The organism is Halomicrococcus pelagicus (assembly GCF_050954125.1).
Map to the genome: position 1 here is coordinate 160765 of NZ_JBPBWC010000003.1, position 108196 is coordinate 268960.

General features: G+C 68.5%; 117 protein-coding genes, 1 tRNA gene and 1 pseudogene (2 of these 119 running past the window's edge). 56 read left to right on the forward strand and 63 right to left on the reverse strand.

Annotation, left to right across the window (positions count from 1 at the left end):
* The 11 genes from thrC to pepF all read right to left on the reverse strand — a co-directional run.
* A protein-coding gene (gene thrC / locus ACRYA2_RS08460; protein WP_433626469.1) for a threonine synthase crosses the window boundary here: on the reverse strand, positions 1–352 show its beginning. It extends 914 nt beyond the left edge of the window; only the first 352 of its 1266 coding nucleotides appear in the window; its start codon is at positions 350–352; the stop codon falls past the left edge of the window.
* Between the two features lie 116 nt (positions 353–468).
* Positions 469–1452, reverse strand: coding sequence for a CapA family protein (locus tag ACRYA2_RS08465; RefSeq protein ID WP_433626472.1), 984 nt, complete (start codon positions 1450–1452; stop codon positions 469–471).
* Between the two features lie 137 nt (positions 1453–1589).
* Positions 1590–2270 carry an amylo-alpha-1,6-glucosidase gene (locus ACRYA2_RS08470; RefSeq protein WP_433626475.1) on the reverse strand — a complete coding sequence of 227 codons (681 nt, stop codon included), beginning with the start codon at positions 2268–2270 and terminating at the stop codon, positions 1590–1592.
* A gap of 771 nt (positions 2271–3041) precedes the next feature.
* A complete protein-coding gene (locus ACRYA2_RS08475; protein ID WP_433626477.1) occupies positions 3042–3503 on the reverse strand; it encodes a glycogen debranching N-terminal domain-containing protein in 462 nt (153 codons plus the stop codon).
* A 25-nt stretch (positions 3504–3528) separates the two neighbouring features.
* Positions 3529–3762 carry a hypothetical protein gene (locus ACRYA2_RS08480; RefSeq protein WP_433626479.1) on the reverse strand — a complete coding sequence of 78 codons (234 nt, stop codon included), beginning with the start codon at positions 3760–3762 and terminating at the stop codon, positions 3529–3531.
* Between the two features lie 4 nt (positions 3763–3766).
* On the reverse strand, positions 3767–4150 hold the full coding sequence (locus ACRYA2_RS08485) for a DUF8156 family protein (RefSeq protein WP_433626481.1): 384 nt from the start codon (positions 4148–4150) through the stop codon (positions 3767–3769).
* A complete protein-coding gene (locus ACRYA2_RS08490) occupies positions 4137–4814 on the reverse strand; it encodes a hypothetical protein (RefSeq protein WP_433626483.1) in 678 nt (225 codons plus the stop codon). Before ACRYA2_RS08490 ends, ACRYA2_RS08485 begins: the two co-directional genes overlap by 14 nt.
* 79 nt (positions 4815–4893) lie before the next feature.
* Entirely contained in the window at positions 4894–5895 is a 1002-nt protein-coding gene (locus ACRYA2_RS08495) for a Cdc6/Cdc18 family protein (protein WP_433626486.1), read from the reverse strand.
* A 210-nt stretch (positions 5896–6105) separates the two neighbouring features.
* Positions 6106–6178, reverse strand: a tRNA-His gene (locus tag ACRYA2_RS08500).
* Positions 6179–6285: 107 nt separating this feature from the next.
* Positions 6286–6942, reverse strand: coding sequence for a DUF8052 family protein (locus ACRYA2_RS08505; RefSeq protein ID WP_433626488.1), 657 nt, complete (start codon positions 6940–6942; stop codon positions 6286–6288).
* A gap of 153 nt (positions 6943–7095) precedes the next feature.
* On the reverse strand, positions 7096–8886 hold the full coding sequence (gene pepF, locus ACRYA2_RS08510; RefSeq protein WP_433626491.1) for an oligoendopeptidase F: 1791 nt from the start codon (positions 8884–8886) through the stop codon (positions 7096–7098).
* A gap of 265 nt (positions 8887–9151) precedes the next feature.
* Here pepF and ACRYA2_RS08515 point away from each other — a divergent pair, with 265 nt between their 5' ends.
* Positions 9152–9535, forward strand: coding sequence for a DUF5802 family protein (locus ACRYA2_RS08515; RefSeq protein WP_433627099.1), 384 nt, complete (start codon positions 9152–9154; stop codon positions 9533–9535).
* 2 nt (positions 9536–9537) lie between these two features.
* Here ACRYA2_RS08515 and pan2 read toward each other — a convergent pair whose 3' ends face one another.
* From pan2 to ACRYA2_RS08540, 5 genes are all read right to left on the reverse strand, one after another.
* Positions 9538–10761 carry a proteasome-activating nucleotidase Pan2 gene (gene pan2 / locus ACRYA2_RS08520; RefSeq protein ID WP_433626494.1) on the reverse strand — a complete coding sequence of 408 codons (1224 nt, stop codon included), beginning with the start codon at positions 10759–10761 and terminating at the stop codon, positions 9538–9540.
* A gap of 296 nt (positions 10762–11057) precedes the next feature.
* Positions 11058–12884 carry an LEA type 2 family protein gene (locus ACRYA2_RS08525; RefSeq protein WP_433626497.1) on the reverse strand — a complete coding sequence of 609 codons (1827 nt, stop codon included), beginning with the start codon at positions 12882–12884 and terminating at the stop codon, positions 11058–11060.
* A gap of 98 nt (positions 12885–12982) precedes the next feature.
* The gene (locus ACRYA2_RS08530) at positions 12983–14005 is read right to left on the reverse strand and encodes an ABC transporter ATP-binding protein (protein WP_433626500.1); all 1023 of its coding nucleotides are present in this window, start codon (positions 14003–14005) and stop codon (positions 12983–12985) included.
* Positions 14002–15057, reverse strand: coding sequence for an ABC transporter permease (locus ACRYA2_RS08535; protein ID WP_433626503.1), 1056 nt, complete (start codon positions 15055–15057; stop codon positions 14002–14004). Before ACRYA2_RS08535 ends, ACRYA2_RS08530 begins: the two co-directional genes overlap by 4 nt.
* A gap of 3 nt (positions 15058–15060) precedes the next feature.
* On the reverse strand, positions 15061–16110 hold the full coding sequence (locus tag ACRYA2_RS08540; RefSeq protein ID WP_433626506.1) for an extracellular solute-binding protein: 1050 nt from the start codon (positions 16108–16110) through the stop codon (positions 15061–15063).
* A gap of 65 nt (positions 16111–16175) precedes the next feature.
* On the opposite strand from ACRYA2_RS08540, the gene ACRYA2_RS08545 reads away from it, so the two are divergent.
* Entirely contained in the window at positions 16176–16868 is a 693-nt protein-coding gene (locus tag ACRYA2_RS08545) for a TOBE domain-containing protein (RefSeq protein ID WP_433626509.1), read from the forward strand.
* A gap of 9 nt (positions 16869–16877) precedes the next feature.
* Here ACRYA2_RS08545 and ACRYA2_RS08550 read toward each other — a convergent pair whose 3' ends face one another.
* Positions 16878–17744 (reverse strand): dihydrodipicolinate synthase family protein, encoded by an 867-nt coding sequence (locus ACRYA2_RS08550; protein ID WP_433626511.1) that lies wholly within the window; start codon positions 17742–17744, stop codon positions 16878–16880.
* Positions 17745–17871: 127 nt separating this feature from the next.
* Here ACRYA2_RS08550 and ACRYA2_RS08555 point away from each other — a divergent pair, with 127 nt between their 5' ends.
* From ACRYA2_RS08555 to ygfZ, 3 genes are all read left to right on the forward strand, one after another.
* Positions 17872–18963: a geranylgeranyl reductase family protein gene (locus tag ACRYA2_RS08555; RefSeq protein ID WP_433626514.1), complete on the forward strand. Its 1092-nt coding sequence runs from the start codon at positions 17872–17874 to the stop codon at positions 18961–18963.
* A 99-nt stretch (positions 18964–19062) separates the two neighbouring features.
* Positions 19063–19362 (forward strand): DUF6432 family protein, encoded by a 300-nt coding sequence (locus ACRYA2_RS08560; RefSeq protein WP_433626516.1) that lies wholly within the window; start codon positions 19063–19065, stop codon positions 19360–19362.
* A 205-nt stretch (positions 19363–19567) separates the two neighbouring features.
* Positions 19568–20689: a CAF17-like 4Fe-4S cluster assembly/insertion protein YgfZ gene (gene ygfZ / locus ACRYA2_RS08565; protein ID WP_433626518.1), complete on the forward strand. Its 1122-nt coding sequence runs from the start codon at positions 19568–19570 to the stop codon at positions 20687–20689.
* 112 nt (positions 20690–20801) lie between these two features.
* Here the strand turns inward: ygfZ and glnA are convergent, their stop codons facing one another.
* On the reverse strand, positions 20802–22172 hold the full coding sequence (gene glnA / locus ACRYA2_RS08570) for a type I glutamate--ammonia ligase (protein ID WP_433626521.1): 1371 nt from the start codon (positions 22170–22172) through the stop codon (positions 20802–20804).
* A 124-nt stretch (positions 22173–22296) separates the two neighbouring features.
* Between glnA and lrp the strand changes: the two genes are divergently transcribed.
* Both lrp and ACRYA2_RS08580 read left to right on the forward strand, forming a co-directional pair.
* A complete protein-coding gene (lrp, locus tag ACRYA2_RS08575) occupies positions 22297–22755 on the forward strand; it encodes an HTH-type transcriptional regulator Lrp (protein ID WP_113274832.1) in 459 nt (152 codons plus the stop codon).
* A 162-nt stretch (positions 22756–22917) separates the two neighbouring features.
* Positions 22918–23250, forward strand: coding sequence for a winged helix-turn-helix domain-containing protein (locus ACRYA2_RS08580; protein ID WP_433626524.1), 333 nt, complete (start codon positions 22918–22920; stop codon positions 23248–23250).
* Positions 23251–23377: 127 nt separating this feature from the next.
* Here the strand turns inward: ACRYA2_RS08580 and thsA are convergent, their stop codons facing one another.
* A complete protein-coding gene (gene thsA, locus ACRYA2_RS08585; protein ID WP_433627102.1) occupies positions 23378–25072 on the reverse strand; it encodes a thermosome subunit alpha in 1695 nt (564 codons plus the stop codon).
* A gap of 251 nt (positions 25073–25323) precedes the next feature.
* Here thsA and ACRYA2_RS08590 point away from each other — a divergent pair, with 251 nt between their 5' ends.
* On the forward strand, positions 25324–26271 hold the full coding sequence (locus tag ACRYA2_RS08590; RefSeq protein ID WP_433626526.1) for an alpha/beta hydrolase: 948 nt from the start codon (positions 25324–25326) through the stop codon (positions 26269–26271).
* A gap of 75 nt (positions 26272–26346) precedes the next feature.
* On the opposite strand, the gene ACRYA2_RS08595 is transcribed toward ACRYA2_RS08590, so the two are convergent.
* A complete protein-coding gene (locus ACRYA2_RS08595) occupies positions 26347–26895 on the reverse strand; it encodes a KH domain-containing protein (RefSeq protein WP_433626529.1) in 549 nt (182 codons plus the stop codon).
* A 155-nt stretch (positions 26896–27050) separates the two neighbouring features.
* Between ACRYA2_RS08595 and ACRYA2_RS08600 the strand changes: the two genes are divergently transcribed.
* Positions 27051–27470, forward strand: a complete 420-nt coding sequence (locus ACRYA2_RS08600; RefSeq protein WP_433626531.1) for an iron-sulfur cluster assembly scaffold protein — start codon at positions 27051–27053, stop codon at positions 27468–27470.
* Between the two features lie 16 nt (positions 27471–27486).
* Here the strand turns inward: ACRYA2_RS08600 and ACRYA2_RS08605 are convergent, their stop codons facing one another.
* The 6 genes from ACRYA2_RS08605 to ACRYA2_RS08630 form a co-directional block, all read right to left on the reverse strand.
* Positions 27487–28116 carry a helical membrane plugin domain-containing protein gene (locus ACRYA2_RS08605; protein WP_433626534.1) on the reverse strand — a complete coding sequence of 210 codons (630 nt, stop codon included), beginning with the start codon at positions 28114–28116 and terminating at the stop codon, positions 27487–27489.
* A gap of 10 nt (positions 28117–28126) precedes the next feature.
* Complete coding sequence (locus ACRYA2_RS08610) at positions 28127–29266, reverse strand: NAD(P)/FAD-dependent oxidoreductase (RefSeq protein ID WP_433626537.1); 1140 nt, start codon at positions 29264–29266, stop codon at positions 28127–28129.
* On the reverse strand, positions 29263–29502 hold the full coding sequence (locus ACRYA2_RS08615; protein ID WP_433626540.1) for a sulfurtransferase TusA family protein: 240 nt from the start codon (positions 29500–29502) through the stop codon (positions 29263–29265). Before ACRYA2_RS08615 ends, ACRYA2_RS08610 begins: the two co-directional genes overlap by 4 nt.
* 207 nt (positions 29503–29709) lie before the next feature.
* Positions 29710–30741, reverse strand: a complete 1032-nt coding sequence (gene radA, locus ACRYA2_RS08620) for a DNA repair and recombination protein RadA (protein ID WP_433626543.1) — start codon at positions 30739–30741, stop codon at positions 29710–29712.
* Positions 30742–30874: 133 nt separating this feature from the next.
* Positions 30875–31507: a PspA-associated protein PspAB gene (gene pspAB, locus ACRYA2_RS08625; protein WP_433626546.1), complete on the reverse strand. Its 633-nt coding sequence runs from the start codon at positions 31505–31507 to the stop codon at positions 30875–30877.
* A gap of 75 nt (positions 31508–31582) precedes the next feature.
* Positions 31583–32866, reverse strand: coding sequence for an adenosylhomocysteinase (locus ACRYA2_RS08630; RefSeq protein WP_433626549.1), 1284 nt, complete (start codon positions 32864–32866; stop codon positions 31583–31585).
* A 231-nt stretch (positions 32867–33097) separates the two neighbouring features.
* Between ACRYA2_RS08630 and ACRYA2_RS08635 the strand changes: the two genes are divergently transcribed.
* Entirely contained in the window at positions 33098–34126 is a 1029-nt protein-coding gene (locus tag ACRYA2_RS08635; protein WP_433627104.1) for an SPFH domain-containing protein, read from the forward strand.
* 37 nt (positions 34127–34163) lie between these two features.
* On the opposite strand, the gene ACRYA2_RS08640 is transcribed toward ACRYA2_RS08635, so the two are convergent.
* Entirely contained in the window at positions 34164–34604 is a 441-nt protein-coding gene (locus tag ACRYA2_RS08640) for a DUF2267 domain-containing protein (RefSeq protein ID WP_433626552.1), read from the reverse strand.
* Positions 34605–34728: 124 nt separating this feature from the next.
* On the opposite strand from ACRYA2_RS08640, the gene ACRYA2_RS08645 reads away from it, so the two are divergent.
* The 3 genes from ACRYA2_RS08645 (at position 34729) to ACRYA2_RS08655 (ending at position 36378) form a co-directional block, all read left to right on the forward strand.
* Complete coding sequence (locus ACRYA2_RS08645) at positions 34729–35379, forward strand: HVO_0476 family zinc finger protein (RefSeq protein ID WP_433626555.1); 651 nt, start codon at positions 34729–34731, stop codon at positions 35377–35379.
* Between the two features lie 2 nt (positions 35380–35381).
* The gene (locus ACRYA2_RS08650) at positions 35382–36014 is read left to right on the forward strand and encodes a protein-L-isoaspartate(D-aspartate) O-methyltransferase (protein WP_433627107.1); all 633 of its coding nucleotides are present in this window, start codon (positions 35382–35384) and stop codon (positions 36012–36014) included.
* 160 nt (positions 36015–36174) lie between these two features.
* Complete coding sequence (locus ACRYA2_RS08655; protein WP_113274845.1) at positions 36175–36378, forward strand: DUF7470 family protein; 204 nt, start codon at positions 36175–36177, stop codon at positions 36376–36378.
* Positions 36379–36390: 12 nt separating this feature from the next.
* Here ACRYA2_RS08655 and ACRYA2_RS08660 read toward each other — a convergent pair whose 3' ends face one another.
* From ACRYA2_RS08660 to ACRYA2_RS08670, 3 genes are all read right to left on the reverse strand, one after another.
* A complete protein-coding gene (locus tag ACRYA2_RS08660) occupies positions 36391–37212 on the reverse strand; it encodes an endonuclease/exonuclease/phosphatase family protein (protein ID WP_433626558.1) in 822 nt (273 codons plus the stop codon).
* A 4-nt stretch (positions 37213–37216) separates the two neighbouring features.
* Complete coding sequence (locus tag ACRYA2_RS08665) at positions 37217–37501, reverse strand: hypothetical protein (RefSeq protein WP_113274847.1); 285 nt, start codon at positions 37499–37501, stop codon at positions 37217–37219.
* 85 nt (positions 37502–37586) lie between these two features.
* Positions 37587–38573: a tyrosine--tRNA ligase gene (locus ACRYA2_RS08670; RefSeq protein WP_433626562.1), complete on the reverse strand. Its 987-nt coding sequence runs from the start codon at positions 38571–38573 to the stop codon at positions 37587–37589.
* Between the two features lie 172 nt (positions 38574–38745).
* Between ACRYA2_RS08670 and ACRYA2_RS08675 the strand changes: the two genes are divergently transcribed.
* The 4 genes from ACRYA2_RS08675 to ACRYA2_RS08690 all read left to right on the forward strand — a co-directional run bounded on the left by ACRYA2_RS08675 (position 38746) and on the right by ACRYA2_RS08690 (position 44176).
* Complete coding sequence (locus tag ACRYA2_RS08675; RefSeq protein ID WP_433626564.1) at positions 38746–39102, forward strand: Hsp20/alpha crystallin family protein; 357 nt, start codon at positions 38746–38748, stop codon at positions 39100–39102.
* Between the two features lie 6 nt (positions 39103–39108).
* The gene (locus tag ACRYA2_RS08680) at positions 39109–40782 is read left to right on the forward strand and encodes an ABC1 kinase family protein (RefSeq protein ID WP_433626567.1); all 1674 of its coding nucleotides are present in this window, start codon (positions 39109–39111) and stop codon (positions 40780–40782) included.
* Positions 40783–40836: 54 nt separating this feature from the next.
* The gene (locus ACRYA2_RS08685; protein ID WP_433626570.1) at positions 40837–41961 is read left to right on the forward strand and encodes an aminotransferase class I/II-fold pyridoxal phosphate-dependent enzyme; all 1125 of its coding nucleotides are present in this window, start codon (positions 40837–40839) and stop codon (positions 41959–41961) included.
* A gap of 328 nt (positions 41962–42289) precedes the next feature.
* Complete coding sequence (locus ACRYA2_RS08690; protein WP_433626573.1) at positions 42290–44176, forward strand: cation:proton antiporter domain-containing protein; 1887 nt, start codon at positions 42290–42292, stop codon at positions 44174–44176.
* Here ACRYA2_RS08690 and ACRYA2_RS08695 read toward each other — a convergent pair.
* Complete coding sequence (locus ACRYA2_RS08695) at positions 44139–44714, reverse strand: DUF7344 domain-containing protein (protein WP_433626576.1); 576 nt, start codon at positions 44712–44714, stop codon at positions 44139–44141. The two genes, ACRYA2_RS08690 and ACRYA2_RS08695, sit on opposite strands and share 38 nt — an antisense overlap.
* Positions 44715–44932: 218 nt before the next feature.
* Here ACRYA2_RS08695 and ACRYA2_RS08700 point away from each other — a divergent pair, with 218 nt between their 5' ends.
* The 7 genes from ACRYA2_RS08700 (at position 44933) to ACRYA2_RS08730 (ending at position 51823) form a co-directional block, all read left to right on the forward strand.
* Positions 44933–46615 (forward strand): aldehyde ferredoxin oxidoreductase family protein, encoded by a 1683-nt coding sequence (locus ACRYA2_RS08700; RefSeq protein WP_433626579.1) that lies wholly within the window; start codon positions 44933–44935, stop codon positions 46613–46615.
* 93 nt (positions 46616–46708) lie between these two features.
* Positions 46709–47017 (forward strand): cupin domain-containing protein, encoded by a 309-nt coding sequence (locus tag ACRYA2_RS08705; RefSeq protein ID WP_433626582.1) that lies wholly within the window; start codon positions 46709–46711, stop codon positions 47015–47017.
* 71 nt (positions 47018–47088) lie between these two features.
* On the forward strand, positions 47089–47382 hold the full coding sequence (locus ACRYA2_RS08710; protein ID WP_433626584.1) for a CGCGG family putative rSAM-modified RiPP protein: 294 nt from the start codon (positions 47089–47091) through the stop codon (positions 47380–47382).
* 265 nt (positions 47383–47647) lie between these two features.
* Positions 47648–47794 (forward strand): hypothetical protein, encoded by a 147-nt coding sequence (locus ACRYA2_RS08715; RefSeq protein WP_433626587.1) that lies wholly within the window; start codon positions 47648–47650, stop codon positions 47792–47794.
* A gap of 79 nt (positions 47795–47873) precedes the next feature.
* A complete protein-coding gene (locus ACRYA2_RS08720) occupies positions 47874–49214 on the forward strand; it encodes an O-acetylhomoserine aminocarboxypropyltransferase/cysteine synthase family protein (RefSeq protein ID WP_433626590.1) in 1341 nt (446 codons plus the stop codon).
* A gap of 68 nt (positions 49215–49282) precedes the next feature.
* Positions 49283–50440: a homoserine O-acetyltransferase MetX gene (gene metX, locus ACRYA2_RS08725; protein ID WP_433627110.1), complete on the forward strand. Its 1158-nt coding sequence runs from the start codon at positions 49283–49285 to the stop codon at positions 50438–50440.
* A gap of 48 nt (positions 50441–50488) precedes the next feature.
* The gene (locus ACRYA2_RS08730; RefSeq protein WP_433626593.1) at positions 50489–51823 is read left to right on the forward strand and encodes a M28 family peptidase; all 1335 of its coding nucleotides are present in this window, start codon (positions 50489–50491) and stop codon (positions 51821–51823) included.
* A 141-nt stretch (positions 51824–51964) separates the two neighbouring features.
* Here the strand turns inward: ACRYA2_RS08730 and ACRYA2_RS08735 are convergent, their stop codons facing one another.
* Positions 51965–52234 (reverse strand): hypothetical protein, encoded by a 270-nt coding sequence (locus tag ACRYA2_RS08735; RefSeq protein ID WP_433626596.1) that lies wholly within the window; start codon positions 52232–52234, stop codon positions 51965–51967.
* A gap of 43 nt (positions 52235–52277) precedes the next feature.
* Complete coding sequence (truA, locus tag ACRYA2_RS08740) at positions 52278–53069, reverse strand: tRNA pseudouridine(38-40) synthase TruA (protein ID WP_433626599.1); 792 nt, start codon at positions 53067–53069, stop codon at positions 52278–52280.
* Positions 53070–53104: 35 nt separating this feature from the next.
* On the opposite strand from truA, the gene ACRYA2_RS08745 reads away from it, so the two are divergent.
* From ACRYA2_RS08745 to ACRYA2_RS08755, 3 genes are all read left to right on the forward strand, one after another.
* Positions 53105–53386: a hypothetical protein gene (locus ACRYA2_RS08745; protein WP_433626602.1), complete on the forward strand. Its 282-nt coding sequence runs from the start codon at positions 53105–53107 to the stop codon at positions 53384–53386.
* A 39-nt stretch (positions 53387–53425) separates the two neighbouring features.
* Positions 53426–54811, forward strand: coding sequence for an arylsulfotransferase family protein (locus tag ACRYA2_RS08750; RefSeq protein WP_433626605.1), 1386 nt, complete (start codon positions 53426–53428; stop codon positions 54809–54811).
* Positions 54812–54941: 130 nt separating this feature from the next.
* Complete coding sequence (locus ACRYA2_RS08755) at positions 54942–56165, forward strand: aryl-sulfate sulfotransferase (protein WP_433626607.1); 1224 nt, start codon at positions 54942–54944, stop codon at positions 56163–56165.
* Here the strand turns inward: ACRYA2_RS08755 and ACRYA2_RS08760 are convergent.
* The 4 genes from ACRYA2_RS08760 to ACRYA2_RS08775 all read right to left on the reverse strand — a co-directional run bounded on the left by ACRYA2_RS08760 (position 56162) and on the right by ACRYA2_RS08775 (position 61619).
* Positions 56162–56980 carry an MBL fold metallo-hydrolase gene (locus ACRYA2_RS08760; RefSeq protein ID WP_433626610.1) on the reverse strand — a complete coding sequence of 273 codons (819 nt, stop codon included), beginning with the start codon at positions 56978–56980 and terminating at the stop codon, positions 56162–56164. The genes ACRYA2_RS08755 and ACRYA2_RS08760 overlap by 4 nt on opposite strands.
* A 54-nt stretch (positions 56981–57034) precedes the next feature.
* Positions 57035–58267 carry an MFS transporter gene (locus ACRYA2_RS08765; protein ID WP_433626613.1) on the reverse strand — a complete coding sequence of 411 codons (1233 nt, stop codon included), beginning with the start codon at positions 58265–58267 and terminating at the stop codon, positions 57035–57037.
* A gap of 72 nt (positions 58268–58339) precedes the next feature.
* A complete protein-coding gene (locus ACRYA2_RS08770; RefSeq protein ID WP_433626615.1) occupies positions 58340–59689 on the reverse strand; it encodes an ATP-binding protein in 1350 nt (449 codons plus the stop codon).
* A 91-nt stretch (positions 59690–59780) separates the two neighbouring features.
* Positions 59781–61619: a flippase activity-associated protein Agl23 gene (locus ACRYA2_RS08775; RefSeq protein ID WP_433626618.1), complete on the reverse strand. Its 1839-nt coding sequence runs from the start codon at positions 61617–61619 to the stop codon at positions 59781–59783.
* Between the two features lie 137 nt (positions 61620–61756).
* Here ACRYA2_RS08775 and ACRYA2_RS08780 point away from each other — a divergent pair, with 137 nt between their 5' ends.
* Positions 61757–62899 carry a thiolase family protein gene (locus tag ACRYA2_RS08780; RefSeq protein ID WP_433626621.1) on the forward strand — a complete coding sequence of 381 codons (1143 nt, stop codon included), beginning with the start codon at positions 61757–61759 and terminating at the stop codon, positions 62897–62899.
* A gap of 70 nt (positions 62900–62969) precedes the next feature.
* Here ACRYA2_RS08780 and ACRYA2_RS08785 read toward each other — a convergent pair.
* Positions 62970–63119, reverse strand: a pseudogene (locus ACRYA2_RS08785) (succinate dehydrogenase/fumarate reductase transmembrane subunit); the annotation flags it as partial.
* 51 nt (positions 63120–63170) lie between these two features.
* Here ACRYA2_RS08785 and ACRYA2_RS08790 point away from each other — a divergent pair.
* Entirely contained in the window at positions 63171–63959 is a 789-nt protein-coding gene (locus ACRYA2_RS08790; RefSeq protein ID WP_433626623.1) for an aldo/keto reductase, read from the forward strand.
* A 9-nt stretch (positions 63960–63968) separates the two neighbouring features.
* Here the strand turns inward: ACRYA2_RS08790 and ACRYA2_RS08795 are convergent, their stop codons facing one another.
* Positions 63969–64919, reverse strand: coding sequence for a DUF4352 domain-containing protein (locus ACRYA2_RS08795; RefSeq protein ID WP_433626625.1), 951 nt, complete (start codon positions 64917–64919; stop codon positions 63969–63971).
* Between the two features lie 160 nt (positions 64920–65079).
* On the opposite strand from ACRYA2_RS08795, the gene ACRYA2_RS08800 reads away from it, so the two are divergent.
* Positions 65080–65433 carry a thiol-disulfide oxidoreductase DCC family protein gene (locus ACRYA2_RS08800; RefSeq protein ID WP_433626628.1) on the forward strand — a complete coding sequence of 118 codons (354 nt, stop codon included), beginning with the start codon at positions 65080–65082 and terminating at the stop codon, positions 65431–65433.
* 1 nt (position 65434) lies between these two features.
* Here the strand turns inward: ACRYA2_RS08800 and ACRYA2_RS08805 are convergent, their stop codons facing one another.
* From ACRYA2_RS08805 to ACRYA2_RS08825, 5 genes are all read right to left on the reverse strand, one after another.
* Positions 65435–65881, reverse strand: a complete 447-nt coding sequence (locus tag ACRYA2_RS08805) for an MOSC domain-containing protein (protein WP_433626631.1) — start codon at positions 65879–65881, stop codon at positions 65435–65437.
* A 77-nt stretch (positions 65882–65958) separates the two neighbouring features.
* Positions 65959–66876: a sulfite exporter TauE/SafE family protein gene (locus ACRYA2_RS08810; protein ID WP_433626634.1), complete on the reverse strand. Its 918-nt coding sequence runs from the start codon at positions 66874–66876 to the stop codon at positions 65959–65961.
* 225 nt (positions 66877–67101) lie between these two features.
* Positions 67102–69168, reverse strand: a complete 2067-nt coding sequence (uvrB, locus tag ACRYA2_RS08815) for an excinuclease ABC subunit UvrB (RefSeq protein WP_433626636.1) — start codon at positions 69166–69168, stop codon at positions 67102–67104.
* A gap of 145 nt (positions 69169–69313) precedes the next feature.
* Positions 69314–70444, reverse strand: a complete 1131-nt coding sequence (locus tag ACRYA2_RS08820; RefSeq protein WP_113274879.1) for an ORC1-type DNA replication protein — start codon at positions 70442–70444, stop codon at positions 69314–69316.
* A gap of 62 nt (positions 70445–70506) precedes the next feature.
* The gene (locus ACRYA2_RS08825) at positions 70507–70665 is read right to left on the reverse strand and encodes a DUF1059 domain-containing protein (RefSeq protein ID WP_113274880.1); all 159 of its coding nucleotides are present in this window, start codon (positions 70663–70665) and stop codon (positions 70507–70509) included.
* Between the two features lie 166 nt (positions 70666–70831).
* On the opposite strand from ACRYA2_RS08825, the gene ACRYA2_RS08830 reads away from it, so the two are divergent.
* Positions 70832–71617 (forward strand): SDR family oxidoreductase, encoded by a 786-nt coding sequence (locus tag ACRYA2_RS08830; protein ID WP_433626640.1) that lies wholly within the window; start codon positions 70832–70834, stop codon positions 71615–71617.
* Between the two features lie 84 nt (positions 71618–71701).
* On the opposite strand, the gene ACRYA2_RS08835 is transcribed toward ACRYA2_RS08830, so the two are convergent.
* Entirely contained in the window at positions 71702–71971 is a 270-nt protein-coding gene (locus ACRYA2_RS08835) for a hypothetical protein (RefSeq protein ID WP_433626642.1), read from the reverse strand.
* A 58-nt stretch (positions 71972–72029) separates the two neighbouring features.
* Complete coding sequence (locus ACRYA2_RS08840) at positions 72030–73028, reverse strand: mannose-1-phosphate guanylyltransferase (RefSeq protein WP_433626644.1); 999 nt, start codon at positions 73026–73028, stop codon at positions 72030–72032.
* A gap of 95 nt (positions 73029–73123) precedes the next feature.
* On the opposite strand from ACRYA2_RS08840, the gene ACRYA2_RS08845 reads away from it, so the two are divergent.
* The 4 genes from ACRYA2_RS08845 (at position 73124) to ACRYA2_RS08860 (ending at position 77667) form a co-directional block, all read left to right on the forward strand.
* A complete protein-coding gene (locus tag ACRYA2_RS08845) occupies positions 73124–74251 on the forward strand; it encodes a 60S ribosomal export protein NMD3 (RefSeq protein WP_433626647.1) in 1128 nt (375 codons plus the stop codon).
* Complete coding sequence (locus ACRYA2_RS08850; RefSeq protein ID WP_433626650.1) at positions 74248–75351, forward strand: class I SAM-dependent methyltransferase; 1104 nt, start codon at positions 74248–74250, stop codon at positions 75349–75351. The genes ACRYA2_RS08845 and ACRYA2_RS08850 overlap by 4 nt, the downstream gene beginning before the upstream one ends.
* 87 nt (positions 75352–75438) lie before the next feature.
* Positions 75439–75651, forward strand: a complete 213-nt coding sequence (locus ACRYA2_RS08855) for a DUF7561 family protein (protein ID WP_433626652.1) — start codon at positions 75439–75441, stop codon at positions 75649–75651.
* A 246-nt stretch (positions 75652–75897) separates the two neighbouring features.
* Complete coding sequence (locus tag ACRYA2_RS08860) at positions 75898–77667, forward strand: helicase C-terminal domain-containing protein (RefSeq protein ID WP_433626654.1); 1770 nt, start codon at positions 75898–75900, stop codon at positions 77665–77667.
* A 142-nt stretch (positions 77668–77809) separates the two neighbouring features.
* Here the strand turns inward: ACRYA2_RS08860 and ACRYA2_RS08865 are convergent, their stop codons facing one another.
* Positions 77810–78484: an MBL fold metallo-hydrolase gene (locus ACRYA2_RS08865; protein WP_433626656.1), complete on the reverse strand. Its 675-nt coding sequence runs from the start codon at positions 78482–78484 to the stop codon at positions 77810–77812.
* A gap of 130 nt (positions 78485–78614) precedes the next feature.
* On the opposite strand from ACRYA2_RS08865, the gene ACRYA2_RS08870 reads away from it, so the two are divergent.
* Positions 78615–78854, forward strand: a complete 240-nt coding sequence (locus ACRYA2_RS08870; RefSeq protein ID WP_433626658.1) for a hypothetical protein — start codon at positions 78615–78617, stop codon at positions 78852–78854.
* 25 nt (positions 78855–78879) lie between these two features.
* On the opposite strand, the gene ACRYA2_RS08875 is transcribed toward ACRYA2_RS08870, so the two are convergent.
* Both ACRYA2_RS08875 and ACRYA2_RS08880 read right to left on the reverse strand, forming a co-directional pair.
* On the reverse strand, positions 78880–80874 hold the full coding sequence (locus ACRYA2_RS08875; RefSeq protein WP_433626661.1) for a DUF460 domain-containing protein: 1995 nt from the start codon (positions 80872–80874) through the stop codon (positions 78880–78882).
* Positions 80875–80940: 66 nt separating this feature from the next.
* Positions 80941–82503 carry a class I adenylate-forming enzyme family protein gene (locus tag ACRYA2_RS08880; protein ID WP_433626663.1) on the reverse strand — a complete coding sequence of 521 codons (1563 nt, stop codon included), beginning with the start codon at positions 82501–82503 and terminating at the stop codon, positions 80941–80943.
* Between the two features lie 306 nt (positions 82504–82809).
* Here ACRYA2_RS08880 and ACRYA2_RS08885 point away from each other — a divergent pair, with 306 nt between their 5' ends.
* The 4 genes from ACRYA2_RS08885 (at position 82810) to rio1 (ending at position 86112) form a co-directional block, all read left to right on the forward strand.
* Positions 82810–83979, forward strand: coding sequence for a GNAT family N-acetyltransferase (locus tag ACRYA2_RS08885; protein ID WP_433626665.1), 1170 nt, complete (start codon positions 82810–82812; stop codon positions 83977–83979).
* A 68-nt stretch (positions 83980–84047) separates the two neighbouring features.
* A complete protein-coding gene (gene eif1A, locus ACRYA2_RS08890; RefSeq protein ID WP_113274899.1) occupies positions 84048–84332 on the forward strand; it encodes a translation initiation factor eIF-1A in 285 nt (94 codons plus the stop codon).
* 171 nt (positions 84333–84503) lie between these two features.
* On the forward strand, positions 84504–85169 hold the full coding sequence (locus ACRYA2_RS08895) for a nitroreductase family protein (protein WP_433626668.1): 666 nt from the start codon (positions 84504–84506) through the stop codon (positions 85167–85169).
* Between the two features lie 79 nt (positions 85170–85248).
* Positions 85249–86112: a serine/threonine-protein kinase Rio1 gene (gene rio1, locus ACRYA2_RS08900; protein ID WP_433626670.1), complete on the forward strand. Its 864-nt coding sequence runs from the start codon at positions 85249–85251 to the stop codon at positions 86110–86112.
* A gap of 10 nt (positions 86113–86122) precedes the next feature.
* On the opposite strand, the gene ACRYA2_RS08905 is transcribed toward rio1, so the two are convergent.
* A complete protein-coding gene (locus ACRYA2_RS08905; protein ID WP_433627113.1) occupies positions 86123–86800 on the reverse strand; it encodes an HD domain-containing protein in 678 nt (225 codons plus the stop codon).
* 203 nt (positions 86801–87003) lie between these two features.
* Between ACRYA2_RS08905 and ACRYA2_RS08910 the strand changes: the two genes are divergently transcribed.
* Together ACRYA2_RS08910 and ACRYA2_RS08915 are read left to right on the forward strand one after the other, a co-directional pair.
* Complete coding sequence (locus ACRYA2_RS08910) at positions 87004–88908, forward strand: DUF2070 family protein (protein ID WP_433626673.1); 1905 nt, start codon at positions 87004–87006, stop codon at positions 88906–88908.
* 54 nt (positions 88909–88962) lie between these two features.
* Positions 88963–90345 carry an FAD-binding oxidoreductase gene (locus ACRYA2_RS08915; RefSeq protein WP_433626675.1) on the forward strand — a complete coding sequence of 461 codons (1383 nt, stop codon included), beginning with the start codon at positions 88963–88965 and terminating at the stop codon, positions 90343–90345.
* A gap of 115 nt (positions 90346–90460) precedes the next feature.
* Here the strand turns inward: ACRYA2_RS08915 and ACRYA2_RS08920 are convergent, their stop codons facing one another.
* Both ACRYA2_RS08920 and ACRYA2_RS08925 read right to left on the reverse strand, forming a co-directional pair.
* A complete protein-coding gene (locus tag ACRYA2_RS08920; protein WP_433626678.1) occupies positions 90461–90706 on the reverse strand; it encodes a DUF3194 domain-containing protein in 246 nt (81 codons plus the stop codon).
* Positions 90707–90709: 3 nt separating this feature from the next.
* Complete coding sequence (locus ACRYA2_RS08925; protein ID WP_113274905.1) at positions 90710–91102, reverse strand: prefoldin subunit beta; 393 nt, start codon at positions 91100–91102, stop codon at positions 90710–90712.
* 151 nt (positions 91103–91253) lie between these two features.
* Between ACRYA2_RS08925 and ACRYA2_RS08930 the strand changes: the two genes are divergently transcribed.
* Both ACRYA2_RS08930 and ACRYA2_RS08935 read left to right on the forward strand, forming a co-directional pair.
* Positions 91254–91418 carry a hypothetical protein gene (locus ACRYA2_RS08930; protein WP_433626681.1) on the forward strand — a complete coding sequence of 55 codons (165 nt, stop codon included), beginning with the start codon at positions 91254–91256 and terminating at the stop codon, positions 91416–91418.
* A complete protein-coding gene (locus ACRYA2_RS08935) occupies positions 91415–91807 on the forward strand; it encodes a hypothetical protein (protein ID WP_433626684.1) in 393 nt (130 codons plus the stop codon). Before ACRYA2_RS08930 ends, ACRYA2_RS08935 begins: the two co-directional genes overlap by 4 nt.
* Here the strand turns inward: ACRYA2_RS08935 and ACRYA2_RS08940 are convergent.
* The 5 genes from ACRYA2_RS08940 to ACRYA2_RS08960 form a co-directional block, all read right to left on the reverse strand.
* Positions 91801–92064 (reverse strand): KEOPS complex subunit Pcc1, encoded by a 264-nt coding sequence (locus ACRYA2_RS08940; RefSeq protein ID WP_433626687.1) that lies wholly within the window; start codon positions 92062–92064, stop codon positions 91801–91803. The two genes, ACRYA2_RS08935 and ACRYA2_RS08940, sit on opposite strands and share 7 nt — an antisense overlap.
* Position 92065: 1 nt before the next feature.
* On the reverse strand, positions 92066–92200 hold the full coding sequence (locus tag ACRYA2_RS08945) for a DNA-directed RNA polymerase subunit P (protein ID WP_113274908.1): 135 nt from the start codon (positions 92198–92200) through the stop codon (positions 92066–92068).
* Positions 92197–92475, reverse strand: a complete 279-nt coding sequence (locus ACRYA2_RS08950) for a 50S ribosomal protein L37ae (RefSeq protein ID WP_113274909.1) — start codon at positions 92473–92475, stop codon at positions 92197–92199. The genes ACRYA2_RS08945 and ACRYA2_RS08950 overlap by 4 nt, the downstream gene beginning before the upstream one ends.
* Before the next feature lie 48 nt (positions 92476–92523).
* Positions 92524–92685, reverse strand: a complete 162-nt coding sequence (locus tag ACRYA2_RS08955; protein WP_433626690.1) for a DUF8015 family protein — start codon at positions 92683–92685, stop codon at positions 92524–92526.
* Positions 92686–92773: 88 nt separating this feature from the next.
* Positions 92774–93493 carry a DUF2103 domain-containing protein gene (locus ACRYA2_RS08960; RefSeq protein ID WP_433627116.1) on the reverse strand — a complete coding sequence of 240 codons (720 nt, stop codon included), beginning with the start codon at positions 93491–93493 and terminating at the stop codon, positions 92774–92776.
* A gap of 204 nt (positions 93494–93697) precedes the next feature.
* Here ACRYA2_RS08960 and ACRYA2_RS08965 point away from each other — a divergent pair, with 204 nt between their 5' ends.
* The 4 genes from ACRYA2_RS08965 to ACRYA2_RS08980 all read left to right on the forward strand — a co-directional run bounded on the left by ACRYA2_RS08965 (position 93698) and on the right by ACRYA2_RS08980 (position 96443).
* Complete coding sequence (locus tag ACRYA2_RS08965) at positions 93698–94528, forward strand: pantoate kinase (RefSeq protein WP_433626692.1); 831 nt, start codon at positions 93698–93700, stop codon at positions 94526–94528.
* A 53-nt stretch (positions 94529–94581) separates the two neighbouring features.
* A complete protein-coding gene (locus ACRYA2_RS08970) occupies positions 94582–95325 on the forward strand; it encodes a 4-phosphopantoate--beta-alanine ligase (protein ID WP_433626694.1) in 744 nt (247 codons plus the stop codon).
* Positions 95326–95412: 87 nt separating this feature from the next.
* A complete protein-coding gene (locus ACRYA2_RS08975) occupies positions 95413–96210 on the forward strand; it encodes a M48 family metallopeptidase (protein WP_433626697.1) in 798 nt (265 codons plus the stop codon).
* Complete coding sequence (locus ACRYA2_RS08980; RefSeq protein WP_433626699.1) at positions 96210–96443, forward strand: DUF6199 family natural product biosynthesis protein; 234 nt, start codon at positions 96210–96212, stop codon at positions 96441–96443. Before ACRYA2_RS08975 ends, ACRYA2_RS08980 begins: the two co-directional genes overlap by 1 nt.
* 76 nt (positions 96444–96519) lie before the next feature.
* On the opposite strand, the gene ACRYA2_RS08985 is transcribed toward ACRYA2_RS08980, so the two are convergent.
* The 4 genes from ACRYA2_RS08985 to ACRYA2_RS09000 all read right to left on the reverse strand — a co-directional run bounded on the left by ACRYA2_RS08985 (position 96520) and on the right by ACRYA2_RS09000 (position 100851).
* Positions 96520–97752 carry a digeranylgeranylglycerophospholipid reductase gene (locus ACRYA2_RS08985; protein ID WP_433626702.1) on the reverse strand — a complete coding sequence of 411 codons (1233 nt, stop codon included), beginning with the start codon at positions 97750–97752 and terminating at the stop codon, positions 96520–96522.
* On the reverse strand, positions 97745–97942 hold the full coding sequence (locus tag ACRYA2_RS08990) for a hypothetical protein (protein WP_433626705.1): 198 nt from the start codon (positions 97940–97942) through the stop codon (positions 97745–97747). Before ACRYA2_RS08990 ends, ACRYA2_RS08985 begins: the two co-directional genes overlap by 8 nt.
* Before the next feature lie 288 nt (positions 97943–98230).
* Positions 98231–99094 carry a 2-oxoacid:ferredoxin oxidoreductase subunit beta gene (locus tag ACRYA2_RS08995; protein WP_433626708.1) on the reverse strand — a complete coding sequence of 288 codons (864 nt, stop codon included), beginning with the start codon at positions 99092–99094 and terminating at the stop codon, positions 98231–98233.
* Complete coding sequence (locus ACRYA2_RS09000; RefSeq protein ID WP_433626711.1) at positions 99091–100851, reverse strand: 2-oxoacid:acceptor oxidoreductase subunit alpha; 1761 nt, start codon at positions 100849–100851, stop codon at positions 99091–99093. Before ACRYA2_RS09000 ends, ACRYA2_RS08995 begins: the two co-directional genes overlap by 4 nt.
* A 178-nt stretch (positions 100852–101029) precedes the next feature.
* On the opposite strand from ACRYA2_RS09000, the gene ACRYA2_RS09005 reads away from it, so the two are divergent.
* The 3 genes from ACRYA2_RS09005 to ACRYA2_RS09015 all read left to right on the forward strand — a co-directional run bounded on the left by ACRYA2_RS09005 (position 101030) and on the right by ACRYA2_RS09015 (position 103450).
* Positions 101030–101644, forward strand: coding sequence for a metal-dependent hydrolase (locus ACRYA2_RS09005; protein ID WP_433626713.1), 615 nt, complete (start codon positions 101030–101032; stop codon positions 101642–101644).
* Between the two features lie 237 nt (positions 101645–101881).
* A complete protein-coding gene (locus ACRYA2_RS09010) occupies positions 101882–102412 on the forward strand; it encodes a 50S ribosomal protein L16 (RefSeq protein ID WP_433626716.1) in 531 nt (176 codons plus the stop codon).
* Between the two features lie 156 nt (positions 102413–102568).
* Positions 102569–103450 (forward strand): ATP-grasp domain-containing protein, encoded by an 882-nt coding sequence (locus ACRYA2_RS09015; RefSeq protein ID WP_433626718.1) that lies wholly within the window; start codon positions 102569–102571, stop codon positions 103448–103450.
* Here ACRYA2_RS09015 and ACRYA2_RS09020 read toward each other — a convergent pair.
* Both ACRYA2_RS09020 and ACRYA2_RS09025 read right to left on the reverse strand, forming a co-directional pair.
* Positions 103437–103829: an Hsp20/alpha crystallin family protein gene (locus ACRYA2_RS09020; RefSeq protein WP_113274922.1), complete on the reverse strand. Its 393-nt coding sequence runs from the start codon at positions 103827–103829 to the stop codon at positions 103437–103439. The two genes, ACRYA2_RS09015 and ACRYA2_RS09020, sit on opposite strands and share 14 nt — an antisense overlap.
* Positions 103830–103949: 120 nt before the next feature.
* Entirely contained in the window at positions 103950–104963 is a 1014-nt protein-coding gene (locus tag ACRYA2_RS09025; protein WP_433626722.1) for a type II glyceraldehyde-3-phosphate dehydrogenase, read from the reverse strand.
* Between the two features lie 134 nt (positions 104964–105097).
* On the opposite strand from ACRYA2_RS09025, the gene ACRYA2_RS09030 reads away from it, so the two are divergent.
* The 5 genes from ACRYA2_RS09030 to ACRYA2_RS09050 form a co-directional block, all read left to right on the forward strand.
* Positions 105098–105769, forward strand: a complete 672-nt coding sequence (locus ACRYA2_RS09030) for an ABC transporter ATP-binding protein (protein ID WP_433626725.1) — start codon at positions 105098–105100, stop codon at positions 105767–105769.
* Positions 105766–106590 carry an ABC transporter permease gene (locus ACRYA2_RS09035; protein ID WP_433626728.1) on the forward strand — a complete coding sequence of 275 codons (825 nt, stop codon included), beginning with the start codon at positions 105766–105768 and terminating at the stop codon, positions 106588–106590. Before ACRYA2_RS09030 ends, ACRYA2_RS09035 begins: the two co-directional genes overlap by 4 nt.
* 57 nt (positions 106591–106647) lie before the next feature.
* A complete protein-coding gene (locus ACRYA2_RS09040) occupies positions 106648–107598 on the forward strand; it encodes an aminopeptidase (RefSeq protein ID WP_433626731.1) in 951 nt (316 codons plus the stop codon).
* Between the two features lie 47 nt (positions 107599–107645).
* On the forward strand, positions 107646–107987 hold the full coding sequence (locus ACRYA2_RS09045) for a CHY zinc finger protein (protein ID WP_433626734.1): 342 nt from the start codon (positions 107646–107648) through the stop codon (positions 107985–107987).
* Between the two features lie 126 nt (positions 107988–108113).
* A protein-coding gene (locus ACRYA2_RS09050) for a DUF7967 family protein (protein WP_433626737.1) crosses the window boundary here: on the forward strand, positions 108114–108196 show its 5' end (the start). Its footprint extends 211 nt past the window's final position; only the first 83 of its 294 coding nucleotides appear in the window; it begins with the start codon at positions 108114–108116; the stop codon falls past the right edge of the window.

Below are 108196 nucleotides of genomic sequence, written 5' to 3' on the forward strand. Positions count from 1 at the left end.
TCCCCGTCGGGTTCATCCCCTCGTGTTTCACCCGAAGTTCGGCGACGCCGACCTCCTCCTCGATGGTCGGCACCTCGTACAGCGGCGTGGCGCCCTCCTCGATGCTCACGCCGGAGTCGACCGGGAGCGCGTCGGCGTACCGCCATACGCCGTGGCCCGAGTCGGCGTCGAACTCGGCGAGCGTGGGGTGGTCATCGTACCGGACTTCGAGCAGGCTCTCGCAGTCCGGACAGCGGTAGCGAATCTCGTCGAACGGCGCACCCGTCCACTCGCAGTCGATGCAGGCGAGCCAGGCCCCGTCGTCGGCGCAGTCGGGCGTCGGCGCGGTGGGGTTCGAGAGAGAGAGGTCCATCGGGCGGGTGGAGGCGTTCCGTGCTGAAAAAGCCGCTGGACGGTGGCAACTTCGACCGGCCGTCCCGCCGGTGCTCGGTCTCCCGTTCCGGGGTAGAAGCCCACGACACCGTCCGACTACGGCTCCAGCACGAGTTCTTCGCCCTCGCGTTCGAACTCGGTCCCCATCGCCGCCGACAGTCGGCGCATCCGTCGCCGGCTCCAGTCGGCCGCGGCCGACCCCGCCTCGTGCACCGCGTAGTCGTATATCTCGGTGGGGAAGAGCCGAAGCTCGTCGATTTCGCCGTTCTCGACGGACGCCTCGAAGAGGAAACTCCGGTCGTTGTGCAGGTCGGAGTCGACCGCGTAGTCGTCGACGAAGTCGCCGATGTCGTACAGCACGACCGTTCCGTCGACCATCTCTACGCCCTGGAAGACGTGGGCGCTGTGGCCGTGGACCAGGTCGACGCCCTCGTCGGCCAGCCAGCGCGCGAACGACCGGAACTCCGGCGGCGGCTCCTCCCGCATGTTCGGTCCCCAGTGCAGCGAGGCGACGAGCAGGTCGGGGTCGGCGTCGCGGGCGCGGGAGAGCGCGTCGCCGACCGCGCGCCGTGTCTCCCGGTCGTCGGCGTCGAACTCAACGCGCGCGGTTCCCGGCTTCCCGGGACCGGCGGCGTACTCCGGCGTGTTGTCGGTGAACGCGACGACGGCGACGGTACGGTCTCCGACTGCGACGACCGCCGGTTCGCGCGCCGCGCTCTCGTCCTCGCCGGCGCCGGCGTGGGCGATTCCGGCGTCGTCGAGGGACGCGAGCGTGTCGGACAGGGCGGGCCGACCGTAGTCCAGCACGTGGTTGTTGGCGAGGCTCGCGTAGTCGACGCCCGCCGCCGAAAGCGCCGGGACGGCCCAGTCCGGGTCCGCCCGGAAGTGGAACGCCCGGTTGGTCTCGGTCCACGGCGTCCCGCGCGTCGAGAGACAGCACTCGAGGTTGACGAACAGGCCGTCGAGCGCGCGCAGACGGTCGACGACGTCGCCCCAGACGGCGTCTTCCGGTCGTCGGCGCTGGTGCTCGTCGACGAGTCTGCCGAGCATCACGTCTCCCGTGAACCCCAATCGAACCATCCCACCGAAGTTCGGTCGAGAGCGAGAAAAGGATGGGGGCCGGTCGCTCGCCGGCACCCGCCACCGCCGAACTGATGCGCGTTCCCACCCCTCTCGCCACCATGTGCGGTCGCCTCTCGCTGTTCGCCGCCGGGCCGTCACCGCGTCGGCGTCCAGAGACCGTCTCCCCGTACCGCCCGCAGACAGGCGATGGGGGCTCCCGCGGCCCACGCCTGCGGCTCGCAGGCGGCGCCGTAGGGGAGCGGGACGTCGGTGTCGTCCCGTTCGAAGCCGGCGAACAGTTCGGGAAAGCGGTCGTTTCCTCGCGCGACCGCCGCGTCGACCAGTCCCTGCGCGACCGTTCGCGCCGCGTCGGTTCGACCGTACCGCGCCATGCCGAGCGCGACGAGCGAGTTGTCGTGCGGCCAGACGCTCCCGAGATGGTAGCTCTCCGGATTGTACACCCGATGGTCGCTGGAGACGGTTCGAATCCCCCACCCGGTGAACATGTCGTCGGCCACGAGGCGGTCGACGACCGAGCGCAGGCGGTCGTCGGGGACGATACCGCTCCAGAGACAGTGCCCCGGATTCGAGGCGACGGTTTCGACGGGGTCGTTCCGGCCGTCGAGCGCGACGGCGTAGAACGACTCCTCGGGTAGCCAGAACGCGTCGTCGAAGGACCGGGCGAGTTCGTCGGCCTCGGCCTCCAGTCGGCGAGCGCGCTCGTCGTCGAAGAGGGTCCGCGCCAGGTCGGCCGCTCGACGTTTCGCGTCGTAGTAGTACCCCTGCGCCTCCGCGACGGCGATCGGACCGTCCGGATGCGTCCCGTCGGGGTGCATGATGCCGTCGCCGCTGTCCTTCCAGGCCTGGTGGGTGAGTCCGCTGCCTTCGCCGTCGGCCGGGTACTCGAGGAAGCCGTCGCCGTCGGCGTCGCCGTACTCGTCGCACTAGTCGAGGGCGCGCACGACGTGACTCCAGAGCTCCTCGGCGAACGCGTCGTCACCGGTCGACCGCCACGTCTCGTGGACGAGGACGACGAACAGCGCCGTCGCGTCTACCGTGCCGTAGTATGGCGAGTGGGGGACCGTCCCCCGAAGCGCCGCTTCGCCGCGGCGCGTTTCGTGGAGAATCTTCCCGGGTTCGGCGGCCCGGGAGTCGTCGACCTCGGTCGCCTGGTTCGCGGCGAGATACCGGCACGTCCCCTTCGCCGTCGCAGTCGTCAGCGGAAGCGCCTGCAGTGCAGCGATGATGGAGTCGCGGCCGAACCCGGTCGCGAACCAGGGGACGCCGGCGGTGAACAGCGGACCGTACTCGGTGTCCAGACGGAGTTCCAGCAGGTTCCGTCGACTCTCCGCGAGGACCCGCTCCCACTCCGGGGCCGCGAGGTCGGCGGTCGACCGCTCCCACTCCCGCTCGCGGTCGCGGACCGCCTCGCGAGCGGCCTCGAACGCCGCGCCCGGGTCACCGGCCGAACCGCCCGGTTCGACGGCGACGGTGATTTCGACCTCCTCGCGCGCGGCGAACGAGAGGTCGAGTTCGAGTTCGGCGTCCGCCCGGCCCTCTCCTTCGGTGACGGCGACGTCACCGTCGGACGCGCGAACGGTCGTCTCCTACGTGCGGTCGAGGTCATCGGGGTCGTAGCGGAAGACGACGCCGTCGGCTCGCGCCTCGGCGTCGACCGTTCTGTCGCGACTGCCCGCGTGACTCCGGACCTCGAACAGGTCCTCGAACGTCGTCCCGAACCGCAGCGAAAACGTCTCCGACTGGGCCTCCGGTGTGAGGTTCCGGACGCGAAGTCGGTCGTAGAGCCCGTCGGTAACGACCTGTCGCCGACCGACGTGGAACGTTCGAGCGCCTCGGTCCAGCGACGTCGCCAGGTGTATGGTCCGTTCGCTCGGACGAGGCGCGTTTACGTCCAGCAGTTCCAGCGTCGTTCCCTTCGCGTCGAGGCCGTACGCATCCAGATGCCGCATGTCCCGGTGATAGAAGCCGTCGTGTTCGCGCGTCGTGCGGCCATCCGCGTCCGTCACGAGGAACGTCGACCCGTGGACCACGGCGCTGTCGGTCTTCATCGTCTTCGACGCAACCACCGGCCGCTTATAAAATGTCCTCGATAACTCCGGGAGCGGTGTCGAAGGAACGAGCGCTGCGGTCTTTTCGGGGACGAGTCGCCGGGGTCGTGGGCGACCGAACGTCGGCGAGCGTCCCGTCGTCGTGCGCGGACACGTACAGTGTCGGCGCGTACCCGTCGTCGACCGCGTACTCGGCACCGTCGTCGGTGAGCGACCACCGGAGAACGTCGCCGTCCCGATAGTCAACCTTGTACACCATCGGTTCACGGGTCGTCCGGGACGATACCGTCGGAGCCGGCTTCGTCCGGGGTCGTCCCGTCCATCTCTTCCGGGACCGTCCCGTTCGCCTCCTCCGGGGTCGTCTCCCCGGTCGCACTGAGGTCGGCGTTCAGGTCGGCTTCGAGATGGTCGAGGCGGTCCTCGAGGTCGTCGATGCGCTTCTGCTGTTCGAGGACGACGGAGACGAGGACCGTCACCTCGACGCGCTGGTGGTTCTGCAGTCCGCCCGCGTCGGCGTGTGCGCGAGCGTGCTCGAAGAGGCGGTCGAACGCCGCCTGGTCCTCGCGGCGCAGCGCCCGCCGGTAGTCGGACCACCGCGACTCCATGGCGCGCAGCAGGTCGCGGTACGTCGCGTTAGTTCGCCCCACGGGTCGTCACCTCCGTCGGCGTCGCCTCCACCGCGACCGCCGGATGGCGGGCGGCGAGCACCCGTCGCCAGTACGCGAGCGTCGTCTGCACGGTCCCGTCGCCGAGCGGGTAGACGAGCGTCTCGAAGTCCTCGCCCGCGAACCGCGGTCCGAACGCCGTCTGTTCGCAGCGGACCACCGCGTCCGCCGCCTCGTCGAGCGGAGCCGCGAAGCAGTCGTCGGCCGTCCGCGTCAGGACGACCGGCACTCCTTCTCGCTCGGCCACCTCCGCGACGAGGTCGACGCCCGCGGCGAGCATGCGTTCGCCCTGCGCGTCGGTGACGTCGTCGGACCGGTAGAACCAGTCGAACGCCGGCAGGACGACGAGAGGCGTCTCCTCGTCGAGTTCGCCGCGGAGGTCCCGGAGGATGCTCTGGTGCTGCCACGGCGTGAACCCGCGGGCGATTGCGACTCGTTCCAGGACGCGCGTGTTCGGGGCGATTCTCGCGAGCGGCTGGGTGGAGCCCTCGTCGCGCGCGTCGACCCAGACGGCCGTCCCGCCGTCGACGAGCAACCGGTCGAGCACGAGCGAGTGTAACGCGCCCGTCGTTCGTTCGTCCGTCTCGAGGAGCGTGATTCCTGGGTCGAGCGTCGGCAGGTCCGGACTCTGCTGTTGGCCCAGCATGACGGATAGACGTACTCCCCTCGGCCACATAGGCAAGACTGGGTCGTTTCCGGAGCTTCCGAAACCCGACGCGCGCGGCTCACCGCGCCCGGTACGTGCGTGCCCGGTTCTTCCCGTCGGCGACGACGAGGCGGTAGTGGTCCATCTTCGAGAGGTAGTTCCGGACGGTGCGTTTCGTCTTCGGGTCGTCGACGCGCTCGGCGTAGCGGTCGTACAGTTCCCCGGGGTCGAGTTCGCCCTCGTCCCGCAGGATATCGTAGAGGGCGCGCTGGTGCGGGTTCAGCTGTTCGACGGTCTTCTGGCGGACCTCGTCGCGGCCTTCCGGGACGGCCTCGTGGACGACGTCGGCGGTTATCTCGGCGCGGCCGTCCTGGTCCGCCAGCCTGGCGGCGTTCCTGAGAACGCTGATGGCGATCCGCGCGTCGCCCGCCGCGGCGTCGGCGATGAGGGCGAGTTCCTGCTTTCCGATTGCGCCTTCCGAAAGCCCCCACCGCGCTCGCGCCTGGAGAATCGAGACGAGTTCGTCGAGCGGGTACTTGTCGAACGAGATTCGGACGCAGGTCTGCAGGCGACTCGTGAGGCGGTCGTCGAGCTGCGAGAACAGCTCCTGTTCTCGGTTGGCGATGAGAATCATCGAGATGCGCTGCATCCGGTAGAGGTCGTAGAGCACGCTCTTGTCCTCCAGCTGGTCGACCTCGTCGAGGACGACGACGAACTGCGGCCCGTCGTACTCGCGGAGGCGGTCCAGCAGTTCGTCCTTCGGCGTCGAGCGGCGGTGGACGTCGACGGTGCAGTCGATGCAGTCGAGGATGCGGTAGAGCACCTGGAAGCGCGTGTAGTCCTGCCAGCAGTTGACGTACCGGGTGTTGATGTCGAGGACGTTCTCGCGGAGCCGTTCGACGGTGTACTTCGCGATGCAGGTCTTGCCCGCGCCGGACGGCCCCACCAGCAGCGAGGTCTCGCCCGGCTGACCGTCCATTATCGGCTTGAGCGTGTCGGACAGCCGATTCACCTCGGGGTTACGATGCTCGACCTCGTCGGGGATGAACTGGGGCTGGAGCACGCGAGCATCGCGAATCATCGTCTACCTGTCGTCTTCTGTGTCAGACCCCATAAACGGAAGCGTGTGCGTTCCGATTGTTCCGATAGCGACCGTCGCCCCGACTATCGCGGCAGAGCGCCGTTCACAGCGGCTTCCGCGGAAAACACCGCTGGCGGGGCGTCGCTCGGCAGTCGTTCGCAACCGGCGTCGACGCAACACCGGTCGCTCGCGGTGGAACTTCGGAAGAAGGTCCAGGTGCGAGAATTGAACCCGCGTCCCAGCCTCCACAAGGCTGGAGGATAGTCCACTACCCCAACCCGGACACGCAATTTCCGATTGACCGGTGAGATTGAAATACGTTTCGGAAGCGAGCGTACCTGTGACCGGTTCGCGTGGATACCTGGACGGTATCGGGCCCGCGGAACTCGCTCACGGGCGTAACCGTCCGGCGACGCGAGCCAGGAGCCCGGGACCGTCGGCGTCGACGGAGTTCCAGAGCGCGAACGCTCGGCTCACGTCGGCGTTCGTGCTGGCGACGATTGCCTCGTCGTCGGGCGCGACGACGACGAGGTTGACCTCGTACTGTCCGTAGTAGCCGTACTTCAGCAGCGTCCGGTCGCGGAAGCCGTCGACGAACTCGCGGACCGCTTCCGGAAGCGACGGCGCGACGAGCGCGAACGTGAACTCGGTGCCGTAATGCTTCTCGCTGGGTTCGATCCACTCCTCGGCGAGGTCGTGGCCCAGGTCCACGAGCGACCGGAGGTCGGCGACGCCCACTGCGTCGACGCGCCGGACGAACAGGTGCTCTTCGGCGCTGTGGTTCGCGTAGTTGAGCGCCCGGTGGAGGAACTGCTTCTGGTTCTCCATCACCAGTCGACCGTACAGGTCGAACGACTCGCCCCGGACCCGGACGTCCTTCTCGAGGTCGTAGTTCGTCAGCAGTCGGTCGCTCACCCGGTCCACGTACTCGTCGTCCCAGTCCGGCACGTCGGTCGGGTCGTCCCGCTCGGGAACGTCGACCGGGCCGGACCGCTCGGCCTCCCCGTCGACGCGCGTCCGGTCCGGGCCGTCGGTCGCGCCAGTCATGGGTCCCCCGGTCGTCGTTCGGCGCGGCGCGGCGCGAGCGACGCCCGGCCTCCCTGCGGCGAGATGACGGAACACATGCTCGACAGGTGGTCGGGGCGCGATAAATAATCGTCGCCGACGCGCCCCGGAGGTCGGCCGCGGGTCCGTGACCTCTCAGACGAGGTCGGCCATCTCGTCCAGGTGGTCGTCGTACACGTCGAGCGCGCGCTGGATGGGTTCGGGCGAGAACATGTCGACGCCGGCGGTCTCCAGCAGTTCGAGGGGATACTCGCGGGACCCGCTGCGAAGGAACTCCAGATAGCGCTCGGCGGCGGGTTCGCCTTCCTCGATTATCTGGTCGGCGAGCGCCACGGCGGCGCTGATACCGGTGCTGTACTGGTAGACGTAGTACGCGCGGTAGAAGTGGGGGATGCGCATCCACTCGCGCTCGATGCGGTCGTCGACGACCGCGGGTTCGTAGAACTCCCGCTTGAGGTTCCCGTAGATGTCGTCCAGTCGGTCGGGCGTCAGCGCCTCGTTGTCCTCGACGACGCGGTGGGCCCGGTGTTCGAAGTCGGCGAAGAGGGTCTGGCGGTACAACGTCGAGCGGAACCGTTCGAGGTACTCGTTGAGCACGTGGCGGCGGAACTCGGGGTCGTCGACGGTCTCGAGCAGGTGGTGGGTGAGCAGCGCCTCGTTGACCGTGCTGGCGACCTCGGCGACGAATATCTCGTAGCTACTGTAGGCGTACGGCTGGGTCTCGCTGGTGAGCTGGGAGTGAAGCGAGTGGCCGAGTTCGTGAGCCAGAGTGTACATCGAGGCGATGTCGTCCTGGTAGTTCATCAGGATGAACGGCTGCGTGTCGTAGGCACCGCCGCTGTACGCGCCCGACTGCTTGTCCTGGGTCTCGTACACGTCGATCCAGCGCGACTCGATGCCCTCCGCGATCCGGGACTGGTAGTCGTCGCCCAGCGCGGCGACCGCCTCGGTGACGTACTCCGCGGCCTGATCGTACTCCAGGTCGGGACTCTCGGATTCGGTCATCGGCATGTAGAGGTCCCACATCCGGAGTTCGTCGACGCCGAGCGACTCGCGCTTGAGTTCGGCGTGGCGGTGGAGTTTGTCGAGGTTGTCCCGGACGGTGTCGAGCAGGTTGTCGTACACCTCCACGGGGACGTTCGGGCCGTCCATCGCCGCCTCGCGGGCGGTGTCGTAGTTCCGGGCGCGGGCGAGTTTCACGTCGGCCTTGACGCTGTTCTTGTACGCCGCGCCGACGGAGTTGCGCACCTCGCTCCACTCGTCGAAGTACCCCTCGTACACGTCGCGGCGGAACTCCCGGTCCGGCCGCTTGAGCAGGTTCGTGAAGTTGCTCTGGGTTATCTCGACCGCCTCGCCGTCGGGGTCCTCCACGGTCGGGAACTCCATGTCGGCGTTCGACAGCAGGTTGTAGATTTCGCCGGACGCGCCGGTCACCTCGCCGAGTTCCGCGAGCAGGTTCTCGACCTCTGCGGAGCGGGTGTGCTCTTTCATCCGCATCACGTCGTCGAGGTAGTGCTCGTACTGCTCCAGCTCCTCCGTCTCGTCGACCATCCGGTCGAGTTCGTCGCGGTCCAGCGATTGAATCTCGGGCTCGACGAAGCTCGTCGCGCTCTGGGCGCGGGAGGCGAGCGACTGGGCGCGGGAGGCGAGCGCCTGGTACTCCTGGTCGGAGGTGTCCTCGTCGCTGCGCATGCGGGCGTAGGAGACGACCTGCTCGACCTCCCGACCGAGTTCGTCCGAGAGCTGCAGGACTTCCAGCAGCGTCTCGCCGTCTTCGGTCGCTCGTCCCTCGTACGCCTCGACGTCTTCCAGCCGGTCCTCGACGGCCTCGTAGGCGTCCTCCCAGTCGTCGTCGGTCGCGTAGATGCTCTCCAGGTCCCACTTGTACTGCGATTCGACGTCGCTCCGTTCGGGGACAGAACTCATACCACGACCGTAAGGACAGCCACGCCGTAAGCGTTGGTATTTCGGAAGCTTCTCGCGGCCCGCCAGCACCGCTCGACGCCGTCAGCGCGTCGGTCGGTCGTCGGTCTCGCCCTCCTCGATGGCCGACCGGTTTTCCTCCCGACCGCCGACCTGCTTTCCCTCTCTGCCGCCCGGAACGAAGGTATTATGACGTGGCATTGCAGTTCGTTATAAATTCTTTGCGTAATGCTTATATGTCTCTCTCACTGTAAGTGGTATGATAACGATGTTCGCGGAATTCTCGAGCGGCTACTACCTCGGACGGCTGTACGTCGAGCCACACGACGGCGAGCGTGCGGTCATGCGGCGCAACCAGCACGAACGCGTCAACCGGGAACTGTACAACAGCGGCGAAGGAATCGAGCGTCTCGACTCCCCGCTCGTGATGAAACTCGGCCGGAAACATCTCTCCGTCCACGGCGACGACGGCGTCCCCGAGGGGACCCTGGCGATTCCCGACGACCTGCTCGAGGGGACGTCCGTCGAGAACCCCCCGGAGCTAACCGAGGTCCTGCTGGCGAAGGCCGACCGTGCCGCACAGATACTACAGTATCAGGACGAACTCCCCGGCTTCGGGACCGGCGGTCGGGACGGAAGAACTCCCTTCTAGAATCAGTGGGCGTAGCGGAGGACGCCCGAGAGACCGTCGTCGCCGTCCTCCATCTTGTCGAGAGCGTCCTCGAAGTCGGCGCGTCTCACCTCGGTCCGGCCGTCGCGGATGGCGAACATGCCGGCCTCGGTCGTCAGGCTCTCTATCTCCGCGCCGCTGAAGCCGTCGACCTCGCTGGCGAGCTGGGCGTAGTCCACGTCGTCGGCGACGTTCATGTCGCGGGTGTGGATTTCGAGGATGCGCTCGCGGCCCTCCTCGTTGGGGTTGGGCACTTCGATGAGGCGGTCGAAGCGGCCGGGGCGGAGGATGGCGCGGTCGAGCATGTCGAAGCGGTTGGTAGCGGCGATGATGCGGATTTCGCCGCGGTCCTCGAAGCCGTCCATCTCGCTGAGCAGTTGCATCATCGTGCGCTGGACCTCCGCGTCGCCCGACGTCTTCGAGTCGGTCCGCTTGGAGGCGACGGCGTCTATCTCGTCGATGAAGATGACCGCGGGCTCGCGCTCGGCGGCGAGTTCGAACAGGTCGCGCACCAGCCGCGCACCCTCGCCGATGAACTTCTGGACGAGTTCGGAGCCGGCCATCTTGATGAAGGTGGCGTCGGTCTGGTTGGCGACAGCCTTCGCCAGCATCGTCTTGCCCGTGCCGGGCGGACCGTACAGCAGCACGCCGCTCGGCGGTTCGACGCCGGTCTTCTCGAACTGTTCGGGGTTCACGAGCGGCTGTTCGACCGCCTCGCGAACCTCTCGAATCTGCTCGTCGATACCGCCGATGTCCTCGTAGGTCACCGCGGGCGAGGCGTCGACCTCCATCGCCTGCGCGCGGGCGTCGGTTTCCGCGTCCAGGATGGTCTCGATGGTGAACGAGTCGTTGACCGCGACGCGGTCGCCTGCGTCGAGCTTCTCGCGGAACTGGGCCGAGACCTCCGTCAGCACCTCCTGGTTGTTACCGTGCTGTTTGATGACGACGCCGTCGTCGGTGATGTCCTCGACGGTGGCGACGTACAGCGAGGTGGTCTTCAGCGTCTCGTTCTCTCGTTCGAGTCGGTCGACCTGTTCGGCGAGGTCCTCTCGACGCTCGGCCGCAGCGTCGACGCGCTCGCTCAGTTTCTCGTTGACCTGGACGATGTCCGCGTAGTGCTCGCGAAGCGCGGCCAGCCGCTCCGCATCGGACATCTCCGGGTCTATCTCCAGTGTCGGCCGGTCGGGAACCGATGGGCTACGCGACATTTCTTGTTCATTCGTATGTCGCCACATTAAAAGTGCCTTTGGGTCGCGGCGGACGTGTCGGCTGTCGCAACCGGTCGACGATTTCGCCGATGTCGGTCGATTCGGGGCCTCGACGGCGGTATTTTCGACTCCCAATCGAGTGAATTTGTCCGCTGACTGGTGGTGAGTCGGCGCCCTCGCTGTCTTTTACTTGTCGGCCGGCATCGAGAGTGCGTGACGATTCGACGCCGGCCGTCTCGACTCCCGTCGACCGACGAGTCGTGGAACGGCGGTCCGTCGAGAACGGCGTCGCCGGTTCAGCTCTCGTCGTCGCCGAGGACGTCGGTCGTCACGGTCTTCTCGTAGTTGAGCGCGTCGAGCGCTATCTTCTGGGTGTGCCCGCGGTACTCGACGACGACGTAGTACGACACCTTCATCTGGCTACGCTCGCCGCGCCGGATGTGGGTCTTCCACCACTCGCCGAGTTGCGAGTTGTCGAGGGTCATCTCGTCGGCGACGGTGCGGGTGGAGTACGGTGCGACCGCGACGGACTTGGCCTTCGACTCGTCGGCGAGGACGACGCCGTTCATCGTCACGCGGTAGCCGACCTCGGTGATGTGGATGGGCTCACCGCGCTCGTTCTCGATGGTCGCGGCGGTGTCGATGGGCGTCTCCGGCATCGTCGCCTCGCCCCACTCGGCGCTCATGTCCGAGACGCGTCCGACGCGTCGTCCCTCGACGGCGAGCGTCTGGGCCGACGTGTTGTCGACCGGACCGAGCATGTCGGTGGTGAAGCGACCGCGCTCCGCGGGGCGGTCGAGCGGGAGCCGGGCGAACCCGGTGTCGATGGTCACGTCGCGGTCGACGACGCGCCGGCTCTCCTCGCCGTTGTTGACGTGGCTGACCCACCACGACTGCACCTCGCGGTCGGTGATGGCCGCGGAGAACGCGAGTTCGTTCCGACCGGGCGCGACGTGGCGAGACACCGTCTCGTTCGCCAGGGACACGTCGTTCATCAGCACGGAGTAGCGGGTTTCGAACGAGAGGTCGTCGGCGAACGCGGCGTCGGCACCGTTGGGGTTCTCGACGACCGCGGTCGTCCGGACGCGGGTGTCGCCCTGGTCGGGGACGACCCACTCGCTGTCGACATCGCCGACCGACGGCGCCTCGAACGCCGCCTCGCCGGGGCGCTCGACGGTCTTCGTCGTCGACTCCCCGTCGCCGAGCATGTCGGTCGTGAAGACGACGCGCTCGCTCAGGAAGGACAGCGGGACGCGTTCGGTCTCGCCGTCTTCCTCCATCAGCGCGTAGAACTGCACGTCCATCGTCGTCTTCTCGTCGTTCCGGACGTGGCTGGTCCACCACTGCGGGAGCTTCGAGTTGTCCATCGCCGAGTCGATGTCGATGGTCGTCGTCTCGCCCGCGCCGATGCGGACCTCGCCGTCCGTCGTCCCCTGGGCGACCTCCACGTCGTTCATCGTGATGCTGTAGCCGAGTTTCGAGAACACGACCGTGCCGTTACCGGGGTTCTGCACCGTCGCGGCGAACCGGATGGGCGTCTCCTCCGTCGTCGCCTCGCCCCACGAGGCGTCCGTCTTCGTCGCCTTCAGGACGGTCCGGTTGTCGACCGTCAGCGCTCGCGTCTCGTCCTCGTCGAACGCCGAGAGGATGTCGGTGCTGAACGTGCGCTTCTGGGCGGGTAGCGACTCGGTGAAGAACGGGACGCCGACGCTCGGCGTCACCGTCATCGTCGTCTGCTCGCCGCCGTTGACGTGCGTCGCCCACCAGTTCGGTATCTTCTCGTTGTCTATCTTCGCCGACAGCGAGACGGTCGAGCGCCCCGTTCCGAGGCCGACTCCGCTCTCTTCGCCCTCGCCGACGGTCACGCCGTTCATGCCTATCTCGTACCCCATGTCGACCACGGGAGGGACGCCGACCGGGTTCGGGTTGTTCACGACGACGTTCGTCCGTATCTCGGTCGACTCCTCGCTCACCGTTCCCCACTCGCTGCTGGTCGATTCGACCGTCGGCTGGGCGACCGAGACGAGTCCCGACGTGAGCGCCACGCCGAGTCCCCCGGCGGTGACGACGAGCACCGACAGGACGGCTACCGCGACCTTGCCGAGCAAACTATTCGGCCGCACGGATAACAACACCTACTGACAGGTGCGAAAGACGGTAGTTCATGCGTGGGCTCTTGCGAAGCCGACGGTAAGAATCTTTACCTGGAGAGTTCCATCAGCTATCTGATGGCATGCGTTCGACCGTCCCGGAACGCGACTCCGACCTCGTCGCCGACGGCCGGCGAACCGCCGGGCGCGACGGTCGGGTCGTCCCCGTCCGGCGTCGGGCGTTCACGGGAGGCGACCGCTCCGTCGGCGTACGCGTCGAACCGACGCCCGCCGACCGAGAGCGCGACCCGTCGACGACCGTCCTCGGGGAACACGCGTTCGACCCGGACGCGGAAGTCGGGGTCGGACGGGTCGAGTTCCACGTACTCGGGTCGGACCGCGAGGTACTCCCCGTCGGCCGTGACCGGCGTTCCGGGGAGCCTGCCGTCCTCCAGTTCGAGGCAGTTCGCCCCCGTGAACCGTGCGACGAACGGACTCGCCGGCCGTTCGAAGATGGCGTCCGGTGAGTCGACCTGGACGATGTCGCCGTCGTCGATGACCGCGATGCGGTCGGCGAGCATCCGGGCCGTCGTCCGGTCGTGCGTGACGTACACTGCGGTCTCGTCGGCGAGCACGTCCGCGAGGTCCTCGCGCAGCGACTGGCGGGTCGGCACGTCCAGCGCCGAGAGGGGTTCGTCCAGCAGGAACGCGTCCGGCCGGACGAGCAGCGCACGCGCCAGCGCGACCCGCTGGCGCTCGCCCCCGGAGAGGGTCGGCGGGTAGCGGTCCGCGAGGTCCGCGACGCCGAGCGCGTCGAGCAGGCCCGCCGGGTCCCGGGTATCGTCGTGGTACCGCCGTCCGAAGGCGACGTTCTCGCGCACGGAGAGGTGGGGGAACAGCGCGTAGTCCTGGAAGACGAACCCGAGGTCGCGCTCCTCCGGGGCCAGCCCCGACAGCTCCCGGCCGGCCAGCGTCACCGTCCCGTCGTGGTCGTGGAACCCCGCCACTGTCTCCAGCAGGAGCGTCTTCCCGCTCCCGCTCGGTCCCAGGACGGCGAGCGTCTCGCCCGCCGGCACCCGGAGGTCGGCGCGCACGTCGAACCGTTCGGCCCCCTCGGCGGTGAACGTCGCCGACACCTCGACGTCGAGGCTCACGGCCACCCCCCGTCGTCGTAGGCCAGCGAGCGGACGACCAGGAAGATGGCGACCGAGAGCGCGAGCAGCAGCGTCGCCACCGCGCCGGCCTCGTCGAGTCCGCCTGTGGTGTACTCCCTGAAGATGAACACGGGTGCGTGCTGGGTCTCCGCCTTCTCTCCGAACAGCGGCGGGTAGACCACGTCGACGTTGTACGCGACGATGGCGACCGCGCCGAACTCCGAGACGGCCCGCGCCCACGCCAGCACGCCGCCGGTGAGTACGCCCCGGACCGACAGCGGTGCAGTCACGCGCCGGAATGTCTCCCACCGATTCGCGCCGAGGGTCCGAGCCGCGTACTGAAGCCGCGAGTCGACGGCCTCGAACCCCTCGCGGGCGGCGTTGACCGCGAACGGCGCGCTCACGAACGTCATCGCCAGCACCATCCCGGTCATCGTCCCGAGCACCGAGAAGTCGTAGCGAAAGCCGCCGAACAACGGCACGTCGAAGAGGAGACCGAACGCGGCGAACTCGCCGGGAATCGTCACTGCGAGCCAGTCGAACGTGCCGTCGCCGCTGTACGCGAAGAGGACGGCGAGTCCGGCGACGCTGTGCGGGACGACCAGCGGCAGGTCGACGAGGCTCTCGACGAGCGCCTGCCCGGGGAAGCCCCGCGCGAGCACCAGCGCCAGCGGCACGCCGAGCGCGACCGACAGCAGCGCCGCGAGCATCGGCGCGTACACGGAGACGTACAGCGCGCGGTGTACCGCGGGGTCGGTCGCCTTCTCGACGACGATACCCGGGTCCTGACTCGCGACCAGCATCAGCAGCGGGAGCGCGAGTAACACGAGCAGGACGCTTCCGAGCGTGGCCGCGGCGACGCCGAACGTCCCGCGGTCGCGGTAGTGGGCGACCGCGCCGGTGCTCGCCACGGCGAAGAGCGCGTACGCACCCGGAAGGTCGACGCCGAAGGCGAACGCGAACGCGAGCAGTTGCACCGTGACGAACGCGAGCACCGTCGTCCCCGTTCCGAGCGCGACGGCGGGACTGCCGCGGGTCGTCTCTGTACTCACGGCTTAGACCTTCATCGGACCGAGCGAGGACTTTTCTTTCGCGTGGTTCGCCACGCGCTCCGGCACCGCGTCGGTCGCCGCCGTCACCGCCGGTTCGACGGGCTGGAGTCCCTTGCTCTTCAGTATCTTCCGACCGGGCTCGGTTATCATGTACTCGACCCACTTCGCGCCGAGGTCGGGCGCTTCCGCGTTGCCCGGGACGGTGACGCCGTAGGCGATGGGCGCGCCCGTGAACGTCTCCCCGTCGGTCGTCACCTTCGCCTTCGCGTAGTGCTTCGCGTACCTCTCTGTCGCCCTGGAGAGGTCGACCTCCGGCTGGAGTTCGACGTAGGGGAGGTCGGTGGAGGTGCTGATCGACTGGTAGTAGAAGGCGTAGTCGAGCGCGCCGGCCTCCAGTTGGCCTTCGAGGTTCGTCTCGGTCCCGGTCGGCACCGTCGAGTTGTCACGGAGCTTCCGGTAGGTCGACTCGTCGTAGAGGCGGCTCCCGTCGAACTCCTCCGTGCCGAGTTGCATCGTCATCACCGCCCGGTAGCCGCCAGGGTCGATGGCGGGGTCGCTGTGCCCGACGGTGACGTCGTCGCGCGACAGGACCTCCCACCAGTTGTCCGTCGAGATGTCGTCGGCGCCGGGCGAGTCCTCGCGGTACTGGATGGACATCGCGTTCGTGGCGAAGATGGCGTACCAGTCGCCGTGCTTCGGCAGGAGGCGGTCCCGGATGAGCCGGAAGTCGGAGACGCCGAGCACGTCGGCGCTCCGACCCTGTTCGGTTATCTTCTTCGTCGAGGCGACCGACCCCTTCGCCTCGCGGCTCACCGAGACGCCGTACTTCTCCTCGAACTTCGGTTCGGCGGCGCCGAACGGCGGTTCGAGGCTGCCCGCGTGGAAGACGGTCATCGAGTCCGCGCCCGACGACCCTCCATCCGTCGTGTCGGTTCCGCCGTCCGTCGTGTCGTCCCCGCCGCCGTCCTGGCTGCTGACGCAGCCGGCAAGACCGACCGCTCCCAGCGAGCCGACGCCCGCAAGGAACCGTCGGCGAGTGCGTTGTTCCCTCATCGATACAACGACGTTCTCCCGCACGGGACATAACGGTTTTGCCGACGCGGGTTCGACGCGGTAGCATGGACGCCGGGTTCGACGCGCACCTCCGCGCCGACGGAGTGGCGTTCGACGCCGACGACGCGGCCCTCCTCTCGGCCGTCGCCGAGTCCGGGTCGCTCAACCGCGCCGCCGAGTCGCTCGGTCGGTCGTACTCCCGGGCACACGCCCGCCTCACCGACCTCGAAGACGCCTTCGGTCCGCTCGTCGAGCGCCAGCGCGGCGGCTCCGGGGGCGGCGGCAGCGAACTGACCGACCGCGCCGAGGAACTGCTCGCGCGCTTCGACCGCCTGCGCGCGGAGTTCACGGGGACGGCGGAGGTCGAAGAGACGGTCCTGACCGGCCGCGTCGTCGGTCGCGAGGGGGAACTCGCCACCGTCGAGACGCCGGCCGGTCGCGTCCGCGCGCTCGCCGGCGACGCCGCCGTCCCGGAGGCCGACGCCGTGCAGGTGAGCGTCCGTGCCGACGCCGTGACGCTGCACGCCCCCGCCGACGCCCCGGCGACCGACGCGACCAGCGCCCGCAACCGGTTCGCCGGCGAGGTCGCGAGCGTCGAGCGCGGCGAGGCCGTCGCGCGCGTGGTCGTCGACGTGGACGCGGACGCTCCGCTGGCGGCGCTGGTGACGATGGATAGCGTCGAGAAACTGGCCTTGCGGCCCGGCGTGAGGGTGGTCGCGTCGTTCAAGGCGACCGCGACGCGCGCGACGCCGGAGTAGACCGCGGGGTTACACTCGCGCGCTCTCGACCAGTTCGGCCAGTTCCTCGCGCACGTCGTCGTCGACCGGTCGGTGCGGTTTCCGCGCGTAGCCCGCCGGCGCTCCCCGCTCGCGCATCGCCGCCTTCGCACCGGGAACGCTGTACCTCGACGTGATGGCGTGGTTCAACTCGACCAGTCGGGCGTTCAACTGGCGCGCCTCGTCGTCCTGGCCCGCTCGCCGGAGCCGGAATATCTCGTCGGCGCGCTCGGGCGCGACGTTCGCCAGCGCGAGCACGCCGCCGTCGGCCCCCGCGTCGAGGCCGGCGGCGTAGACGCTCCCGCTGCCGACGAGCAGGTCGAAGTCGACGTTCGCCATGCGAGCGCGCTCGCGCTGGAGCCGTTCGAGGTCGCCGCTGGAGTCTTTCATCCCCGCGACGTTGTCGTGGTCCGCGAGGTCCGCGACCGTCGCGGCGTCGAGCGCGACCCCGGTGAACGCCGGGACGCTGTAGAGGTACACCGGAACCGGACTCTCGTCGGCCACCTCGCGGTAGTAGTCGACGAGCGCGTCCGGAGCGTGGTTGTAATAGAACGGCGTCACCACGAGCGCCGCGTCCGCCCCCGCGTCGGCCGCGCGCTCGGTCGCCCGGAGCGTCTCCCGCAGGCCGGGGTGGCCCGTCCCGGCGAGCACCGGCACGTCCGCCGTCTCGGCGACGATTTCGACGACCCGGGCGCGCTCGTCGGCGCTCATCAGTTCGGCCTCGCTGTTCGACCCGCAGGGGACGAGGAAGTCGACGCCGCGCTCCTCGACCCACGCCACCAGTTCGCGCAGTTTCGCCTCCGCCAGGTCGCCGTCCTCGTCGAACGGCGTCACCAGCGGTACGCCGGTTCCGTCCATGTCCGAACCCACACGTGGCGGCGCCTTGAATCGAAGGGATGGGGCAGACGACTCTCGCCGCGCGGGTCGACCGGCGTCTCGCCGCGAGAGAGAAGGTATTTGACGCCCGGACCAGTACGCGACGATGATGTACGATTTCCTCGTCGTCGGGGCGGGACCGGCCGGTTCGCGGTTCGCGCGCCGGGCCGCCGAGGCCGGTCACGACGTGCTCGTGCTGGAACGGGGTGAGGTCGGCGAGCCACTGGCCTGTTCGGGCCACGTCAGCACCGACGTCTGGGAGTTCACGCCGCCGGACGCTCGCGAGGAACTGCTCCAGAACGAGGTGTACGGCGCGCGGTTCCACGTCGGCGGTCCCGGGAGCGACGACCATCCGTTCTACAAGGACGAGGTCGTCTCGAACGTCATCGACCGCGTGGGCCTGGACCGCACGCTCGCCGACGCGGCCCGCGACGCCGGGGCCGACCTCCGGGAGAACCACAGCGTCTCCACCGTCGACGAGCACGGCGACCGCGTGGACGTGACGGCGTCCACGCCGGACGGCACCGAGGAGTTCAGCGCGAAGATGGTCGTGGGCTGTGACGGTCCCGTCTCGCGGGTCCGGCGCGAACTGGGGCTACCGGAACCGGGCGAGAAGCTCCAGGGCGTGCTGGGGTTCGCCGAAGAGGCGGACCCGGGCGACTTCGTGGACGTGCACCTCACCGCACCGCGGTTCTTCGCGTGGCGCATCCCGCGCGGCGACGCCGGCGTGGAGTACGGCCTGGCCGCACCGCCGGGGAGCGACCCCTCCGCCCGCGAACTGTTCGAGCGGTTCACCGCTGAGTACGACGTGGAGACGAGCGACTTCTGTGCCGGCATGATTCCCATCGGACCGCCGCGGTCGGTGACCGCCCACCGCGGATTCCTGCTCGGCGACGCCGCCGCGCAGACGAAGCCGTTCACCGGCGGCGGCATCCTCTACGGCATGACGGCCGCGGACCACGCGGTCCGGACCGTCGACCCCGACGACCCCGCCACGCTGGCCGACTACGAGGACGCGTGGCGGTCGGACCTGAAGAGCGAGATTCGCCTGGGACACCTGGTCCGGCGGGCGTACTCGCTGCCGGAACCGGTCCAGACCACGGGGCTGCGGGCGCTCTCGGGCGAAATCGCGGTCCACATGGACCGCCCGACGTCGTTCTTCTCGCCCGAGCACCTCAAGACGCTGCTCTCGCGGACGTGAGCGCCCGGCGGAACGCCCGCCGTCGGGAGTCCAGGCGGCGTGTCGGACGGAGAGAGCTATGCAGGTAAGGCTAAAACCCGGGGTGACATAGGGACGGATATGAAGGCCAAGCGGGAGTATCGACGCCGCGCGGACGTCGAGGTCGAGATCCTCGACGCCCTCGTCGACCGGAGCGAGGAGGGGATGACGGTCTTCGAACTCCGGTCGCACGTCGAGGTCGACATCGACGAGATAGAGGGCGCGCTGGGCAACTTAAAGGAGGACGACCTCATCTGCGCCGAGATGAAGGACGGCCGCACCCTCATCAAGCCCGACGAGCGCGTCGTCCCCGACCCGGAGGAGGAAACCGGGGAGGAGCCGTCCATCGTCGACCGCATCATCGACCGACTGCCGCTGTAGTGACCCGTCCGCGAACCGCCGCTCCGACGACCCCTGCCGTCCCCGCGTCCCACCGAGGGCGGCCTCCGAAGGGGCCCTCCCCGTCCTCGTTCCTCTTCGTCACGTCCTCGGCCGTCTCCGCGACGTCCGAGCGCCCCGTCCGCGCCGCGGTCGGTCCGTCGCGCCGTAGAATCACGCTTTTACCCCCACGGAACCGAGTACGACCGTGACTCTGCTCGAAGACATCCACGCCGACCACGGGGCCGAGTTCGACTCGGTCGGCGGGCGGCGGGTTCCGCGCGACTACGGTCGACCCGAACGCACCCACCGCGCGGTCCGGAACGGCGTCGGCCTCACGGAGATGCCGTACGGCGTCGTGGTCGTCGCGGGCGACGACCGTATCGAGTACGTGAACAACGTCGTCTCGAACGAGGTTCCCAGGGAGGACGGCGAGGGCCGGTACGCGCTGTTGCTCGACCCGCAGGGCCGCGTCGAGACGGACATGTACGTCTACTGTGCGGGCGACCGCCTCCTGCTCTTCGTCCCGCCCGGGGAGGCCACCTCGCTCGCGGAGACGTGGCGCGAGAAGGTGTTCATCCAGGACGTCGACATCTCGGTCGCGACCGACGATTTCGGCGTCTTCGGCGTCCACGGGCCGAAGGCGACGGAGAAGGTGGCGAGCGTACTCAATTCCGCCAGCACGCCCGACGAACACCTCTCCTTCGCCCGCGGGAAGATAGCGGACGTGGGCGTCACCGTCGTCCGTACCGACGCCCCGACCGGCGAAGAGGGGTACGAGATCGTCTGTACGACGGGCGAGACGGAGGACGAGACCGGGACGTCGCGGTCGAACGTCCGACTCGTCTTCGACACGCTCCTCACGCGCGGACTGAACGCCGTCCCGTTCGGCCGCCGGACGTGGGAGTCGCTGACCCTGGAAGCGGGGACGCCGCTGTTCGAGTTCGAACTCGCCGACGAGCTGCCGAATGACCTCGGCCTGCGCAACGCCCTGGACTTCGAGAAGGGCTGTTACGTCGGCCAGGAGGTCGTCTCCCGCATCGAGAACCGCGGTCAGCCGAGCCAGCGACTCGCCGGCCTCCTGCCGGAGTCGGTGCCGGACCGCGGTGCGGCCGTCTTCGCCGGCGACGAGGCCGTCGGCGAGGTGACCCGCGCGGTCGAGAGTCCGATGCGCGACGAACCCGTCGCCCTGGCGTTCGTGGACTTCGACGTGACTCCCGAAACGGACGTGACCGTTCGCGTCGACGGCGAAGAACGGCCCGCCGAGGTCGCCGCCCTCCCGTTCGTCGAGGGGAGCGACCGCTCGGGGCGCGTGCCGCGCTACGAGTAACCGTCGAAAACGCGCTGGGCGACCGGCCGGCGCGTTCACGACGGCGCGTACGACGGGGCAGGAGAACCGCGAGAGAAAGAGAGCGCCGAAAGACCTGTCGACCGCGCGTCGGTCAGAACTTCTCGAGGTACTTCTCCTTCTCCCACGGGGAGACGTGGGTGCGGTAGTCGGCCCAGTCGGCGCGCTTGGCCTTCACGAACTTCTCGGTGACGTGCTCGCCGAGGCCCTCGCGGACGACCTCGTCCTCTTCGAGCGCGTCGACGGCGTGACCGAGGCTGTCCGGCAGGGTGGTGATGCCGTAGTCGTCGAGTTTGGCCTCGTCGAACTCGTAGATGTCCTCGCGGACGGGGTCGCCGGGGTCGATCTCGTTCTCCATGCCGTCAAGGCCGGCCTGGATGATGGCCGCCAGCGCGAGGTAGGGGTTACACGAGGGGTCGGGGCTGCGAATCTCGAAGCGCGAACTCGTGCCCGCGGCGTCGGGGACGCGGATGAGCGCCGAGCGGTTCACGTCGCTCCACGCGACGTACACCGGCGCTTCGTAGCCGGGAACGAGGCGCTTGTAGGAGTTGACGGTCGGGTTTGTGACCGCGGTGAACGCCTGGGCGTGTTCGAGGATGCCGCCCATGAAGTGGTACGCCGTCTCGCTGAGGTTGAACTCGTCGTCGTCGTCGGCGAAGGCGTTACCCTCGTCGTCGAAGAGGCTGATGTGGCTGTGCATGCCCGAACCGTTTATCTCGCCGATAGGCTTGGGCATGAAGGTCGCGTGGATGTCGTTCTGTTCGGCGACGGCGCGGACGACGGCGCGGAACGTGGCGATGTTGTCGGCGGCCGAGAGCGCATCGTCGTACTTGAAGTTGATCTCGTGCTGGCCGTCGGCGACCTCGTGGTGGCTGGCCTCTATCTCGAAGCCCATCTCTTCGAGCGTGAAGATGATCTCGCGGCGCACGTCCGACGCGAGGTCCTTCGGCGCGAGGTCGAAGTAGCCGCCCGTGTCGTGGGGGTCTGTCGTCGCGTTCCCCTCCTCGTCCTTCTCGAAGAGGAAGAACTCGGGTTCGGGGCCGATGCTGACGGTGTACCCCATCTCCTCGACGTCGGCGAGGACGCTCTTCAACACCTGGCGGGGGCCGCCCGCGAACGGCGTCCCGTCGGTGTTGACCACGTCGCAGATAAGGCGCGCGCTCGCGGTGTCGCCGTCCGAGCGCCACGGGAGAACGGTGAACGTGGACGGGTCCGGTTCGAGACGCATGTCGCTCTCCTGGATGCGGACGAAGCCCTCGATGCTGGACCCGTCGAACCAGATGCCCTCGTCGAACGCCTTCTCGACCTGGTGAGCGGGGACGCTGACGTTCTTCACGGTCCCCGTGATGTCGGTGAACTGGAGGCGGACGAAATCGACGTTTTCGCTCTCTATCTCGTCGAGCACTTCCTGTTCTTCACTCGATAGCCCCTCTTCTTTGGTAGTGGCAATATTTCCGTCTGTCATCCTTATCTACAGCCAACGCAAATACATCCACCATTAAAACGGTACCGGTTGGGCAATTGTGCAATAAGCTCCCAGAATTGGATATTCGTTAAATTCTAAAGGGTGGAGTGGATTGGTGAGTGTAATGACGTACGAAAATCTCGATGCGAAACTGGTCAACGAACTGCTCGGCGACGGACGCGCGAGCCTGCGAAGCCTCGCGGAAGAGCTCGACGTCTCGGTGACGACCGTCTCGAACCACCTGAACGACCTCGAAGAGCAGGGAGTTATCCAGGGGTACACGCCGAAGGTCGACTACGACGAACTCGGATACGACGTGACCGCGGTCGTCCAGCTGAAGGTCGAGGGGAACGCGCTCCCCGAGGTGACCGACCGGCTCCGCGACCACGACCAGATGATAAGCGTCTACGAGGTGACGGGCGACTACGACATCATCGCAATCGGGAAGTTCACCGACACGGACGGGATGAACGAACAGATCAAGCAGCTGCTCGTCGACCCCGACGTGAAAGAGAGCAACACCAGCGTCGTCCTGAACGCCGCCAGCGAGCACGAGCAGTTCGACCTGAAACTCGAAGAGTAGACCGCTCGCGGTTTCGCGCGGCGTCTATTCCTCCCCGAACCATCATAAAAATTCTTTACTAGCCCGTTAAACTTAATATACGAGGATCTGAACACAGAATCGAGCGGACCGCGGCGCGCTCGTGCCACCATCCGAGTTCCGGATCGGTCTGCCAGCACACACATGTCAGAGAACTCCGAACCCGTCGGGACGCCGGTACCGTCCGTCCTCTTCTCGACGCTGGCCAGTCCTCGTCGACGGCACGTCCTCAGACAGTTACTGGAGCGCGACGCTTCCGTCTCGCTGACGCGACTCGCCCGGAACGTCGCCGCAAGCGAAGACGACGTCGAACGCGTGTACGCGGAACTGCACCACAGACACGTCCCGAAACTGGTCGACGCGGGCCTCGTCACCCGCGAGCAAGGTGGCGACGCGGTCACCCTCACTGACGGCGGGGGCGTCGTCGAACCGTACCTCGAACTCGCGACGCGTTTGGCAAACGTTCCGGAAGCGTAGTTCGGTCCGGGTTCGACGCGTCGCTGGTGGTCGAAGAAAAATCGAGAATCCGTCGTAGTACGTCTGCGTCGTGAGACGGAGAGCGGTTCGTCGGGGCCGAGCGATGAAATTCCTCCTACGCCGGAATTTACATCGCGCCGCCCATGCCACCCATACCGCCCATGCCGCCCATGCCGCCGCCCATACCGCCGGGGCCGCCGGCACCGGGGCCGCCGGGGCCGCCGCCCATGTCGTCGTCGTCCGAGTCGACCTGACCGCCTTTCAGGTCGCCGGCAGCGATGACGTCGTCGATGCGCAGCAGCATGACCGCGGCCTCGGTCGCGCTCTCGACGGCCTGGGTCTTCACGCGAAGCGGCTCCACGACGCCGTCGTCCTCCATGTCGACGATTTCACCGGTGTAGGCGTCGAGACCGGCGCGGTCGTCGCCGCCGTCGTGCTGGCTCCGCAGGTCGACCAGCGAGTCGATGGGGTCGAGACCGGCGTTCTCGGCGAGCGTGCGCGGGATGACCTCGAGGGTGTCCGCGAACGCTTCGACGGCCAGCTGCTCGCGGCCGCCGACGCTGTCGGCGTAGTCGCGGAGTGCGAGTGCGAGCTCCGTCTCGGGCGCGCCGCCGCCGGGCAGGACCTTGCCGTCCTCCAGCGTGACGCGCACGACGCCGAGCGAGTCCTCGATGGCGCGTTCGACCTCGTCGACGACGTGTTCGGTGCCGCCGCGGAGGATGAGGCTGACGGACTTGGCCTCCTCGACGTCCTCGACGAAGATGCGCTGGTCGCCGCCGACGTCCTTCTGGGCGACGGAGCCGGCGAAGCCGAGGTCGTCCTCCTCGATGTCGCTGACGTTGCTGACGAGGGTCGCACCGGTCGAACGGGCCAGCTTCTCCATGTCGTCGGACTTCGCGCGACGGACCGCGATGATGCCCTTCTCGGCGAGGAAGTGCTGGGCCATGTCGTCGATGCCGCCGTCCACGAAGACGGCGTCGGCACCGGCCTCGTCCAGCGCGTCGACCATCTCGCGGAGCTGCTCTTCTTCCTGGTCGAGGAACTGCTGGAGCTGGTCGGGGTCGGTGACGTTGACCTCGGCGTCGATTTCGGTCTCCTGAATCTCGAGCGCGTCGTCGAGGAGAGCGACGTTGGCGTCCTCGGCGAAGTACGGCATGTTGTCGTGGACGCGCTCCTTGTCGACGATGACGCCCTCGACGAGCTCGGACTCGTCGATGGTGCCGCCGACGACCTTCTCGACCTTGATGTTGTCCGTGTCGACGTCACCGTTGTCGGCGACGCTCTGGACGGCGCGGACGACGAGCTCCGAGAGGTGGCCCTTGGCGTTCTCCGCGCCCTTGCCGGTCATCGCCGTGGAGGCGATCTTCTCGAGCTGCTCGGTGTCCTCGGGCTGTACGTCGATGGCGGCGTCCTCGAGGACCTCCTTGGCCTTCTCCGCGGCCTGGCGGTACCCCTGCGCGAGCGTGGTCGCGTGGATGTCCTGTTCGAGGAGGTCCTCGGCCTTCTGGAGGAGCTCGCCAGCGACGACGACGGCGCTCGTGGTGCCGTCGCCGACCTCGTTCTCCTGGGTCTCGGCGACCTCGACGACCATGTTGGCCGCCGGATGCTCGATGTCCATCTCCTTGAGGATGGTCACGCCGTCGTTCGTGACGACGACGTCGCCCGTCGAGTCGACGAGCATCTTGTCCATTCCCTTCGGGCCGAGCGTGGTGCGCACGGACTCGGCGACCGCCTTTCCGGCGGTGATGTTCATCGACTGGGCGTCGCGTCCGGAGGTTCGCTGGCTGTCCTCCGAGAGCACGATCAGCGGCTGGTTACCCATTGGCTGCTGTGACATAGTCGTCTCAAGGATTGATTGTGATTCTATATAAAGCTTTTCTTGGACGTATGCGGACACGGAGCAAACCTGTGGAAGACCGTCTTGGCACAGAGTAACAGGGCGGGGTTTATACGCTGGTATCGCCGCCCGCCCCGTCTCGGAGGCCCCTCACTACCGTCCGAGACTCGCGGTCGCGGTCCGACTCGAGCGACCGGAGTTCAACCTTTTTCGGGCTCACTCGCGTCCTCCCATTCATGGCAGACCAACCGAGCGAGGACGTGCGAGCCGTTCTCGCCGCGATGGAGTCGATGGACTTGCCGGACGTCAGCGACCTCGACCCCGAGGAGGCACGAGAGCTGATGTCGGAGGCGTTCACGACCGAGGAGCCCGTCGAGGCGGTCGGCGCTGTCGAGGACCGTACGATACCCGGGCCGGCCGGCGAGATTCCGGTGCGCATCTACACGCCCGAGGGCGACGGTCCTCACCCCGTCGTCGTCTTCTTCCACGGCGGCGGGTTCGTCCTCGGCGACCTCGACGGCCACGACGCGCCCTGCCGCATCCTCACGAACGCCGTCGACGCCGTCGTCGTGTCCGTCGACTACCGTCTCGCGCCCGAACATCCGTTCCCCGCACCCGTCGAGGACGCGTACGCCGCGACCGAGTGGGTCGCCGAGCACGCAGCCGAGGTCGACGGCGATTCCGACAGCCTCGCCGTCGCCGGGGACTCCGCGGGCGGAACGCTCGCCACAGTCGTCGCGCTCGCCGCCCGCGACCGCGACAGCCCGGACCTGGCCTACCAGGCGCTCCTGTACCCCGCCGTCGACTTCCGCGGCGACGACTACCCCTCGCGAGCGGAGAACGCCGAAGGCTACTTTCTCACCGCCGACGAGATGGCGTACTTCAGCGACCACTACGTTCCCTCGTGGGTGCACACGGCCAACCCCTACCTCGGTCCCATTGAGGCCGAGAGCCATGCCGACCTCCCGCCCGCCACGGTCGTCACCTGCGGTTTCGACCCGCTCCGCGACGAGGGCCGCGCGTACGCCGACGCCCTCGACGCCGACGGCACTCCCGTCACTCGCAGGCACTACGACGACCTCATTCACGGCGTCGTCAACATGGTCGAGGAGCCGATGGACGTCGCCGGCGGTCACGAAGTCCTCGACGACGTCGCCGGCGACCTCCGCGACGCCCTGCACTGATTCGCCGGGAGTCGCCGTCTACCGGAGACTTCGCAGAAGGCCGGGTGGAAAAAGGAGTCGTGGCCGGTGCGACCGTCAGCCGGGGAACTGGTGGAACTCCATCCCCTGGCGTTTCATCTCGTTGCGCTTGCGTTCGAGGAACGAGTACACCGCGCCGTGGGGCGCACCGTCGAGTATCATCTCGGCGGCGCTCCGGACTGCGTCGACCTGCTTGGGGTTGCCGATGACGCCGAGCGTCGTGCCGTAGATGACGACGTCCGCGCCGGTCAGTTCCTCCATCAGTTCGCGAGTACGACCGTTCTCGCCGATGAGCCGCCCCTTGTGACGCTGGAGGTCGTTCTTGTTCCGGGCGACAGCGTCGATGTCGACGACGTCGAACATCATCATCTCGTCCTCCAGGAGGGTGAGCGCCACGTCGGGCGCGAATCCGCGCCCGATGGCTTTCACTATCTCGGGCGCTTTCAGCCCGCGAACCGGGTCCCCGGTCTGGTCGATTCGAACCGAACCGTCGTCGGAGTCGATGTCGAGGCGCACCTCCGCCTGGCTCTCGATCTTTCGCATCGTCTCACCACCCTCCCCGATGAGAACGCCAATACGGTCCTGCGGAATCGTCACGTGTTTCATGCGACGACCTAAAACCCACGGCGGTTTAAGCGCTTCCCCCTCCGTCGTTCACCGCGCACGCCGCCCCAGCGGCGTTTCGCGTTTGCAGACGACGCCGGCGCTCGACCCGAACCGTCGGAATCCTTTTACGCCGCACACGCCTATCCGCAGACAGTATGAGCATGGGTTCGGACATGTATCGGCAGCAGATTCTCGACCACTACAAGAATCCGCGAAACTACGGAGAACTGGACGAACCGACCTTCTCCCACCTCGGTCACAATCCCTCCTGTGGCGACGAACTGGAGTTCGACGTGACCCTCGCGGACGACGACGAGACCATCGAACGCGTCGCGTTCCGCGGCGACGGTTGCGCCATCAGCCAGGCCAGCGCCAGCATGCTCTCCGAGCGACTCCCCGGAAAGACCCTGGGGGAGGTCGAGGAGATGGACCGCGACGACGTCATCGACATGCTCGGCGTCGACATCAGCCCGATGCGGATAAAGTGCGCCGTGCTCGCCGAGAAGATCGTCCAGGACGGCGCGGAGATCTACGAGGGCGAGAAGGACCTCGACCAGACGACGACCGAGGACTGACGCTCTCTCTCCTCTCTTATTTTTCCTGCGCGCCCGCGCTCTCCCCGAGACTTCGGACCATCGCGAGGACGACGCCGAGCCCCCGCTTCACCTCCGGGTCGCCCATCGCGCGAACGAGACCGGCGGGGCCGACGGGTTCCGGCGGGTCGTCGCGCCGGCCGACCTCGCCGACCGCGTCGAGCAGCGTCTCCGCCCCCCGGGCCGTCTCCGGTTCACCGGCCGCGTCCGCGACCTCGCCCAGTCGACCGCCGGTCCGGGCGAGCGACGCAACCATCTCGTCGTCCAGTGCACCGGAGAGCAGCGGGAGCACGTCCGCCACCGCGGCGAGTTCGTCGAGTGCGCCGGACCGCTCGAGTTCTACGACGGTCTCCAGCGCGCTCGCGAGGTCGTCGCCGTTCTCGCCGACGGCCGCGGATAGTTGCGCTGTCTCGCGGGTCGCGAGCCCGTCGGCGGCTTCCGCGAGCGACGCCGACGTGGCGGCGACGCCGCTGACCATCTCGTCGTCGGCCGCGGCGACGGCGAGTTCGGTCGCGTCCAGCAGTTCGTTCACGAGGTCGAGCCGACGGACGAAGTCGGCGACCGCCTCGGGGTTCTCCGCGACCGCGTCCTCGAGCGTCTTGGGGGTCTCGCCCGTGGGTTCCGACATCGAAACCACCTCAGAGTATCCCCTTGGCTGTCAGCCAGTACGACTCGTTGTACGAGAGCTTGGCCCAGTGGATGAACCGCGACGGGTCGGGCAGGGCGGGCTGTTCGCCGTACGAGAACTCGACGAAGGTCGCCTCGTCCATCCCCGTCTCGATGAAACAGACGGTCTTGCCGTCGTAGCGCGCGGTCGGCGTCCGTCCGCGCACCCGGCTGGCGAGGCGGTCCGCGACCACGCCGGCCTCGAAGTGAGCGACGCTCCCGGCCTTGCTCGTCGGCACCTCGGCCGCGTCGCCGATGACGTACACGTCCTCGGCGCTCGCCGCTTCCAGCGTCTCGTTGTCAACGTCCACCCACCCGTCCTCGGTCAGTCCGGCGTCGACGGCGAGGTCGTCCGCGCGGTGGGGCGGGATGGCGACCAGCAGGTCGTACGACAGTTCCGTTCCCTCGACCGTCGAGACGACCCGCTCCTCGGGGTCGACTTCGGTCGCGTTGAAGAACGTCTCTATCGCGATGTCGCGCTCCTCCAGCCGCGGCGTCGCCCAGTCGGCGATGGCTTCGAGGCCGTGCGCCCGTCCGATGGGGTACGTGTAGGTGATGTCGACGTCCGCCCGGCGGCCCCGCTCGCGCAACCAGTCGTCGACCATGAACACGAACTCCAGCGGCGCGGCGGGGCACATGTGCGGCGTTCCGACGACGCTGAGGACGAGGTGTCCCTCCTCGAAGTCGGCCAGTTCGTCCCGCAGCGCCTCGGCACCCTCGGCACCGTAGAAGTGGTGTCCGCCCTCCTTCAGTCCCGGTGTCTCCTCGGGCACGACCTTCGCGCCGGTCGCGAGCACGAGGTGGTCGTACGGGAGCACCTTGCCGTCGGCCCGTTCGACGTGCTTCTCGTCGGTGTCGACGTCGACGACGCGGTCGACCTTCAGGTCGACGCGGTCGTCGAGCAGTTCGTCCACCGGTCGGCGGGCCTGCTCCGGTTCGCGCTTGCCGAACGCGACGTAGAGGAACAGCGGTTTGTACGTGTGTTTCGGGTCGTCGGTGACGAGCGTCACCGTCACGTCGTCCGACGCTATCTCCGGGTCCAGCTTCTCGGCGAGACGGTTGGCGACGATGGTGCCGCCGGTTCCACCCCCGACGACCACGATGCGGGTCATGCTTTCCTCACGTAGATGCTCCAGTAGTCGCCGCGGTCGACGACGTCGAGCAGTTCGTGGTTCGCCGTCTCGGTCCACTCCGGCACGTCCGTCGTCGAACCCTCCTCCTCCGTCTGTAGTTCGAGCACCGTACCGGGGTCGACGGACTTCACCTTGCCGATGAGGTCCATCATCGGTCCGGGGCAGGTCGCCCCGCGGGAGTCTATCGTTACGTCGGCAGTCACGTTGTCGCTCATCGTACTTCCCTCGGTCGAACGTTCGGCACCGACGCCCATAGTATTGTGTGCGAATTCCAAATTCATGAGAATCGTACGACGCCGCGGCGGGGACCGCGCGCCGCTCGTCGTGGTCGTCTCGTCGATAGAATTAGTGAGAAACTGCTCGCGCCCCTCGGTCACCGTCGGGGGTTTCCGTCGAAATCGTCGTCCGCCGGACGAGGGCGCTTACTCTGGCTTCAGCCCTTCGTCCTGGACGCGCATGACCGCCTCGCCGTCGGCGAGGTTCGGTGCGTCCACGAGGCGGACGATACGCTTGTCGCCCTTGGACTTCCTGAGGTACATCCGGAAGGTGGACTTGTGCCCGAGGATGTTCCCGCCGATGGGTTGCGTCGGGTCGCCGAAGAACGAGTCGGGATTCGAAGCGACCTGGTTCGTGACGACGACGGCGGCGTTGTACAGGTTGCCGACCTTGTCGAGGTCGTGGAGGTGGCGGTTGAGCTTCTGCTGACGCTCGGCGAGTTCGCCACGGCCGACGTACTCGGCGCGGAAGTGAGCGGTGAGGCTGTCCACGCAGAGCAGTCGGATGGGCCACTCGCTCTCCTCGTGTTCGTTGGCGAGTTCCTGGGCCTTCTCGGCCAGCAGCATCTGGTGGTTGGAGTTGAACGCCTTCGCGACGTGAATCTTGTCGAGGAAGTCCTGGACGAGTTCCTCCATCGCCTCGTCGTCGTCCGGGCTGCCCTCGATTTCTCGGTCGTCCATCGCGGCCTGGAGCGCCTCGTTGGGGAGTCCCCGGACCATGTCGTCGATGCGCTCGGGGCGGAACGTGTCCTCGCTGTCGATGAACATCGCGCTACCGCCGAGGCCGCCCTGCTCGGGCGGAAGCTGGACGTTCACGACGAGCTGGTGGGTGACCTGGGACTTGCCGGCCCCGAACTCGCCGTACACCTCGGTGATGGACTGGGTCTCGACGCCGCCGCCGAGCATCTCGTCCACCTCGTCGATCTTCCACTTGAGCTTCCCGATGCGCTCGCGGCGTTCGAGCACCTGCGAGCCGGTCTCGAAACCGCCGATGTCGGCCTGCTCTCGCGCACCCTGGATGATGTCGGAGGCGGTGCTGTCGCCGACGTCCGCGGTGTTGCTGAGTTCGCCCGGGCTCGCGACTGCGAGGCTCTGGAAGGACTCGAATCCTGCGTCTCGGAGTTTCTCGGCCGTCGCCGGGCCGACGCCCGGCAGTTCTTCGAGGTCTACGTCTGCCATCGTATCCCCACCTTGTGCCCTCCGTCATATAAACCTCCGTTAACACCAATGTGAAAGTGAAACTGCCAGACGAAACGGGGGCGGTCTGAACGAGATGGCAAACTTTAGAGGGGAAGAGCGTCGATAGTGCGAACTACTCCCACGGATGGGTGCCGGCGCGGTCGGGCCAAAGCGGGTACCAGTACTCCTTGTCCTGCTCCAGTTCGAGTTCGCCGTCCAGATTGCTCTCCAGTTTGAACTCCGCCGCCTCGTCGCGTTCGTTGCCGGATTGAGGGGCGAAGGGGTAGTACGCGCCGCGACGGAACGAGTAAATCCAGTAGACGTAGTCGCCGTCCTTTCGACGACCCTTCGAACCGCCGCGCTTCCGGAACGCGAACAGCACCGCGAGCAGGCGCGAGCCGTACCCCTCCTCGACGAAGGTGTCGGCGGCGAAGTGGAGGCTGGTGACGAGGTCCTCGAAGTCGTCGTCCTCCAGCACGACCCACGAGTAGCCGTGGCTGTCCTGGTGGGTGTGGGTTTTCGTCCCCGTCTCCTCCTCGCCCGCTTCGAGGATGGCGTGGACCTCCTCGACCGCGTCCTGGAAGCCCGTGCTGTCGACTTCGGAGAAACAGAGCGCGGCCTCCCCGACCGGTTCGTAGCCCAGGTCGGCCTCCATCGTCACGTACGCGGTACTCATCCCGAACAGGTCCTCGGGGTCGGCGTCCCGTCCCGCGTCGGCCTCGGCGCGCATCCCGAGCACCTCGCGGAGTCCGTCGAGCAGTCCCATGGCCGGGTGTACGCACGCCGCGACAAAAAAGGGGGACGGAGAACCGCCTCGCTCAGGCGACTCGCCGGGGCGTCTTCACGTCCCGTGCTGCCAGCTGTCCATGTACTCGGCCTGCTCGTCGGTCAGTTCGTCGAACTCGACGCCCTCGGCGTCCAGCTTTATCTCGGCTATCTCGCGGTCGAGGTCGTCGGGCACGTCGTGGACGCCCGCGTCGTACGCCTCGCCGTTCTCGACCATCTCGCGGACGCAGGCGGCCTGCACGCCGAAGCTCTGGTCCATCACCTCGACGGGGTGGCCGAGTGCGACGGGTGCGGCGAGATTGACGAGCCGACCCTCTGCGATGACGTTGAGCCGCCGTCCGTCCTCCATCTCGTACTCGCGAACGCCCTCCCGGGCCTCGCGCTCGGCGACGGCGAGGTCCGAGAGCTGGTCGAGGTTGACCTCCACGTCGAAGTGGCCGGCGTTGGCGAGCAGGACGCCGTCGTCCATCTTCTCGAAGTGCTCGCGTGTGATGACGTCGCGGTTGCCGGTCGTCGTGAGGAACACGTCGCCCTCCTCGGCCGCCTCGGCCATCGGCTTGACGTCGTAGCCCTCCATGTGGGCTTCGAGCGCGCGCCGAGGTTCGACCTCGGTGACGACGACGTTGGCGTTCTGGCCGGCCGCCTTCTTGGCGACGCCCTTGCCGCAGTAGCCGTAGCCCGCGACGACGACGGTCTTGCCGGCCCACGAGAGGTTCGTCGTCATGGCGATGGACGCCAGCGAGGACTCGCCCGTGCCGTGGACGTTGTCGAACAGGCGCTTCATCGGCGTGTCGTTGACGGCGAAGACGGGGTACTCCAGCGCGCCGTCCTCGTCCATGGCGCGCAGGCGGTGGACGCCCGTCGTCGTCTCCTCGCAGCCGCCGACGATGGAGTCGATGAGTTCGGGGTAGTCCTCATGGATGGCGGCGACGAGGTCCATGCCGTCGTCGACGGTGACGGTCGGTTCGAGGTCGATGACCGCCTCGATGGCGGCGTAGTACTCCTCCTCGTCCACGCCGCGCTTAGCGTAGGAGGTGATGTTCGGGTGTTCGTCCAGCGCGGCGCTCACGTCGTCGTGCGTCGAGAGCGGGTTGCAGCCGGTGACCGCCACTTCCGCCCCGCCGTCCGCGAGCGTCTCGACGAGCACGGCCGTCTTCGCCTCGACGTGCATCGCCATCCCGATGCGCTGGCCGTCGAGGGGCTGGTCGTCCTCGAACTCCTCGCCGACGGCGGTCAGTATCGGCATGTGCTCGCGCGCCCAGTCCATCTTCCGGTGGCCCTCGGTGCGAGCGCTCTCCGCGTCGTCGAGTTGCTCGCTGATGGGCGGATACTCCGTCATACCTCCGCGATGGACGACCGCGCCCAAAACCCTACCGAAGTCGGTCATCGACCGAGGTTCCGCCGGAACGCGGAAAACGTTAAGCAACTGGTGAATCTTGGTACGAGCATGGAGCATCCCTTCTACGTCCTGGGCAAGCTCTCCCGGGGCGTGAGCGCGGGGAAGGCCCTCCTCGCCCTGACGCTGGCGGTCCTCTTCGTCCTCGCCCTCCCGTTCCTCGACGCCGTGACGATGGCAGGCCTGCTCGCGCTCGCGGTCGTCGCCGCGGCGGTGAACAGCGCGGTCGAGATCGTCGACGCGACGGAGAAGCGCGCGCTGACGGTGTTCGGCGAGTACCGGAAACTTCTCGGCCCCGGGCTCCACTTCGTCCCGCCGTTCGTCAGCCGCACGCACACCTTCGACATGCGAACACGGATGCTGGACGTGCCGCGCCAGGAGGCCATCACGCGCGACAACTCGCCGGTCACCGCCGACGCCGTCCTCTACGTCCGGGTGATGGACGCGAAGAAGGCGTATCTCGAGGTCGAGGACCACGAGCGCGCCGTCGCCAACCTCGGCCAGACGACGCTGCGCGCCGTCATCGGCGACATGGACCTGGACGCGACGCTGAGCCGCCGCGAGGAGATAAACGCCCGCATCCGCGAGGAGATAGACCGGCCGACCGACGACTGGGGCGTCCGCGTCGAGAGCGTCGAGGTCCAGGAGGTGATGCCCAGCGCGGGCGTCGTCGACGCGATGGAGGAACAGACCTCCGCCGAGCGCCGACGCCGCGCGATGATCCTGGAAGCGCAGGGCGAACGCCGCAGTGCGGTCGAGCGCGCCGAGGGAGAGAAGCAGTCCAACATCATCCGCGCGCAGGGCGAGAAGCAGAGCCAGATCCTGGAGGCGCAGGGCGACGCGGTGTCGACCGTGCTTCGGGCGAAGTCCGCCGAGTCGATGGGCGAGCGCGCAGTCATCGACAAGGGGATGGAGACGCTGGAGTCCATCGGTCAGGGCGAGTCGACGACGTTCGTCCTCCCCCAGGAACTGTCCTCGATGCTCGGCCGCTACGGCAAACACCTCACGGGCAGCGACGTCGCGACGGACGGTGCCAGACTCGACAGTCTGGAGTTCGACGAGGAGACCGGCAAGCTGCTCGGCCTCGACGACATCGAGGCGACGCTGGCGGAGATGGACGAGGGCGGTGCCGTGCTCTCGGAACTGGAGGACATCGAGGGCGGGGCGTCGGACCGCGAACTCGAATTCGACGAGTCGGAGTGACTCCGTCGGCCGACCGCACGACGCGGTCGGACCGCGCTCAGCCCCGTTCGCCGAGCCTGTCGCGCCAGCCCGGACCCCAGACCGCTTCGGGGTCGACGCCCTCGAACAGCCGTTCGTAGTCGGTCGTGAGGTGCGACAGCACGTCGTCGCTCTTCCGCGACGTAACGGCGTCCAGCAGGACGGCCACGACGGCCTGGGCGTGGCGGCGCGCCGTCTCGCGCTCGGCGACGTCGGTGACCATCTCGCGTTCGAGGACGCGCGCGACGAACTCGTCGAAGCCGAACGACGTCGAGCCGTCGGCGGCGGTGAGGTACTCGCCGATCTCGTGGGGTAGCTGCTCGGCGAGGTTCCGCGCCGTCTCGTCCGGGATGCGCTCGCTCAGCGTGACCAGCGTCGCGCCGATGGCGTCGTCCGCTTCCTCGGCCGTCGACAGGTCGGTGCGCTCTTCGACCCCGCGCACGAACGTCTGGTACTCCATGGCCGACGGTGAGAACGACGGCCAGCACCTTAACCGGGACGGCACACGCGGTTCCGATTCCGGGTCGTTCGACTCCGAGGGGAGACTCCACGAACTTTTACGCGCTCGGCGTTTATTCCCGCGCATGACCGAAACCACCGAACGCGTCGCGGCGGCCTGTCCCTCCTGTTCGCCCGACGTCGAGACCGTCCACGAAGTGCTCAAACCCGGCGGCCAGACGACGGTTCGATGCACGGAGTGCGGCCACGTCCACAAGACGCGAATCGAGGAGCCCGAAACGACGGACACCGGCGTCGTCGTCTCTCAGGACGGCGAATCGTTCTCCGCGAGGGAAGAGGTGCCCGTCGGCGAGGAACTCGCGGTCGGTGAGGAGTTCGTCCTGGAGACGGAGGAGGCCATCATGGTCGTCCGCATCACCAGCCTCGAACTCGACGGCGACCGGCGCGTGGAGGAGGCGACCGCCGAGGACGTCGAGACCATCTGGACCCGCGCGGTCGACAACGTCACCGTGAAGGTCACGCTCCACCCGAAGGAGGGGAGCTACGACGACTCCCGCTCGATCAAGGTCGACGTGCCCGGCGACTACGAGTTCGTCGTCGGCGAGACCGCGGAACTGGGCGACGAGGAGTTCGCCGTCGACGGCATCCTCGTCGCGGACGACGCCGTGGGGTACGACATCGACAAGCTGGACCGCGACGGCGACGACCTCGTCGCCAAGGACGTGAAACGAGTGTACGGCACCGACAAGAGTTCCTCCGCCTGGTCGGCGTGGTGACGGTGTCGGACTTCGAGCAACGCCGCCGCGACCTCGTCGACGCCCTCGCGCGCCAGGGCCGGGTCGAGCGCGAGTCCACGCGCGCCGCGCTCGAAGCCGTCCCGCGCCACGAGTTCGTGCCCGAGAGCAGCCGCGAGGACGCGTACGTCGACCGCCCGCTCCCAATCGGCGAGGGCCAGACCATTAGCGCGCCGCACATGGTCGCGGCGATGGTCGACCTGCTCGCGCTGGAGTCCGGCGACCGGGTGCTCGAAATCGGAACCGGGTGTGGCTACCACGCCGCCGTCACCGCCGAGGTCGTCGGCGCGGAGAACGTCTACAGCGTCGAGTACCACGACCGACTCGCCGAGCAGGCCCGGCGACGATTCGAGCGACTGGGCTACGGCGACGTGTCCGTTCGCGTCGGCGACGGGCACGACGGCTGGCCCGAGCACGCGCCGTACGACGCCGCCTACCTCACCTGCGCCGCCTCGGAGTTGCCGACCGCCGTGGTCGAGCAGGTCCGCCCGGGCGGCCGACTGCTCGCCCCCGTCGGCGACGCGACGCAGCGACTCGTGCTCGCCCGCCGGCGCGCCGACGGCAGCCTCGACCGCGAGGAGCACGGCCGCGTGCGCTTCGTGACGATGCAAGAGTAGCCGCTGTTCGAGCGTCGGAGCCGGGAGTCGGCCAGGGGAGTCGACGGGGAGAATCGACCGGGGGGACACAGTTGGAAGGCTCGATTCGTGGGGGAGCGTCCCGGGGGCGGACCGGCGGCCAAGTGGCAGCTTTAAGTCTCACCCGTCCCGAAACCGGGGCATGTTCGACAAACTCGGCGCGAAAGGGCTGGTCGGTCTGCTCGCGCTCGTCGCCGGTATCGCCGTCATCGCACTGGAAAGTCTCCTCATCGCGGCCGGTATCGCCCTCGTGGTCGCCGGCGTCGTGCTGGTCGCGTGGGGTCTCGTCTCGGGCCTGATGGAGAGCTTCGGCATGGGCGCGATGATGGGCGGCGGCTTCGAGTAGCGCCGTTCGCGTTCACCTCCCGTCCAGTTCGGGGAGCGAGATGTCCGCGACGACCGGGAGGTGGTCGGAGGCGTATCGCCCGTTCGCGTAGGCGTCGCTCTGGACTCCGTGGAGGACGACCTCCACGTCGCTGGTGACGAAGATGTGGTCTATCTTCTTGTCGGGAATCAGGTTGCGGAAGTCCGTCATCGACGTTTCCGGTCCGTGGTGGCCGTGCTTCGAGAAGCGGTGGGTGTCGCGCAGGGTGCGGCCCGGACTCGCCTTGGTCCGACTGGTCAACCGCTCGTACGGCGGCGACCCCGCCCGGCAGTTGAAGTCGCCGGTGACGACGACCGGGTCGTCGGGGACCAGTCCGTCAATGCGCTGCAACAGCAGTTTCGCGCCGTTCAGTCGCGACTCCTCGCCCGCGTGGTCGAAGTGCGTGTTGAAGTGGTAGAAGGTCACGTCGGTGCGCTGCTCGCGGAGTTCGACGTAGTGGACGAGTCGCGGCAGGTCGGCGTCCCACCCGACGCTCCCCGGTTCGTCGGGGGTTTCGGACAGCCAGAACGTGTCCTCGCTTTCCAGATTGAACCGGTCGCGGTCGTAGCCGATGGCGGCGTACTCCCCGGCGCTCTCGACGTTCTCGCGCCCGGCGGGGAGCCACTCGTACGTGGGTAGCTGCCCGCTCAGATCTCGTAGCTGGGCGTGCAGCGCCTCCTGGAGTCCCACCACGTCGGGCCTGTGGAACCGAATCGAGCTCGCCACCCGGTCCCGTCGCTCGCGCCACACGTCGTCGCCGTCGTTGGGGTTGTCGTACCTGACGTTGTACGACATCACGCGGAGTTCGACCGCCATGAGGCTACGAATATACTTCGCCGGCGATTCTCCCCCCGTGTTCGTCGACCAGCGTCCCGATCTCGGCGATGTCGTCGGGCGAGATGTTCGGGTTTCCGGTCGAACACCCCCGGATGAGCGTGAGCCACCCCGTCAGGTATCCCCGCACCCACATCCCGCCGTTGTCGGTGAGGGTGTTCTTGTCCTCGATTATCTCCTCGGTCCCGAACCCCTCCCGCAGTTCGTTGGCTATGCTTGCCGAGTGGTGAGCGAGCGTGTCCTCCAGGAACTTTCGCTCGTGGTCCTTCATACTCCATCCGACCACGGCGGCTCCAATGCCGTTACCGGCCGCCACCGACCATCGCGCCTGAACGAAGTGTGGTGGCCCTCGGCGGTCAGTCCTCGGCTTCGAGTTCGGCGAGCTTCCGCCGTCCGGGTTCGATGAGCTCGTCGAGGTACGTCGCCAGCGCCCCCTTCGCGTCCGCGGGGTGGAGTTCGCCGCTCTCGAGGTCGTCGGCCAGCGACTCGTAGTCGTCGTACTCCAGGTTACCGCCGTACTGCTCGGGGCGCTCGACGACGACCGTCTCGAAGCGCGGGAAGACGTGGTACTGGAAGATTTCGAGGACGGGGTTCTCCTTGTCACCCTCGGGGTCGCGGGTCGGCGGGCAGAACGCCGACTCGACCTTCTCTTCTATCTCCTCGGTGCCGTCCTCCATCGAGATGGTGACGCCGGCGCTGGAGGACATCTTTCCCTCTCCGGTCGTCAGGTCCGCGATGATGGGCGTGTGGATGCAGGGCCGGGCGTCGTAGCCCAGCGACGGCAGTTCCTCGCGCATCAGCATGTGGACCTTCCGCTGGTCGAGACCGCCGATGGCGAGGTCGAGGTCGAGGTACTCGATGTCCAGCGCCTGCATCAGGGGGTAGACGACGTGGGAGACCTTCGCCGTCTCGCCGCTCTGTATCTCGGCCATCGCGCGCTGGGCGCGGTTGAGCGTCGTCTCCAGTTCGAGTTCGTGGAGGTCGAGCGCGTAGTCGTCGTCGAGCTGGTAGTCCGACCCGAGCACGAACTCCGTCCTGTCCTCGTCGAGTCCGTACGCGAGGAACTGCTCTTTCATCCGCTCGGCCGTCTCCCGGATCTCCTCGAACGTCCCCTTGTCGTTGAGGTAGGCGTGCACGTCCGCGAGCAGGACGACCACCTCGAAGCCGGCCTCCTGGAGGTCGATGAGCTTGTTCGCGGCGAGCATGTGCCCGATGTGGAGCACGCCGGAGGGCTCGTAACCGACGTAGGCCCGCCGTCCTTCGGGCGACTCGGCGAGTTCCTGCACTTCCTCCTCGGTCACCAGTTCCTCAGCGTTCCGAGCGATTAACTCGTAGGCGTCCATGCGGAGAAACAGACCCCTCTCGGGCTTTAGGGTTACGTCATGCTCGCCCGTCGGCGTTCGTGGACGGCGCGTCGACGCGGCCGTGGGCCGCGACGCCGTGCGGCGACTCGCTCGTCGGCCCGGCGAACGCGCGACCGTACCCTTTTTCGCCCCTCGACCCAAACCCTCGGGTATGTCAGCGCTGCGTGACGCGATGCGAGAGCTTCCGGACACCGTCTTCGCCGACCTGCTGGAGAGCGACGACGCCTACCTCCTCGCGATAGACATGCCGGGCGTGACCGAGGAGACGGTGGACATCGACGTCGACGATGGCCGCCTCCTCGTGGAAGCGCGGCGCGAGAAGGACGTTCCCACGGAGTTCGACTACCTCCGCGAGGACCGGTCGCTGTTCCTCGACGCCGAACTTCCGCTGCCGCCGGACGCGACCGGTTCCGGCGGGGAGGCCACCATCGACCGCGGCGTGCTCGAAATCACCCTGCCGAAGCGCTCGGCCGCACCCGAGCAGTCCATTCCGGTCCAGCGTCGGTAATCGCGGGTGGTCACTCTGGTCAACCTCCGCGCCTACCGGCGCTTTTTCGTCGTCGCCTGGCACTTCCTTCCGCTGCTGTTCAGCTACGCCCGCGACCGGCACCGATTCCTCCTGTTCGGCGGGTCGCGCCGCGTCGACAGCGAGACGCGCGTCCAGCGGGCGAACACCCTGCTCGAATCGCTGCTGACGCTCGGGCCGACGTTCATCAAACTCGGGCAACTGCTGTCGACCCGGCCGGACATCCTCCCGCCGGAGTACGTCGACGTGCTGTCGAAGCTCCAGGACGAGGTACCGCCCGCCGACTGGAGTGAGGCCGAGAAGGTGGTCGAGGCAGAACTCGGCCCGGTCGCCCGGGAGTTCGACTCGTTCGACACCGACGCCATCAGTGGCGCGAGCCTCGGACAGGTGTACGCCGCCGAGGTCGACGACCGGAGCGTCGCGGTGAAGGTGCGCCGTCCCGGCATCGAGGACCTCGTGGAGGCCGACCTCCGGGTGATCCGGTGGTCAGTCCCCGTCCTGATGCGCTTCATCGGACAGGCGCGGGCGTTCTCGCTCGAGACCCTCGCGGACGAGTTCGCCCGGACCATCCGCCAGGAGATGGATTACGACCGCGAGGCGACGATGCTGACGGAGATTCGCGAGAACTTCGCCGACGACGATGACGTCGCCATCCCGGCCGTGATCGAGAGCCACTCGGGCCCGCGCGTGTTGACGATGGAGTACCTCGGGGGGACGAAGATAAACGACGTGGCGACGCTGGACGAGAAGGGCATCGACCGCACCGACCTCGCGGAGACGCTCCAGCGCGCCTACCTCCAGATGATAATCGAGGACGGCGTCTTCCACGCCGACCCCCATCCCGGAAACCTCGCCGTGCGGGACGACGGCACCGTCGTGTTCTACGACTTCGGGATGAGCGGCCGGGTGGACGCGTTCATCCAGGAGAAGATCGTCGACTTCTACGTCGCGGTGGCGAACCAGAACATCGACGCCATCCTCGACGCGCTCATCGAGATGGGCACCCTGTCGCCGGAGGCCGACCGCGCGACGATGGGCGAGGTGATGGAACTCGCTATCCAGGACGCCCGCGGCGAGGACATCGAGACCTACCGCGTCCAGCAGATAGTCTCGCAGGTCGAGGACACCATCTACGAGTTCCCCCTGCGGCTTCCGTCGAACCTCGCGCTCGTCCTCCGGGTCGCCACGGTCGTCGAGGGCGTCTGCGTGACGCTGGACCCCGAGTTCGACTTCATCGCCGTCGCGACGGACTACCTCACCGAGCAGGGCTACCGCGAGGAGTCCATCAAGCAGTTCCTCGAACAGGCGAGCGACGAGGTGCAGGCCTCGGCGCAGTCGCTGGTGCGGGTCCCGCCGAAACTCGAGCGCACGCTGGACCGCACCGACCGCGACGACCTCTACGTCCGCGTCAACGTCGAGGACGACGACGACGTGTTCGACCTGTTCGCGAAGCGACTCGTCTACGGGATGTTGCTCTCCTTCAGCCTGCTCACGACCGGCATCCTCTACACCTTCTCGACGCTCCGCGCCGCCATCGTGGCGGGCGCGTTCACCCTCGTCGTCGCCGGTCTGCTCTACCGGTCGTTCCGCAAGCGCCGCGGCATCCGCGCGACCCCGCAGTTCACCCGCCAGAACCTCCGCCAGCACGAGGAGCGGGAGTGAGGCGTCGCGTTCCACTTCCGGTAGCTTAACGCGTTCGCCCGACGACCCCCGACTATGGAAATCGCGCCCTTCGGACTTGAACGCTGGTTCGGGAAGTACGAACACGAGGCCGACATCATGCTCGCCGAGAGCGGCATCCGGAGCCTCGACGCCTCGCGGTTCGACCTCGACCCCGGGAAACTCGGGTACGTCATCCCGACCGACGGCGACCCCGAGTTCCGCGCGGCGGTCGCCGACCACTACGACCGCGGTCGCGACGAGGTGGCGTTCACCTGCGGTACCCAGGAGGCGAACTTCCTCGCGTTCTGCTCGCTCATGGGGGGCGAAGATGCGAACGGGACCGGCGGCAAGACCGCCTCCTCTTCCCGTAACTCTTCGAGTCACGCGGTCGTCGTGACTCCGACCTACCAGGCGCTCCACGCGGTCCCGGACGCGATGGGCGAGGTGAGCCGCGTCTGGCTCGAACCGCCGGAGTGGGAACTCGACGTCGACGCCGTCGCGGACGCCATCTGTCCGGAGACCGATGTCGTCGTGCTGAACAACCCCAACAACCCCACGGGGCGCTACCACCCCGAAGAGACGGTCCGGGCGCTGTACGACCTCGCCGAGGACGCGGGCGCACACCTGCTCTGCGACGAGGTGTACCGCCTGCTGGCCGACGACCCCATTCCTCCGGTGGCGAGCATGGGCGAGCGCGGCATCAGCACGACCAGCCTGACCAAGGCCTACGGGCTTGCGGGCCTGCGGTTCGGCTGGATAGCCGGCCCCGAGGACGTGGTCGAACGCGCGGTCCGGTGGAAGGACTACACCACCATCTCGCCGCCCATCTTCGGCCAGCACGTCGCGCGCCAGGCGCTCGGCGAACAGGAGGACGCCATCCTCGAGGAGAACCGCGAGCTGGCGGCCGACCACCGCGACCGCATCCGGACGTTCGTCGCCGACCACGACCTCGACTGGTACGACCCCGTCGGCGTGAACGGCTTCGTCTCGATTCCGGACGGGTTCGACGACGCCCGGGAGTTCTGCCGCGGCGTCGTCGAGGAGGAGAGCGTCGTCCTCGCGCCCGGCAACCTGTTCGGCTACGAGAACTACTTCCGCATCGGCTTCGGCCTGCCGACCGCGGAACTGGAGGAGGGGCTGGAGCGCGTGTCGTCGTTCGTCGACCGACGCGCCGAGTGACGGCGGAACCTTCGGTCGTCCTCGAGACGCCGGTCGACTCGTCGTGGACCGACGGCGTGATGTAACAGGAGACGTTCAGCCAGAGCTTCGCCGTCGAGACGCGGTCGAGCAGGCGTTCGACGACCGTTAGAGATCCTCGTCGTCACTCCGTAGCTCCTCGGTGAGAAACACCGACGCGTCGAGAACGAACCGGTTGCTCGAGCGGGTGCCCGGGCATGTGTGGGATGGTACCGAACAACCAAAACCTTCTCCCGTCGGTGACGATCCGGCTATCGCAAAGGAGCGCTTTTATACGGTCGGGGCCACCACCTTCGGGCGAGAAACGCTCATGAGTGTCGAGTCAACGGGGTCGGGACCGGGACTGCTCGTCATCGTCGCGACAGTTATCGGTCTCGGCGTCGTCGCACAGATACTTGCGGACCGCTTCCAGGTGCCGAGCGTGCTCTTTCTCATCGTCTCGGGCATCGTGGTCGGCCCCGTCGGAATCGGTCTGCTGAACCCCGCCTCGTTCGGGGGTGCACTGTCGGCTATCGTCGGCCTGAGCGTCGCCATCATCGTCTTCGAGGGCGCGTTCCACCTGAAGCTGAGCAAACTCCGCGAAGCGCCGTCGGCGCAGATCAAGCTGGTGACGATCGGTGCCGCCGTCTCGCTGGTCGGCACCGCGGTTACGGTCCGGTACGCCCTCGGAACGGAGTGGGACCTCGCGTTCCTCATCGGTGCGCTGCTGGTCGCAACCGGCCCGACAGTCATCACGCCGATCCTCTCGGTCGTCGCGGTCCGGGACCGCGTCGAGGCCGCGCTGGAGACCGAGGGTATCGTCAACGACGTGACGGCGGCCATCCTCGCCGTGGTGATGTTCGAAGTCGTCGTGCTGACCGAGGGCGCGGCGTTCGAGTTCAACGAGTTCCTGAGCGAGTTCATCACCAAACTCGGGACCGGACTGTTCGTCGGCATGCTCGTCGCCGGCGCGGTCTGGTACGTGCTCCGGCACGTCGACCTCTCGCGAGGCAACGCGCCCCAGAACGCCCGCCTGCTCGTGCTGGTCGGCGCGCTCGTGGCCTACGCGGGTGCCGACTTCTTCGCCAAGGAGGCCGGCATCGCGGCGGTCGCGACGGCGGGCATGCTGCTCGGTAACGCCGATCTGCCGTACGAGGAGAAGATAGAGGAGTTCAAGGGCGACATCACCCTCGTCGTCCTCTCGTTCGTCTTCATCATCCTCGCGGCACTGCTGCATCCCGCCGACCTCTTCTCGCTGGGACTCGGCGGCGTCGCGGTCGTGGTGGTCGTCGCGCTCATCGTCCGTCCGCTGGGCGTCATGCTCTCGACGACCGGCGACCGGTTCGACTGGGGCGAACGGCTGTTCATGAGCTTCGTCGGTCCGCGCGGCATCATTCCCGCGTCGGTCGCCACGCTGTTCGCGTTCCAGCTCCAGAACCGCGGACTGAACCAGGCGGCGACGACGCTGGTCGGGACCGTCTTCCTCGTCATCGTCGTCACCGTCGTACTGGAGGGCGGATTCGCCCGCCACATCGCCGAATATCTCAACGTGATTCCCATGCGTGTCATCATCGTCGGAGGCGGGAAGGTGGGCCGTGCGCTCGCCGAACGCCTCGAAGACCGGGGAGAGAACGTCGTCATCGTCGAGAACGACGAAACGATAATCGAGACCGCTCGCGACGCCGGCTTCACCGTCCACAGGGGCGACGGCACGGACACGGAGGTGCTCCGTGCCGCCGGCGCGGACAACGCCCGCATCGTCGTGGCCGCGACCGGCGACGACGACGCGAACCTGCTCGTCGCTCAACTCGCCGACTCGAAGTTCGACGTCGACACGATCATCGCCCGGGCGAACAATCCGGACAACGTCGACGCCTTCGAGGACCTCGGCGTTCGAACCATCTCCTCGTCGATGGCGACGGCGTGGGCCATCGACAACGTCATCGAACGCCCGGCGCTGTCGAACTGGATGACCGAACTCGGCCGGGCCGGCGACGTCCAGGAGATAGAGGTCACCTCCGAGAACCACATCGGCAAGACCATCGAGGAACTCGACGACGAACTACCGAGCGGCTGTCTCATCGCGCTGGTGGGACGCGACGGCGATACGCAGGTCCCCAACGAGAATTTCACGCTGCAGAAGGGCGACCACATCACGTTCCTCGGACGCAAGGACGCCGTCAGGGAGGCCATCGACCTCTGCCACCCGCCCGCGTGAGCTCGACCCGGCGATCCAGCCCAAGGTTGATGGCCGACAGCGCGGCGAACGCCCCGAGAACGAGAGCGGCGTACCCCAGCACGGGGATGGCCGTGAACGGGTACATGCCGAGTAACCGGCAGCCGACGACGACGCCGCTGACGAGCGCGAGCGCCAGGTAGTAGCGACTCCAGTTCGCGCCGTCCGGCGCGGGCGAGAGGTAGTCGTCGAGTTCGTCCGCGCCGTCCGCGAGCGCGACGGTGCCGCGGTGGCGGTCGTAGTCGACGACGCCCGCGTCGGCCATCTTCGGCAGATGCGTCTGGTACAGCGACGTGTACACCGACTTCCGCTCTTTCGATGATATCAGGTCGACGGTCGTGTCTCGTTCGTGGGCGGCGATGACCTCCGCGAGCTCGCCGATGGATGCCGGGCCGGACTGGGTCCGGAGGTACGCCAGCGCGTAGCGGCGACGCGCGTTCGTCAGTATCTCGAACGCCGTGTCGCGCGACATGGTTTCCGCGTCGGCCGAGGTGCTCTCCGCACCGCTGTCTCCGCTCATGGGCGGCGACGGCGGTGGTCGCCTTTCGCTTCCGGTCTCCCCGGCACAGTGTCCGAATTTCGAGGAGCCGTTGGAAAAAGATATCCGTCCATTTAGGCACCGACGTGGCGGAAATAAGGGGTTCCGGCGGACGACTGTCGTCCGCGACGCGAGACGGTCACTCGACCGACCTGTTTCGAACGCCGATGTTTATTGTACCGAAGCTCCAACTCTCGAACATGCTTCACGCCGAAGGCCCGCTACTGACCGTCGACGTGGGCGAGCACGAGACGACGACGACCGACGTCGACGACGTGCTCGCCTCGTTCGTGGGCGGTCGGGGCGTCGCCACGAAACTGGCGCACGACCGGATTCCGTTCGACGCCGACCCGTTCGGCCCGGAGAACAGCCTCTTCTTCACGACCGGACCGCTCCAGATGTCGACGATGAGCTTCACCGGGCGGATGAACTGCACCGGCCTCTCGCCGCTGACAGGTGGCCTGCTCTCCTCGAACGCGGGCGGGTTCCTCTCGCGGAACTTCACCGGGACGGGGTACGCCGCGGTCGAGATAACGGGCGAGAGCGACGACCCCGTCGCGGTCCACGTCACCGACGACGGAGTCGAGTTCGAGGAAGTCCCGGAACTCGCCGGCGCGACCGTCGGCGAGACGGGGGAGTACGCGGCCGACGAACACGGCTTCGGCGACGACCAGCTCGCCGTCGCCGGACCGGCGGGCGAGAACCGGGTCCGGTTCGCGGCCATCATGACCACGGAACACCGCGCGTTCGGTCGCGGCGGCCTCGGCGCGGTCCTGGGCGGCAAGAACGTCAAGTACGTCGCGTTCGCTGGCGACAGCGAGCCCGATATCGACGTCGACCCCGTGGCGATGGACGTCCACCGCGAGGCCGCGACCGCGGACGACCACCCGATGAAGAAGGCTGGCACGACCAGCGTCACGGAGTACGCCAACCACGTCGGCGCGCTGCCGTCCTACTACTTCTCGGAACTGGAGTTCGACGGCGCGGCCGACATCGGCGGCGAGGCGGTCTCCGAGAAGAAGTACAAGAAAGGCACCTGCTCGCAGTGTGCGTTCGCGTGCAAGCTCCCCACGCGCGACGAGGAGACCGGACTCGAAACCGAGGGGCCGGAGTACGAGACGGTGATGGCGTTCGGCAGCAACTCCGGCGTCGACGACGTGGTCTCGGTGATGAAGTCCAACGACCTCTGTGACGAACTCGGCATGGACACCATCTCCTGTGGCGACGCCGTCGCCGCCTACCTCGCGGCGAACGACGAGTTCGGCAACAGCGACCTGATCCACGACCTCGTCGAGAAGATAGCCTACCGCGAGGGCGACGGGGACCTGCTCGCGGAGGGCGTCCACCGCTTCGCGGACGACCTCGACGTCGAGGACTGGACGGTAAAGGGCCTGGAGTTCGCGGCCCACGACGGCCGCACGCTGAACGGACAGGGCCTCGCCTTCGCCACCTCGAACCGCGGCGCGGACCACATGTACGCCGAGTTCTACTCGAAGGAGTACCCCCTCGTGGACAAGGACGAGGCGGTCGACCCGGAGGGGCTGGACGGCAAACCGCCGCTAATCGTCGAGAAGGAGAACCACAACGCGGTGCTGGACAGCGGCGTCGTCTGCAAGTTCTCGCGGGACTTCATGACCGAGGAACGCCTCGAAGCACTGCTCGACGCCGACTACGACGACCTGCAGGCGATGGGTGCTCGCGTCGTCGAACTGGAGCGCCACTTCAACAACCGGCGGGGCTTCGACCGGGCGGACGACGCGCTGCCGTACGACCTGCCGGGCTTCGAGGACGCCCTCTCGGAGTACTACGAGGTCCGGGGCTGGAACGACGACGGGACGGTGCCGGACGGCCGGATTTCGGGCGCGGCCAGCGCGGACGACTGACCCGCGCGCCGGTCCGGTGCACTCGCGGCGCAACCGCCGCCGAACACGTTCGGGGGAACGGTGACGGTGCCGGTGTGACTACGTCCCGACGAGATGACGACGAAGCGAACGCTGGCCGACCTCGACGGCGACCCGACGGCGGTCGTCTTCCCGGGAGCGGAACCGAAGACGGTCAGACTCACGCTCGACGAGGGCGAACGCGTGGCTCCTCACAGACATCCGGACCGGCAGGTCGTGCTCGCGGTTCTCGACGGTCGCCTGACGCTCGACGTCGGCGACGAGACGCGCAGGGTCGAGGCGGGCGAGACCGTCCGTTTCGACGGCCGTCAGGAGGTGTCGCCGTTCGCCGAGACCGACGCCACCGCGCTGCTCGTCCTCGCTCGTCGCGTCCCGGTGGACTGAGCGACTCGACCGGACGAACACGTTCGGGACTCGGCTTTCCTCTGGCGGCGACCAACCAACGAACGACCGTCATGTCTGACTCCACCCCCGAACCGGTGACGGACCACGTCCACGAGAGTTCGTGGTCGGCGAACCTCGAACTGCCGCGCCACGCCGACGACCGCGACCTCACCGTCGAGCAGGCGCTCGACGCCGTTCGGAAGACGGCGTCGGGCTACCACGTCAACCTCGTCACGCACGAGAACCACGGCCACCCGGAGACGTACCTCTTCGACGAACTCCAGGACGCGTTCGACGACGCGGAGTACCGATTCGTCGAACGGTGCGGCTGCGGCGGGTACGTCACGCGCGTCCACGTCGAGTGATATCGGGTCCGTTCGTCGTTCTTCCGGCGTTCTGACGCTCCCGGAGCGGACCGTCCCCAGTGGAGCAGTCGCCCGCCACGCCCTCCTCGACCGCGAACGTGTTCGTGAGAATCGCTTCTCGTCCATACAGGCTAGGGAGAATGCGGACACGCACCGACCCGTTCTTCGTCGCGGCTGGACTGTACCTGACCGTCGGACTCCTGGCCGTCGTCGGCAACCTCACCGTCGGCCTGGGCGTCCTCGAACCGCTTACCGCCTTCGTGCGGTGGTCGCCGTCCTCGTCGTTCTCGTCCTCCTGCCCCTGCTGGCCGCGGTCGACGACGGTCTCGGAAACGCTTCCCTCGTCGTCCCCGCCGTGCTCGCTGTCGGTGCCGTGGCCTCCGCGTACGCGCTCACGTCGCTGACTGCGTGAGAATCTCCCCGCTGACTGCAGAGGTGAATCGTGTCGTAACCGCTGGTTATAAATCGTTTCGAGAATATGCTCGTAGCACATGACCGACGACGAGGACCGGTCGCGCAACGGTGGCCGACGGGGGGACCAGGCTAGCGAGCGGCCGCGATTCGGGACGCGAAGCGTCCACGCGGGCCAGCGGTCCGACCCCGCGACCGGAGCGGTCGCGCCGCCGCTCTACCAGACCACGTCCTACGAGTTCGCGGACGCCGACCACGCCGCCGACCTGTACGCCCTGGAGCGCGACGGCCACATCTACTCGCGGCTGAGCAACCCGACGGTCGAGACGCTCGAAGACCGCATCGCGGCGCTCGAAGGCGGTGCCGGCGCCGTCGCCACCGCCAGCGGGATGGCCGCGCTCGACTCGCTCACCTTCGTCCTCGCCGAGGCGGGCGACAACGTCGTCGTCTCCACCGACACCTACGGCGGGACGACGACGTACTTCAGCCACGTCGCCTCGCGCAGGGACGTCGAGGCGCGGTTCGTCGACACGCTGGACTACGACGCCTACGCGGACGCCGTCGACGACGACACCGCGTTCGTCCACGTCGAGACCGTCGGCAACCCCTCGCTCGTCACGCCCGACTTCGAACGCCTCGCCGAGGTGGCCCACGAGCGCGACGTTCCGCTCGTCGTGGACAACACCTTCGCAACGCCCGCGCTCTGTCGCCCCCTGGAGCACGGCGCGGACGTCGTCTGGGAGTCGACGACGAAGTGGCTCCACGGCAGCGGAACGACCGTGGGCGGCGTGCTCGTCGACGGCGGCGACTTCGACTGGGCGGCCGGCGGCTACTCCGAACTCGCCGGGACGAACCGCGCGTACCACGACGTCGACTTCTCGCGCGACTTCGACGCGCCGCTCGCGGCCGCCGCGCGCTACCGCGCCGTGCGGAGCCTCGGCAACCAGCAGTCGCCGTTCGACGCGTGGCAGACCCTCCAGGGCGTCGAGACGCTGTCGCTGCGGATGGAGCGCCACTGCGAGAACGCGGCCGTCGTCGCGGAGTACTTGGACGACCACGACGACGTGGCGTGGGTCGCGTACCCCGGATTGGCGGCCCACGAGACCCACGAGAACGCGACCCGGTACCTCGACGGCGGGTACGGCGGGATGGTCGCGTTCGGCCTGGAGGAGGGCTTCGAGGCCGGCAAGGCGTTCTGCGAGGCGACCGACCTCGCGACCTTCCTCGCCAACGTCGGCGACGCGAAGACGCTCGTCATCCACCCGGCGAGCACGACCCACGCCCAGCTCACTCCGGACGAGCAGCGCGAGGCCGGCGTCACCCCCGACCTCGTTCGCCTCTCCGTCGGCATCGAGGACCCCGCCGACCTGCTCGCCGACCTCGACCGGGCCATCGAACGCGCGACGCGGGAGGCGACATGACCGACGCGAACGACGCCGCAGGCGCGTGCGAAGCGCCGGATGGACGCGAATCGGACTACGTACACGACATGCCGGGCGAGCGCGTCTCGCTGGGGCCGTTCGAGTTCGAGCGCGGCGGGTCGGTTCCCGACCTCCAGGTCGCCTACGAGACGTACGGCGACCCCGCGAACGACGCGGTCCTGCTCTGTCACGCCCTGACGGGCAGCCACCGGGTGACGACCGCGGGCGACGAGACGGTCGACGCCGACCAGGCGAGGGCCTGGTGGGACGACGTGGTCGGCCCAGGCGCTCCCATCGACACGACCGAGCAGTTCGTCGTCTGCGCGAACGTCCCCGGCTCCTGCTACGGGACGACGGGGCCGGCGAGCGAGGACCCCGCGACCGGCGAACCGTACGGCTCCGACTTCCCCGCCGTGACGGTCGGCGACTGGGTGCGCGCCCAGCGGCGCCTGCTCGACCACCTCGGCATCGACACGCTCCAGGCGGTCGTCGGGGGAAGCGTCGGCGGCATGAACGCCGTCGAGTGGGCCAAGCGCTACCCCGACCGCGTCGAGCGCGTCGTCCCCATCGCCGCCGGCGCGCGCCTCGACTCCCAGCTGCTCGCGCTGTCGGCCATCGCCCGCCGGGCCATCGCGAGCGACCCGGCGTGGCAGGGCGGCGACTACTACCCCGACCACCCCGACGACGGGCTGGCGCTGGCCCGCCAGCTCGCGCACGTCACCTACCGCTCGAAGGAGTCCATGGACGACCAGTTCGGCCGCCGGACCGCCGACTGTCCGCCGCGCGAACTGGCACCGGACGCCCTGGGCGACGCGACCGACGACGACTACCGCAAGGTCGAGAGCTACCTTGACTACAACGCTCGGTCGTTCGTCGAGCGCTTCGACGCTAACAGCTACCTCCGGCTGACGCGTGCGATGGAGGACTACGACCTCGCCGCGGGCTGTGCGTCCGACACCGACGCGCTCGCCGAGTTCGACGGCGAGGCGCTCGTCGTCTCCATCACCGGCGACTGGCACTTCACGACAGACCAGGGCGAGGCGCTCGCCGCCGCGTTCCGCGACGCCGGCGCGGAGGCGACCCACCGCGTCGTCGAGAGCGACTACGGTCACGACGCCTTCCTCGCCTGCCCGGAGTTGATAGGGCCGCCGCTGCGCCGCTTTCTAGGTCGTCGTCGCAATCACGGCTCGTTCGCGCCGGTCCACGCCAGCCTCTTCGCGAACTGAACCGGTTCCGGGACGGGATTTTTGTCGCCGGGACGCTCACTGCACGCCATGACGGCGAACCGCTCGGCAGCGCTCGGAGCGATGTGGCGGGACGACTATCCCTGGACCTTCCTGACGCAGTTGACGGAGATAGAGAACCGGCTGGGCGGCCATCCGGGCGAGCGCGAGGCGGCGAACCTGGTCGCGGAGGGGTTCGAACGCGCCGGCGCGCGCGAGGTTACGACCGACTCGTTCGACATCGCGCGCTGGGACCGCGGCCGGGCCGACCTCGCCGTGACCGACCCGGTCCGGCGCTCGTTCGAGGCGGTCGCGCTCCCGTACTCACCCGGGGGCGAGGTCCGCGGCGAACTGGTCGACGTCGGTCACGGGACGCCCGAGGAGATAGACGAACGGGACGTGCAGGGGGCCATCGCCGTCGCGAGCACGACGACGCCGCCCGGCAGCCGGTTCGTCCACCGGATGGAGAAGTTCGGGTACGCGGCCGCCGCCGGCGCGGAGGCGTTCGTCTTCCACAACCACGTCCCGGGACAGCTACCGCCCACGGGGTCGCTGACGTTCGGCGACGTGGCGACGCTGCCCGGCGTCGGCGTGAGCGAGGAGACGGGCGCGTGGCTCACGGACTACGCCGACCGCGGCGCGACCGCGACGCTCTCCGTCGACGCCGGCACGGAACCGGGGACGAGCCACAACGTCCACGCGCAACTCGGACCGGACACCGACGAGGAGGTCGTCGTCGTCGCCCACCACGACGCCCACGATGTCGCGGAGGGCGCGCTCGACAACGGTTGCGGCATCACGGTCGTCGTCGCGGCGGCGCATCTGCTCGCCGACCTCGACCTCGAAACCCGGGTCCGGGTCGCTGGCGTCGGCTGCGAGGAGACCGGCCTGCTCGGCAGCGAGGACCTCGCGGAGCGCCTCGACACCGACCGGGTCCGGGCGGTCGTCAACGTCGACGGCGCGGGGCGGTTCCGCGACCTGCGGGCGTTCACCCATGACTCCGAGGCGATGGCGGACGTGGTCGAGGCCGTCGCCGACGAGGCGAACCAGCCCGTCGAACTGGAGGAGGACGTCCACCCCTTCAGCGACCACTGGCCGTTCCTCCGACGGGGCGTCCCCGCGCTCCAGTTGCACAGCGAGCAGGACGCGAGCGTGCCGGGCGAGCGCGGCCGCGGCTGGGGGCACACCCACGCGGACACCCGGGACAAGGTCGACGACCGCAACCTGCGCGAACACGCCATGCTCGCCGCCCTGCTCGTCCAGGAACTCGCCCGGCGCGAGGACGTTCCCCGGCGGGACCCCGACGACGTCGCCGAGAACCTCCGCGAGAACGACTACGAGGAGGGGATGCGCGCCGCCGACATCTGGCCCGACGAGTGGCGGTGAGTCACCGCTCGCTCTCCCGCCTCGCGTCGAGGAGCGCCTCGGCGAGGCGCGAGACCCTTCGGGGCGCTAAACGCGCCGCCGACCGGCGAGCGGAGGTGGAACGGTCCGAACGCCACGAGACCGACGAAGCCGCCCCGCCGACTACTCCGCGAATATCTCTTCCTTGTCGACGGCCCAGAGCAGCGTCGCCAGCCCCCGCAGGCCGAGGTAGACGCCGACGAACAGGGCGGCGACCCAGACGGCGGCGGCGACGAGGAAGCCGAGGATGCCGCCGCCGAAGACGACGCTGACGCCGCCCGCGGCGGCCCCGCCGAATCCCAGTGCGAGTAGACCGAGCACGACCCACCGGGTCGCGTGCCAGAGCCACGAACTGTCGACGACCTCCAGGTCGTCCGGATCGGTTGCGACCATACTTCGCTTCCGACTCGACACGTCAAAACTCTAGGTGGTGGCGCTACCGGAGGCGGTCGTCTATCTCGCCGGCGACCCGCGCTCCCGCCTCCCGCTCGACGCGCAGGTCGGCGAACACCTCGCGGGCGCTCGCGGCCGCCTCGTCGTCCACCGCGAAGTCGAGGTCGTAGCCCACGTCCGTGAGCACGAGGGGGTGGGCGGGCGCGGGCGCGACGCCCTCGGGGCCGTCCAGCGGTTCCGGCGAGAGCACGCGGTCGACCTTCGCGACCGGTGCCTCGCCGGTGGCGACCGCACGGACCAGCGCGACGACCCGGCGGACGAGGTTGCGCGCGAATCCGCCCGCCCGGAGCGTGACGACGAGGTAGTCGCCGTCGCGGAGCACGTCGGTCCGGAGGTCGCGGACGGTGCCCTCCTCGTCGGGCGTCAGGTTGTGGAAGTCGTGCTCGCCGGAGAGGCGGTCGAGGGCGTCCTTCGCCAGCGCGAGGTTCGCCCGCGGCGCGTAGCAGTGGTAGGTGTACTCCCTGAACAGGGCGTCGTGGGTGGCGTGGAACTCGGGGCCGGCGTCGGCGCTCGCCCACGCCCGGACCGACGCCGGCAGTTCGCTGTTCAGCGCAGCGGGCGTGAGCCAGTCGGGGGCCGCGAACGCGACGGTCTGGGCGACCGCGGAGACGCCGGCGTCGGTGCGACCCGCGGCGGCGTACCCCTCGGGGGCGTCGTCGGCCACGCCGAGCGCCCGGCAGGCGTCCAACAGCGCGTCCTCGACCGTCGACACGTCTGGCTGGCGCTGGAACCCGTGAAACGGACGACCGTCGTAGGCGACCCTGAAGGCGCGCATCGCCAGCCGCTACTGCCGGTCAGCGCTTAGTTCGTGTGGTCCGTTCGAACCAACAGGACCCGGTTGATGGCGAGAACGCGACCGCTACGGGCGCGTTGACGCTGTCTGGCGAACGGAACGCGGCCAGTATCGGCGTTCAATCGCGGGATACCGCGGCCGACATCGGCCGACAGACTTCCCCTGCGACCGGAACCCCCGACCGTTCGAGCGGCGAGGTGCCCGCGACGGGCCGTCGGGCGTCGCGTGCGAGGCCCGGCGACGCCCGCGGAGACGCGTTCGGCGACGACGCCGCGAACGCGTATCAGATACGACAGTGAGCGTAAACATACAAGAACCACCATTCGATAGAGGGTCGTATGCGACCGTCCTCTCGACGGCAACTCCTCGCCGCCGTCGCCGCCGTTCTCTGCGTGCTCTCGCTGCCGGCCGTCCCGCTGGCTGCCGGCGGCGCGAACGGAAACGCCCGACTCAACCCCTGCGTCGGAACGATGACCAGTCCCGCGAACGGAACGACCGTGATCGCCGTCCAGGGGTTCACCTGGCACGAGGGCGACGCCGGCAAGAAGCCCGCGAAGCTCGTCGGCGTCGGCCCGCGCGGTCAGGTGCAGTGGGTCCACCACGCCGCCGACCACGGCACCGTCTGGCAGTACGACGTCGACCCGATGGCGAACGGCAACGTGTTCGTCACCGCGACGAAGAACAAGCGGACGTACGTCTACGAGTTCGACCCCCGGACGCAGGAGCACGTCTGGCAGGAGGAACTGCCCATCGAGGACACCCACGACGTCGACCTCATCAACGGCGGAACCCAGTTGCTCGTCGCGAACATGAAGAACTACGACGAGGACAGCGGGAAGAACGACGACAGCATCTTCGTCTACGACCTGCAGAAAGACGAGATCGTCTGGCGCTGGTACTTTCGCGACCACTATCCGAAGGACACGGCGGAGAACTACACCGACGACTGGACGCACGTCAACGACGTGGACAAGATAGCCGACGGGAAGTATCTCGCATCGCCGCGCAACTTCGACCAGGCCATCGTCGTCGACCGCTCGACGAACGAGGTGACCATGCGACTGGGGAGCGACGACGACTACGACGTCCTCGACGAGCAGCACAACCCCGACTACCTCGAGAGCGAGAACGGGACCGCGACGTTCCTCGTCGCCGACTCCAACAACGGCCGCATCGTCGAGTACGCCCGGCGCGACGACGGGTGGGAACGCACGTGGAAACTCGGCGAGGGCGACGACCTCTCGTGGCCCCGGGACGCGGACCGCCTGCCGAACGGGAACACGCTCGTCGGCGACTCACGGAACCACCGCGTGCTGGAGGTCGCCCCGAACGGAACGGTCGTCTGGGAGTTCTCCTCGCCGTATCTCGTCTACGACGCGGCGCGCCTGCAAGCAGGCGAGCACGGCGGGCCGACCATCGCCGACATGAACGCCACCGGCTCGTACGGCCTGCAGGGTGACGCTGCCCGCCACGAGAACTGGAGCAACCTCGTCGGCTGTCACTCCTACCTCCAGTCGGTCGACGGCTGGGCCGCGGGCCAGAAGCCGTCGACCACCGGCGCGACGACCGGGGAGTCGGGCGTGAACGACGACGACGTGCGCAACGCCCTGGTGACGACCACGACCGACGACGACACGACGACGTCGCTGCCGGGCTTCGGCGTCGCCGTCGGCCTGGCCGCGCTGCTGGCGGTCGTCGCGCTGCTGGTTCGGCGACGCGAGTAACTCGACGCCTACGCTCCCGGTGCTCTCGGTTCCGGCGCTTCTCGGGTCGAACGGGATTGGCCGTTCGGGACGAGGACCGAACGACTTCGTTTCGGACAATCTACAAGTGTTTGGGTCCTGTACGGCGGGCATGGTTTCGGCCCCGCGAAACCGGGGGATGGCGGTCGTGGTGGCGGTGGTCTGCTGTCTGGGGGTGGTCGCGCCGGTCTCCGTCGCCCAGCCGCGAGACGTCGGGAATCCCTGCGTCGGGACGGTCGAGCGGCCGGCGAACGGCACGACGGTCGTCAGCGTCCAGGGGTACAACGAGAGCGGGAAACAGCCGGCGATGCTCGTCGGCGTCGGCCCGCACGGGGCGATTCGCTGGGTCCACCACAGCGCCGCCGAACACGACGCGGTCTGGTCCTACGACGTCGACCCGATGGCGAACGGCAACGTGTTCGTGACGGCGGCGGTCCGGGGCGGGAAGACCCTCGTCTATGAGTTCGACCCGACGACCCAGGAGACCGTCTGGAGCGTCGAGTTCGACATCCGGGACACCCACGACGCCGACCTCATCGACGGCGGGTCCGCGATCGTCGTCGCCAACATGCGCAACGCCGACCCGGCGAACGGCACAAACGACGACCGCATCTTCGTCTACAACCGCACGAGAGGCGAGATAACGTGGGAGTGGCGCTTCGCCGACCACTACCCGCCGGCGGCCGGCGGTAACTTCAGCAAGGACTGGACGCACGTCAACGACGTGGACGCCATCGGCGACGGAACCTTCCTCGTCTCGCCGCGCAACTTCGACCAGGTCATCGCCGTCGACCGCTCGACCGGCGAGATAACGACGAAACTCGGGGAAGACGGGAACTACGACGTCCTCCGCAAGCAGCACAACCCCGACTACCTCGAGAGCGAGAACGGGACCGCGACGCTGCTGGTCGCGGACAGCGAGAACGACCGCGTCGTCGAGTACGCCAGGCGGGGCGACGGCTGGACCCGCACGTGGACGGTCGGCTCCCCGGAGACGCTCCACTGGCCGCGGGACGCCGACCGACTTGACGACGGCAACACGCTCGTCTCGGACACGAAGAACCAGCGCGTCGTCGAGGTGACGCCGACGGGCGAGGTCGTCTGGGAGTTCTACGCCCCGTGGCTGGTGTACGACGCGGCGCGCCTGCGGACGGGCGAGCACGGCGGGCCGACCGCCGCCGACCTGAACGCCACCGGCACCCACGAGATAACGGGGAGCGCCGGCCTACACGGCGACCGCCTCGCGGCGTGTCACGCGCGGCTGATGGCGGTCGACGGACTGACCCAGGCGGGTCGGGACGCGCTCGGCGGGAACGGGAGCGCGGGGCGAACCTAGAGGGAGAACCGCTCGCCGTCGACCGCCAGCGGCTCCTCGAACGCCTCGTCGGCGGGATAGAAGTGCGAGACGTGGACGAGTCGGGTCTCAGCGGCGCCGAGTTCCTCGGCCAGCGCCAGCGCCCCCTCGCGGGTCATGTGCTTCGTGCCGAACGTGCGGGCCACGCCGTCGTCGTCCCGGTGGTCGCCGCCGACCGGGTGGCTGTCGGCGAGCGACGCCGGAACGATGGCGTCCGCGAGCAACAGGTCGGCGTCGGCGAGCGCGTTCCGGGAGTCGTCCGGAATCGCGTAGCTCGTGTCGCCCGTGAGCGCGAGCTTCGTCCCGTCGCGCTCGACGACGACGCCGTAACAGAGCATCGGCGGGTGGTCGACGGGGACGAGCGTCACGTCGAACCCGCAGGTCGAGAACGTCTCGAAGGGGGCGTGGTCGTGGACCGTCAGCGGCCGGAGGTAGTCGTACTGGCTCCGGACGGAGTCGGCGACGCTCTCGCCCGTCGCGGGGTCGACCTCGTCGACGGCGTGAACGGCGAGGGAATCGAGCAGTCGGTGGGCGTTGCCGAGGCCGTGGAGGTGGTCGAAGTGGACGTGCGTGACGACGGCGGCGTCCGGGAGGGCGACGTCCTGCGTGAGAAACTGGTGGCGGAAGTCGGGGCTCAGGTCGACGAGCAGCGACTCGTCGGTGGCTTCGTTGCGAACGTGCACCGAGAAGCGCGTGCGCTCGACGCCCCGCTCTCGGGCCGCCGCACACGTCTCGCAGTCACAGCGAGGCGTCGGCGTGCCAGTCGTGTCGCCGGTTCCGAGGAGCGTGACCTGCATCCCGTAGGGATTGCCGTTTCTGGTACAAATGTCTCCCGCTGGCGGCATCGAGGATTACGCCGCCGCCGACCGCTCCGCTGGCGAGTCGACGAGCAACGTCACGCCCGCGCCGACGAGGAACACGACGCCGAGTCCCGCGACGGCGGCCGTCTCGGTCACCGCGTCGGCGGCGACGCCTGCCGCGACCACCATCGGAACGCGCAGGAGTCGCCACAGCATGGAGAACGCGCTCAGCGTCGTCGCGCGCCCCGCCGAACCGACGTGGTCGTTCAGGTGGCCGTTCACCATCGGCAGCAGGAGCGCCTTCGACCCTCGAATCGCGACGAACATCGGCAAGGCGGCGGCCACCGCGACGCGGGGGAGGACGAGCAGGACCGCCGTCGCCACGGGGACGACGAGGAGCGCCCCCCAGAGGCCGAACGCCTCCTCGACGTCGCCGGCGAAGTAGCTGGCGACGGCCGAGACGACGGTGAACCCCGCGTAGAGGAGACCGAGGACGACGCCCAGCGGCAGGGCGTGACCGGCGACCGTCGCGGATTCGAGCGTCGCCTGGAACAGTCCGCGGGTCACCGGCTGGATGTAGGAGTTCGCCGCGCTGACGACCGCGAAGAACAGGCCGGCGTACACCACGAACGGCCGGAGCGGACGCGAGGCGAACTGCCTCCGGACGAGCGGCAGGGCGTCGAGGACGGTGATGCGGTCGTCCGCGAGGGAGTCCTCGTCCGCGTCGTCGCCGTACCGGCGGCTCCCGGGGAGCGTGAATAGGACGGCGAGGCCGAGGCCGTTCAGCGCGACCGACGCCACGAAGGGGGATCGCGGGTCGACGGCGTACAGCGCGCCGCCGGCTACCATCGTGACGACCGAGGTCCACCGCATCACCGACGCGCCCCGACCGCGGATTCGCGTGAAGTCGTCGGCGTCGAACCGCTCTTCGAGGACCTCGTAGAGCCAGGCGTCGGCGCTGCCGGACGCGAACGTCAGCGCGAGCGCCCAGAGAGCGTAGAAGAGGACGTACGGCCAGAACGACTGCGCGACGACGAATCCGAGGAGCGAGAGCACCGTGAACGCGACCGAGAGCGCGAGACTCGTCCGGCGGCCGTACCGGTCGCCGACGTACCCCGTCGGGACCTCGCCGAGGACGACGAGCGTCGACGACAGCGCGCTCAGGACTCCGTACTGCGTGAACGAGACGTCGCGGAGGACGAACAGGGTGAAGATTGGCGATATGAACCCGACCGAACGGGTCGCCTGAAAGAGGTAGTACTTCCCGATCAACCGGCTCGACATGGCGTAGGCGTCGCGGACGACCGGAAAAAGGGTTTCCTGAACTGCGCCTTTGTAGTATTTCTTACAGCTACGTCAGTGGTCGTGGGAGTGCCCGTCGTCCTCGCCGCCCGCGCCGCTGATGTCCCCGCCAGCGACGAGCGCGTCGTGGTCGCCCTCGATCATGTCGAGGTCCTTCAGGTTGTCCCGCTCCTCGAAGTCCTCGATGGCGCGCAGCAGGTCGTCCTGCCTGAGGTCGGTGCGATTCTCCATCAGCGCGTCGAGGACGGCCTCGCGCAGCACCATCCGCAGGTCGCTGCCGGTAAGTCCCTCCGTGCGCTCGGCGAGCGCGGGCGGGTCGAAGTCCTCGATGTGCATCTCTCGGGTGATGACCCGGAGGATGTCCGCCCGCATCTGGTCGTCGGGCTTGGGGAAGTTGATGATCTCGTCGAAGCGCCGCCACGCCGCGGCGTCGAGCTGGTCCGGGTGGTTCGTCGCGCCGATGAGGAGCACGTCGTCCTGGATGAGCGAGATGTTGTCGATGCTCTTCAGGAGCGTGTTCACCGCGCGCTTGATGGCGGCGTGCTCGTCGCTCCGGCGCGTCTTGGCGACGAAGTCGAACTCGTCCATGAAGAGGATGCACGGCGACAGTCGCTTCGCCACCTCGAACACCTTCTCGACGTTCTTCGCGGTCTCGCCGAGGTACTGGCTGGTTATCATCGACAGCTTCACCTCGACGAACGGGAGGTCGAGGTCGTACCCCAGCGCCCGCGCCGTGGAGGTCTTGCCGGTCCCGGGCGGGCCGACGAACAGGAGCTTCCCGATCTCGCGCAGGCCGATGCGGGAGAGGTACTCGCGGTGCTCGATGGCCTTCACTATCTTTTTTATCTCGTCCTCCTGGTTCTCCGTGAGGACGAGGTCGTCCAGCGTCAGTTCGACCTCCTCCGGCGCGTGGATGTCCACGAGGTCGAGCATGTTCTCGCCGTCTTCCTCCTCCTCGTCGCTGAAGTGCTCGGCGAGCAGGCTGTCGATCCACGCGCGGTCGGCCTGCACCGGCCGGTTCTCGTCGCGTGCGGTCTCGTAGTCCGCGTCGACGTCGTCGCGGTCCTCGAAGGCGTACGCCAGCGTCGGGTTCGCCGCCACGCGGTCGGCCGCGCGGTCGAGGAACCACTTCTCGGCCATCTCCGGTTGCGTGAGTTCGAGTGTCCCGGAGAACTCGTCGCGGTCGGTGAACATCAGGTCCGAGATGGCTTCCCACGGTCGGTCGAGGCCGGCCGCCTCCCGGGCGTTCTCGACCGTCGCCCGGAGCGGTCGCTCGATCGACCCCTCGTGCCAGAACACCTGCCTGATCTCCGGCGGCAGGTCGTTTTCGTCCAGGTTCTGGTGTTTGTCGTAGAGGTGCGTCGTGAGCAAGAACTCGATTACGTCCAGCGCCCCGCTGCTCATTCTTCCGTGGCTTGACGCTACAGAAGGATAAGCGCGTCGAACGCAGACGAGTCCGGTCGCCGACGGCCGATTCGAGCGGTTCGGCAGCGTCTCAGCCGAACGTGCCGGGTTTCGGCGCGTCCGCGGGCAGTGCGTCCTGGTCCACGAAGATGACGACGCTGCTGACGGTACAGCCGCTGTCGTATCCGAACCGCTGGACGTCGTAGCGGACGTATCCCTTCATGTAGCGGTCGACGTCGTCGGCGACGTCCTCCTCGCTGTCGCAGGTCGACGCGTCGCCGAGCGCGACGACGATGGGCGGCTTCTCGCCGACCAGGTCGCTGGGGTCTCTCGTGCTCGTCACTTCGGCGTCGGCGGCCTCGAAGTACCACTCCAGCGGGAGGCGGGCGAACCAGCCACCGGTGGCGGGCGGCACGTCGTGGCCCGCCTCGTTGCCCGCGTAGAACTTCTCGCCGTAGTAGAGCACGTCCGTCCCCTCGTTCTCCCGGGCGACGTCCTGGAGGTCGGAGAGCAGGGCGTCCATCTCCGTCGAGGACTGGGCGTACTGGACGAGTTCGTTGTCCGGGCTCTGGGGATGCTGGTAGGTGGTGGAGTACGCGGCCGTCCCGACCTGCGCACCGACGAGCAACAGCAGCAGTACGGCGGCGACGACGCTGAGGTCGTCGTCGCGCTGGTGCCCTTCCCAGCCCCAGCGGAAGACGAGCGCGAGCGCCACGGCGGCCGGAATCGCGAGCGGGACGACGACGTGGACGACCGCCCACGCGGCCTTGATGTCCATCACGAGGGGGTAGCCGAGCACGCTGGCGAAGCCCCAGTAGAAGCCGAAGGAGACGAGGTCGCTCGGACGCTCGCCGGAGTAGCGGTCGACGAGGAAGCCGACGACGGCGAGGACGACGAGCGCGAGCGCGCCGACCTTGATGACGCCGAGGTGGTGTTCGAGGAAGGGGAGGTACGGATGGCTCTGGTGACCGCCGGCCCAGCTCCCCATGAACTCCCGCCACGTGCCGAAGATGGCCTCGTCGACGACAGCGAGGAACATCCAGGCGTCACCCCGTCCGAGGGCCTTCCAGAGGCCGGGGCCGGCCTGCCCCTGCGAGCGCGGGGCGTAGAAGAAGACGATGATGGCGAAGAACTCGAGGACACCGAGCAGGCCGACGCCGAGGTAGACGAGGGGTCTGCGGAGCACGGAGCGGTCGCCGTCGCGGAGTCGGGACGCGCCGCTGCGCGACCAGTCGGGGAACGCGGCGGCGACGCCGTCGTTGCCGACGCGCCGGAGGAACAGCCGGTGGTCGTACAGCAGCACGGCCGCGCCGCCCCAGCAGGCGGCGTACAGCAGGGCGTTCTCCTTCATCGTGAACCCGAGCGCGAAGCAGGCGACGCCGACGAAGAAGTAGCCGGCGCGGCGCGTCCCGCCGGCGTCGTACGCCCGGACGAAGAAGCCGAGTGCGAACAGCATCGCGGCCGCGAGCAACACGTCGTTGCGCATGAACCGCGAGTAGTACAGCAGGATGGGGTTCGTGGCGAGCAACAGCGCGAGCGCGACCGTCTCGGAGTCGCGCAGCCGCCGGCGGAAGAGGAGCGCGGAGAGGGGGAGCAGACCGCCCGCGAGCGCGACGATAAGCCGCATGGTGAAGTCGCTCGCGCCGAACAGCGAGAAGAGGACGGAGTTGACGTGGACGAGGAAGGGACCGTGGACGATGGGGCGGTAGGACCAGATTCCCGTCTCGACGTAGCGGGCAATCCAGTAGGCGACTCGCGCCTCGTCCTGGTGGGCGACGCGCGTCCCGAGGCCGACGAGGCGGAGCGCGAGCGCGAACACCGTGACGAGGCCGACGAGGGGCACGGGGTGGGTGAACCGTTCGAGCATCCCGGTCGCGTCGCTGGCGGCGAACGACCCGGAATGGGACTGCGTGGCGTCGGAGCCTGACATTGGAGGGGGTTACAGACGCTATGGACCTCCGCGCGACAAATAGTTTCTGAACGCATCCTGTATATGAACTTTCAAATCGTTTCTCGTTTACTCGCGTTCAACCGCCACTTAAGAGCCACGAGCTACTAGGGGCTTGCATGGCAAGTGAGACCGTTCCAGTCATCGCGAAGGCAGTGCGAACGCCGCAAGGTAAGGAAGACGGCGTTTTCGCCGACACGCGTAGCGAAGACCTCTCGATTCCGCTCGTGAACACCATCCTCGGGGAGACTGGGCTGACGAGCGACCACGTCGACGACCTGATGTGGGGGGTCGCCCAGCAGCGCGGCGAACAGGACAACAACGTCGCGCGGGTCATCGCGCTGCTCTCCGACCTCGGCGAGGAGGTGCCCGCGGCGAGCATCAACCGCTGGTGTGCGTCCTCGATGCAGGCCATCATCAGCGCGAGCGACGCCATCCGTGCCGGCCAGCGCGAAGCCGTCGTCGCGGGCGGCGTCGAGAACATGTCCCGCGTCTCGATGAGCCAGAGCTACGGCAGCGTCCACCCGCGGCTCTCCGAACACTACAACGTCGGCGAACTCCAGATGGGGATGACCGCCGAGAAGGTCGCCGAGGAGTACGACGTCTCCCGCGAGGCCCAGGACGAGTACGCGCTCCAGAGCCACCGGCGCGCGGCCGAGGCGACCGAGTCCGGCCGCTTCGACGACGAAATCGTCCCCATCGAGACCGACGACGGCCTCGTGGAGGAGGACGAGGGCATCCGCCCGGACACGAGCATGGACGCTCTCTCCCAGCTTCCGACGGTGTTCAAGAGCGACGGGACCGTCACGCCGGGCAACTCCTCGCAGATATCCGACGGCGCGTCGGCCACGCTCGTCACCAGCGAGGCGTTCGCCGAGGACCACGGTCTGGACGTCATGGCCTACGTCGGCGACAACAACGTCGCGGGCGTCGACCCGACCGTGATGGGCATCGGACCGGTGCCGGCGACGCGCGGCCTGCTGGAGCGCACGGGCGAGGACATCGACGACTTCGACCTCGTGGAGCTGAACGAGGCGTTCGCCAGCCAGACGGTGTACGCCCGGAACCAGCTCGGCGTTCCCGAGGACAGGTTCAACGTCAACGGCGGGGCCATCGCCCTCGGTCACCCCCTGGGCGCCTCCGGCGCGCGCCTGCCCGTGACGCTCGTCCACGAGATGGAGAAGCGCGACGCCGAGAAGGGCCTGGCGACGCTCTGCGTCGGCTTCGGCCAGGGCGCGGCGATAACGTTCGAGCGCCGGTAATCGAACGCGCCGCTATCGAACCCCTCACAGAAGCCGTCTCGACGCCCGAGGCGGTCCGCTCGCCCGCTCGTCACGCCACCCCCGCCATGACGAACGCGACGTAGGTTCCCTGCGCTATCAGCGCCCCGCCCGCGAGCACGAGGACCGCGAGCACCACTCGCTTCGGGGTCCCCGACAGCCCCTGGTTCAGTAGCGCGGCGTAGACGCCGTTGTCGCCGTCCGTCCTACCGCTACGCCGACCTTTTTGCGCCCGCTGGTCCTGTCACGAACCATGCCAGCGATTCCGAGTCCCGGCCTGGGAACGTCGGGCAACGACGGCGAGCAGTGCGCCGAGACGGTGGCGACCGCCCTGGAGATGGGCTACCGGCACGTCGACACCGCGCAGATGTACGACAACGAGGCGGCGGTCGGCGAGGGCATCGAGCGCTCGGCGGTCGACCGCGAGGACGTCTTCCTGGCGACGAAGGTCCACCCGGAGAACCTCGCGCCCGACGACGTGCGCGAGACGACCGAGGCGAGTCTCGACCGACTCGGCGTCGACGCCGTCGACCTGCTGTACGTCCACTGGCCGATGGACGCCTACGACCCCGAGACGACCCTGCCGGCGTTCGACGACCTCCGCGAGGCGGGGGCGACGCGTCACGCCGCCGTGAGTAACTTCACGCCAGCGTTGCTGGACGAGGCGCGCGAGACGCTGGACGCGCCCGTCGTCGCCAACCAGGTCGAGCTCCATCCGCTCTTCCAGCAGGACGACCTCCGGGCTTACGCCCGCGAGCACGACCTCACCCTGGTCGCGTACGCACCGCTGATGCGGGGCGAGGCGGGCGACGTGCCGGAACTGCGCGAGGTGGCCGCCGAATACGACGCCACGCCGACGCAGGTCAGCCTCGCGTGGCTCCAGTCGAAGGAGACGGTCGTCCCCATCCCGAAGGCGACGGGCGAGGAACACCTCCGGGCGAACCTCGACGTGCCCGACCTCGACGCGGAGGATGTGGCGACGATAGACGCCATCGACCGCGAGGAGCGCCTCGTCGACCCCGACGCGGCCCCCTGGAACTAGAAGAGCGAGTCAGGCCACCCACCGGACGGTCCAGCGGCCGACTCCGTCGCCCTCCCGCCACTGGACGACGAGGTCGCTCACCGAGCGGTCGGCCGGAACCTCGTACGCTATCCACCCGCTCGCGGTCCCGCCCGGTTCGAGGCCCTCGGAGCCGGACGTCGTCGTGGTCGTCGTTCCGGAGTCGTCCAGGGGCGGCGGGTATCGTCCGCGCTCCCTGGGGATGCCGGCCGGCGACAGCGTCGTTCCGCTCGACCCGACGAGAAGCGAGACGCCGCTGCGAGACGGCGGCCGCTGGGCGTAGTCGGCCCTGTTCTCGGCGGCGACGTGGACGAACGCCCACTGCGAACCGGAGCCGGCCGACACCTCGGTCGTGCTCCCGTTCGAGCGCTCGTACCGGTAGCTGTCGGTCAGCGACACGTCGCGGACGGTGAACGCGAAGTCGGTCGGGACGACGTGCGTCCCGCCGAACGAGAGGGTCTTCGGACTGACGTCGACGGAGAACGCCCGCTGGAGCTTCGGTATTCGGAAGTTCGCGGTGCCGCTGTACGGGTGGGTGTACTCGGTCGACCAGGTCGCTCGCTTCCCCGGTTCGATGACCTCCGTCTGAATCGTGGCCGCCGTGTGCCAGCCGCCGCCGCTGCCGGACAACCGAATCGGGGAACTGAACGCCGCCGGGCGGTCCCCGGTGTTCTCGATGACCACCTTCAGCGGGAGCGGTTCGCCCATTGCGGCCTCCTTCGGGGCCTCGAACGATGCGAGGTCGAACGAGACCTCGGGACGGCTCGTCTCCGTGGATTCGGTCGACTCGCTCGTCCGGTCGTCGGTTCCACCTCCCCCTTCGGTCGTCGCGCTCGTCGTCCCCTGCTCCCCACCGTCGCCCGGTTCAGAGCCCGAACAGCCCGCCAGGGCCACCCCCGCGAGGGTAGTCCCGGTCGCCGCCAGAAATCTTCTACGGAACATGGGTAATTTATATACTAACTTCTAAATAAAGCCTATGTAAGCGATTTTAGTACAGTCGTTCCTGTAGAAGAGTTCCGACGTGCCGGCGTGCTATGCACCCTGCTACCTCGGAAAGTAGGCGGACCCTAACTCGTTTCCGGACGGCAGACGAACGTCTCCCGTGACCCGACCGCTCATCGTCTACGACGACGACTGCGGCTTTTGCACGTGGGCGGCCGAGTACGCGGACGAGCACGGCGAGTTCGACCTCGTCGGATTCTCGGCGCTCGACGCCGACCAGCGCGCCCGCTTACCGTCGGAGTACGACCGCTGCGTCCACCTGCTGGTCGACGACCGCGTCTACTCCTGCGGCGAGGCCACTGAAGAGATACTCGCGCGCACCGATTCCGTCGGCGGGGACGCCGCCGACCTGTTCCGACTGCTCCCGTCGAGCGCGCGCGAGCGCGTCCGCGAACCACTGTACCGCTGGGTGGCCGACCACCGCTCGTGGTTCGGGCGCGTGCTCCGCCGGTAGGTCAGAGCGACTCGACGAGGTCGCCCGTGCGAATCTCGCCGGACTCGACGACGACCGCCCGGAGGCCGCCGCGGTGGACCAGCGCGGCGAGCGCGCCGTCCTCGGTCAGCGATTCGAGGTGCGAGCAGGGCTCGCAGAGCTCGACGCCCTCACAGACCGCGTCGCCGACCCGGAACCGCTCGCCGACGAGGTGGTTCAGCGCCGCGTCACGGGTCGTCACGTTGCGGCGGTGCGCGCCGTCGTCGAGGGCGATTCCGGCCTCCGACTCGACCGCCGCCAGCGTTTCGGCCTCGATGAGCGTGACGTCGCCGTCCGCCGAGTCGGGGTCGAAGTGGCGGTCGCCGCGGAGACCGGCCCCCGCCACCGTTTCGACCCGCTCGGTCCGTTCCGTCGCCGCCCCGGACTCCGGGGCGACGTGAATCGCTTCGACATCGCCAGTGCCGTCCATGCACGTCGGTCGGTTGCTCCCGAAATAAAACCGTCGCGAGCGTGCCGCGCTCGACGACGATATCGTGGACGGGACCGCTAGCCGAGAAAGAGGATGCGGAGTATGGTGAACGACCCTACGAGCGAGTAGACTACCGTCATAGCCTGTAGCGTTCGCTCCTCGGGAATGCGGCTGTTGAGGAAGGCACCCGTCTGACCGCCGACGAGACAGGTCAGTCCGGCGACGAGACCGAACCCGAACGGAACCGTGAAGTCGTGGCCAGAGAGCCACGACGGGCCGTACTGTAGCAGAACGAGGTTCGTGGTGAGCGCGGCGACGATGGTGCCGTGCAGGACGAACGCGCTCGTCCCCGTCGAGAGACGGATAGGGACGCGCTTGCGGACCGTCAGCAGCGTCTGGGAGAGTTCGCCGATGGCGATACCGACGAGGCCCGCCATCGCGCCGCCGATGCCCGCGATGGTGCGGTCGAACCAGTCGAACCGAGCGACAGTAACCCCGCCGTCCGTGCGTTCCGGACCGTCGTCGCGATCGGGCACGATACGTGCGAATCGGGGGTGGATGAGCCAGTCGGGAATCGACGACCCTTCCCGGTGCGTCTCGAAGAGGATGGCCGAGAGCACGAGCAACATTCCGCCGAACAGCATCTTTAGCAGCGCCGGCGGGGCGAGGTAGGACATCGCCCGACCCAGGACGGCCACCGGGACGCTGACCGCGAGGATGGCCTTCACCGTGTCGAGGTCGACCTGTCCGCGGAACCAGTAGGCGCTGACGCTGCTCGAGTAGCCGAACAGTTCGACGAACAGCGCGAGACCGATGGCGGCCTGGAGCGGGACGTTCGGGAACGCCGGGACTACCTCCGGGTAGACGAACAGGAAGGCGGGAACGAAGAGCACCGCCGCCTCCATCGCGAAGGTGTTGACCGTGGTGCAGATGACGAACGTCAGGAGAACGAACGTGGCTAGACCGACAGGCGAGAATCCGAGCGGGAGCGCCATTCAGGACGCTCCTCCGGGTGGGTGGCGCAGGCGGTCGAACGTGGTCACTCGCGCGGACGCGTCGAGTCGAGTCACAGTGACGACCGCTGAAGCGGCCGCCGTTCAAAAGATTTGTCTTCACAGACGGCTGTCATTATTGTTGATGTTGGTTCTCGGGCTGTTCTCGCCGCGCACGTGGACGTTCGTCGGCGGGTCGACCGGCGCCGGCGACCGCGGAAACCGGAGTCAGAACTCGACGTCCGGTTCGGGCACGCCGCCCTCGTCGCCGACGTCGACGTCGAGGTCGAACTCCTCGCGCAGTTCCCGGATGCGGTCGCGGATGTCGGCGGCGAGTTCGAACTCCAGGTTGTTCGCGGCCTCGTCCATGCGCTCTTCGAGTTCCGCGACGCGGCGCTCGGCCTCGTCCTCGGTCTCCGGTTCGCCGCCGACGACCCCGGACGTGTCGGTCTTGCTCCCCGGCAGGTTCGCCTCCGACACCTCCTTGTCGATGGTCTGGGGTTCGAAGCCGTGCTCCTCGTTGTACTCCCGCTGGATGCGACGGCGGCGGCGCGTCTCCTCGATGGCGTCCGCCATCGCGTCGGTCGTCTCGTCGGCGTACAGCACGACCTCGCCCTCGACGTTCCGGGCCGCCCGGCCCATCGTCTGGACGAGCGACGTCTCCGAGCGCAGGAACCCCTCCTGGTCGGCGTCGAGGATGGCGACGAGGGAGACCTCGGGGATGTCCAGTCCCTCCCGGAGGAGGTTGATGCCGACGAGCACGTCGAACTCGCCGAGGCGGAGTCCCCGGACGAGCTCGTGTCGCTCCAGGGTGTCGGTCTCGTCATGCATGTACTCGACCGCGACGCCGGCCTCTTCTAAGTACTCCGTGAGGTCCTCGGCCATGCGCTTCGTCAGTGTGGTGACGAGCACGCGCTCGTCGTTCTCGACGCGGCGGTCGATGCGGTCCATCAGGTCGTCTATCTGGCCGGAGGCGTCCGTCACCGTCACCGCGGGGTCGACGAGGTGCGTGGGACGAACGATCTGTTCGACCACCTGCTCGCCCTCCTCGCGCTCGTAGTCGCTCGGCGTGGCGGAGACGTACAGCGTCTTGTCGGTCTTCCCCTCGAACTCCTCGAACGTGAGCGGGCGGTTGTCGTACGCGGTCGGCAGGCGGAAGCCGTTCTCGACCAGCGAGTCCTTCCGGGACTTGTCGCCCGCGAACTGGCCCTTTATTTGCGGGACTGTCTGGTGGGACTCGTCGATGACCGTGAGGAAGTCGTCCGGGAAGTAGTCGAGCAACGTGAACGGCGCGTCGCCGACCTCGCGGTCGCTGAGGTAGACGGAGTAGTTCTCGATGCCGGAGCAGTAGCCCGCCTCCCGCATCATCTCCAGGTCGAACGTGGTGCGCTCCTCGATGCGCTGGGCGGCGACCAGGTCGCCCTTGCGCTCGAAGTAGCCGATGCGGTCCTCGAGGTCCTCCTCTATCTCCGCGATGGCCTGCTCCATCGTCTGCTCGGGGATGGAGTAGTGTTCCGCCGGGTGGACGAGCACCGCGGGTTCCTGGGACTTGACCTCGCCTTCGAGGGGATCTATCTTCACCATCCGGTCTATCTCGTCGCCCCAGAGTTCGACGCGGACGGCGTACCGGCCGTACATCGGGAATATCTCGACGGTATCGCCCCGGACGCGGAACGTACCCTGCGTGAAGTCCACGTCGTTGCGCTCGTAGTTCAGGTCGACGAGGCGCGCGAGCAGTTCGTCGCGACCCACCTCGTCGCCCACTTCGAGGCGGAGGCTCATGTCCTCGTAGTTGCGCGGGTCGCCGAGACCGTAGATGGCCGACACCGAGGCGACGACGATGACGTCGTCGCGGGTCAGAAGCGAGCGCGTCGCGGAGTGGCGCAGGCGGTCTATCTCCTCGTTGATGGAGGCGTCCTTCTCGATGTACTTGTCGGTCTGCTCGACGTACGCCTCGGGCTGGTAGTAGTCGTAGTAGGAGACGAAGTACTCGACGGCGTTGTCCGGGAACAGGTTCCGGAACTCCTCGTACAGCTGGGCGGCGAGCGTCTTGTTGTGCGCGATGACCAGCGTCGGCATCTCGATCTCCTCGACGAGCCACGAGACGGTGTTGGTCTTCCCCGACCCCGTGACGCCGAGCAGCGTCTGTTTGTCCATCCCCTGCCGGAACCCCTCGGCGAGTTGCTCGATGGCCTCCGGCTGGTCGCCCGCCGGGTCGAACGGCGCGTCCACCCGGAAGTCCGACTCCGCTTCGGGTCGGTCGGGCGACAGCGGACCGGAGTCTGCGTCACTCATGCTGTTCTCGCTTGGAGTCCGACGCACTTGACGCCCTCGGAACGCCGACCGACGCGCTCCCGTGGCACCCCGTCCCGGGACCGGGCACGGAGCGCGTCGCCGTCGCCGGTGGCGGTTCCGGGCCGGCGAGGAGCTCTGGCCCGGTTCACTCCTCCAGGCGCGACAGCACGGCTTCGGGGTCGTACCGCAGCGAGAGGGTGCGCGAGCGGCCGCGTCCGTCGACGTTCGTGTAGGTCGCGTCGATGACGCCGAGCTGGTCCAGCTTGTTGATTATCTCGGAGTAGCGCGTGTAACCGAGCTCCGTCTGGTCGTGGAACGCGTCGTACACGTCGCCGGCCTGCTCGCCGTCGTGCTCCGCGATGACCCGGACCAGCGCCTCCTCGTTGTCGCTCAGCGCGTGCAGGCTGTGGCTGAGGTGGACGAACTTCGATTTCTCGTAGGCCTCCTCGACGTCCTCGACGCTGACGGTGCGGCTGGCGCGCATCTCGGCGTTCAGGCCCGCCCGGCGCAGCAGGTCGATGCCGACCCGCAGGTCGCCGCTCTCGGCGGTGAGTTCGGCGACCTCGTCCAGCACCTCGGTGGAGATGACGCCGTCGTGGAAGCCGCGTTCGACGCGCTCGTCGAGGATGTCGACGATTTCGCTCGGGTCGTACACCGGGAAGTAGACGTCCTCCGGGCGGAAGACGCTCTGGACCCGACCGTCCAGTTCCTCGATGACGTCCAGGTTGAGGTCCGAGGAGACGACGATGACGCCTATCTTCGCGCCGCTGTGGGCCTCGTGGGCGCGCAGCAGCGAGTAGAGGGTGTCCGAGGCCTCGTTCTCGTAGAAGAGGTAGTTCACGTCGTCGAGCGCGACCACGAGCACCTCGTCGTCCTCGACCAGCTTGTCCGTTATCTGGCGGAACAGCTTCTTGAACGAGATGCCGGAGGAGGGCGGCTCGTACTCGAAGATGCCCTCGAAGATGCGGGAGAACACGGAGTAGCGCGTCGAGTCGACCTGACAGTTGACGCGCACCGTCCGGACGTCGGTCTGGGCCGACAGTTCGTCGAACAGCTTCTGGACGGCGGTGGTCTTGCCGGTTCCGGGCGGTCCGTGCGCCATCACGTTCAGCGGTCGGGACCCCCGGACGGCAGGCCTGAGCGCGTACTGCAGGCTCTGCATCTGGGACTCGCGGTGTTCGAACGTCTCCGGGACGTAGTCTATCTCGAAGACGTGTTCGTCCCGGAACACCGTCTCGTCCCAGGACAACATCCCCTCCTCCGGGTCGTCTGCCATCACTTTCACCACGCTCCCGGAGCTACTTAATCCTTCGCCAGCCAGACAAAAGAATCCGCGGGTCAGGCCTGCTGTATCCCGTTCTGGACGTCGTTTCGGTCCATGGACATCCCGTGCTTCTCGCGGGCGTGCTCCTGGACCATGTCGATTACCTCGTTCTCGTCGTTCGCTCGTACCATGAAGTCGCAGTCCATCTGTGTGCATTCGAACTGGTGTGCCATCTGTGTGTCCTCCACCCCCTCCTGGGGCGGACTGGACGACGACCCCAGGCGGTGTAACGCTTCTGGCCTCCGTTCGTCGGAAAGCCGGCGGCCGTCGGAGTGGGTGGCCGTTCGGCGCGACGCCGCGTCCCCGGGACATTTGAGGGTCGGTCCCGAATCGCGAGACATGGACCTGCAACTGGACGGCAACGCGGCGCTCGTGACGGCGAGTTCGAGCGGACTCGGCCTCGCGAGCGCGAAGGCGCTGGCGCGCGAGGGAGCGAACGTGACCATCTGTGCTCGCGGCGAGGAGGCGCTCGCCGACGCCGAGACGGTGGTCGACGATATGGGTGACGGCGACGTGCTGGCGATACCGGCGGACATCACGGACCCGGACGAGATAGAGGCGCTGGTCGACGAGACGGTCGAGACGTTCGGCGGCCTCGACCACCTCGTCACGTCCGCCGGCGGACCGCCGAGCGGCCGGTTCCTCGACACCACCGAACGCGAGTGGTACGAGGCCTTCGACCTGCTGGTGATGAGCGTCGTCTGGGCAACCGACCGAGCCCACCCGCACCTCGTCGAGAGCGACGCCGGCTCCGTCACGTGCATCACGTCGACGAGCGTCCGGGAGGCCATCGACGGCCTCGTCCTCTCGAACGCCGTCCGGCGGAGCGTCATCGGACTGGTGAAGACCCAGGCGCGCGAGTTCGCGCCGGACGTGCGCGTCAACGCCGTCCTCCCGGGCGCACACGAGACGCCGCGCATTCAGGAACTCGTGGAGGCCGCCCTCGACCGCGGCGAGTACGACTCCTACGAGGCCGGCCTGGACGACTGGGCCAGCGACATCCCCCTGGACCGCGTCGGTGACCCGATGGAACTCGGCGACGCCGTCTCCTTCCTTGCCAGCGACCGCGCGAGCTTCGTCAACGGCGCCGCCGTGCCCGTCGACGGCGGTCGCCTGCGCAGCTGACGGGCAACGGCGCTCGCCGACCGTTCCACGAGGGCGTCCGTGCCCGTACCCCAGGGGCGCATCGCCGAGCGACGTCCGGGGGCGTCAGTCGTTTATCTTGTCGACTATCTCCTTCGCCTGGTCGCGGGCCTTGTCCTCGCCGACGCTCTTCTTTATCAGTACGCTCTGGACCTCCCACTCGTCGCTGTCCTCCTCCTGTCCGGTCCGGACCTCGGCTCCCTCTGAGACGTCCTGGGCCGGGTTCTCCGCCCAGTCCGGCGTCCGGATGGTGTCGAACTCGTCCGGGTCGCGGAACCGGACGTGGATGTACTCGTCTTCCGTCTCCACCGCTTCGACGTCTGGTACGTCTCCCATGTAAAGTCGTTCGCCGCTGAGAGGAAGAAAGCTGACGGCCAGCGACGGCCAGCGACGGTCAGAACCGGTCATCCTCGCGGAGCCTCGCCACGACCTCGCGCACGCGCTGGGCCTCCTCCTTCGGCACGACGAGCACGCGGTCGTCGTACGCCGCCACGACGAAGTCGGAGACGCCGACGAGGCTGACGTGGTGGTCCCCCGCGACGACGTTCCCCTCGGCGTCGATCGTCAGCGCGTCGCTCAGGACGACGTTCTCCCCGTCCGAGTGGCGCACTCGCTCCAGCGCGTCCCAGGAGCCGAGGTCGTCCCACTCGAACCCCGCGGGCACCACGTACACGTCGTCGGCCCGCTCCAGCACCGCGTAGTCGACGCTCACCGGGTCGGCCGCGGCGAACCCCGCGTCCGGCTCGCCGGCGTCCAGGCGCTCGACGAGCGGCGCGAGCGGCGAGTCGCGCGCCTCCCGGAGGAACGCGGACGGCGTCCACGCGAACAGCCCCGCGTTCCAGTAGCAGCCGCGCTCGACCAGCCGCTCGGCGGTCTCCGCGTCGGGTTTCTCCCTGAACTGCGCGACCTCGAAGTGGTCACCGCGGTCGGCTCCCGGCTCGACGTACCCATAACCGGTCGCCGGTCGGGTCGGTTCGACGCCGACCGTGACCAGCCCCGCCGTGTCGACGGCGACTTCCGCGGCGCGGCGGGCGGTCGGCGCGAACTCGCCCGCGACGTGGTGGTCGCTCGGCAGGCAGACGAGCGCGCAGTCGCCGACCTGCTCGCGAATCCGGTGGGCGGCGTAGACGAGCGCCGGCCCGGTGTCCTTCGGTTCGGGTTCGACCAGCACGCCGGCAGTCGGCGCGTGCTCGCGGACGCTGGCCTCGTGTTCCGGCGCGGTGCAGACGAACGTCTCGTCGGCGAACCCCGCCCGGGAGACGGTGTCGGCGAGGAGGGAGGCGTCGCCGTCGCCGAGCGGGAGGAACTGCTTCGGGCGGTCGCTCCGGCTGGCCGGGTAGAGCCGCGTCCCCGTGCCGCCGGCCATCACGAGCGCGACGAGCGGGCGGTCCATGGCCGGTCCGACGGCGCGAGTCCCCAAAACCGCCACGGGTCGTCTCCGCGGTGCCGTTCTTCAGCTTTAAAAGCGAGAACGCCCTAGGCCCGTCAATGAGCGAGTCTGGCGAATTCTGCCCGAACTGCGGGGACCCCATCGAGGTCGACCGTTCGACCCGGGCGTACCCCGGGGCCGCCACCCGGCGCGAGCGGAAGCTCTGTGACTCCTGTTACTTCGACCGCTTCGACCTGGTGGACGCCCCCGAGCGCATCGAGGTACGGGTCTGCGCGCAGTGTGGCGCGGTCCACCGCGGCAACCGCTGGGTGGACGTCGGCGCGCGCGACTACACCGACGTCGCCATCGAGGAGGTCAGCGACGCGCTCGGCGTCCACGTCGACGCAGACGACGTCTCCTGGCAGGTCGATCCCGAGCAGGTCGACCAGAACACCATCCGGATGCACTCGTACTTCTCCGGCGTCGTTCGGGGCACAGTCGTCGAGGAGGACGTCACCGTGCCGGTCAAAATATCCCGCCAGACCTGCACCCGCTGCGGTCGCATCGCCGGCGACTACTACGCCAGCACGGTCCAGGTCCGGGCGGTCGGGCGCACGCCGACCGCCGAGGAGACGGAGCGCGCCCGCGAGATAGCGACCGAGATAGTCGAGGAGATGGAGGCCACGGGCGACCGCGACGCCTTCGTCACCGACGTGAGCGAGACCGAGGACGGTCTCGACCTGAAGGTGTCGACGACGAACATCGGCAAGAAGATAGCGAGCAAGCTGATCGAGGAGTTCGGCGGTGACTTCTCCGATTCGGAAACCCTGGTGACCGAGGACGAGGACGGCAACGAGGTGTACCGGGTCACGTACGCCGTCCGGCTCCCCCCGTTCACGCCGGGCGACGTCATCGACCCCCGGGACGAGGGGGGTCCCGTCCTGGTCAGGAGCGTCCGGAGCAACCTCAAGGGCCGACGGCTCACGACGGGCGAACCGTTCGAACTGCGCTTCGACGACGACGACGCGCCCGAGCCGCGGAAGCTCGGCCGCGTCGAGGACGCCGAGGAGACGACGCTGGTCGCGACCGAGGACGAACACGCCGTCCAGGTGCTCGACCCCGAGACCTACCGGACGAAGACGGTCGCGCGCCCCGACTACCTCGACGCGGACGCCGACAGCGTCCCGGTGCTGAAGAGTCGCGCGGGACTGCACGTCCTCCCCGACGAGTCCAGGGAGAGCGGATGACCGAAGGCCTCGACCGCGACGCCCCCGACCGGGACGGTGGCGACGCCGCCGAGGACGACCCGGCGCTCGCCGCCGTCGTCGAGAAGCCCCGCGCCGAGGACGCCATCGCCGCCCTCGACGCGGAGGGCGTCTACGACGACTCGCGGAAGGTCCGCGAGCGCGACGCCGAGACGGTCGAACTTCCGGTCGTCGAGCGGCCGACGGAGACCCCGGTCTGCGACGTGGTCGAGCAGGTCGCTCCCGAACCTCGCCTGCCGGACCTCGAAGCGCGTCTTCGGGCGCGCGGCTGGTCCGAGGACGAGGTGGCGCGCGCGCCGGGGTCGTGGGCGGTCGTCGGCACCGTGATACTCGTGGAGTTCGGCGACTGCCAGCGCCGCGAGGCGGTCGGCGAGGCGCTGCTCGAACTCCACGGCGAGGCCGACACCGTCCTCGCGCGCGGCGGCATTTCCGGCGAACACCGCGAACCCGACGTGACCGTCGTCGCGGGCGAGGGTGACACCGAGACGGTCCACGTCGAACACGGCACGGAGTACGCCCTCGACTTCGCGGAGGTGATGTTCTCGCCCGGCAACAAACGCGAGCGCGCCCGGATGGGCGAGGTCGTCGCCGACGGCGAGCGCGTCCTCGACATGTTCGCCGGCATCGGCTACTTCACGCTCCCGATGGCCCGCTCCGGGGCCGAGGTGACGGCGGTCGAGCGCAACCCGGCGGCGTTCCGGTTCCTCGTCGAGAACGCCGTCCTGAACGGGGTCCAGGACCGCGTCGACGCCTACCGGGCGGACTGCCGGGACGTGGCGGCCAGCGCCGAGCGCGTCGTCATGGGCTACTACGGCGTCGCCGAACCGCGTTCGGAGGGGCACGGGAGACGGTCCCGCGAGGCACACGAGTACCTCGACGTCGCGCTCGCCGCGCTGGAGCCCGGGGGCGTCGTTCACTTCCACGCGGCGACGCCCGAGGACCGCCTCTGGGACCGTCCGGTCGGTCGACTCCGCGAGGCCGCGAGCGAGCGCGGGCGCGAGGTCGAGGTGCTCGACCGTCGGCGCGTCAAGAGCCACAGCGAGGGCGTGTGGCACGTCGTCGTCGACGCGCGGATTTCGTAGCCCCCGTCTCGCTTCCGGGAATCCGTCGCCGTCCGACGGCGGTCGCTCGGCGGCGCCTTCTTTTTCGTCCAGCGCGTAGCGCACGGTATGACGACCGACCCGTGCGACGGCTGTGGGGCGGAGGTGTCCATCGCGGGAGGAATCGCCAATCTCTGGTCGTTCGGGGGGCAGACGACCGACGGGATGACCCTGGAGTTCGAGGACGGCAGCGAGCATTTCCTCTGTTACGCCTGTATCGAGCAGTTGCCGGACCATCCGACGAGCAAGGACGTGGCGGCCCTCCCGGAGCGAACGGAGTGAGTGGAGCGCTACTCCCGGAGGAGCGGGGGTCGCTCTCGACGGCGTCGGGGGACGGGGAGAACCATCGTCCTACGAGTCGCTGAGGGAAACCAGGACGGCGAGGGAGGGGTTCGAGGCAGGAGTCGTCCATGGCAGCGACCCTCGCCATCCGGACGTACCTTCGCCTTCGGCATATGATTTCTGTCATGTCGGCGGTCGTGAACCCGGACCGGCAGGTTTTACGCCCCGGCTTTCGTCGGGTGAATCGTGAACCCCGAGCGGATTTTCGAGGAGTTTCCCGCGCCCTCCTACCGGGGCAACCAGCGCGACGCCCTCGCCGACGTGCGGGACGCGTTCGAGGCCGGCAACGACGTGGTGCTGGTGCGAGCGCCGACCGGGAGCGGCAAGTCGCTGCTCGCGCGGGCCATCGCGGGGTGCGCTCGCCGGCCGGACGACGCCGCGCCGAGCGACGCGACGGGAGCGTACTACACCACGCCGCAGGTCTCCCAGCTGGACGACGTGGCGGCCGACGCCCTGCTCGACGACCTGAAGATAATCCGGGGCAAGCGCAACTACTCCTGCATCCTGCCGGGCGAGAAAGACACCCCCGTGGACCGCGCACCCTGCGCCCGCGAGAAGGGGTACGACTGCTCGGTGAAGCATCGCTGCCCGTACTTCTCCGACCGCGCCATCGCCAGCAACCGCGAGATAGCGGCGATGACGCTGGCGTACTTCATGCGCACCGCGGGGTCGGAGGTGTTCCGCAAGCGCGACGTCGTCGTCGTCGACGAGGCGCACGGCCTCGCGGAGTGGGCGGAGATGTACGCCGCCATCGAACTGAACCCCCGAACCGTCCCCATCTGGGACGACGTCGACGTGCCCGCGGTCGAGAGCATCGACCGCGCGGTGCGGTACGCCGAGCGCCTCTCGAACGTCTGCGAGCGCGAGAAGGATGACCTGCTGGCGAAGCAGGAGCTCTCCCCCGCGGAGGCCGCCCGCCGGGACCGCCTGCAGGAACTCATCTCGGAACTCGACTGGTTCGTCTCCGACTACCGCGACCCCGACAGCGCGACCGAGTGGGTCGTCGACCAGTCCGACGGAACGGGCGGCCCGCTCACCATCAAGCCGATGAACCCCGAGCGCTACCTCGCCCACACCGTCTGGGACCGCGGGAACCGGTTCGCGCTCCTGTCGGCGACCATCCTGAACAAGGCGGCGTTCTGCCGACAGGTCGGCCTCGACCCCGATGACGTCGCGCTCGTCGACGTCGGCCACACGTTCCCCGTCGAGAACCGGCCGCTGTACGACGTGACCCAGGGGAAGATGACCTACGAGCACCGCGACGACACCCTGCCGGCCATCGCCCGGACGCTCGTCCGCATCATGCAGGCCCATCCGGACGAGAAGGGCATCGTCCACGCCCACTCCTACGCCATCCAGGAGCGACTCGTCGACAGCCTCGCCGAGTTCGGCGTCGGCGACCGGGTGCGCGCGCACGACCGGGAGAGCCGCGACGCCGACCTCGAAGCGTGGAAGGCGACCGACGACCCGGACGTGTTCCTCTCGGTGAAGATGGAGGAGGCGCTGGACCTGCACGGCGACCTCGCGCGCTGGCAGGTGCTCTGCAAAGCGCCGTTCGCCAACACCGGCGACTCTCGGGTCGCCCATCGCCTCGAACAGGGCCAGTGGGCGTGGTATTACCGCTCCGCGCTCCGGACCGTCATCCAGGCCTGCGGTCGCGTCGTGCGCTCGCCCGACGACTTCGGCGCGACCTACCTCGCCGACTCCAGCCTGCTCCAGCTGTTCGACCGGGCACGCTCGGACATGCCCGACTGGTTCGCCGACCAGGTCGACTGTATGGAGCGCCCGGACCTGCCCGCGTTCGACCCCGCGGACGCCGGCGCCGGAGCGAGCGGGCACGCGGGACGGTCGCGGCGAGGTCGGTCCCGCGGCGGCGGGTCGGCGGGGACGGACGACTCCGGCGGCTCACGGGACCGCGAGAACAGCCCGATGGCGGACGTGTGGGACGTCGAGTAGTCAGAACAGGGTCACGGCGTACGCGAGCCCCGACCCGACCATCAGCAGGACGAAGAACAGCGAGATCAGTTTCTGTCGAACGTTCTCCATGTCCGCCCTCGGACGGCGACCGGCATAACTGTTCGGGTCGAGCGGTCCGGCGTCACAGCGTCGCGGCCAGTTCGCGCAGTCGGTCGCTGCCGTCGCGGACGAACGGGACGCCGTGGCCCATCGCGGCGACCGCGAACGACGGGGCGCGCTCTGCGAGCGACCGGACGCTGTCTCGCACCGCGGCGGTGTCGTAGCTCATCAGCCATGGCGAGGCCGCGAGTTCCCCTCCGTCCTCCCGGACGAGGTCGCCGAGGAACGCCGCGTCGAGGGCTTCGCTGACGTAGACGACGTGACCCGGCGAATGCCCCGGGGTGTGGTAGGCGGTGAAGCTCCCGACCGCGTCGCCGTCCTCGACCGTTCGCACGGGGAGGTCTGGCGCGGACAGCAGCGGTCGGGTGACCCGCTGGAGCGCGCCCTTGTGGTTGTGCCAGTCCGGGCGTCGGTCGCCCGACAGCAGCGGCGCGTCCGCCGCGCCGACGTACACCGGCGCGTCGAGGTCGACGAGGCGGGCGAGCGCGCCGACGTGGTCGAAGTCGTAGTGGGTGACCAGCACGCGGTCGACGTCGGCGACGTCGTAGCCCGCGTCGCGGACGCCGGTCGCGATTCTCCCGTAGTCGAACGGCGTGCCGGCGTCGACGAGCGTCAGCGACCCGTCGTCGTCCGCGAGATAGCAGTTCACGTTCCCGAGGTCGAGCCACCAGCAGCCGTCCGCGAGTTCCGTGGCCATACCCGTATCGTGGACGGCCAGTCACTTCAGCGTGAGCGGGCGCGGCGGGTCGCCGTCGGCCCGGAGCGCGTCTGACGTCCGTCAGCCGTGCCCGGAACGAACAAGTTCCCCGGCGCGAAAAGGTGGGGACATGAACGCGACGCGCGTCGGCCTCTGGCTGGTGGTGGTCGGCCTGTTGCTGTTCGTCGGCGCGGCGGCGACGGTCCCGTCTGGGGGGTGTGCGGCCGTCGAGTCGGCGAGTGACGTGGCGACCTGCGCGACGGAATCCGGATACGGGCTGGTGTACGGCGGCCTCGGGATCGCCATCGTCGGGGTGGTCGTCTGGGCCGCCGGGACGACGCTGACGCTCGTGCGGAGCATCACGACGTAGCTCTCCGCTCTCGGCGCGTTCCCGGTCAGGTGCTCGAACTGCCGCGGTCGTACTGGCGGTCGGCGCGGTGCTCGCTGATGAGGCGGTCGAGCTGTTCGGACTTCTGCTCTATGCGGCGCTGTTCGGCGCGGTCGTGCCAGTCGTCGACGACCGCCTCCACCTCGCTCTCGCGGGCGACGGCGAGTTCGTCGACTTCCTGCATCGTCACGTCGTCGGCCGGCCCGACCGGAATCCCGTGGTCGAAGAGGACGTCGTCGGCCACGTCGGAGATGCCGCCCTCCTTCAGCACGACGCGGGGGTTCACCTCCGCGAGTCGTTCGGCGGTCGAGCGTCCCGCGCCGCTGGCGTCCCGCAGGTAGACCACGTCGTCCTCCGCCAGCCCGTAGTTCTCGTGGGCCTCCCGGATGGCGTCCTTCGTGAACTTCCGGACCGGCTTGACGGGAATGAGGTCCTTCTTCTCGGCGGCGACGTCGCTGAAGTTCGAGTGGTCGAGCTTCCAGAGCTGTTTGAGCCGGGCGAACTTGTCCTCCAGTTCCTCGATGCGCTCGTCGCGCTCGTCGAGTTCGCGCTCCAGGCGGTCGGTCTCGCGTTCGAGCCGCGACACCTGACGGCGTTCGCGGGCGTCCCGGCGTTCTTCGCGGCGCGCCTCCGTGAGTTCGTCCTCCAGTTCGGCGATGCGGTCGTCCTTCTCGGAGACCGTCGCCTCGAGGTCCGAGACGTGCGACTTGAGTCGTTCGACCTGCGACTCAAGTTGCTTGATGCGTTTCTCCTCCTCGGAGAGTTCGCGGACCGTGTGCTCGGTCGTCTCCTCCTCCTCGTCGCCGTCGTCCTCGGTCAGGTCGGTCAGGGCCGTCTCGACGCTCTCCTCGCCGGCGACGACGCGCGCGATAACCTCGCCGCGGGAGACGCCGGCGGGCACCTTCTCGGTGATGCGGTCGAACTGGTCCTCGCGGTCGTCGAAGGCGAACAGCGCGGCCGCCATCGCGTCGCGCTCGTGGTCGTTGTCGTAGCTCTGCTCGCGCGTCCGGTGCTGCTTCTCGTCGACCGGGAGGTCCTTCTCGGGCGTCCAACCGGCGGCGTCGAAGCTCCGCCGTATCTTCTCGACCGTCTCCGGCATCGGCGTCACGTCCGCCGCGACGACGACGGGTCGGCCCCGTTCGATTATCCACTCGATGACCTCGGCGGTGTCGGCCGTCCGCGTGCTCAACACGTCGAGCAGCGCGCCGTCGAGGTCCGCGAGCGCCACCGCCGTCGTCGTCCCGGGGTCGATGCCGACGACGACGTGGTCGCGGCGCTTGACGAGCGGTTCGAACTCGATGCCGTCGCGTCGCAGGCGCTCTATCTCGACCCGGACGTCGCCGTTACGCCGGGCGGAGACGGGGATGTCCTCCGGGCGCGCCTCGACCTCGAACACCGCGTTGGCGAAGCCGCCGTACTTCTCGGTCACGTCGCGCTCGTAGTCGAGGCCGGCGCCGTCGAGTTCGGACTCGACGTCCCGCGTCGTCTCCTTGACGGAGCCGTGGATGCGGCGCGTGTAGCGGTCCTCGCTCCAGCCGCCCTTGCCGGTCGAGCGTCCGCGGGCGACCTTCACCTCGGTCGTGTCGGTGAACGCCGACACCTCCTGGCCGACGTTCATCGCGGCCAGCCGCGCCGCCGCCTCGGCCTCCTCCATCGGGTCCTTGCCGTAGGGGACGCCGTGCCGCGAGGCGACCCGCGAGAGCGGTTCCGGACGCTCGTCGCCGGTCACCTGCACGAGCCCCGTGCCGTCCGGTAGCTCGCGGAGGAAGTGGACGAGGGCGTCCTTGTCCGACGCGAGTTCGTACATGTTGTCCGTGGCCACGAGCGCCGGCTGCTCGTCCTCGATGAGCCGCCGGAGCTTCCGGTAGGAGACCACGTCGCGGTCGAGTCGTTCCCCGTCGTAGACGACGAGCGCGTAGGAAGGAGCGTCACCCCGCACGTCCCCGCTCTGTACGTCGACGCCGAACACCAGCGCGTCCAGCGCACTCGTTCGCTCGCTCACGTATCGGAGTACGGTCCTCCGAAATATAAATCCGGCGCGGGGGCGGGTCGCCGGCGTCGACCGCTGCTAGTCGTCCTGGCTCACCAGTTCGAACCGCCTGACCTTCCCGCTCGTCGTCCGGGGGAGCCGCCGAACGAACTCGACTTCGCGGGGGTGCTTGTAGGGGGCCGCGTTCTTCAGGCAGTGGTCCCGTATCTCGGCCGCGTCGGGGTCCGCGCCGTCGGCCGTGACGACGAAGGCCTTCACCGTCTCGCCCCGGCGCTCGTCCGGGACGCCGACGACGCTGGCGTCCTCGACGGCCGGATGGTCGTACAGTACCTCCTCGACCTCCCGTGGATAGACGTTGTACCCGGCGGTGAGGATGACGTCAGACTTGCGGCCGAGCACCTCGTAGTAGTTGTCCTCGTCCCGGCGGACCACGTCGCCGGTCCGGAAGTAGCCGTCGTCGGTGAACGCGGCCGCGGTCTCCTCGGGGCGCTCGTGGTAGCCCGCCATGACGTGCGGACCGCGGACGAGCAGTTCGCCGGACTCGCCCGGCGGCACCTCCTCGCCGTCCTCGTCGACGACCTTGCAATCGGTCGCCCGGAACGGCTGGCCGATGGTCCCCGGGCGCGGGCCGAACGTCGCGTTGATGCCGGCGTGCGTGCCGCCGCCGGTCTCGGTGAGGCCGTACGCCTCGAACAGGTCGACCCCGGCCTCCGTCTCGAAGCGCTCCTGGACCGCGCCCGGCATGTCCGTACCTCCTTCCATCACCTCCTGCAGGCTCGACAGGTCGTACTCGCCGAACTCGTCGTGGTTGATGATGTCGACGTACATCGCGGCGACGGCGCCGAACTTCGTGATGGACTCGGACTCGATGGTCGCCATGGCGGCTTCGGGGTCCCACTCCTCTGGGTCCTGGAGGTACACCGAGGCCCCGCGGACCAGCGGCTGCCACGTCCGGTTGACGAAGCCCGCGATGTGCGACAGCGGGAGCACGGAGAGGAACCGCTCCTCCTCGGCGTCGAGCGCCGTGCGCTCGAACCCGACGAACGACTGCGCTCGCAGGTTCCGGTGGGTGAGCAGGACGCCCTTCGGCTCGCCGGTCGTGCCGCTGGTGTACGGCTGCATGGCGACGTCGTCGTCTGCCCGGTCGACGACCGTGGGGTCGCCGTCCACGTCCGCGAAGCGCACCGCGTCGTCGAACGGCGTCGCCCCGTCGGCGCTCCCGCGGACGACGACCGCGGGGTCGGTCTCGACGGCGTCGATGGCGGTCTCGGCCGTCCCGAGCAGCGACTCGTGGACGACCAGCGCGGCGGCGTCGGCGTCCCCGACGCGGTAGGCGACCTCCCGCGGACTGAACTGCGGGTTCAGCGGCGTGAACGGCGTCCCGGCCTTGACCGCGCCGAGCGCGGCGACGACGAACTCCGGACTGTTCGGCAGCAGTATCCCGACGCGGTCGCCCGGTCGCAGGCCGAGGTCGCGAAGCCCGCCGGCGAACCGCGCCGAGCGGTCGCGCAGTTCCGCGTGCGAGTACGCGACGCCGTCCATCTCCAGCGCGAGCCGTCCGGGATGTGTTCCGGCCGTCTCGTCGTACAGCCGCCCGACGTTGCCCGACCGGGCCCTCGCCGAAAACGCAGTTGATTCCATGCCCGCCACGCCGACGCGCGCGCGAAAAAAGCGCGGTAACAGTTCACGGTCGTAGAACGTCCGTAACGGGGGCTCTCGGTCGGCAGTCGACCGCTATCGCCCGACTCGAAGGGGTCAGGACTGCCCTTCGAAGCGTAACGTGGACCTGAGCGCTCGCCGTCGCGGGTCCACGGCGAGCGTATCGCGTCGCAGGAGGACCCCAACGCCGGGGTTGGCGGTCGTTGACCGACGTTAACCGGGTTGCGCCGTCCGTGACTTACCGAACGGTCGCGCCGCTTTAATCGGTGCGTCGGCGAACTCGCGACGATGGCTGACCGAACGACCCCGGAGCGCTCCCGGACGGCGGACGACGCGTACACGATTCGCCAGTACGACCCCGACGACCGCGAGGGCGTGCTCTCGCTGTACGAGACGGTGTTCGGCGACGCCCGGGGCGGGGAGGCGTGGTTCGACTGGAAGTTCGCCGACAATCCCTACCTTCCGTCGGTCCCGATCTGGGTCGCCGAACGCGAGGGACGTATCGTCGGCGCGCGACCGAGCCTGCCGGTCCCGCTCTCGGTCGCCGGCCGGCGGGAACTGGCGCTCGTGCAGGTCGACCCGATGGTCCACCCCGACCACCGCCGGCAGGGGCTATTCACCCGGCTGGCGGCCGACGTCTACGACCACTACCGCTCCCGGGACCCCTCGGTCGTCGTCGGGTTCCCGAACGAGGCGGTGAAACGCGGGCTGGAAAAGCTCGCCGACGAACTCTCGCTCGACGAGGGCGTCGTCGCACCGTTCACCGAGTACTACCGAATCCAGGACCCGACCGCGCTGGTCGACGCAGACGGGTCGACGCCGCTGGGACGCGTCGCGGGGCGGGTCGCCGGCGCGCTCCGGCCGGGCGTCCGGCGCTACCTCGCGGCCCGCGACCACTTCGCCGGCGCGACGACCGAGGGTCGCGTGGAGCGCCACTCCGGCGCGCCGCCGGCGCTGCTCGCGTCGGTCGCGTCGCGTCGGACGGCCCCGGCCGCGACCGCCGTCCGGGACGAACCGTTCCTCCGCTGGCGGTTCCGGAATCCGCGGTACGACTACTCGACGTACGTCCTGCGGCAAAACGGCGCGCCCGTCGCCGCCCTCGTCGTCGGCGAACAGCGCGACGTCCCGGCCGACGTCGTCCACGTCTCCGACGCGCTACCGCCGGTCGGCGACGACCGCCGGGACGAGCGCCTGTCGGCCCTGCTCGGGCGCGTCCTCGCGGACCGCGCGGACGCGGACCTCGTCGCCGCCGCGGGCACGACGCTCCCGCGGTCCGTGCTCGCCTCGCACGGCTTCGTCGCGACCGACCGGTTCCCGCTCTCGCGGCTCGCCGCGACCTACTGGTTCAGCGCGCGTCCGCTGACCGACCGCGACGTCGACGACTGGGTCGTGAACGGCCACCGGCTCTCGGCCCCCGACGGCTGGAACCTCTCCTTCTGCGAACTCGAAGTCGGGTAGCGAGCGGAGCACCCTCGATGCGCGGGCGGGACAGCGGATTTAAAGGTGTGCCTGCCCAATCGTGAACCATGAGCGACAACAGCGGACGCAAGAACCTTCGCATGCCGGAGGACGACGAGGTGTTTGCAACTGTAACGAACATGCTCGGCGCGAACCGCGTCAAAGTGCGCTGTGCCGACGGTCAGGAACGTACCGCCCGGATTCCCGGCAAGATGCAGAAGCGCATCTGGATTCGCGAGGACGACGTGGTGCTCGTGGAGCCGTGGGACTGGCAGGACGAGAAGGCCGACATCAAGTGGCGCTACGACAAGCAGGAAGCCGACCAGCTTCGGGAAGAGGGCCACATCCAGTAACGCCGTTTCGTCGCTCCGTCACCGTTCGTCCGGGAGCGTGTCTCCTCGCCCCGAGCCTGCATGATGCTTCTCTCGACTATCCGATATTAGCGGGCGGCTAGCAGACCCCAATCGGAGAGTTCGGCCGTTTCCGAGTCCCCGTTATCCCTCCGACCCCTTCGTTCGGACACGATGTCTCAGCAGATACCCACCGGCGAGTCCGACGTGGCGCACGACGCCAAGTTCCCCGACGCCATCGAGGCGCTGCGGACGCGTCGTTCGGGACACAACTTCGACCCCGACGCCGAACTGGACGACGAGACGCTGGAATCGCTGATTCGCGACGCCGCGCTCGCGCCGTCGTCGTACAACCTCCAGCCGTGGGAGTTCGTCGTCGTGCAGGACGACGACCGTCTGGACGAGGTCGTCGACCTCGCGTACGGCCAGGAGCACGTCCGGGAGGCCGGCACCGCCATCCTCGTCGTCGGTCACACCGAGGCGAAGACCGCCGACCGCGTCTTCGACGAGTGGGAGGAAGCCGGCCGGATGGACGAGGCGGCCGCCGAGCAGACGAAGGCGCAGTCGGTCGAGATGTACGAGGACGAGCGGATGGGCCGCGACTACGCCATCCGCAACGCCAGCCTCGCCGCCCAGAACCTCCTGCTGTCCGCCCACGCCCGGGGACTGAAGGCGACGCCCATGATCGGCTTCGACCAGGAGGGCATCGCGGAGTTCCTCGGCCTGCCCGACGACGAGATTCCGGTCGTCCTGCTCTCCGTCGGACCGAGCGGCGGCGAGGAACCGGAGCGACTGCCGCGCCGCGGCGTCGAGGAGATCCTCCACCGCGAATCGCGCTGACCGCGCGTCGCCGAACGAGACGACGCCATTCGCGGCGACGGACCATCCTTTTACGGCTCCCTCGCATACCCCGTGCTAGATGAGTGAGGAGTACGGCCTGCTCGACCAGGAGAACGCGGACGCCCCCGGCGACGAGTGGGAGGAGATAGACGTCACCGACACGGAGGCCGACCGCATCGCCCGGCAGCGCGACCGCGAGTTCTCCGAGTTCCGCGAACGCATCAAGGACACCGAGCAGTTCAAAGTCGAGCAGTCGGTCTTCGACGACGCCACGCTCGCCGCCCTCTACAAACTCGTCCAGGACGGCTACGTCCGGGCGTTCGGCGGCCCCATCTCCTCAGGCAAGGAAGCGACCGTCTACAACGCGCTCGCCGACGACGAACGTGAGGAGGTCGCGGTGAAGATATACCGCATCAACGCCAGCGACTTCCAGGACATGCGCGAGTACCTCGTCGGCGACCCCCGGTTCGAAGAGCTGTCGGGCAACAAGAAGCGCGTCGTGCTCGCGTGGGTCCGCAAGGAGTTCGCCAACCTCAAGCGCGCGGCGAGGGCGGGCGTCCGCGTCCCCGAACCCATCGCCGTCCAGCGCAACGTGCTCGTCATGGAGTTTCTCGGCAACGACGGCGAGCGCGCGCCGACCCTGGACGACGCCCACCTGGAGAATCCCGAGACGGCCTACGAGGTCGTCCGCGAGTACATGCGTCGCCTCTACGACGCCGGCCTCGTCCACGGCGACCTGAGCGAGTACAACATCATCGTCCACGACGGCGAACTCTGTATCATCGACCTCGGACAGGCGGTGACGCTCCACCACCCCAACAGCGGCGACTTCCTCACGCGCGACTGCGCCAATGTCGCCGCGTTCTTCCAGCGTCAGGGCATGGACGTGACCGGCGACGAACTCGAAGCCTGGGTGCGTGAGCACGCCGACCCGAACGTCTGACCCCGCGGCCTCAGGCGTCGCCCGCGACCTCTCGTTCGAACCGTTCGACGAACTCCGCGACGTACGCCCGGCGGTCCTCGGCCATCTCGCGGCCCGCGTCCGTGTACATCCGCTCGTGCAGCGACAGCACCTTCTTCTGCACGTGGTTTAGCTGGGTCGCGCCCGCCTCGGTGTCGTCCGCCTCCACGGGCAGGTCGGGGTCGTGTAGCGGTTGGCCGCGTTCGCCGCCGTAGCAGAAACAGCGCGCGATTCCGACCGCGCCGAGCGCGTCGAGGTTGTCGGCGTCACAGAGCAGTTCGGCCTCCGGCGTCTCCGGTTCCACGTCGTTCGAGTAGCGGTGCGCCCGGACGCAGTGTTTCGCCGCCGAGACGGCGTCGGGGTCGGCCCCGAGGTCCGCGAGGATGCGCCCGGCTTCCCGCGCACCCCACTCGGCGTGGTCCGCAATCTCGCCGCGGTCCTCCCTCGCGCGCCCCACGTCGTGGAGCCACGCCGCCGCGAGGAGGACGCGCTCGTCGACCTCGCGGTCGGTCTTCCCGGCCAGCGTCTCCGCCAGGCGCGCGACGCGCCGGACGTGGTGCCAGTCGTGGGCCGGCGCGACGTCACCGAAGTACGACTCGGCGCGCTCGCGGACCTGCGCGGCGGTCCACTCCCGTTCCGTCTCCGCTCCCGTCGTCCGCTCGTCCGTCATCGTGGTCCAGCGACTCGTCTCGCCTCGAAAAACGTTCGGATTTCGGTCACGTTTCGCCCCCGGGACCCCGCGAACGACCGCGACGTAGCGAGCGACGACCGGTTCGGCGGTCGCGCGCGAAATCGCCAGACGGTCCGACGAGACGGAACGGTCTCCGTCCGCGAGTAGCATATTTTAACTCCTCCGGGCGTTCCTTTTCGACAATGACAGCGACCCAGAGTGACCTGGCGAGCCTCTCGCGGTACATCTTCAGTGCGCCGCGGTGGTACGCCAGCGTCACGTTCGCGCTGCTCATCGCCGCCGTCACCGGCGTCGGGGCGTTCGACTCGAACTACGTCCTCCAGGACGCGTGGGAGGGGGTCTTCTTCATCGGCGTGCCGACCGTCGTGGCGAGCGTCCTCACAACGCCCGTCGACCGCCGCCTCGGCGGGCAGTTGACCTACAACCGGGCGTCGCTGCTCGCGCTCACCTGCGAGGTGGTCGTGGTCGCCGTGCTCAGCGTCGCGGGGATGATATCCGCGCTCACCCCTCTCGGCCAGCAGTTCGTCTTCGACGCGCTCATCGTCGGCCTCTCGTCCGTGTTCGCACTGCGCCTGCTAGTCGTCATGGCCGTCTCCCGGACGTCGTTCCTCGTCTCGACGATACCGGCGGGCATCCAGACCGGGACGGCCGCCGTGCTCTTCTTCGTCTACAGCGAGACGATTCGCCTGCTCGAAATCGGCGGCCCGCTCGTCCAGAACGCGCTCTCGCGTCCACTCATCCAGGACGTGCTCTCCCGGCCCGACCAGGCACCCCCGGAGATTTCGTCGGTCGTCCGCCCGCGGGACTTCCTCGTGCTCGCGGTCGTCAGCGGCCTCTACGCGCTCGGCGTGTACGGCTTCCTCGTCGTCCTCGACCGACCGTGGCGGCGGAGCCTCGGCGTCAGCGTCCTCGACTTCCTCCGCGGGTTCATCGGCCACGTTGCCGAGGGAACCCGGGAACTGGAGGACTTCTTCGAGCAGATCGGCGAGCAGGCCCTCGTCCCGGTGACGGACCTCTCCTTTCGCCGCCCGGACGGGACCGAGAAGGCACGGTTCGTCCTGCCGATGATTCACCCCGGGCCGATGGGCGAGATCGGCGGCGGCAACCTGCCCCACCGCGTGGCGACCGAGGCCGAGGGACTCGCCTTCGTCCCGCACGCCACCGCGGGCCACGACTTCAACCTCGTCACCGAGCGCGAGGTGGACACCATCCTCGACACCGCCGCCGCGGCCCACGACCGCATCGAGTACACCGACACGGCGACGGCGAGCGTCCGCACCCGGTCCGGCGACGCGAAGATGCTCGGCCAGGCGTTCGGCGACGACGCCCTGCTCGTCGCCACCTACTCGCCGAAGTGCGCCGACGACGTGGAGTACGCAGTCGGCCTCTCGGCGGCCGCGGAGGCGCGCTCGAACGGCCTCGACGACGTGATGCTCGTCGACGCGCACAACTGCAACGACGGCCTGGAGGGCGAGGACCTCGGCCACGTCTATCCCGGTAGCGAGCGCTCGTTCGACATGCTACAGGCCGCGGGTGAGGCCGCCACGCGACTCGACGACGCCGCGTCGGGCACGCTGGAACTCGGCGTCGCGTGGGACGCGACCGAGTGGGAACCGCTCGACGGCATCGGACCGCTCGGCGTTCGCGTGGCCGTGCTCGACGTGGCCGACCAGCGGACCGTCTACGTGCTCGTGGACGGGAACAACATGGAACCCGGCCTCCGCGAGCGCATCGTGGACGCGCTCCGGGCGAGCGTCGACGTGGACGCGGTCGAGGTGATGACGACCGATACCCACGTCGTCAACCAGGTGGAGGCGTCGAACCAGGTCGGCGAGGCCATCGACCAGGACGACCTCGTCGCGCTCGTCGAGCGGCTCGTCGACGAGGCCGAAGCCGACCTCGAACCGGTCGAAGCCGGCATGGAGAGCGAGCGCGCCGAGGTGACGGTGTTCGGCAACGACCGCACCGAGACGCTGGCCAGCCACGCCAACGCCGTCATGGCCATGGGCGGCGCGCTCGCCGGCGCGGTCATCCTCGCCGTCACCGCCATCAGCGTCCTCGTCTTCCTCCTCGCCCACTCCGGATAGGTCCGGGAGAACGATTATCGTCGCGCCCGGCGTAGCCCGCCTCGGTGGGGGAACATGGAATCAGCACTCTCCGAACCGGTAGTGACGGAACTGGCGACCGACCTCGCGGGCGACCTCGTCACGCCCGACGACGACGCCTACGACCAGGCGCGTCGCGTGTGGAACGGGATGGTCAACCGCTGGCCGGCGATGGTCGCGCGCTGTGCGGGCGTCGCGGACGTGCGCCGGGCGGTCGCGTTCGCGCGCGAGCACGACCTTCCGATTGCGGTCCGGGGCGGCGGGCACGGGGTCGCCGGCGCCGCGACGGTCGACGGCGGCCTCGTCGTCGACCTGTCGCCGATGGACTGGGTGCGCGTGGACCCCGACGCCCGGCGCGTCCAGGTCGGCGCGGGGGCGACGTGGGGGGACGTCGACCGCGAGACGCAGGCGTTCGGCCTCGCGGTGCCCGGCGGCGTCGTCTCCGACACGGGCGTCGCGGGGCTGACCCTCGGCGGCGGGATGGGTCACCTCCGCCGGAAGCACGGCCTGAGCTGTGACAACCTCGTCTCGGCGGACGTGGTGACGGCCGACGGCGCGTTCGTCCGGGCGAGCGCCGACGAGAACGCGGACCTATTCTGGGCGCTCCGCGGCGGCGGCGCCGAACTCGGCGTCGTCACGAGCTTCGAGTTCGACTGTCACCCGGTCGGTCCCGAGGTGGCCACCTGCTTCGTCTGGCACCGCGGCGAGCGGGCCGAGGAGGCCCTGGCGTTCTTCCGGGAGTTCGCCGCCGACGCACCGCGAGCGGTGAGCGTCCTCCCGTTCTACGCCTGGGTGCCCGAGATGGAGGAGTTGCCAGAGTCGTCGTGGGGCGACCCGGCGGTCGTCTTCTTCGGCTGTTACGCGGACGACCCCGAGGAGGGAACGGAGGCGCTCCGGCCGCTCCGGGAGTTCGCGGACCCCATCGCGGACTTCAGCGGGACGATGCCGTACCTCGAACTCCAGTCGATGCTCGACGAGGACTACCCGCACGGCCGGTTCTACTACTGGAAGTCGCTGTACCTGCGCGACCTGGACAACGACGCCATCGCCGGTATCGTCGAGACGGCCGAAGCCTGTCCCGCCCTGCTGTCGACGGTCGACCTCTGGCACCTCGGCGGCGCGATAGCGGACGTCGGCGAGACCGAGACGGCGTACACCGACCGCGACGCGCCGTACCTCCTCAACTTCGAGGCGAACTGGGACGACCCGCGGAAGACGGCGGCCGCCGTGGAGTGGGTGCGGGACAGCGTCGACGCGATGCGCGACCGCTCCGCCGCCAGCGGCCTGTACGTCAACTTCCCCGGGTTCGGCGAGGACTCGGAGCACGTCGCCTACGGCGAGAACGCCGAGCGCCTGCGGGCGGTCGCCGACGAGTACGATCCGGAGGACCTGTTCGGCCGCGCCGGCGCGGAGACGTAGGTCGGACTCCGGGTCCGCCGTCTCCTCGGCGAACCCGCGGCTGGCGAACGGTGACGTGCGTGAGAACGTGGACTCGTGCGACGGTCCGCGCCGACCGTTCGACCTGCGGTGGAGATTACGCCTCTTCGTCCGCGAAGAGGTCGTCCACCGCGGCGCGGGCCGCCAGCGCGGCGTCGTCGGCGACCGTCGCCTCGTCCGCGTCGGCCTCCGGCGCGTTGACGTACACGTCCACGTCGAGGACGCCGTCCTCGAAGGTGACGGTCACGTCGAAGTCGGTGACGTCCGACTGCCTGTAGCGCGAAAATATGACGCCTTCGGCTGCTTCGGCCGCTGTCTGGACGACCGTCTCGTCGTCGACCATCGCTTACGCGCCGCCAGCGCCGCCCGGACCGCCCGGGCCGCCCGGACCGCCAGCGCCGCCGAGCATGTTCTGGAGCTCGCTCTGGAGCGACTCGAACTGCTCCTGGACGCGCTCTTCCTGCTTCTCCAGCGTCTCGACGCGAATCTCCAGGCTGTCGACCTTCTCGTCGAGGTTCTCCTGGGCCTCGTCGTAGTCGGTCTTGACGAACAGCTCGCCGACCTCGCGGTACATCGTCGTGTCCTCGTCGATGTCGTCGAGCTCGTCCAGCGCGGTCTGGGCCTCGTTCAGCTGGGTCTCGGCCTGGTTCTTCTGGACGGCGACCTGCTGTGCGGTGTCCTGCAGATCCTGCAGTTCTTCGAGCTTCTCCTGGGCTTCCGGCGGAAGATTACCCTGCATACCTCCAATCTCGTGGCCCGGACAGAAAAAGCCCCGCTTTTAGTCGTGGCCGGTGGTCCAGGGGGCGACCGGCGGCGGGAGAATCGGCCGCCGGCGGACGTCTCGCGCCGGCGCTCCGACGGGGCCGCGGAGATTCGCTCTCCCCGGGTCGATGGTCGCGGCCGGGCGCTTCGCGCTCGACGCTCGGTCCCTTAAGAACCGGCCGGAGCACTGCGGCAGAAGCGGTACGTTCGACCGGTGTCAACGCCCGTACATGGTGGTCGAGATGCGGCGCGTAGACGGAACGCTGGCCGACGACGGCGACGAGTACGCATGACGCGGCGCGTGACGCTCGCGGGCGTCGTCGCCGTTCACCTCCTCGTCAATCTCGCTCACGGTGCGGTCCACGCTGCGGTGCCGGTCGCCCTCTCGTCCGGCCAGTGGGCGTTCGTCGCGCTTGTGGTCGTGCTCGCTCCGGTGGCCGGGGTCGCGTTCGCCCGTCTGGGTGACGACGTGGCGGGCGCGGCCGTGGTCGCGCTGTCGCTGGTGGCGTCGCTGGCGTTCGGTCTCTTCGTCCACTTCGCCGTCCCCAATCCCGACCACGTCCGCGCGGTCGGGGGCGTGTGGTCGGAGTCGTTCTCCGCGACGGCGGCGCTGATAGCGGCGGTTGACGGGGTTGGCGCGCTGGTCTGCGGGTGGGTCGCCCTGTCGGAGGCGGGTCAGTAGCCGGCGCGGCGCGCCGCGTCGCCGAGTTCGATGCACTCCTCGGCGACACCGACCAGCGTCTGCCAGGTGTTCAGCGCGGCGCGGAGAGCGACCAGGTCGTCGGCCTCGACGCGGACGACGACGGTGGCGTCGTCGCGCGAGATAGTGGTCCGCGAACGGTCGCCGTCTATCTCACCGATTTCGCGCTCGACGCTTCGGAGAACAGTGGTCGCGTGAGCGTCGGCGTCGTAATCGAACTCGAGGACGGCGTCGTGCACGCTACCGGACGTTGACTTCCTTGATGTCGCGGCTGCGCTCTTTCAGCAGGACGCGGTGACCGCAGTACGGACAGCGAACTCCCCCGTACTCGTCCAGTTCCACGTCGCGCTTGCAACGGGAACACTTGTAGCTCATTCTTCCTCGGCGAGGGCGGCGCGGATGGAGCGTTTGACGGTCCGACCGGCGGGCGTCTCCGGGCGGTACGTGCCGCCGGCGTACTTGTAGCCGCACTTGCCGCACTGCCAGATGCCGGTCCCCTGCCGGTCGACGGTATCGTTACCGCAGTCCGGACAGGTGTGGTCGTCGTGCATGTCTGACTCTATCTCGGCGACGCGCTTGCGCGCGACGCGACCGTATCGCGCCCCGAACCGTCCGGCGCTGCCGGTTCGGCTCTTCCTGTTCTGGGCCATAGTACCGAAGAATTGCTCCAGAGGACAGATAAACCCTTTGAGTTCCCGTCACTCGTCGGTCGGCGCGTTCACGAGCTCGTAGCCGATGACCAGAAGCGACGCCACGAGTCCCGCTATCGCCAGCGGTAGCTGTGTGAACTGTCCGGCGACGAAGCCACCCCCGGAGAGGGCGGGAATCGCTGCCAGGGCGGCGTCGTAGTGGGTGACCATGGGTGTAATTATATCTAATTACAGCGCCGCCCAAGAAGGTTGGGGCTTCAGGTGCAGGGGACGTCGGCGACGTCGGGCGGTTCGGTGGTCACTGGAACCCGGCTTCGGCGAGCGCCTCGTTCAGGTCCTCGCGGACGCGCTCGCCGCGCTCGCGGTCCATCGCGGTGGTGACGACGCGGTTCTCCTGGACGCTGGAGCCGTCCCGCAGCAGCAGGCGGACGTTGCCGTTCTCGTCGGCACGGGTGGCCTTCGCCCGGAGGCCGGAGGGCGAACTCGACCCGCCCGCGCTGATCGGACCGGGGATGATTTTCTTGACGTGCGGATGCTGGGCGGCGGCCTGTACCGCCGACATCCCGTCGCGGTCGCCGATTAACGTCGAGTGTGACCCCCCGAGTTTCTCCAGCGGGTTGGTCTCGACCACCTCCAGCGAGCGGTCGCCGCGGCGCGACAGCACCTCCTCGACGGCGCCGTCGTCGCCGACGCGGTAGAACTTGTGGTGCAACTGCGCGCGCGTCTCCCGGAGCGGCGCGCGAGCGCCGGCCGCGTACACCGTCTCGGGGCGTTTGCGCCGTATCTCGTCGGCCACGCGGCCCGCGAAGTTGCGCAACTGGACGGTGCCGGTCTCCTCGCCGGACTCCGGGACGGTCGTCACGGTCGTCTCGCCGACCACCTCCTCGTCGTCCAGCATCGTCAGCGTCGCCCGGTCGTCGTCGAACACCGCGACGACGGCGTCGCAGTTGGCGGTGTCGCAGGCCAGACAGTAGTCGCCCGGGCGTTCGATGTCCGTGCCACACCGCCGACAGTCCATGTCGGAACGTCGCCGCGCCGGCGGATAAGTTCGTCCGTTCGCGCCGAGGTGGTCCTCCGCGGCGGTCGTCCTCGCCTCGGCGTCGTCCGGACGCGCCGTCCGTCTCGGGCGCACAGGACGACGGGGCGCTCGCACCCCGACTCGTCTCCCCGCCAGCGACCGCGAACTGTAAGCGTTATACACTGTCGCCGGAAAGCGGGGAGTATGAGCGACGAGGAAGGCCGGGCGTTCGTGCCAGGACACGTCACCGGCTTCTTCAGCAGTCACGAGGCAGACGACCCAGAGCGGGCCGGCTCTCGCGGAGCGGGACTGACGCTGTCGGAGGGCGTGACGGTGACCGTCGAACCGGCGTCGGAGGCGCGCGTCGAACTCGACGGCGGGCAGTCCGTCGAGGCCGGTCGGCGCGTGCTGGACGAACTGGACGTGACGGCGCGCGTCGCGGCGACGACCGACCTCCCGGTCGGTGCCGGCTTCGGCGTCTCCGGAGCGGTCGCGCTCGGAACCGCGCTCGCGGCCAACGAGACGTTCGACTGCGGGCGCTCGGAGAACGAACTGGTCACCGTCGCCCACGTGGCGGAGATAGAGGCCGGCACGGGACTCGGCGACGTGGTTGCGCAGGCCCGGGGCGGCGTGCCCGTTCGGCTCGAACCGGGCGCGCCGGAGTACAACCGTCTCGACGGCGTGTCGGCCCGGCGGCGCGTGGAGTACCTCTCGCTGGGCGACCGGTCGACCGCCGAAGTGCTCTCGGGCAACACCGCTCGCCTCTCCGAGGCCGGCGTGGACGCACTCGTCGAACTCGTCAACGAACCGACGCTGGCGTCGTTCACGCGCCTCTCCCGCGAGTTCGCCGAGCGCGCCGGCCTCCTCAGCGACAAAGTGCAGGCGGTCATCGAGGACGTGGAGGCGGAGGGCGGCCGGGCGTCGATGGCGATGCTCGGCGAGACGGTGTTCGCGCTCGACACGGGGCTGACGGACGCGGGCTACGACGCCGCGGTCAGCGACGTCGACCACTGTGGCGCGACGCTCGTCGACTAGCCCGCCGTCCCGAACCGACCCAATTTTAGACGCCACGCCACCGAGCAACGCGCATGACCGAGATTCCGGACGACCATCCTCGCGCCGAGTCGCTGCGGACGCGCCACCGCATCGAGGACGGCGTCGAGAAGGGTATCACGAGCAAACAGGGTCTCATCGCGGAGGGTCGGGGCGAGGCGTTCGACTACCTGCTCGGCGAACGCACCCTGCCGAGCGCCGACGACGCCGAGCGGGTGGCGGCCGCCCAGTTGCTGCTGGCCGACCACGCCGTCCTCTCGGTCAACGGCAACGTCGCGGCACTCGTCCCGGGGCAGATGGTCGAACTCGCCGAGGCTACGGGTGCCGACGTCGAGGTCAACCTGTTCAACCGGACCGACGAGCGCGTGGACGCCATCGCCGACCACCTCCGCGACCACGGCGCGGAGGAGGTGAAGGGCCTCGCGGCGGACGCCCGGATTCCGGGCCTCGACCACGAGCGCGCGAAGGTGGACGCGGACGGCATCGGCGACGCCGACGTGGTGCTCGTCCCGCTGGAGGACGGCGACCGGGCCGCCGCGCTCGCCGAGATGGGGAAGACCGAGATCGTCGTCGACCTCAACCCCATGTCGCGGTCGCCCCGGGCCGCGGCGATTCCCGTCATCGACAACGTCGTGCGCGCGATACCGCGGATGACCGAGCACGCCCGGGACCTCGCGGACACCCCGGACGACGAACTCGAACGCATCGTCGCCGAGTTCGACGCCGACGAGGCGCTGGCCGCCGCGGAACGGGCGATTCGCACCGGCGGCGACGAGTAGCGTCCGGCGTCGAGACGCGCTACCGCCGATTATTTCTGTCGCGAGCCGAAACAATCAGATATGCGCCACTTCGGTCTGAAAGCTCGCATGGCGATTACGGGGTCGGTACTGTTCGCGTTCTACGCCGTCGCCGCCGTCGTCGTGATGGGCGTGTTCGGCTGGCCCCTCCCGCTGGTACTGCTCGGTAGCGTCGCCTTCGTCGGCGTCCAGTACAAGGTCGGCAAGTGGGCCGCGCTCCGCAGCGTCGGTGCCGAGGAGTTGCCGGAGGACCGGTACTCCGACGTTCACCGCCGCGTCGAGTCGCTGGCCGACGACATGGGCATCGACAAGCCGCGACTGATGGTCGCCCGGATGGGCGTCCCGAACGCCTTCGCCGTCGGCCGCAAGGGTGCCGGCACCGTCGTCGTGAGCGAGGAACTGCTCCGGTTGCTCGACCCGGACGAACTGGAGGGCGTCCTCGCACACGAACTCGCCCACGTCCGCAATCGGGACGTAGTGATGATGGTGCTCGGACAGGGCGTCGCCTCCATCGTCGCCATCGTCGCCCAGTGGGCCGTGCTGCTGACCGGCGACAACGACCTCGCGGACTTCTTCCTCGCCATCGTCGTCGGCCAGGTGACCCAGATGCTCGTGATGCTGTTCGTGTTCGCCATCTCGCGCTACCGCGAGTACGTCGCCGACAGCGACGCCGCCGACGAGATAGGCGGCGGCGAACCGCTGGCGAGCGCGCTGGAGAAGATAAGCAGCGGCAGCCAGCGTGCCCGCGAGAGCGAGGTGGACGCGCAGGTGAACGCGCTGTGCATCTTCGGCGAGGGGAGCGGTCTCGCCCGCCTGTTCGCGTCTCACCCGCCGGTCGAGAAGCGCATCGACCGCCTCCGCAACTGATGGACCTCCGTACCCTCCTCGCCGGCGTCCTCGGCGTCGGCCTCGGTCTCGTCCTCGTCGCGTACCCCGAGGCCGTCGTTCGCGCACAGACCGCCGGCCGACGCCCTCACGACGGTCGAGGGGAGTACGGGACCGCGTCGCCGGTGTCGGAGCGCTGGCGACGACTGGTCCAGTTGCTGGGCGTGATTTCGCTGGCGTTCGGTCTCTACTTCGCGGCGAACGTCCTCGCGTAGCGCGGTCACGGCGACCGACGAAGTCCCAGCGGCCCGTGGACGGCGTTCGCCCGCCGGCGGGCCCCGGTTCCCGACGTTACTTCCCGAGGCGTTCCCTGGCGAACCGCGCCAGCAGCGGGACGTCCTGCAGATGCAGAAGCTTCAGAAGTGGCCGCACGCTCCCGGAGTTGGCGTCGCTCAGCGCGCCGTCCGGAAGCCGGTCGAGGTCGCGCATCAGCGTGTCGTACCGTTCGTTCGGCGCGAGATACAGCAACTGGGTCATCAGCAATCGCTTTCGCATCTGCGGCGCGACGCGCTCGTGCCAGAGGTCGTCGTAGATGGACAGCGACTCGGCCGACGTGTCGCGGTCGCTGGACATGAAGCACCGGTCGGCGGTCACCGCCGCCGCTCGCCCCGACTTCATGCAGGTGTGGATTCCCTCTCCCCAGAGCGGGTCGATGGTCGGGACGGTGTCACCGATTGCCATGAAGTTGTCGGTGCTGAACCCGCTCGGCATCTGGATGTGGGCGGACCCGCGGTGTTGCTTGCCCGCGATGCGCTCCGCGCTCTCGAACCGGGGGTCGGTGTCGAGCCAGTGCTGGAGGTAGTCGTCGATGCCCATCCCGTCCCTGGCGTAGTCGCGGTGTGCCTCGTTCTGGATGTAACAGAGGCCGACCTTCGCGGTGTCGCCGCCGGTGTGGAATATCCACGAGTACCCGCCCGGCGCGAGCTCGTGGTCGAGTCGGAGCATCATCGCGTCGGTGAGGTCGGCGTACCCGTCGGCGTCGATGTCGATGCCCTCCAGTTCGTACTCGACGCCGATGGCCTGGTTCTCGCGCTGGAGGTCGGTCACGCCGAGCTTCTTCGCGAGCGGTGCGGCCGGTCCGGTGGCGTCGACAACGACGTCTGCGTACACCTCCTGCTGACCGCCGTACTGCACGCCGACTATCTCGCCGTCCTCCGTGACGGGGTTGGAGACGCGAGCGTCGAACCAGTACTCCGCACCCTCCTCGCGGCCGTCCCACACCAGGTAGCGCTTGAAGTCGGCGAACTCCAGGACGGCACCCGGTTGACTCCGGGCGAAGTGTTCGTTCGGCGATTCGAGGACGACGTCGTCGGTGTAGTTCATCACCACGTCGTCGGGAATCCCGAACGACCCCATCATCGACGGGAAGGTCCCGGCCGTCGACTTGTTGCTCTGGCGCGGGAACTCGTCCTCGGACTCGGCTTCGAGGACGACGACGTCGTAGCCCCGCTGAGCCAGGTCTCGCGCGCACTGGGCACCGGCCGGACCGGCACCGGCGACGACGACGTCGAAGCGGTCAGTCATCGCGCGTCGCCCCGGCGTCGTCTGTGCGGCTGAACGTCGATACGTCTCCCTCGACCGGGCGGTACCGGTCGAGCGTCTCCCCTGGTGTCCTCCGTGCGGCGACGTCGTCCGCACTGCCGACCGTCGCCGCCGCGAACGGTCCGGCAGTTCCCTCGCCCCCGGCGACGATGTCGCGTGTTTCCGCAGTCATCTCTACACGGTGTTACCGGTCATATCATAAAAAACAGACGCAAACGCTCCGAGCGTAGGATTTAGTCGGGATGCGCTGGTCGAAAAACCCGGCCCGTAGCGGCCGACTTCTGCATCGCGGTTCGACGACGAACGTCGCCCGGAACGTGTCGGAAGTACGCCAGATGGTCGCCGTCCCGCAGGGTCGAACCGGAGCGCAGTTCGACGCGGCGGCGCGGTCGAGGCGCTCCCGGCGCTCGGCGGGTGGTGAGCGAAGAATGCGAAGCGAAAATCGGCTACGACGAGGGGGTCAGTAGAACTCGCGGACGAGATCCGTCGCGTCCTCGGGCGCGCCGTCCGGGATGTCGGCCATGTTGCCTTCGATACCGTGGAGTTCCGAGTAGGGGACGCTGTCCTCGTCCTGGTAGATGACGCCCTGGTACTCCTTGTCGCCGGCGAGAATCTTGTCCTTCGCCGCCTCGTAGTCGCTTGGGTCGTGGTCCTCGTCTTCGAGGTCGACGATGGCGTCGCGCCAGTAGTCGTAGGTGTCGACGTCGTTAAAGGTGACGCACGGCGAGAACACGTTCACGAAGCCGAAGCCGTCGTGTTCGATGGCCTTCTGGACGATCTCGGCGTGACGCTGGGCGTCCGTCGAGAACGACTGGGCGATGAACGTGCCGCCGGCCGACAGCGCGAGCGCGAGCGGGTTGACCGGGGGCTGTTTGGGACCCTCGGGGGTCGTGCTCGTCTCGAAGTCCTCGCGCGAGGTCGGCGAGGCCTGCCCCTTGGTCAGCCCGTAGATGCGGTTGTCCATGACGATGTAGCTCATGTCCACGTTCCGACGGACGGCGTGGACGAAGTGGCCCGCACCGATGGAGTACCCGTCGCCGTCGCCGCCCGCGACCATCACTTCGAGGTCGGGGTTGGCGAGTTTGACGCCCGTGCCCACCGGCAGTGCCCGGCCGTGGACGCCGTGGAGCGCGTAGGAGTGCATGAACGTCCCGATCTTGCCGGAACATCCGATGCCCGCGACCACGAACGTGTTGTCAGGGTCGTTGCCCGTCTGGGCGAGCGCTTTCATCATACCGTTCATCGTCCCGAAGTCGCCGCATCCGGGACACCAGGTCGGCTGTTTGTCCGACTTGAAGTCGGTGAATCGTACCTCGGAGCTCATGTCGTAACCTCCTCCTGCTGGAGCGTCTGCTTGATCTCGTTCGCCAGTTCGTCGGCCTTGAACCGGACGCCGGTGTACTTGTTCACGCGCTTGAGACGCGTAAGGGCGTCGTGTTCGAGCAGGTCGGCGAACTGTCCGCTCTCGTTACACTCGACGACAATGGTCTCGTCCGCTGCCTCTATCTCGTCGCTCAGGTCCGGCCGCGGGAAGATGTACGGGACCGAGATGAACCGCACGTCGACGCCGTCCTCCTCGAGGAAGTCGAGGGCCTCGCGCATCGCGCCCTCGTTCGACCCCCACGAGATGACGAGGTTGTCGGCGTCCTCGTCGCCGAACTCGCGGTAGTCCCAGTCCTCGTTCTCGCGGGCGGTCTCGACCTTCCGGTTGCGCTTGTCGACCTGCTCGACGCGAACCTCGGTGTCCTCGGTCCGGCGACCGAGCGCGTTGTGTTCGAGGCCCGTCGACATGTGCGCGCCGTCGGTCGTGCCGGGGAGCGCCCGGGGACTGACGCCGTCGGCAGTCGGGAAGTGCGGCTGGAACCGACCCTGTTCGTCGGTCCACGCCTCGACCTCGTCCTCGTCGACGATTTTGCCGCGCTCTATCTCGACCTCGTCCATGTCGAACTCCTCGGGCGAGAACGTCTGCTCGGTGACCGCCATCGCGAGGTCCGAGACCAGGAAGACGGGCGTCTGGTACTTTTCGGCGAGGTTGAACGCTTCGACCGTCTTGTGGAAACACTCGCTGATGGTGGTCGGCGCGACGACGAACCGCGGTATCTCGCCGTGCCCGCCGTACAGCGTCATGTTCAGGTCGCCCTGCTCCTGCTTGGTCGGCATCCCCGTCGAGGGGCCGGAGCGCATCACGTCGCAGATGACCAGCGGCGTCTCGCTCTGCGCGACGAGACCGAACGTCTCGGTCATCAGGTCGATGCCCGGCCCGGACGTGGCCGTCATCGCGCGTGCGCCCGAACGGGCCGCCCCGAGCGCCATGTTGATGGCGGACAGTTCGTCCTCGGCCTGCATCACGGTGCCGCCGTAGTTATCGATGCGTCCCGTGAGATACTCCATCACGTCCGTCGCGGGCGTGATGGGGTATCCCGAGTAGAACCGGCAGCCAGCGGCGAGGGCGCCCATGCCGATGGCCTCGTCGCCGTTCAGCAGGACGTAGTCGTTGTCGGTCGTGTCGACGTCGTAGTCGAAGTCGTGGTCGTACTCCTCCTGGACGTACTCCTGGCCCTTGCGGGCGGCCTCCTTGTTGTTCTCGACGATGGACTCACCTTTCGCGCCGAACTTCTTGTCGAGTGCGCTGTCCAGATTCTCGATGGGGAAGTTCGACACTTCGCAGGCCGCGCCCAGTGCGACGGTGTTCTGCATGATAGCGCCGCCGGCCTCCTCGGCGAGGCGCTTCAGCGGCACCGAGAGGCCGATCATGCCCTCGGGAACCTCGAGGTCCTCCATCTCGGTGCGCTCACCGTCGTAGATGATGACGCTCCCCTCGTGGAGCTCGTCCATGTTCTCGTCGATGGTGCGCTCGGTGAGCGCCACGAGGATGTCCAGTCGGTCGACGACGCTGTCGACTCGGTCCGTGGCGGACCGAATCTTGTACGCGGTGTACCCTCCTCGGATGCGGGACGCGAAGTCCTTGGAGGTGAAGACGTGTCGACCCGCGCGCGAGAGAGCCTGCGCGAAGATTTTGCCGGTCGAATCGATTCCATCGCCGGCTTCGCCGCCGATGGCCCAGTTCAGGTCTTTCGGCATCGTGCAAAACCTTGCCTGTGACAAATCAAAAGCCTTCTGAACCGGGCACGGCCATTCCCCCGAGTCGTTGCAAACGAAAGCCGACCGAACGCGGGGGCAGTCGGCACAGAATGAACTATGTTACCAATTGTCTATACCCGACAGCGATTTTAACGAACGCTGCGTATCGAGTGTTACAATGATGGTGACGACGCACGCCCTCGCCGGCATGCTATTGGGGAGCGTGGCCCTGTTCGTGGCTCCGGAGTTCGCCCCGATGGCGGTACTGGCGGGGCTCGCCGGCGGTGCGTTCCCCGACCTCGACCTCTACGCCGGTCACCGGAAGACGCTTCACTTCCCGGTGTACTACTCGGCGGCCGCGCTCGTCGCAGTCGGCGTCGCCGCGCTGACGCCCGGCGCGTGGAGCGTCGGCGTCGCGGTCTTCCTGCTCGCGGCAGCGCTCCACTCCGCCTCGGACGCCCTCGGCGGCGGTCTCGAACTGAAGCCGTGGCTCGGCGAGTCGGACCGCGCGGTGTACGACCACTTCCGCGGACGGTGGGTCGCCCCCCGTCGATGGGTCCGGTACGACGGCGCGCCGGAGGACCTCGCGCTCGCGCTCGTGCTGGCGGCCCCCGCGGCCGCGCTCCACGACGGTCCCGTCCAGACGATCGTCGTCGCCGCCGTCGCCGTCTCCGGCGTCTACGCCCTCGTCCGAAAGCGCCTCGTCTACGTCACGGAGTGGCTGGTCCCCCGACTCCCCGACCCCGCGCTGGACTACCTCCCCGACCGGTTCGTCTCGGACTTCGTGCGGTGACCGCCGTCCGGTCCGACGCGCCCGGCCGGAGCTACCACCGCGGTTTCGGAGACTTCCTATGGTTCGTCGCTCCGCACGGTCGTCCTCCGTTTCGCGTCTCGACGGTCGTCGCCCCGTCTCGCGCCCGGTCGGTCGTCGACGGCGGTCGCTCGCGTCGAGACGGTCCGCGCCACTCGTCGCTTGGCCTCGCTTCGAAGGGTTTATTCGTACTCTGGGCCTCAGAACCCAGTAGTAACCATGTCGGACAAACCCGCCTCGATGTACCGGGAGATTAGCAAGCCCGCGTACACGCGACGCGAGTACATCACGGGCATCCCCGGCTCGAAGATCGCACAGCACAAGATGGGCAACACGGACAGCGACGAGGACGACTACCCCGTCCAGATTTCGCTGGTCCTCGAGGAGGAGTGTCAGCTCCGCCACGGTTCCATGGAGGCCTCGCGCCTGTCGGCGAACCGACACCTGCTCAAGGAGCTCGGACAGGAGAACTACAAGATGATCCTGCGGAAGTTCCCCCACCACGTCATCCGGGAGAACAAGCAGGCGACCGGCGCGGGTGCGGACCGCGTCTCCGACGGGATGCGGCAGTCGTTCGGGAAGGTCGTCGGCACCGCCGCGCGCATCGGAGCGGGCGAGCGCCTGTTCACCGCGTGGTGCGAGGTCGAGGACGCCGACGAGGTCAAGGAAGCGTTCCGCCGCGCGTACAACAAGATCTCTCCGCCGTGCCGCATCAAGGTCGAGCGCGGCGAAGAGAAACTGGTCGCGTAACTACCGTCGCCGATTCTTCGCGTCACCGTTCGCCGCCAGCCAACGGCCCGTCCGTCGAGGCGCGCTCGCGCGGATTCGACTGCTCCGGTCGACGCTCGGCCGTTGCCGTCCCGACCACCGGTTCGTTCTTTGTCCCCCAGTGCGAAACCCCATTCGATGCTGAACCTCGCGGTCGCTTACCGAGAGGAGACGTTCGAACGCGTGCGGGACCCGCTCGCGGACCGAGGTATCCGGGCCGTCCACGTCCCGACGGAAGCCCGGACCGTCGACCTCGCCGACCCCCCGTGGGACCCCGACGAGTTCGACGTGGGGTTCGTCTACCCGTCGCGGGCGATGGAGGGCGGCGCGGTCGACGCCCTGCTCGACGTGCCGTGGGTGAACGACCGCGAGGCGGTGCTCACGTCGCGGAACAAGGCCGGCGTCATCGCGGCGCTCGGCCGCGAGGGAGTGGCGGTGCCGGAGACCGTCCTCGTCTCGAACCCGGTCGACGAAGACGAACTGTGCGCCGCCTTCGAGCGGTTCGACGGCCCGGTTGTCGTGAAACCGAACTCCACGACGCGGGGCGTCGGTGTCGCGCGCGTCGACGACCTCGACTCGTTTCTCGGCATCACCGACTACCTCGACCTCGTCCACGACTACCGGGCGACCGGCGACAAGTCCTTCCTCGTCCAGGAGTATCTCCCGGGCGCGACCGACTACCGCGCGATGGTGGTCGACGGCGAGTACGCCGGCGCGGTCGAGCGCCGTCTGCCGGCGGACGCGCTGGCGGCCGGGCAGTGGAAACACAACGTCCACCGCGGAGCGACGGCGCGGGGCGTCGACCTCCGGCCGAAACTGCGCGACGTCGCCGAACGGACGGCCGAGGCGCTGGACGTACCGTTCCTGGGCGTCGACCTGCTGGAGACCGAGGACCGGGTTGTCGTCAACGAGACGAACGCGCGGTCGACCGTCGACGCGGAGACGAAGTACGAAGAAGGGTTCTACGACGCGCTTGCCGAACTGATTCGGCGGGTGGCCGGGAGCGCTACTCGACGCTGATGTCCGCCGACTCGTCGCTCTTGTCGAAGGTGACCTCGAGGACGCCGTTGTTGTAGGTGGCGTTCGCCGAGCGTTCGTCCACGAGCGCCGGGAGCGTGATGCGCTCGTCGTACTCGCGGTGGTCGCTCGCGGCGCTGATGGTGAGGTACTCGCCGTCGCACTTCAGGTCGATGTCCTCTTTCTCGACGCCGGGGAGGTCCGCGATGACCCGCACGGTGTCGTCGTCCTCGTGCATGTCGACGTGCGTGTCCGCGCCGAACCCGGTCGGCGTGTCGGTGTCTACGTGCATGTCGACGTTCCCACCCATCATATCGTTCATCATACGTTCTATCTCGCGAAAGAGATCGTCGAACGGGTCGTCGCGGTCGTCTCTGCGCATGGTAGAAGATAGGTAACTGAAGGGCAAAAGGTTTTGGACGGGAGCGGGACGCCGCGCTTCGGCGAGGCGAAACCACTTATCAGATATATTGGGGGTCCACCTCGTGACGGTGCTGGCGGACTAGATGCCCAGGCCCATCGCGTCGTTCGTCGTCTCGATGCTCTCGCGGGCGTCCGCGGCGTTCGTCACGGCACGGATGGCGTCGATGTTCTCGGGCACCACGTCGCTCTCCTGGTGGATGGCCTGGAAGAGGTAGAGGTCGTTGCCTTCGGTCGTGACCGACTCGCCCCAGACGCAGTTCTCCCAGATGTCGCCGCGCGGTCGGCCGGCGTCCTGGGCGTACTCTTTGAGTTTGCCCGCGCCGTCGATGTCGAAGTGCTCGGGGATGACGAACAGCCGGGACTCGCCCTCGAGCAGGTCCCGAACCTCGTCGGCGTCGGGTTCGGCGTCGAGCGAGACGTTGACGCTGTGCATGTGCATCAGCGTCGCCGGCACCTTCAGCCCGAGCGTGTCGATGTCGAGGTCCGGGAAGATGGTCTGGACGTCCGGGCCGTGGTGGGAGGGCAGCGAGACGGGGTTCGGCAGGATGTCGTTGATGGGGCCGCGACCGGTCTGGGCGGGGTCGCCGCCGCGCCGGACCAGCGTCGCGCGCACCTTCTCGACGCCGTACTCCTCGCGGAGCGGTTTGACGAGTCGCGAGAGGCCGGTGGTGTTGCAGGAGACGACGCGGACGTGGTCGGCCCCGACCGCCTCCTCGAAGTTCGAGCGAGCGTTGAAACTGGCGTCGACGAAGTCCGCTGACTCGCCGCCCTGGTACAGCGCAGGCGTGTCGTACTCGTCGTACATCTCCGAGTTCTGCTCGCCGATTCCCGAGGGACAGGCATCGACCACCACGTCGCTGTCCTCGACCAGTTCCTCGACCATCCCGGCGAGTTCGATGCCGGCGTCGTCGAACCGGTCCACGCGGTCCTCGACGGCGGCGTAGAGGGGGAACCCCTTCTCGACGGCCCGCTCCGCCTCGAAGTTCGGCCGTGTCTTGGCGACCCCGGCGACCTCCATGTCCGGTTGGGCGCGGACGGCGTCCGCGACTCGCTTGCCGATGGTCCCGTAGCCGTTGATGCCGACCTGTAGCATGCAGATAGGTGTCCGGCCCTCTCGCGCATAATGGTTTCGGGGTGGATTGGGGGAAATTAACTCTTCGCCGAGTAAGTATGCAGGTCGCGGTCGGGCGCGGACACAAATTGCTCCGCGACGTACCCCCGAGGAGGATGGTCGCCAGACTACGAACGGAGCGACTCTCCCGCACGGTCGACGGTGACCGCCTCGTCGACTCCGTCTCGTTGACGGTCGAAGAGGGGGACGTCCTCGGAATCGTCGGCCCGTCGGGTGCCGGGAAGTCGTCCTTTCTCCGCCTGTTGAACCGACTCGACGAACCCACCGCGGGAACGGTCTACCTCGACGGCGTCGACTACCGCGATGTCCCGCCGCGGGAACTCCGTCACCGCGTCGGATACGTTCCGCAACAGCCCGCCCTCCGCGCAGGGACCGTCGGCGAGAACGTCTCCGTCGGCCGGCGTCTGCGCGGCGAGACCGTCGACGACGAGACGGTCGAAGACGTGCTCGTCCGCGTCGGCCTCGGCGGGTACGGCGAGCGCGACGTCGCGACGCTCTCCGGCGGCGAGGCACAGCGGGTGGCAATCGCCCGCACGGTCGTCAACCGACCGGAGGTCCTCCTGCTCGACGAACCGACCTCGAGCCTCGACGCGGAGTCGGAAGCGACGGTCGAGCGGCTGCTCGACGATCTACACGCCGAACTCGGCCTGACGTACGTGCTGGTCACCCACGACCGCGACCAGGCCCGGCGGCTCGCGACCCGCGTCGCGGTCTTCGAGGCGGGTCGCGTGACCGCCGTCGGTCCGGTGGAGGAGGTGGTCGCGTGACGCTGCTCGACCGGGTCGCGGAGCCGGTCGTGCTCGAAGGACTCCTCCAGGTCGCCGTCGCGTCGCTGTTGGCGCTCGTCGTCCTTGGCGTGTCGTACCGCCGAAGCCTCGACCTCGAATCCGAACTCGGCCGCGCCTTCGTCCGGGGCTTCGTCCAGGTTGTCGCGATGGGGGCGTTCATCGGCGTCCTCTTCTCCGTCCCATTCGTCTGGAGCGGCGGGGTCATCCTGGCCATGATGGCGGTGGCGGCCTGGATATCGAAGGACCGCGGCGAGGGCGTCCCGGGCGTGCTGCGCGCGTCGCTGGTCAGCATCCTGTTCGGAGCGTGGGTCGTCATCGTCACCATGCTCGCGGCCGGCGCGATAGAGCCCACCGTCCGTAACCTCGTCCCCGTCGGCGGGATGATAATCGCGAACGCGATGAAGACCAACTCGCTCGCGCTCGACCGGTTCAGGGGCGAAGTCGCGTCGAACCGCCGCGAGATAGAGGCGGTGCTCGCGCTGGGCGTTCCGCCCGGGCGAGTCATCTCGGACTACGTGACGACGAGCGTCCGGGCGTCGCTCATCCCGATGGTGGACTCGCTGAAGAGCCTCGGCCTCGTCTACATTCCGGGGATGATGTCCGGGATGATACTCGCGGGCGCCAACCCCATCTACGCCGCCGAGTACCAGTTCGTGATAATGGCGATGCTGTTCGCGGCCGGCGGGCTGACGAGCATGACGAGCACGCTCCTGGTCCGCCGGTACGCGTTCACCGAGGCCGAGCAGTTGAAGCGGTTCGGGGAGGCCGGCGACGACGCCGACCGTGCGGTCGGCGAGTAGCCGCCGGAGCGGGCCGGGAAGGGAAAACATAACCCCTCGCCGGACGACCCGCCGAACATGAGTCTCGAAGACGCGGCCCGAACCGCCGTCGACCAGTGCATGGGGCTTGCAGCCGACGAGGCCTGCGTCGTCGTCACCGACGACGAGCGCCGGCACATCGGCGAGGCCCTGTACGACGCGGCCCGCGAGGTCACCGACGACGCGACCGTCGCGCGCTATCCGGTCGGCGACCAGCACGGCGAGGAACCGCCGGAACCGGTCGCCGCCGCGATGAAGAGCGCCGACGTCGTCCTGGCCCCGACGACCAAGAGCCTGAGCCACACCCGCGCTCGCGGCGCCGCCACGGAGGCGGGCGTCCGCGCGGCCACCCTCCCGGGCATCACCGAGGAGGTCATGGTCACTGGGCTGGACGCCGACTACCGCGCCATCGGCGAACACTGCGTGGCCGTGCTCGAACAGGTGGAGGACGCCGACGAAATCCGGGTCACCTCCCCCCAGGGCACCGACATCACCTTCGAACCCGGCGACCGCGACTGGCTGGCCGACACCGGTCTCTGTCACGAGGCGGGCGATTTCACCAACCTCCCCGCGGGCGAGGTGTTCGTCAGTCCCGAGGACGCGAACGGCCGCTACGTCGTCGACGGGACGATGATGCCCCACGGACTGCTCCCGCCGGGCGAGACGCTAGAGTTCGTCGTCGAGGACGGTCGGGTCACGGAGATAAGCGACGACGACATTCGCTCCCAGGTCGAGACCGCGGCCGAGGAGGTGGGCGACGACGCCTACAACCTCGCGGAACTCGGCATCGGGACGAACACCGCCGTGACGGAACTCGTCGGGTCGGTCCTGCTCGACGAGAAGGCCGGCGGCACGGTCCACATCGCCATCGGCGACGACGCCGGCATCGGCGGCGACACCGATGCGCCGGTCCACCTGGACGGCATCCTCCGGGAGCCGACCGTCTACGCGGACGGGGAGGAGGTCGACCTCCCCGAGGTCGAGCAATGACGTCGCGAGACGGGGCGGCCGCCGAGTCGCGGCGACCCTGACTTCCGATGGAGCGCGACGTTCACGGCCACCGGGTTCGCGGCGTCGACGTCGGGCCGGAGACGCGCTGTGCTCACTACGACTCCGAGCGCGACGTGGTCGCCGTCCGGTTTCGCTGCTGCGGGGAGCATTTCCCCTGCTTCCGGTGTCACGACGCGGTCGCCGACCACGACCGGGAGCGCTGGTCGCGAGACGACCGCAGCGTCGAAGCGGTGCTCTGTGGCGTCTGCGGGACCGAGCTGGCGATTTCGACGTACCTCGACTGCGGGTCGACGTGTCCGTCGTGCGGGACCGCGTTCAACCCCGGCTGTGCCGACCACTACGACCTGTACTTCGAGGGGCCCCACTGAGGCCGACGTTCGGTGGTCGCGAGCGTCGACCGTTTCCGACGCCGACGCTCCCGCTCGCGTCCCACCGGCGTCCGTTCCCGCCGCGAGCGGAGCGAAGTTATCCGTCCGGGGCTCGTACACCCGGACGTGACCGAAACTGTGTCCGACCAGGAGACGATTCGGGTCTGGCTGGTCGAACGGACCTACTCCGACGACGAACAGAACCTCAT

Coding starts and splice junctions, on each gene's coding strand:
- ACRYA2_RS08675 (WP_433626564.1), top strand. CDS start 38,746: ATGTCAGCGCTGCGTGACGCGATGCGAGAGCTTCCGGACACCGTCTTC.
- ACRYA2_RS08935 (WP_433626684.1), top strand. CDS start 91,415: ATGACGCGGCGCGTGACGCTCGCGGGCGTCGTCGCCGTTCACCTCCTC.
- ACRYA2_RS08880 (WP_433626663.1), bottom strand. CDS start 82,503: ATGGAATCAACTGCGTTTTCGGCGAGGGCCCGGTCGGGCAACGTCGGG.
- ACRYA2_RS08925 (WP_113274905.1), bottom strand. CDS start 91,102: ATGCAGGGTAATCTTCCGCCGGAAGCCCAGGAGAAGCTCGAAGAACTG.
- ACRYA2_RS08685 (WP_433626570.1), top strand. CDS start 40,837: ATGGAAATCGCGCCCTTCGGACTTGAACGCTGGTTCGGGAAGTACGAA.
- ACRYA2_RS08465 (WP_433626472.1), bottom strand. CDS start 1,452: ATGGTTCGATTGGGGTTCACGGGAGACGTGATGCTCGGCAGACTCGTC.
- radA (WP_433626543.1), bottom strand. CDS start 30,741: ATGGCAGACGTAGACCTCGAAGAACTGCCGGGCGTCGGCCCGGCGACG.
- ACRYA2_RS08555 (WP_433626514.1), top strand. CDS start 17,872: ATGTACGATTTCCTCGTCGTCGGGGCGGGACCGGCCGGTTCGCGGTTC.
- ACRYA2_RS08615 (WP_433626540.1), bottom strand. CDS start 29,502: ATGAGCGACAACGTGACTGCCGACGTAACGATAGACTCCCGCGGGGCG.
- ACRYA2_RS09025 (WP_433626722.1), bottom strand. CDS start 104,963: ATGCTACAGGTCGGCATCAACGGCTACGGGACCATCGGCAAGCGAGTC.
- ACRYA2_RS09000 (WP_433626711.1), bottom strand. CDS start 100,851: ATGCCGAAAGACCTGAACTGGGCCATCGGCGGCGAAGCCGGCGATGGA.
- ACRYA2_RS08480 (WP_433626479.1), bottom strand. CDS start 3,762: ATGGTGTACAAGGTTGACTATCGGGACGGCGACGTTCTCCGGTGGTCG.
- ACRYA2_RS08660 (WP_433626558.1), bottom strand. CDS start 37,212: ATGGCGGTCGAACTCCGCGTGATGTCGTACAACGTCAGGTACGACAAC.
- ACRYA2_RS08950 (WP_113274909.1), bottom strand. CDS start 92,475: ATGGCCCAGAACAGGAAGAGCCGAACCGGCAGCGCCGGACGGTTCGGG.
- ACRYA2_RS08705 (WP_433626582.1), top strand. CDS start 46,709: ATGACGACGAAGCGAACGCTGGCCGACCTCGACGGCGACCCGACGGCG.
- ACRYA2_RS08870 (WP_433626658.1), top strand. CDS start 78,615: ATGAACGCGACGCGCGTCGGCCTCTGGCTGGTGGTGGTCGGCCTGTTG.
- ACRYA2_RS08595 (WP_433626529.1), bottom strand. CDS start 26,895: ATGAAACACGTGACGATTCCGCAGGACCGTATTGGCGTTCTCATCGGG.
- ACRYA2_RS09030 (WP_433626725.1), top strand. CDS start 105,098: ATGGTCGCCAGACTACGAACGGAGCGACTCTCCCGCACGGTCGACGGT.
- ACRYA2_RS08920 (WP_433626678.1), bottom strand. CDS start 90,706: ATGGTCGACGACGAGACGGTCGTCCAGACAGCGGCCGAAGCAGCCGAA.
- glnA (WP_433626521.1), bottom strand. CDS start 22,172: ATGACAGACGGAAATATTGCCACTACCAAAGAAGAGGGGCTATCGAGT.
- ACRYA2_RS08775 (WP_433626618.1), bottom strand. CDS start 61,619: ATGTCAGGCTCCGACGCCACGCAGTCCCATTCCGGGTCGTTCGCCGCC.
- ACRYA2_RS08605 (WP_433626534.1), bottom strand. CDS start 28,116: ATGTCGGAACCCACGGGCGAGACCCCCAAGACGCTCGAGGACGCGGTC.
- ACRYA2_RS09010 (WP_433626716.1), top strand. CDS start 101,882: ATGTCGGACAAACCCGCCTCGATGTACCGGGAGATTAGCAAGCCCGCG.
- ACRYA2_RS08790 (WP_433626623.1), top strand. CDS start 63,171: ATGCCAGCGATTCCGAGTCCCGGCCTGGGAACGTCGGGCAACGACGGC.
- pepF (WP_433626491.1), bottom strand. CDS start 8,886: ATGAGTTCTGTCCCCGAACGGAGCGACGTCGAATCGCAGTACAAGTGG.
- ACRYA2_RS08640 (WP_433626552.1), bottom strand. CDS start 34,604: ATGGAGTACCAGACGTTCGTGCGCGGGGTCGAAGAGCGCACCGACCTG.
- ACRYA2_RS08945 (WP_113274908.1), bottom strand. CDS start 92,200: ATGAGCTACAAGTGTTCCCGTTGCAAGCGCGACGTGGAACTGGACGAG.
- ACRYA2_RS08735 (WP_433626596.1), bottom strand. CDS start 52,234: ATGGTCGCAACCGATCCGGACGACCTGGAGGTCGTCGACAGTTCGTGG.
- ACRYA2_RS08600 (WP_433626531.1), top strand. CDS start 27,051: ATGAGCATGGGTTCGGACATGTATCGGCAGCAGATTCTCGACCACTAC.
- ACRYA2_RS08980 (WP_433626699.1), top strand. CDS start 96,210: ATGGACCTCCGTACCCTCCTCGCCGGCGTCCTCGGCGTCGGCCTCGGT.
- ACRYA2_RS08695 (WP_433626576.1), bottom strand. CDS start 44,714: ATGAGCGGAGACAGCGGTGCGGAGAGCACCTCGGCCGACGCGGAAACC.
- ACRYA2_RS08645 (WP_433626555.1), top strand. CDS start 34,729: ATGACCGAAACCACCGAACGCGTCGCGGCGGCCTGTCCCTCCTGTTCG.
- ACRYA2_RS08905 (WP_433627113.1), bottom strand. CDS start 86,800: ATGACGGACGAGCGGACGACGGGAGCGGAGACGGAACGGGAGTGGACC.
- ACRYA2_RS08825 (WP_113274880.1), bottom strand. CDS start 70,665: ATGGCACACCAGTTCGAATGCACACAGATGGACTGCGACTTCATGGTA.
- ACRYA2_RS08975 (WP_433626697.1), top strand. CDS start 95,413: ATGGCGATTACGGGGTCGGTACTGTTCGCGTTCTACGCCGTCGCCGCC.
- ACRYA2_RS08810 (WP_433626634.1), bottom strand. CDS start 66,876: ATGGCGCTCCCGCTCGGATTCTCGCCTGTCGGTCTAGCCACGTTCGTT.
- uvrB (WP_433626636.1), bottom strand. CDS start 69,168: ATGAGTGACGCAGACTCCGGTCCGCTGTCGCCCGACCGACCCGAAGCG.
- lrp (WP_113274832.1), top strand. CDS start 22,297: ATGACGTACGAAAATCTCGATGCGAAACTGGTCAACGAACTGCTCGGC.
- ACRYA2_RS08670 (WP_433626562.1), bottom strand. CDS start 38,573: ATGGACGCCTACGAGTTAATCGCTCGGAACGCTGAGGAACTGGTGACC.
- ACRYA2_RS09005 (WP_433626713.1), top strand. CDS start 101,030: ATGATGGTGACGACGCACGCCCTCGCCGGCATGCTATTGGGGAGCGTG.
- ACRYA2_RS08960 (WP_433627116.1), bottom strand. CDS start 93,493: ATGGACTGTCGGCGGTGTGGCACGGACATCGAACGCCCGGGCGACTAC.
- ACRYA2_RS08985 (WP_433626702.1), bottom strand. CDS start 97,752: ATGACTGACCGCTTCGACGTCGTCGTCGCCGGTGCCGGTCCGGCCGGT.
- ACRYA2_RS08690 (WP_433626573.1), top strand. CDS start 42,290: ATGAGTGTCGAGTCAACGGGGTCGGGACCGGGACTGCTCGTCATCGTC.
- ACRYA2_RS08505 (WP_433626488.1), bottom strand. CDS start 6,942: ATGACTGGCGCGACCGACGGCCCGGACCGGACGCGCGTCGACGGGGAG.
- pan2 (WP_433626494.1), bottom strand. CDS start 10,761: ATGTCGCGTAGCCCATCGGTTCCCGACCGGCCGACACTGGAGATAGAC.
- ACRYA2_RS08970 (WP_433626694.1), top strand. CDS start 94,582: ATGACCGAGATTCCGGACGACCATCCTCGCGCCGAGTCGCTGCGGACG.
- ACRYA2_RS08630 (WP_433626549.1), bottom strand. CDS start 32,866: ATGACGGAGTATCCGCCCATCAGCGAGCAACTCGACGACGCGGAGAGC.
- ACRYA2_RS08965 (WP_433626692.1), top strand. CDS start 93,698: ATGAGCGACGAGGAAGGCCGGGCGTTCGTGCCAGGACACGTCACCGGC.
- ACRYA2_RS08780 (WP_433626621.1), top strand. CDS start 61,757: ATGGCAAGTGAGACCGTTCCAGTCATCGCGAAGGCAGTGCGAACGCCG.
- ACRYA2_RS08885 (WP_433626665.1), top strand. CDS start 82,810: ATGGCTGACCGAACGACCCCGGAGCGCTCCCGGACGGCGGACGACGCG.
- ACRYA2_RS08700 (WP_433626579.1), top strand. CDS start 44,933: ATGCTTCACGCCGAAGGCCCGCTACTGACCGTCGACGTGGGCGAGCAC.
- ACRYA2_RS08710 (WP_433626584.1), top strand. CDS start 47,089: ATGTCTGACTCCACCCCCGAACCGGTGACGGACCACGTCCACGAGAGT.
- ACRYA2_RS08830 (WP_433626640.1), top strand. CDS start 70,832: ATGGACCTGCAACTGGACGGCAACGCGGCGCTCGTGACGGCGAGTTCG.
- ACRYA2_RS08490 (WP_433626483.1), bottom strand. CDS start 4,814: ATGCTGGGCCAACAGCAGAGTCCGGACCTGCCGACGCTCGACCCAGGA.
- ACRYA2_RS08610 (WP_433626537.1), bottom strand. CDS start 29,266: ATGACCCGCATCGTGGTCGTCGGGGGTGGAACCGGCGGCACCATCGTC.
- truA (WP_433626599.1), bottom strand. CDS start 53,069: ATGCGCGCCTTCAGGGTCGCCTACGACGGTCGTCCGTTTCACGGGTTC.
- ACRYA2_RS08720 (WP_433626590.1), top strand. CDS start 47,874: ATGACCGACGACGAGGACCGGTCGCGCAACGGTGGCCGACGGGGGGAC.
- ACRYA2_RS08750 (WP_433626605.1), top strand. CDS start 53,426: ATGCGACCGTCCTCTCGACGGCAACTCCTCGCCGCCGTCGCCGCCGTT.
- ACRYA2_RS08540 (WP_433626506.1), bottom strand. CDS start 16,110: ATGAGGGAACAACGCACTCGCCGACGGTTCCTTGCGGGCGTCGGCTCG.
- ACRYA2_RS08470 (WP_433626475.1), bottom strand. CDS start 2,270: ATGCACCCCGACGGGACGCATCCGGACGGTCCGATCGCCGTCGCGGAG.
- ACRYA2_RS08930 (WP_433626681.1), top strand. CDS start 91,254: ATGGTCGCGGCCGGGCGCTTCGCGCTCGACGCTCGGTCCCTTAAGAAC.
- ACRYA2_RS08545 (WP_433626509.1), top strand. CDS start 16,176: ATGGACGCCGGGTTCGACGCGCACCTCCGCGCCGACGGAGTGGCGTTC.
- ACRYA2_RS08840 (WP_433626644.1), bottom strand. CDS start 73,028: ATGGACCGCCCGCTCGTCGCGCTCGTGATGGCCGGCGGCACGGGGACG.
- ACRYA2_RS08590 (WP_433626526.1), top strand. CDS start 25,324: ATGGCAGACCAACCGAGCGAGGACGTGCGAGCCGTTCTCGCCGCGATG.
- ACRYA2_RS08820 (WP_113274879.1), bottom strand. CDS start 70,444: ATGGCAGACGACCCGGAGGAGGGGATGTTGTCCTGGGACGAGACGGTG.
- ACRYA2_RS08895 (WP_433626668.1), top strand. CDS start 84,504: ATGTCTCAGCAGATACCCACCGGCGAGTCCGACGTGGCGCACGACGCC.
- ACRYA2_RS08515 (WP_433627099.1), top strand. CDS start 9,152: ATGTTCGCGGAATTCTCGAGCGGCTACTACCTCGGACGGCTGTACGTC.
- ACRYA2_RS08915 (WP_433626675.1), top strand. CDS start 88,963: ATGGAATCAGCACTCTCCGAACCGGTAGTGACGGAACTGGCGACCGAC.
- ACRYA2_RS08845 (WP_433626647.1), top strand. CDS start 73,124: ATGAGCGAGTCTGGCGAATTCTGCCCGAACTGCGGGGACCCCATCGAG.
- ACRYA2_RS08495 (WP_433626486.1), bottom strand. CDS start 5,895: ATGATTCGCGATGCTCGCGTGCTCCAGCCCCAGTTCATCCCCGACGAG.
- ACRYA2_RS08760 (WP_433626610.1), bottom strand. CDS start 56,980: ATGCAGGTCACGCTCCTCGGAACCGGCGACACGACTGGCACGCCGACG.
- ACRYA2_RS08730 (WP_433626593.1), top strand. CDS start 50,489: ATGACGGCGAACCGCTCGGCAGCGCTCGGAGCGATGTGGCGGGACGAC.
- ACRYA2_RS08995 (WP_433626708.1), bottom strand. CDS start 99,094: ATGAGCTCCGAGGTACGATTCACCGACTTCAAGTCGGACAAACAGCCG.
- ACRYA2_RS08795 (WP_433626625.1), bottom strand. CDS start 64,919: ATGTTCCGTAGAAGATTTCTGGCGGCGACCGGGACTACCCTCGCGGGG.
- ACRYA2_RS08770 (WP_433626615.1), bottom strand. CDS start 59,689: ATGAGCAGCGGGGCGCTGGACGTAATCGAGTTCTTGCTCACGACGCAC.
- ACRYA2_RS08855 (WP_433626652.1), top strand. CDS start 75,439: ATGACGACCGACCCGTGCGACGGCTGTGGGGCGGAGGTGTCCATCGCG.
- ACRYA2_RS09015 (WP_433626718.1), top strand. CDS start 102,569: ATGCTGAACCTCGCGGTCGCTTACCGAGAGGAGACGTTCGAACGCGTG.
- ACRYA2_RS08550 (WP_433626511.1), bottom strand. CDS start 17,744: ATGGACGGAACCGGCGTACCGCTGGTGACGCCGTTCGACGAGGACGGC.
- ACRYA2_RS08805 (WP_433626631.1), bottom strand. CDS start 65,881: ATGGACGGCACTGGCGATGTCGAAGCGATTCACGTCGCCCCGGAGTCC.
- ACRYA2_RS08560 (WP_433626516.1), top strand. CDS start 19,063: ATGAAGGCCAAGCGGGAGTATCGACGCCGCGCGGACGTCGAGGTCGAG.
- ACRYA2_RS09020 (WP_113274922.1), bottom strand. CDS start 103,829: ATGCGCAGAGACGACCGCGACGACCCGTTCGACGATCTCTTTCGCGAG.
- ACRYA2_RS08865 (WP_433626656.1), bottom strand. CDS start 78,484: ATGGCCACGGAACTCGCGGACGGCTGCTGGTGGCTCGACCTCGGGAAC.
- ACRYA2_RS09045 (WP_433626734.1), top strand. CDS start 107,646: ATGGAGCGCGACGTTCACGGCCACCGGGTTCGCGGCGTCGACGTCGGG.
- thsA (WP_433627102.1), bottom strand. CDS start 25,072: ATGGGTAACCAGCCGCTGATCGTGCTCTCGGAGGACAGCCAGCGAACC.
- ACRYA2_RS08475 (WP_433626477.1), bottom strand. CDS start 3,503: ATGAAGACCGACAGCGCCGTGGTCCACGGGTCGACGTTCCTCGTGACG.
- ACRYA2_RS08850 (WP_433626650.1), top strand. CDS start 74,248: ATGACCGAAGGCCTCGACCGCGACGCCCCCGACCGGGACGGTGGCGAC.
- ACRYA2_RS08655 (WP_113274845.1), top strand. CDS start 36,175: ATGTTCGACAAACTCGGCGCGAAAGGGCTGGTCGGTCTGCTCGCGCTC.
- ACRYA2_RS09040 (WP_433626731.1), top strand. CDS start 106,648: ATGAGTCTCGAAGACGCGGCCCGAACCGCCGTCGACCAGTGCATGGGG.
- eif1A (WP_113274899.1), top strand. CDS start 84,048: ATGAGCGACAACAGCGGACGCAAGAACCTTCGCATGCCGGAGGACGAC.
- ACRYA2_RS08580 (WP_433626524.1), top strand. CDS start 22,918: ATGTCAGAGAACTCCGAACCCGTCGGGACGCCGGTACCGTCCGTCCTC.
- pspAB (WP_433626546.1), bottom strand. CDS start 31,507: ATGGGACTGCTCGACGGACTCCGCGAGGTGCTCGGGATGCGCGCCGAG.
- ACRYA2_RS08990 (WP_433626705.1), bottom strand. CDS start 97,942: ATGACTGCGGAAACACGCGACATCGTCGCCGGGGGCGAGGGAACTGCC.
- ACRYA2_RS08635 (WP_433627104.1), top strand. CDS start 33,098: ATGGCAGGCCTGCTCGCGCTCGCGGTCGTCGCCGCGGCGGTGAACAGC.
- ACRYA2_RS08665 (WP_113274847.1), bottom strand. CDS start 37,501: ATGAAGGACCACGAGCGAAAGTTCCTGGAGGACACGCTCGCTCACCAC.
- metX (WP_433627110.1), top strand. CDS start 49,283: ATGCCGGGCGAGCGCGTCTCGCTGGGGCCGTTCGAGTTCGAGCGCGGC.
- rio1 (WP_433626670.1), top strand. CDS start 85,249: ATGAGTGAGGAGTACGGCCTGCTCGACCAGGAGAACGCGGACGCCCCC.
- ACRYA2_RS08955 (WP_433626690.1), bottom strand. CDS start 92,685: ATGGTCACCCACTACGACGCCGCCCTGGCAGCGATTCCCGCCCTCTCC.
- ACRYA2_RS08835 (WP_433626642.1), bottom strand. CDS start 71,971: ATGGGAGACGTACCAGACGTCGAAGCGGTGGAGACGGAAGACGAGTAC.
- ACRYA2_RS08910 (WP_433626673.1), top strand. CDS start 87,004: ATGACAGCGACCCAGAGTGACCTGGCGAGCCTCTCGCGGTACATCTTC.
- ACRYA2_RS08765 (WP_433626613.1), bottom strand. CDS start 58,267: ATGTCGAGCCGGTTGATCGGGAAGTACTACCTCTTTCAGGCGACCCGT.
- ACRYA2_RS08755 (WP_433626607.1), top strand. CDS start 54,942: ATGGTTTCGGCCCCGCGAAACCGGGGGATGGCGGTCGTGGTGGCGGTG.